87 protein-coding genes, 2 pseudogenes and 1 riboswitch (1 of these 90 running past the window's edge) are annotated in these 115,343 nt (G+C 32.8%); of the genes and pseudogenes, 72 read left to right on the top strand and 17 right to left on the bottom strand.

Annotated features, from left to right (window positions below; all coding sequences use genetic code 11):
* Positions 1–526, bottom strand: partial view of an energy-coupled thiamine transporter ThiT gene (gene thiT, locus CN946_RS10135; RefSeq protein WP_098861014.1) — the 5' portion only. Its footprint begins 56 nt before the window's first position; the window shows 526 of its 582 coding nt (coding positions 1–526); its start codon is at positions 524–526; its stop codon lies beyond the left edge, outside the window.
* Positions 527–753: 227 nt separating this feature from the next.
* Positions 754–858: riboswitch (TPP riboswitch) on the bottom strand.
* Between the two features lie 352 nt (positions 859–1,210).
* On the opposite strand from thiT, the gene CN946_RS10130 reads away from it, so the two are divergent.
* Genes CN946_RS10130 through CN946_RS10120 form a run of 3 tightly spaced genes read left to right on the top strand, consistent with a single transcriptional unit; the run spans position 1,211 to position 3,139 of the window.
* Positions 1,211–1,687, top strand: coding sequence for a low molecular weight protein-tyrosine-phosphatase (locus CN946_RS10130; RefSeq protein ID WP_098861013.1), 477 nt, complete (start codon positions 1,211–1,213; stop codon positions 1,685–1,687).
* A gap of 13 nt (positions 1,688–1,700) precedes the next feature.
* Complete coding sequence (locus tag CN946_RS10125; RefSeq protein ID WP_098861012.1) at positions 1,701–2,240, top strand: hypothetical protein; 540 nt, start codon at positions 1,701–1,703, stop codon at positions 2,238–2,240.
* A 17-nt stretch (positions 2,241–2,257) separates the two neighbouring features.
* On the top strand, positions 2,258–3,139 hold the full coding sequence (locus CN946_RS10120) for a YihY/virulence factor BrkB family protein (RefSeq protein WP_286133892.1): 882 nt from the start codon (positions 2,258–2,260) through the stop codon (positions 3,137–3,139).
* A gap of 303 nt (positions 3,140–3,442) precedes the next feature.
* Here CN946_RS10120 and CN946_RS10115 read toward each other — a convergent pair whose 3' ends face one another.
* Positions 3,443–5,362 (bottom strand): heavy metal translocating P-type ATPase, encoded by a 1,920-nt coding sequence (locus tag CN946_RS10115; protein WP_098861011.1) that lies wholly within the window; start codon positions 5,360–5,362, stop codon positions 3,443–3,445.
* 472 nt (positions 5,363–5,834) lie between these two features.
* On the opposite strand from CN946_RS10115, the gene CN946_RS10110 reads away from it, so the two are divergent.
* From CN946_RS10110 to CN946_RS10080, 7 genes are all read left to right on the top strand, one after another.
* Positions 5,835–6,995: a C40 family peptidase gene (locus tag CN946_RS10110; RefSeq protein WP_098861010.1), complete on the top strand. Its 1,161-nt coding sequence runs from the start codon at positions 5,835–5,837 to the stop codon at positions 6,993–6,995.
* 141 nt (positions 6,996–7,136) lie between these two features.
* The gene (locus CN946_RS10105; protein ID WP_098861009.1) at positions 7,137–8,081 is read left to right on the top strand and encodes a DMT family transporter; all 945 of its coding nucleotides are present in this window, start codon (positions 7,137–7,139) and stop codon (positions 8,079–8,081) included.
* A gap of 119 nt (positions 8,082–8,200) precedes the next feature.
* Positions 8,201–9,133, top strand: a complete 933-nt coding sequence (locus CN946_RS10100; RefSeq protein WP_098861024.1) for a carbohydrate ABC transporter permease — start codon at positions 8,201–8,203, stop codon at positions 9,131–9,133.
* The gene (locus CN946_RS10095; RefSeq protein ID WP_098861008.1) at positions 9,133–9,963 is read left to right on the top strand and encodes a carbohydrate ABC transporter permease; all 831 of its coding nucleotides are present in this window, start codon (positions 9,133–9,135) and stop codon (positions 9,961–9,963) included. The genes CN946_RS10100 and CN946_RS10095 overlap by 1 nt, the downstream gene beginning before the upstream one ends.
* 15 nt (positions 9,964–9,978) lie before the next feature.
* On the top strand, positions 9,979–11,253 hold the full coding sequence (locus tag CN946_RS10090) for an ABC transporter substrate-binding protein (RefSeq protein ID WP_098861007.1): 1,275 nt from the start codon (positions 9,979–9,981) through the stop codon (positions 11,251–11,253).
* A gap of 230 nt (positions 11,254–11,483) precedes the next feature.
* Positions 11,484–12,530 carry a LysM peptidoglycan-binding domain-containing protein gene (locus CN946_RS10085; protein ID WP_098861006.1) on the top strand — a complete coding sequence of 349 codons (1,047 nt, stop codon included), beginning with the start codon at positions 11,484–11,486 and terminating at the stop codon, positions 12,528–12,530.
* 164 nt (positions 12,531–12,694) lie between these two features.
* Positions 12,695–13,036: a DUF805 domain-containing protein gene (locus CN946_RS10080; protein ID WP_098861005.1), complete on the top strand. Its 342-nt coding sequence runs from the start codon at positions 12,695–12,697 to the stop codon at positions 13,034–13,036.
* A gap of 54 nt (positions 13,037–13,090) precedes the next feature.
* Here CN946_RS10080 and CN946_RS24005 read toward each other — a convergent pair whose 3' ends face one another.
* Entirely contained in the window at positions 13,091–13,537 is a 447-nt protein-coding gene (locus CN946_RS24005; RefSeq protein ID WP_098861004.1) for a VanZ family protein, read from the bottom strand.
* 213 nt (positions 13,538–13,750) lie between these two features.
* Between CN946_RS24005 and CN946_RS10070 the strand changes: the two genes are divergently transcribed.
* Positions 13,751–14,095 carry a DUF805 domain-containing protein gene (locus CN946_RS10070; protein WP_098861003.1) on the top strand — a complete coding sequence of 115 codons (345 nt, stop codon included), beginning with the start codon at positions 13,751–13,753 and terminating at the stop codon, positions 14,093–14,095.
* 96 nt (positions 14,096–14,191) lie between these two features.
* Here CN946_RS10070 and CN946_RS10065 read toward each other — a convergent pair whose 3' ends face one another.
* Positions 14,192–14,536: a hypothetical protein gene (locus tag CN946_RS10065; RefSeq protein WP_098861002.1), complete on the bottom strand. Its 345-nt coding sequence runs from the start codon at positions 14,534–14,536 to the stop codon at positions 14,192–14,194.
* Positions 14,537–14,806: 270 nt separating this feature from the next.
* Here CN946_RS10065 and CN946_RS10060 point away from each other — a divergent pair, with 270 nt between their 5' ends.
* The 7 genes from CN946_RS10060 (at position 14,807) to CN946_RS10030 (ending at position 23,204) form a co-directional block, all read left to right on the top strand.
* On the top strand, positions 14,807–15,742 hold the full coding sequence (locus tag CN946_RS10060) for a carbohydrate ABC transporter permease (protein WP_286133890.1): 936 nt from the start codon (positions 14,807–14,809) through the stop codon (positions 15,740–15,742).
* Positions 15,742–16,572, top strand: coding sequence for a carbohydrate ABC transporter permease (locus tag CN946_RS10055; protein ID WP_097973254.1), 831 nt, complete (start codon positions 15,742–15,744; stop codon positions 16,570–16,572). The genes CN946_RS10060 and CN946_RS10055 overlap by 1 nt, the downstream gene beginning before the upstream one ends.
* Positions 16,573–16,701: 129 nt before the next feature.
* Entirely contained in the window at positions 16,702–17,973 is a 1,272-nt protein-coding gene (locus tag CN946_RS10050) for an ABC transporter substrate-binding protein (RefSeq protein ID WP_069032765.1), read from the top strand.
* 238 nt (positions 17,974–18,211) lie between these two features.
* Positions 18,212–18,406, top strand: coding sequence for a hypothetical protein (locus tag CN946_RS10045; protein ID WP_098861000.1), 195 nt, complete (start codon positions 18,212–18,214; stop codon positions 18,404–18,406).
* Between the two features lie 378 nt (positions 18,407–18,784).
* Positions 18,785–20,614, top strand: coding sequence for a sensor histidine kinase (locus CN946_RS10040; protein ID WP_098860999.1), 1,830 nt, complete (start codon positions 18,785–18,787; stop codon positions 20,612–20,614).
* Complete coding sequence (locus CN946_RS10035; RefSeq protein WP_098860998.1) at positions 20,592–22,145, top strand: response regulator transcription factor; 1,554 nt, start codon at positions 20,592–20,594, stop codon at positions 22,143–22,145. The genes CN946_RS10040 and CN946_RS10035 overlap by 23 nt, the downstream gene beginning before the upstream one ends.
* Before the next feature lie 93 nt (positions 22,146–22,238).
* Positions 22,239–23,204, top strand: coding sequence for a phosphotransferase enzyme family protein (locus CN946_RS10030; RefSeq protein WP_098860997.1), 966 nt, complete (start codon positions 22,239–22,241; stop codon positions 23,202–23,204).
* Between the two features lie 71 nt (positions 23,205–23,275).
* On the opposite strand, the gene CN946_RS10025 is transcribed toward CN946_RS10030, so the two are convergent.
* A complete protein-coding gene (locus CN946_RS10025) occupies positions 23,276–24,229 on the bottom strand; it encodes a PstS family phosphate ABC transporter substrate-binding protein (protein WP_098860996.1) in 954 nt (317 codons plus the stop codon).
* A gap of 172 nt (positions 24,230–24,401) precedes the next feature.
* On the opposite strand from CN946_RS10025, the gene CN946_RS10020 reads away from it, so the two are divergent.
* A complete protein-coding gene (locus CN946_RS10020; protein WP_098860995.1) occupies positions 24,402–25,088 on the top strand; it encodes a winged helix-turn-helix domain-containing protein in 687 nt (228 codons plus the stop codon).
* Positions 25,089–25,624: 536 nt separating this feature from the next.
* Here the strand turns inward: CN946_RS10020 and CN946_RS10015 are convergent.
* Positions 25,625–25,768 (bottom strand): BH0509 family protein, encoded by a 144-nt coding sequence (locus tag CN946_RS10015; RefSeq protein ID WP_176547282.1) that lies wholly within the window; start codon positions 25,766–25,768, stop codon positions 25,625–25,627.
* Between the two features lie 439 nt (positions 25,769–26,207).
* On the opposite strand from CN946_RS10015, the gene CN946_RS10010 reads away from it, so the two are divergent.
* The 6 genes from CN946_RS10010 to CN946_RS23995 all read left to right on the top strand — a co-directional run bounded on the left by CN946_RS10010 (position 26,208) and on the right by CN946_RS23995 (position 32,531).
* Positions 26,208–26,417 (top strand): hypothetical protein, encoded by a 210-nt coding sequence (locus CN946_RS10010; RefSeq protein WP_098860994.1) that lies wholly within the window; start codon positions 26,208–26,210, stop codon positions 26,415–26,417.
* Positions 26,418–26,435: 18 nt separating this feature from the next.
* Positions 26,436–26,669: a CpsB/CapC family capsule biosynthesis tyrosine phosphatase gene (locus CN946_RS24000; RefSeq protein WP_098860993.1), complete on the top strand. Its 234-nt coding sequence runs from the start codon at positions 26,436–26,438 to the stop codon at positions 26,667–26,669.
* 460 nt (positions 26,670–27,129) lie between these two features.
* Positions 27,130–28,005: a UTP--glucose-1-phosphate uridylyltransferase GalU gene (galU, locus tag CN946_RS10000; protein WP_098861022.1), complete on the top strand. Its 876-nt coding sequence runs from the start codon at positions 27,130–27,132 to the stop codon at positions 28,003–28,005.
* A gap of 369 nt (positions 28,006–28,374) precedes the next feature.
* Positions 28,375–30,672, top strand: coding sequence for a glycosyltransferase family 2 protein (locus tag CN946_RS09995; RefSeq protein ID WP_286133889.1), 2,298 nt, complete (start codon positions 28,375–28,377; stop codon positions 30,670–30,672).
* 9 nt (positions 30,673–30,681) lie between these two features.
* A complete protein-coding gene (locus CN946_RS09990) occupies positions 30,682–32,253 on the top strand; it encodes a chitinase (protein ID WP_098860991.1) in 1,572 nt (523 codons plus the stop codon).
* Positions 32,254–32,390: 137 nt separating this feature from the next.
* Positions 32,391–32,531: a winged helix-turn-helix domain-containing protein gene (locus CN946_RS23995; RefSeq protein ID WP_098861021.1), complete on the top strand. Its 141-nt coding sequence runs from the start codon at positions 32,391–32,393 to the stop codon at positions 32,529–32,531.
* 527 nt (positions 32,532–33,058) lie between these two features.
* On the opposite strand, the gene CN946_RS09980 is transcribed toward CN946_RS23995, so the two are convergent.
* A complete protein-coding gene (locus CN946_RS09980) occupies positions 33,059–33,208 on the bottom strand; it encodes a BH0509 family protein (RefSeq protein WP_176547281.1) in 150 nt (49 codons plus the stop codon).
* Between the two features lie 438 nt (positions 33,209–33,646).
* Between CN946_RS09980 and CN946_RS09975 the strand changes: the two genes are divergently transcribed.
* From CN946_RS09975 to CN946_RS09885, 19 genes are all read left to right on the top strand, one after another.
* Entirely contained in the window at positions 33,647–34,366 is a 720-nt protein-coding gene (locus tag CN946_RS09975) for a YveK family protein (RefSeq protein WP_098860990.1), read from the top strand.
* A 1-nt stretch (position 34,367) separates the two neighbouring features.
* The gene (locus CN946_RS09970) at positions 34,368–35,063 is read left to right on the top strand and encodes a CpsD/CapB family tyrosine-protein kinase (protein WP_098860989.1); all 696 of its coding nucleotides are present in this window, start codon (positions 34,368–34,370) and stop codon (positions 35,061–35,063) included.
* On the top strand, positions 35,060–35,833 hold the full coding sequence (locus CN946_RS09965) for a tyrosine-protein phosphatase (protein WP_098860988.1): 774 nt from the start codon (positions 35,060–35,062) through the stop codon (positions 35,831–35,833). The genes CN946_RS09970 and CN946_RS09965 overlap by 4 nt, the downstream gene beginning before the upstream one ends.
* Before the next feature lie 342 nt (positions 35,834–36,175).
* Complete coding sequence (gene galU, locus CN946_RS09960) at positions 36,176–37,051, top strand: UTP--glucose-1-phosphate uridylyltransferase GalU (protein ID WP_098860987.1); 876 nt, start codon at positions 36,176–36,178, stop codon at positions 37,049–37,051.
* Between the two features lie 24 nt (positions 37,052–37,075).
* Complete coding sequence (locus CN946_RS09955; protein ID WP_098861020.1) at positions 37,076–37,747, top strand: sugar transferase; 672 nt, start codon at positions 37,076–37,078, stop codon at positions 37,745–37,747.
* Positions 37,748–37,826: 79 nt separating this feature from the next.
* Entirely contained in the window at positions 37,827–39,095 is a 1,269-nt protein-coding gene (gene wecC, locus CN946_RS09950) for a UDP-N-acetyl-D-mannosamine dehydrogenase (RefSeq protein ID WP_098860986.1), read from the top strand.
* 16 nt (positions 39,096–39,111) lie between these two features.
* Positions 39,112–39,849 carry a WecB/TagA/CpsF family glycosyltransferase gene (locus CN946_RS09945; protein ID WP_098860985.1) on the top strand — a complete coding sequence of 246 codons (738 nt, stop codon included), beginning with the start codon at positions 39,112–39,114 and terminating at the stop codon, positions 39,847–39,849.
* A gap of 145 nt (positions 39,850–39,994) precedes the next feature.
* Positions 39,995–41,263 carry an oligosaccharide flippase family protein gene (locus CN946_RS09940; protein ID WP_098860984.1) on the top strand — a complete coding sequence of 423 codons (1,269 nt, stop codon included), beginning with the start codon at positions 39,995–39,997 and terminating at the stop codon, positions 41,261–41,263.
* A gap of 24 nt (positions 41,264–41,287) precedes the next feature.
* The gene (locus tag CN946_RS09935) at positions 41,288–42,379 is read left to right on the top strand and encodes a glycosyltransferase family 4 protein (protein WP_098860983.1); all 1,092 of its coding nucleotides are present in this window, start codon (positions 41,288–41,290) and stop codon (positions 42,377–42,379) included.
* Complete coding sequence (locus tag CN946_RS09930; RefSeq protein WP_098860982.1) at positions 42,376–44,292, top strand: alginate lyase family protein; 1,917 nt, start codon at positions 42,376–42,378, stop codon at positions 44,290–44,292. Before CN946_RS09935 ends, CN946_RS09930 begins: the two co-directional genes overlap by 4 nt.
* On the top strand, positions 44,293–45,630 hold the full coding sequence (locus CN946_RS09925) for an O-antigen polymerase (RefSeq protein ID WP_098860981.1): 1,338 nt from the start codon (positions 44,293–44,295) through the stop codon (positions 45,628–45,630).
* Positions 45,631–46,034: 404 nt separating this feature from the next.
* Positions 46,035–47,144 carry a non-hydrolyzing UDP-N-acetylglucosamine 2-epimerase gene (wecB, locus tag CN946_RS09920; protein WP_098860980.1) on the top strand — a complete coding sequence of 370 codons (1,110 nt, stop codon included), beginning with the start codon at positions 46,035–46,037 and terminating at the stop codon, positions 47,142–47,144.
* Between the two features lie 248 nt (positions 47,145–47,392).
* The gene (tagU, locus tag CN946_RS09915) at positions 47,393–48,346 is read left to right on the top strand and encodes a polyisoprenyl-teichoic acid--peptidoglycan teichoic acid transferase TagU (protein ID WP_353616190.1); all 954 of its coding nucleotides are present in this window, start codon (positions 47,393–47,395) and stop codon (positions 48,344–48,346) included.
* Between the two features lie 212 nt (positions 48,347–48,558).
* A complete protein-coding gene (gene rfbA / locus CN946_RS09910; RefSeq protein WP_098860979.1) occupies positions 48,559–49,437 on the top strand; it encodes a glucose-1-phosphate thymidylyltransferase RfbA in 879 nt (292 codons plus the stop codon).
* Positions 49,438–49,455: 18 nt separating this feature from the next.
* Complete coding sequence (gene rfbC / locus CN946_RS09905) at positions 49,456–50,016, top strand: dTDP-4-dehydrorhamnose 3,5-epimerase (RefSeq protein ID WP_098860978.1); 561 nt, start codon at positions 49,456–49,458, stop codon at positions 50,014–50,016.
* Between the two features lie 5 nt (positions 50,017–50,021).
* Positions 50,022–50,882 carry a dTDP-4-dehydrorhamnose reductase gene (gene rfbD / locus CN946_RS09900; protein ID WP_098860977.1) on the top strand — a complete coding sequence of 287 codons (861 nt, stop codon included), beginning with the start codon at positions 50,022–50,024 and terminating at the stop codon, positions 50,880–50,882.
* A 4-nt stretch (positions 50,883–50,886) separates the two neighbouring features.
* Positions 50,887–51,897, top strand: coding sequence for a dTDP-glucose 4,6-dehydratase (gene rfbB, locus CN946_RS09895; RefSeq protein WP_098860976.1), 1,011 nt, complete (start codon positions 50,887–50,889; stop codon positions 51,895–51,897).
* Between the two features lie 511 nt (positions 51,898–52,408).
* A complete protein-coding gene (locus CN946_RS09890; protein ID WP_098860975.1) occupies positions 52,409–53,545 on the top strand; it encodes a glycosyltransferase family 2 protein in 1,137 nt (378 codons plus the stop codon).
* A 1-nt stretch (position 53,546) separates the two neighbouring features.
* Positions 53,547–55,727 (top strand): CDP-glycerol glycerophosphotransferase family protein, encoded by a 2,181-nt coding sequence (locus CN946_RS09885; protein WP_098860974.1) that lies wholly within the window; start codon positions 53,547–53,549, stop codon positions 55,725–55,727.
* 36 nt (positions 55,728–55,763) lie between these two features.
* Here CN946_RS09885 and CN946_RS09880 read toward each other — a convergent pair whose 3' ends face one another.
* Positions 55,764–57,251, bottom strand: coding sequence for a DUF6270 domain-containing protein (locus tag CN946_RS09880; protein WP_098860973.1), 1,488 nt, complete (start codon positions 57,249–57,251; stop codon positions 55,764–55,766).
* A gap of 455 nt (positions 57,252–57,706) precedes the next feature.
* Here CN946_RS09880 and CN946_RS09875 point away from each other — a divergent pair, with 455 nt between their 5' ends.
* The 4 genes from CN946_RS09875 to wecB (CN946_RS09860) all read left to right on the top strand — a co-directional run bounded on the left by CN946_RS09875 (position 57,707) and on the right by wecB (CN946_RS09860) (position 62,662).
* A complete protein-coding gene (locus CN946_RS09875; protein ID WP_098860972.1) occupies positions 57,707–58,123 on the top strand; it encodes a hypothetical protein in 417 nt (138 codons plus the stop codon).
* Between the two features lie 10 nt (positions 58,124–58,133).
* Positions 58,134–60,248 (top strand): CgeB family protein, encoded by a 2,115-nt coding sequence (locus CN946_RS09870; protein WP_098860971.1) that lies wholly within the window; start codon positions 58,134–58,136, stop codon positions 60,246–60,248.
* A gap of 12 nt (positions 60,249–60,260) precedes the next feature.
* Complete coding sequence (locus CN946_RS09865) at positions 60,261–61,244, top strand: glycosyltransferase (protein WP_098860970.1); 984 nt, start codon at positions 60,261–60,263, stop codon at positions 61,242–61,244.
* A 314-nt stretch (positions 61,245–61,558) separates the two neighbouring features.
* Positions 61,559–62,662 (top strand): non-hydrolyzing UDP-N-acetylglucosamine 2-epimerase, encoded by a 1,104-nt coding sequence (gene wecB / locus CN946_RS09860; RefSeq protein WP_483295383.1) that lies wholly within the window; start codon positions 61,559–61,561, stop codon positions 62,660–62,662.
* Positions 62,663–62,781: 119 nt separating this feature from the next.
* On the opposite strand, the gene CN946_RS09855 is transcribed toward wecB (CN946_RS09860), so the two are convergent.
* Positions 62,782–63,708: an NAD-dependent epimerase/dehydratase family protein gene (locus CN946_RS09855; RefSeq protein ID WP_098860968.1), complete on the bottom strand. Its 927-nt coding sequence runs from the start codon at positions 63,706–63,708 to the stop codon at positions 62,782–62,784.
* Between the two features lie 480 nt (positions 63,709–64,188).
* On the opposite strand from CN946_RS09855, the gene CN946_RS09850 reads away from it, so the two are divergent.
* From CN946_RS09850 to CN946_RS09810, 9 genes and pseudogenes are all read left to right on the top strand, one after another.
* Complete coding sequence (locus tag CN946_RS09850) at positions 64,189–66,879, top strand: CDP-glycerol glycerophosphotransferase family protein (protein ID WP_098860967.1); 2,691 nt, start codon at positions 64,189–64,191, stop codon at positions 66,877–66,879.
* A 296-nt stretch (positions 66,880–67,175) separates the two neighbouring features.
* Positions 67,176–68,276, top strand: coding sequence for a glycosyltransferase family 4 protein (locus CN946_RS09845; RefSeq protein WP_483295382.1), 1,101 nt, complete (start codon positions 67,176–67,178; stop codon positions 68,274–68,276).
* Positions 68,269–69,597, top strand: a complete 1,329-nt coding sequence (locus tag CN946_RS09840; protein ID WP_098860965.1) for a glycosyltransferase — start codon at positions 68,269–68,271, stop codon at positions 69,595–69,597. The genes CN946_RS09845 and CN946_RS09840 overlap by 8 nt, the downstream gene beginning before the upstream one ends.
* Positions 69,598–69,632: 35 nt before the next feature.
* A complete protein-coding gene (locus CN946_RS09835; RefSeq protein WP_098860964.1) occupies positions 69,633–71,210 on the top strand; it encodes a glycosyltransferase in 1,578 nt (525 codons plus the stop codon).
* 242 nt (positions 71,211–71,452) lie between these two features.
* A complete protein-coding gene (locus CN946_RS09830; RefSeq protein ID WP_098860963.1) occupies positions 71,453–72,739 on the top strand; it encodes a nucleotide sugar dehydrogenase in 1,287 nt (428 codons plus the stop codon).
* Positions 72,736–73,548 (top strand): ABC transporter permease, encoded by an 813-nt coding sequence (locus CN946_RS09825; RefSeq protein ID WP_098860962.1) that lies wholly within the window; start codon positions 72,736–72,738, stop codon positions 73,546–73,548. Before CN946_RS09830 ends, CN946_RS09825 begins: the two co-directional genes overlap by 4 nt.
* Before the next feature lie 12 nt (positions 73,549–73,560).
* Positions 73,561–74,325 (top strand): annotated as a pseudogene (tagH, locus tag CN946_RS09820) (teichoic acids export ABC transporter ATP-binding subunit TagH); the annotation flags it as partial.
* 182 nt (positions 74,326–74,507) lie between these two features.
* Positions 74,508–75,380 carry a UTP--glucose-1-phosphate uridylyltransferase GalU gene (gene galU / locus CN946_RS09815; protein ID WP_098861018.1) on the top strand — a complete coding sequence of 291 codons (873 nt, stop codon included), beginning with the start codon at positions 74,508–74,510 and terminating at the stop codon, positions 75,378–75,380.
* 13 nt (positions 75,381–75,393) lie between these two features.
* Entirely contained in the window at positions 75,394–75,909 is a 516-nt protein-coding gene (locus tag CN946_RS09810; RefSeq protein WP_098860960.1) for a VanZ family protein, read from the top strand.
* 577 nt (positions 75,910–76,486) lie between these two features.
* Here the strand turns inward: CN946_RS09810 and CN946_RS09805 are convergent.
* Entirely contained in the window at positions 76,487–76,897 is a 411-nt protein-coding gene (locus tag CN946_RS09805; RefSeq protein WP_098860959.1) for a pyridoxamine 5'-phosphate oxidase family protein, read from the bottom strand.
* A 257-nt stretch (positions 76,898–77,154) separates the two neighbouring features.
* Between CN946_RS09805 and cax the strand changes: the two genes are divergently transcribed.
* From cax to CN946_RS09790, 3 genes are all read left to right on the top strand, one after another.
* On the top strand, positions 77,155–78,213 hold the full coding sequence (cax, locus tag CN946_RS09800; RefSeq protein WP_098860958.1) for a calcium/proton exchanger: 1,059 nt from the start codon (positions 77,155–77,157) through the stop codon (positions 78,211–78,213).
* Between the two features lie 25 nt (positions 78,214–78,238).
* On the top strand, positions 78,239–78,847 hold the full coding sequence (locus CN946_RS09795) for a YczE/YyaS/YitT family protein (RefSeq protein ID WP_353616189.1): 609 nt from the start codon (positions 78,239–78,241) through the stop codon (positions 78,845–78,847).
* Between the two features lie 90 nt (positions 78,848–78,937).
* Positions 78,938–79,741, top strand: coding sequence for a YfkD famly protein (locus tag CN946_RS09790; protein WP_098860957.1), 804 nt, complete (start codon positions 78,938–78,940; stop codon positions 79,739–79,741).
* 96 nt (positions 79,742–79,837) lie between these two features.
* Here the strand turns inward: CN946_RS09790 and yfkAB are convergent, their stop codons facing one another.
* Entirely contained in the window at positions 79,838–80,965 is a 1,128-nt protein-coding gene (gene yfkAB / locus CN946_RS09785) for a radical SAM/CxCxxxxC motif protein YfkAB (protein ID WP_098860956.1), read from the bottom strand.
* A 572-nt stretch (positions 80,966–81,537) separates the two neighbouring features.
* Between yfkAB and CN946_RS23445 the strand changes: the two genes are divergently transcribed.
* From CN946_RS23445 to pdaA, 4 genes are all read left to right on the top strand, one after another.
* Positions 81,538–81,705, top strand: a complete 168-nt coding sequence (locus CN946_RS23445) for an SE1561 family protein (RefSeq protein WP_098230791.1) — start codon at positions 81,538–81,540, stop codon at positions 81,703–81,705.
* Positions 81,706–81,907: 202 nt separating this feature from the next.
* Positions 81,908–83,431, top strand: a complete 1,524-nt coding sequence (locus tag CN946_RS09775) for a fumarate hydratase (RefSeq protein WP_098860955.1) — start codon at positions 81,908–81,910, stop codon at positions 83,429–83,431.
* Positions 83,432–83,434: 3 nt separating this feature from the next.
* Positions 83,435–83,998, top strand: coding sequence for a hypothetical protein (locus CN946_RS23140; protein WP_218012650.1), 564 nt, complete (start codon positions 83,435–83,437; stop codon positions 83,996–83,998).
* A gap of 264 nt (positions 83,999–84,262) precedes the next feature.
* On the top strand, positions 84,263–85,072 hold the full coding sequence (gene pdaA, locus CN946_RS09765; RefSeq protein WP_483295381.1) for a delta-lactam-biosynthetic de-N-acetylase: 810 nt from the start codon (positions 84,263–84,265) through the stop codon (positions 85,070–85,072).
* A gap of 110 nt (positions 85,073–85,182) precedes the next feature.
* On the opposite strand, the gene CN946_RS09760 is transcribed toward pdaA, so the two are convergent.
* Entirely contained in the window at positions 85,183–87,912 is a 2,730-nt protein-coding gene (locus CN946_RS09760) for a bifunctional glycosyltransferase/CDP-glycerol:glycerophosphate glycerophosphotransferase (protein WP_098860952.1), read from the bottom strand.
* A gap of 442 nt (positions 87,913–88,354) precedes the next feature.
* On the opposite strand from CN946_RS09760, the gene CN946_RS09755 reads away from it, so the two are divergent.
* The 4 genes from CN946_RS09755 to CN946_RS09740 all read left to right on the top strand — a co-directional run bounded on the left by CN946_RS09755 (position 88,355) and on the right by CN946_RS09740 (position 100,343).
* A complete protein-coding gene (locus CN946_RS09755) occupies positions 88,355–89,461 on the top strand; it encodes an RNA-guided endonuclease TnpB family protein (RefSeq protein ID WP_098860951.1) in 1,107 nt (368 codons plus the stop codon).
* Positions 89,462–89,773: 312 nt separating this feature from the next.
* Positions 89,774–90,634, top strand: a complete 861-nt coding sequence (locus tag CN946_RS09750; RefSeq protein ID WP_098860950.1) for a DNA-3-methyladenine glycosylase family protein — start codon at positions 89,774–89,776, stop codon at positions 90,632–90,634.
* Between the two features lie 13 nt (positions 90,635–90,647).
* Positions 90,648–92,033, top strand: coding sequence for a 23S rRNA (uracil(1939)-C(5))-methyltransferase RlmD (gene rlmD, locus CN946_RS09745; protein WP_098860949.1), 1,386 nt, complete (start codon positions 90,648–90,650; stop codon positions 92,031–92,033).
* A 240-nt stretch (positions 92,034–92,273) separates the two neighbouring features.
* Positions 92,274–100,343: a glycoside hydrolase family 94 protein gene (locus tag CN946_RS09740; RefSeq protein ID WP_098860948.1), complete on the top strand. Its 8,070-nt coding sequence runs from the start codon at positions 92,274–92,276 to the stop codon at positions 100,341–100,343.
* Between the two features lie 43 nt (positions 100,344–100,386).
* Here the strand turns inward: CN946_RS09740 and galU (CN946_RS09735) are convergent, their stop codons facing one another.
* Positions 100,387–101,298, bottom strand: coding sequence for a UTP--glucose-1-phosphate uridylyltransferase GalU (gene galU, locus CN946_RS09735; protein ID WP_098860947.1), 912 nt, complete (start codon positions 101,296–101,298; stop codon positions 100,387–100,389).
* A gap of 379 nt (positions 101,299–101,677) precedes the next feature.
* Positions 101,678–101,872 carry a hypothetical protein gene (locus CN946_RS09730; RefSeq protein WP_098860946.1) on the bottom strand — a complete coding sequence of 65 codons (195 nt, stop codon included), beginning with the start codon at positions 101,870–101,872 and terminating at the stop codon, positions 101,678–101,680.
* A 603-nt stretch (positions 101,873–102,475) separates the two neighbouring features.
* On the opposite strand from CN946_RS09730, the gene CN946_RS09725 reads away from it, so the two are divergent.
* Both CN946_RS09725 and CN946_RS23440 read left to right on the top strand, forming a co-directional pair.
* The gene (locus CN946_RS09725; protein WP_098860945.1) at positions 102,476–106,615 is read left to right on the top strand and encodes a S8 family serine peptidase; all 4,140 of its coding nucleotides are present in this window, start codon (positions 102,476–102,478) and stop codon (positions 106,613–106,615) included.
* 226 nt (positions 106,616–106,841) lie between these two features.
* Positions 106,842–106,982: a hypothetical protein gene (locus CN946_RS23440; RefSeq protein ID WP_176547280.1), complete on the top strand. Its 141-nt coding sequence runs from the start codon at positions 106,842–106,844 to the stop codon at positions 106,980–106,982.
* Between the two features lie 261 nt (positions 106,983–107,243).
* Here CN946_RS23440 and CN946_RS09720 read toward each other — a convergent pair whose 3' ends face one another.
* On the bottom strand, positions 107,244–107,825 hold the full coding sequence (locus CN946_RS09720; protein WP_286133893.1) for a LysR family transcriptional regulator substrate-binding protein: 582 nt from the start codon (positions 107,823–107,825) through the stop codon (positions 107,244–107,246).
* 44 nt (positions 107,826–107,869) lie between these two features.
* Positions 107,870–108,121 (bottom strand): LysR family transcriptional regulator, encoded by a 252-nt coding sequence (locus tag CN946_RS09715; protein ID WP_098860943.1) that lies wholly within the window; start codon positions 108,119–108,121, stop codon positions 107,870–107,872.
* 1,234 nt (positions 108,122–109,355) lie between these two features.
* On the opposite strand from CN946_RS09715, the gene CN946_RS09710 reads away from it, so the two are divergent.
* Positions 109,356–112,886, top strand: a complete 3,531-nt coding sequence (locus CN946_RS09710; protein WP_098860942.1) for a S8 family serine peptidase — start codon at positions 109,356–109,358, stop codon at positions 112,884–112,886.
* Between the two features lie 200 nt (positions 112,887–113,086).
* Here CN946_RS09710 and CN946_RS24095 read toward each other — a convergent pair.
* A pseudogene (locus tag CN946_RS24095) lies at positions 113,087–113,188 on the bottom strand (transposase); the annotation flags it as partial.
* A 635-nt stretch (positions 113,189–113,823) separates the two neighbouring features.
* On the opposite strand from CN946_RS24095, the gene CN946_RS09700 reads away from it, so the two are divergent.
* Positions 113,824–115,343, top strand: a 1,520-nt coding sequence (locus tag CN946_RS09700; protein ID WP_176547278.1) for a S8 family peptidase, incomplete at its 3' end; no start/stop codon positions are given.

Below are 115,343 nucleotides of genomic sequence, written 5' to 3'. Positions count from 1 at the left end.
GTAAAATAATTAATAGAACTGCACTAATAATAAAAGAAGGAACCATGTACCAAGCATTATATACTAATGAATAAAGTGAAACCGGTGTTCCTTTTGGAGCGTATGAACCGTAAAATACGATTCCAGCAATAAAATGGCAGATGAATCGAGCTAGTGAGCCGATAAAAGTTCCTAAAATTATATAGGCTGCTGCACTTTTTTTATTGCCATTTGCTAAACTATTTTTTATTTGTTTATATACAAGACCAGCTAATCCGAGACTTGTAAATGCCAGAATATAGTCTAAAAATACTTGGATTGGATGAACAAAATATAGCTTTGTAACGATTTGTAGTGCTGCTAATAATAGACCAGTAATTAATCCTTGTTTTAATCCCCAACGAAAAGCAATTAGAAAAACTGGAATCATTGATAATGATACAGAGCCACCTTGAGGTGCAGTAAACAATGGTAAGAAATCAAAAACGATTGCTAGTGCTGCACACATCGCTATTTCTGCCATTAATTGAATCTTTGATGTCTTCATATATATATATCCCCCTTTTTCTCGTGGACAACTTATGTAGTGAAACACTTTGTAAGTAATGATGTTGTGAGCGACTAATCGCCCACATTTTGTAATGTCTAGTTTCAGCGCCGTGCCCTTTCTGGTGTAAGGGCAAAAGCGAGCCGCTTCCACATTTCAAATTAGGGAGATTTCAGTAGGAATAAATAAAAAAGCAATACTGGGTAGCATGATGATCCCGGAATTGCTTTTTCATCGTGCCACATCCCTACGTTAGTACTAACTAACAGGTTCAGAGGGTAAGAATAGCTAATCTATTCACTCTCAGCCAAATGGCTCCCCTTGTGGTTTTAGCTTACATTTAGTTGTCTTTACTAAATATAGTCAAGGTCATTTAAAAATACAATTAATTTATCTGAAAAAATTAAAAAAAATTTGGTCATTGTTAATGGAATCTGTGTAAGAATCGCGAAAAACATTAACAAAGTTAACTTTTTAGATAGTCATTAAAATTATTTTAAAAAAAAGAGTGTAATCATAGCTATTATGTAAAAAATAAGCATTATAACTTTTATCTTATTTATACTAGTCATAAATTATTCACAATGGCTTGCTTTTCATTTTAAAATTTACCGTGTAGAATGAATACAAAAGAAACAGCTAAATTTTGGCAGAAAGTGTAAATAATTTGAAGGAGACATTGAGATGATTCAAGTATTATTTGTCTGTTTAGGTAACATTTGTCGATCGCCAATGGCTGAGGCTGTTTTTCGTCATATAGTGACAGAAAAAGGGTTAGATAAACAATTTATGATAGACTCAGCTGGTACTGGAGATTGGCATTTAGGTCACCCTCCACATAAGGGAACACAAGGTTTATTGAGTGAAAAAGGTATAACGTGCGAAGGTATGAAAGCTCGAAAAGTGACAGAAAATGACTTTAAATATTTTAGTTATATTGTTGCTATGGATGCACAGAATAAAGAGGATTTAATGAATTTAGCAAGAAATAATTGTATAGGAGAGATTTCACTACTTTCAGATTATGTTCCAGCATCAATGTGGAAGGAAGTGCCTGATCCATATTATACGGGTAATTTTAATGAAGTATATGACATCCTTACAGAAGGATGCTCTCATTTACTTCAGCATATTTTAAAGCAACACCAATTAACAGTTTAGAGGAGGATGTAGAATGTCAAAACGTAACAAAGCTTTACGCAATATTCTAGTCGGAGTCGCAATTGGTGCAGGGGTTACTCTACTTAACAAGGAAAATCGTGAGAAAATCTCACGTAAAGGAAGAAGCGTAACAAACAAATTAAATCAAATTAAAGAAGATCCTGAAATCGTAAAAGGTGCTGTTCGAAATCAATTGAGGGTAGTACAAAGCTCAGTTGAGAAATTAGAAGGCAATGTACAGATTGTAAAAGATAAATGGATCGAAATTAAAGATTCAACATTAAATAAGTTTGATAAAGGTTCTTCTAAAGTATCTGAAAAAGCAGTTGAAGCTGTAGAAGAGAAAATTGAAGATTCAATCGATCTAGAAGAAGGAAAATCGCAAATTTCAGCGACTTCACTAGAAGTAAATCATGAAAATGAATCTTCTGAAACTGACGAGCAGTTAGAAGCTACTCTTGAAGGTATTGAAGATTTAACTGATGAAAATGCAGATGAAGTACAAGAGAAAGTAGAATCAATTTTATTGGCAGGTAATACATCTAAAGAATAACAATTGAAGGTGTCAATTTGATTAAGAAAAAGAATTCTATTTTAGCATTTGTTTGGGATTTAGTGAAAAAGTGTATGGAAGACGAAATAGTATCTCGTTCAGCGGAGCTAGCATATTACTTAATGCTATCTCTTTTTCCATTTCTACTTGTTCTAACTCAAGTCGTAACTTATTTACCGCTTTCTACTGATCAAATATTGTCATTCTTGAGTCAATATGCTCCGCCAGATGCTATGGCTATTATACGAAGTAACTTGCAGTTAATAATCGGGCAATCACATGGTGGAGTTTTATCAGTAGGGTTAATTGCGACTATATGGGCCGCGTCCAATGGGATTAATGCAATCATACGAGCACTTAATGATGCGTATGATGTAGAGGATAAACGAAATTACTTTGTTACAAGAGGAGTTTCAATTCTTTTAACAATTATTATGATTTTTGTTATTGTCTTTGCATTATTAATACCAGTGTTCGGGAAAGTAATTGCTAAGTCTGTATTTCAATTTTTGGATATATCTCAGGATTTCTTATATACTTGGAGCCTGATTCGCTGGTCACTAAGCTTTGTAATCCTAATGATTGTATTTACTGTTCTATATTCCATTGGACCGAGTAAAGTAGTTCACATTAAAAAGACATTCTTTGGTTCACTATTTGCAACATTTGGATGGATCATTTCTTCATTTGGATTTGCTTTTTACGTTGATAACTTTGGTAATTACACAAGTCATTACGGTAGTTTAGGTGGAATTATTGTCTTGATGATTTGGTTTTTTATTTCGGCAATGGTTGTGATTATTGGTGGAGAGCTTAATGCATTAATAAAGCAAAGACAGTATGGTAAGCACAAAGCTAAACCAAAATTAATTGATCCTAATAATCCAAATCCAAAATAATTTCTTCTATAATATAATGGAGTTTTCTTCCATGAGTAGTCTTATTTTAGAGAGGTAAACTAAAAAAGACTTCAAAAAGGGAGGAACTTTAAAATGAGTAATAATAAGAAAAACCATAATGATAAATCGAATAAGAAACAAAAAAGCAGCTCGCATCCAAAGGGCAAAACTAGCGGTTCTGCAAACGGACATAATGATTACCATTGATTTTTAGACTGACAAGAATACCGCTTTTCCTGCTAAAAAGCTCATTATTGTTCAGTATAGAGAAAAAGCATCGTACAATTTTGTACGATGCTTTTTTTAATCTCTTAATAATCTTAATGAGTTAAGAATAACTAAAATTGTACTTCCTTCGTGACCGATTACTCCATAAGGTAAATCAATGATTTGTAGGAAATTCGAGCAGATAAGGAATGCGATTACGCTTAGTGAAAAGATAATATTTTGTTTTACGATCTTGTTCATGCGTTTAGATAAAGTGATTGCTTTAGCTATTTTTGTTAAGTCATTTTTCATCAGAACGACATCTGCAGTTTCTAGAGCAACTCCAGTTCCGCCACCCATTGCAATCCCTACATTTGCAGTTGCTAGAGCAGGGGCATCGTTTATACCATCACCAACCATTCCAACTTGACCATAGTTGTCTTTTAGCTTTTTAACAATCGATACTTTTTCATCTGGTAAACATGATGCAAAGTATTCATTGATTTCACTTTCGGCAGCAATTGCTTTCGCTGTTTGTTCAGAGTCACCTGTAATCATGACTGTTCGAACACCTAATTTATTTAAAGTAGATAAGGCTTGCTTTGATTCGTTACGAACTAAATCTTTTAATGAGAAAATCGCAACAACTTTATCTTGAGTACCTACATAAACAATTGTATTTCCTTCTTGTTCCCATTGTTGCTCAAAATGAATGAGAGGATTTTGTTTCATTGTTACGAATTCTTTTTTACCTACTCTATACTCAGAACCATTTAAAATCGCTGATACACCGAAACCAGGGTGGTCATCAATTTGTTCAAATGACGAAGATACTGTGATTCCTTGTTTTGTTGTGTACTCAACAATAGCTGCAGCTAGCGGGTGAGTTGAGTATCTTTCAATTGAAGCAACGATCGATAATAACTCTATACGATCAAAATCTTCTATTTTCTCAAAACCAGTTACTTCTGGCTTACCAATCGTTAAAGTACCAGTTTTATCAAATGCGATTGCTTTTAATACACCTAATCGCTCTAAATGAATACCGCCTTTAACAAGAATACCTGACTTTGCACCATTTGAGATTGCAGATAAAACAGCTGGTGTAATCGATGCTACTAATGCACAAGGTGATGCAACAACTAGTAAAATCATTGCTCGATAAAACGTTGTTGTCCATGACCAATCTAATGCAAAATGCGGTAAAAACATCATGAATAATACGGCAATTAATACTCCTTTAACATAAACACCTTCAAATTTTTCAATGAATTGTTGAGAGGGAGTTTGTTCACTTTGAGCTGTTTGAACGAGATTAATGATTTTTTGGAAAAGAGTCTCATCACTATGTTTCGTAATTTCTACTACTAGTGTTCCTTTAATGTTGATTGTTCCTGCAAACACTTCATCATTTAAGTTTTTAACAACTGGAACTGACTCACCTGTAAGAGCAGCTTCATCTACTAATGTTTCTCCTTTAACGATCTGTCCATCAGCAGGAATACGTTCTCCAGCTTTAATTAAAATATAATCACCAATGTTTAAACTTTTAATGCCGACAACTTCTTCAACTTCATCGACTAATCGAATTGCTGTTTGTGGCTGAATAGACAATAGTGAAGAAATCTCTTTATTTGTTTTATTTAGTGTATATGTTTCAAGTGCGCCACTTAAAGCAAATATGAAAATCAGTACTGCACCTTCAGTCCAATAACCAATTGCAGCTGAACCAACTGCCGCAATAATCATTAGCATTTCAACGTTTAGTTCTTTTTCAGCAATCGTATCTTCAATGCCTTCCTTTGCCTTTGCATATCCTCCAATACAAAATGCTAAAACATATAAAATAATCGACATGATAGAATTATCGTTTTTAACAAATGAAGCAATTAGAATTAATACACCAGAAACTAAAGCGGCAATTAATTCTCCATGTTTTGATAGAAATGATGTAGATTCCACATGGTCGGCTTCATATGTAGCATGAATCGTAGTAACTTTTGGACTTGCTTCCATAATAAATACCCCTTTCTTATTTCAAATGAGAAAAATAATCAAATTCACTATCCTTATAAAACGACGAAAGCTGCCGTCCTAGGACAGCAGCGTACATTTTATAAGACCATACTATTTATTTAATCTCTTAGATGTGTAGTTCACAGATTTCTTAATTAAAATAATTCTTATTAAATATATATTACCACATTACTTTATATGTGATGAAAAAAATTTACTTTTAGATTAAAAATTTTTTAATGAATGTGATCGAGTTGTGAAAATAGAGGTAGGGTTGGGTGGACAGGGCTTCTGTCTGCCTATTTATTAATAAAATTTTTGACGTTTATTAAAGAATTTTAAGCATCCAACCGATATTTATACAGTAAGCACATTAAATACATATTTGTTACTACATTAAAAGCTAGTTTATCTATTTCAAATTCAAAAAAGTATAGCAAATAAAAATAAAAATAAAAAGCTGGTGGAGATTTTGAAAAAAAAAATTATAAAATCGATTGCAATCATAGGATCTGTTTCATGTATTAATTCTATGGATCAATTAGAAGCGGATGCAGAAAGTACAACTGTAAATCAACCTAAAGCATCGATCTCATTCGTGGATCACTATATCTCAACAGGGAACGGAGTACGTATTCGTTCAGGGGCAGGAACGAATTATAGTATTTTAGGAAGTGTAAATAAGAATGCTAAATTAGATGTCATATCTTCCTCAAATGGTTGGTATAAGATTAATTATAAGGGGAGAATTGGATACATAAGCGGTACTTATGTTAAAAAACAAAGTAGTGATGTTGAAAATGAAAAAATAGAAAACAATACTTTCAATTATATCTCAACAGTGAACGGGTTACGTATTCGATCAGGAGCGGGAACGAATTATAGTATTTTAGGAAGTGTAAATAAGAATGCTAAGTTAGATGTCCAATCTTCCTCAAATGGCTGGTACAAGATTAATTATCAAGGAAGAATTGGCTACATAAGCGGCACTTATGTTCAGAAACAAAAGAATATTGAAGATGAAAGACCAGTATACGATACGACTAAATATATTGTAACTGGGGTCAGAGTTAATATTCGCTCAGGTGCGGGAACGAATTACAATATAATAGGAAGTGCGACAAAAATGCAGAAGTTAGACGTTATTTCAACTTCAAATGGTTGGCGCAAAATAAACTATCAAGGAAAAATCGGTTATATAAGTGCTGGATATACTGAAAAAGAAATTGATCATTCAAATGGTTCGACTAGCGATATTGATGAGAAAAATATGATTTCTTTTGCAAAACAATTTTTAGGAGTTCCCTATAAGTGGGCAGGAGTATCGCCTACGGGTTTTGATTGCAGTGGCTTTATCTATTATGTTCTTAAGGAAAATGGTAAGCCGTTTGGAAGAACAAATGTATCAGGTTATTGGCATAACAATACTTCATTCCAAAAAGTAACATCTTCACAGCCCGGTGATTTGATATTTTTTCAAAATACTTACACGTATGGACCATCACACATGGGCATTATGTTAAACAAAAATGAATTTATTCAAGCTGGTAGTAGTACTGGCGTTACGATTTCTAATATAAATGACTCATATTGGCAAAAGCATTTTTTAGGATATAAGCGAATAAAATCATAATTTAAAATCCACATAAAAAGATTTCCAACAATTGTCTTTACCTTCAAGGCTTTCGCAAAATCAAACCAATAGAAGGAATGCCCTATAGATGATAGAATAAACTGTATTCTATAGAGAGAAAAAGGCTTATGGAGGGAAACAATGTCTGCTAAGAGATTTTTTACACATCCTTTGGGAGTGATTGCATCAGCGGTTATTACAACTTTTTTATGGGGAAGCGCATTTCCGTTTATTAAGCTAAGTTATGAGCACTTGCATATTGGGAAGAATGAAATTTGGAAACAAATGATTTTTGCGGGTTATCGTTTCTTTCTGGCCTCATTGTTAATTTTAATATTTTTTACGATAATTGGTAGAAAGTTAACTTTTAAGCGAGATACTTTTTTAGTAGTAGGAAAAGTAGGTTTGTTTCAAACGTTTTTACAATATGTGTTGTTTTATATTGGATTAAGTTTTTCAACGGGAGTTCAAGGCTCGATTATTGCTGGAACTACTTCGTTTTTTCAACTTTTAGCAGCGCATTTTATGTATAAAAATGATCGTTTAAACTTGCGTAAGATTCTTGGGGTATCGGTAGGGTTTGCGGGTGTAATTATCGTGAATATTACAAAGGGCACTCTTTCTTTACATTTAGGAATTGGCGAGATTTTATTATTGTTTGCAATGGCGTTTGGTGGCTATGGTAATGTACTTGCTAAAGAAGCTGCAAAGAAAGTGGATGTTGCCTATTTAACGGCATATCAAATGATGATCGGTTCGATTGGATTGTTATTAATTGGTGGTTTAACGGCAGGGTTTTTACCGTTCCACTTTGATTTAAAAACGTTTGGCATGCTAGTGTATTTATCGGTGCTTTCATCTGTAGGTTTCATACTGTGGAACAATGTCATGAAATATAACCAAGTTGGAAAAGTTTCAATGTACTTATTCTTAGTTCCTGTTTTTGGTGTAATTTTATCATCAATCATGCTAAATGAAGTGTTATCTTATCTTGTATTTATTGGTTTAATTATGGTTACGTCAGGTATTATTATTGTGAATTATCAAAAGGATCAACGTAGCACTCATATGAAGAGTGCATCTTGACTCGAATAGAATGCATCCCGAATAAAAGCAACTCTACTTTTAAATAATAAGGTGGAGTTGCTTTTTTTTTGTAGATCGTTATGAAGGGAGGTACATAGTTGTCAAAGTTTGATAAAGCAATGAATAAAGAAGTTGAAACAGTTGTAGATGATGCTACTGACTTTAAAGTCTCCTATCGAAAGAAACGTAGAAATAGTGGAAGTTTTATCGTATTTGTTGGTCCAGCTTTTCTAGTATTTGCAGCTTTAGTACTAATTCCGTTTTTAATGGGTCTGTATTATTCCTTTACAAACTGGAATGGGGTAGTTGGAAATATCCATTATGTCAGTTTTGATAATTATAAGTACATATTTACGCAAGATGCAGACTTTAAACAGTCCTTTATAATTACGACAAAGTATACGTTTTTTGCTGTGATCCTAACGAATTTGATTGGTTTTGGCTTAGCTCTATTAGTTACTAAGGGGCTTAAATCAAGAAATATTCTTAGGACAATTTTCTTTTTACCTAACTTAATAGGTGGTTTATTACTCGGTTTTATATGGCAATTTATTTTTAATAAAGGTCTCACTTCATTAGGAGCTGCGCTAGGGATCGATTCATTAATGCAATCATTGTTAGGTACTGCAAATGGAGCGTTTTGGGCAATTATTATTGTCGCCATCTGGCAAGGTGCAGGATATATCATGATTATTTATGTAGCAGCACTCCAAGGAGTACCTCAGGAATTGATTGAAGCAGCCCAAGTTGACGGCGCAGATCGTTTTACAACTTTAAGGAAAATCATCATTCCAATGGTAGCACCAGCTGTAACTGTTTGTTTATTTTTAACAATCTCTTGGTCCTTTAAAGTATTTGATCAAAATTTATCACTTACTGGTGGGGGACCATTTAAATCGACAGAAATGCTTGCGTTAAACATTTATACAGAAGCATTTGTAAACAATCGATACGGATTAGGGGAAGCAAAAGCAATTGTCTTCTTCGTCGTTGTTGCAGCTATTTCAATTCTCCAAGTTTATTTAACGAAGAAAAGGGAGGTTGAAGCATAGTGGAAAATGAACGCTATACCGGACTGACGTTTTTGCTTGAGCTATTTGGGATCATTTTAGCGATATTTTTCCTTGTTCCCTTCTACTATGTATTAGGAAACTCGTTTAAATCCTTTGCAGATATATTGCAAAATACATCATCTCTACCAAAATCCTTAGATTTTACAAATTACTCTCAAGCGATTGCCGTTATGGATTTTTGGAGGGCTTTATTGAATTCTTTGATAGTAACAGTAGCTAGTAATGTGTTTATCGTTTTATTTTGCTCAATGGCAGCTTATAAACTCGTTCGCACAAGGCATAAAATTTCAACGGTTATTTTCTTTATTTTTGTTGCAACGATGGTAATTCCTTTTCAATCAATTATGATTCCTCTTGTTAAAGTTGGAAGTACACTTCATTTAATGAATAGTCATTACGGACTTGTTGTTATGTATTTAGCGTTTGGCTCAGCACTTTCAATTTTTCTCTATCACGGTTTTATAAAAGGTATTCCAATTGAGCTTGAAGAAGCAGCGATAATTGATGGATGTTCACCATATATGGTTTTTTGGAAAGTAGTGTTTCCTTTATTAAAGCCGATCACCGTGACAATTGTTATTTTAAATACTCTATGGATTTGGAATGATTTCTTGTTGCCATCTCTAGTTTTACGTGATGAAGAGCTCCGCACAATACCGCTAGCTACTTTTTATTTTTTTGGCGCATATACGAAACAATGGAATTTAGCACTTGCCGGGTTAGTCTTAGGTATTATGCCATTATTGATCTTTTTCTTCGCTGCCCAAAAGCAAATTATCCGAGGTATTACAAGTGGTTCAATAAAGTAAGTTAAGGAGGATTATATGAATAAAAAACTATTTAAGTCGATAGCCGTTTTATCAACTAGTATGTTGTTGTTTACTGGATGTAATAATAAGAAAGAAGAAACAAAAAAGCCTGGTGCTGGTGAAAAAATTACATTAAATATTTTTCAATTTAAAGCTGAAATTGCAAAAGATCTAGAGGCTTTAGCAAAGGAATATCAAAAAGAGAATAAAAATGTAACGGTAAAGGTTCAAACAGTAGGTGGAGGTGCAGATTATGGAGCAGCATTGAAAGCTCAATTTGCATCAGGAAATGAACCAGATATTTTCAATAATGGTGGATACCAAGAGGCTGTTACTTGGAAGGATAAACTCGAGGACCTATCAAATCAAGATTGGGTGAAGGATTTATATCCGGAAACCGAAAAACCGATGACAGTTGATGGGAAATTACTCGGAATGCCTATGAACACGGAAGGCTATGGATTCATTTACAATAAAGATTTATTTGATAAAGCTGGTATTACACAATTGCCAAAAACATTAACTGAATTAGAGGCAACAGCAAAAAAATTAAAAGACGCTGGCATTACGCCGTTTTCAGTTGGATATGGTGAGTGGTGGATTTTAGGAATTCATTTATTAAATATTCCATTCGCACAACAACCAGATCCTGATAAATTTATCGCCGATTTAAATGCTGGCAAAGTGAAAATTCCTGATAATGATAAATTTAAGGAGTTTATAAAATTATTTGATTTAACGATTAAATATGGAAATAAAAATCCATTAACTACGGATTATAATACACAAGTTACTAATTTTGCATCTGGAAAAACAGCTATGATGCAACAAGGAAACTGGACACAAGGTATGATCGATGGCATTACACCAAATATGAAACTTGGTCTTTTACCAATGCCGATTAATGATGACAAAAACGCAATGGACAAAATCCCGGTCGGTGTACCAAATAACTGGGTAGTTAATAAAAATTCAAAAAACAAAGAAGAAGCGAAGAAGTTTTTAAATTGGATGGTTTCTTCTGATACAGGTAAAAAATATATCGTTGAAAAGTTTAAATTCATTCCAGCAGTTAAAACAATTGAAGGGAAAGGCTTAGGCCCAATTGCTGATGATATTCAAAAATACTCAGCTGATGGAAAAGTACTTTCATGGAACTGGTTTAAGTATCCAAACGGTGCAACAAATGAATTTGGTGCTTCAATGCAAGCATATGTTGGAGGACAAAAAAATCCACAGCAATTACTGCAATCGCTTCAGGATACTTGGGATAAGTTAAAGAACCAGTAAACGAAAAAGAAATTTATGGCAAACCTTATTTCGAAATAATTTCGAATGAGGTTTGTCTTTTTTTTGTACACATTTTTAATGTAGCTTTTGTTAATGATTTATCAATTGGAAGATTTTATGTGATGAACAAAATTAATTATCGTGATATAGTAATTATCGTTGCGAATAGAAATGAAATTCCTGAGTTTAACCTAGATAAATAGATTAATAGTAAGGGAGAGTAATCAAATATGAAAAAATCGATTAAAAATGTTATTTTATCAACTGCGATTGTCTTTTCTTTAGGAACTGTAGTCGGACCAGCGAATGCTGCATCTGTTGTTTATAAAGTTAAAAAAGGGGACACGCTTTATAAAATTTCTAAAACATATAAAACATCTGTTACTGAGCTTAAAAAGCAGAATAAATTAAAATCGAATTCAATACGAATTGGACAAAAATTAATTATTCCTACAAAATATAAAGTTGCTACAAAAAAGCCAGCAACACAAACGATTAGTCCCGTGAAGCTTCCAGCAAGTGAATCAGTTAAAAAGATGGCATTAGAAATCACTTCATGGTATGAAACATCATCATCTGGATCTGATGCATTTGGTGCAACAAGTGGTAATTTCGATGGTGCCGGTCTATCTTTTGGTGCCCTTCAAGAAAATTTTGGAACAGAAACGATCCAACCAATTATGAAAAATATGTTCGCAAATCATAATGATGTTGTACTAAAAGCTTTTAATGGAGATACGGATTCTTATAATACATTTAAAGATGTCATTATGAACAAAACCACAAAAGAACAGGTAGCTTGGGGAGATTCAATCAGTGACCCTAATAATAAATACCAAGTTGTAGAGCCTTGGAAGACTTACTTTAAAAATCTAGGTACGAGTAAAGAATGTATCGATGAACAAATTAATGCTTCAAAATGGTACTTCGATCAAACAGAAAAGTATTACAAAACATTCGGATTATGGACAAAAAGAGGATATGCACTAATGTTTGATATATTTGTTCAAAGTGGTGCGATTTCGGATAAAACGAAAAATTTAATATTAGATGATTTTAAAAAAATTGATACAAAAAACATGACAAAAGAACAAATCGAAACGAAAAAAATGAATATTATCGTTGATCGTCGTGCAGCAGATGTAAATGAACAATGGAGAGAAACATGGAAATCTAGAAAATCAGTCATTGCGAACGGCAGCGGTACAGTTGTTGGTTATGGTGACTTCTTTGATGTAACTCCGTATGGTGCGACGTTAACACATGTTAATAAGTAAGTTATTTGATGAGGGAGTCCGAATTTGGACTTCCTTTTTTATTTGAACACTGATATTTTTCATTTTTTTAATAACAAATATGTGATTTGATTTTTTTATGGGAATATTAAAAAGGAAGTATACACTAGCTTTTGGATAAAATAATTTCTTAGGAGAGATCAGTTGTGCAATGGTATTTAAAAGTATTAAAGAATTATGTAGGATTTCATGGTAGAGCGAGTCGAACTGAATATTGGATGTTCTTGTTGATTAATGCAATTATTACTTTTTTACTTAGTTTATTAGATAACTTTGCAAATACAGATAATATGATTTCAGGAATTTATGGTTTGCTTACCTTACTGCTACTAATAGCAGTCGGTGTTCGCAGATTACATGATATTGGTAAAAGTGGTTGGTGGTATTTAATTAGTTTATTTCCGTTTATAGGATCAATTATTTTATTAATACTTGCTTGTTTTAAAAGTGAAAATCACGAGAATCGTTTTGGACCAGTACCAAGATAAGATTAAAATTAAGAATGTTCATTGGGTATTAGGAAAAGACTTAAATGTACCATATTATTTCTTAAATAAATTGATCTTTGAAATCTTATACCCAATGTATGTCCCTATCGTATTTAAAATAACATCATCTATATCTGAAGTTCTTAAAGACATCATAAATTGGACAACTTCTATGCTTACCGATAAAAATAAGCCAATTAGGATAACTTTTTTTGATCTCTTAATGGATGTTAAAATAAACCCAAATGGCACAAAAAGAATGATATTTCCAAAGATATTAACTATAAATTGTTTAATGCTACTAAACTCATTAAACATTTTGATTAATGGAATTAAATTTAATCCACCTTCAGAAACACCTATTCCTAAAGAAGCGACTGGAAAAAATGTAAACCTAAAAATAAACACAAGTGAAAAAATTAACAGTAAATATTTAATGAAAATAGGTTTCAAAATAAATCTCCCAAAAATTGTTTTAATTAATAATAAGTTATTATACATTAATAATTTTGTATTTCCTCAACAAACTTTGAAGTAGATGATGATCGCATTGGCCCAACACCTAGATAAACTAAGCTTAATACCCGCCTAATTTTAGGCGGTTTTTTGTGTTAATTCAAAATAGATTGTCCTATTATTAAAAATTAATAATGTTACCTGGGTATTAAGAATAGACTTAAATGTACCGTATTTACTTCTTAGGAGGGATCCATCGTGGAATGGTATTTAAAAGTATTAAAGAATTACGTAGTATTCAACGGAAGAGCTAGAAGAACAGAGTATTGGATGTTTTTCCTGTTTAATGCCATTATCACTATTATACTTTCGATTTTACAAAGCATTGCGGATATTGATAATATATTAACTGGAATTTACGGCCTTTTGACGATATTGCCATCTTTAGCAGTAGGGGCTCGCAGATTACATGATTCAGGAAAAAGCGGTTGGTGGTTGTTAATTGGTTTGATTCCGTTTATTGGTACGATTATTCTTATTATTTTCTTCTGTATGGATAGTGAAGAGGGAGATAATCGATTTGGGGCGAATCCTAAATTGTAGATTGAGGATTGGATATTAATTTTAAGGATTTATCTGTAAACCGTCTTGAAAAGGGCGGTTTTTTGTCATTTTTCGAACATACTTTAATCATACTTTTTAATTTTTAAAAAAATGTATTTCAATCTTATCATTTAAAGAAAGAATATGTACTATTTCACCGTTCTTACTGAAAACCCTCCGAATGCCTAGAGCTTCTTCTTTTATTTCATTCCATCCCCACAATTTTAAAATTAATTCATAATAACCTGGTAAACCATGTTCTTCAGATGTCATTTTCCATTTGTAGACTGCGTATTGATGTTTGTAGTCAATCTTGGACTGAATTGCAGTTAACGGAATTGGGAAACCCTTATGTAATTTAGATGGTTTGTGAGCAATGAAAAATATAATAACGATCAAAAAAACAAAGATAAATAAAAACTTCTTATGTAATTTATTCATGCGGAATTCCCCCTAACTTCTTTGTTTATAAACAATTTATCATTTTTAATAAAGTGTTTATTTAGAAGTAGTAAGGAGATTATGAAACTTTTATGAATATAGTTACAAGCAATGTTTTTTATCAGAAATAAACAGTTCAAAGATTAAGTAGAAAATTTATATTATTTAAACCTAAAAATTAATCTAGTCAATATATTCCACCCTACTGTTCAAATGAATACGTTTTCACAACTTGAGAGGTATTTTATGATGATAGTGGAGGTGTTACAGATGATTGAAACGAAAAAAGTGATTGATACAAATTTAACAGATGCCAAGACAAAGAAGTCATCTAAAAAATTAAGAGATTTTTTAAATTATCTTACGTTTGTAGGACCAGCAAGTATTGTTTTTGCAGCAATCGTGTTAACGCCATTTTTAATCGGCTTTTTCTATTCATTTACTCAGTGGGATGGTGTAGCTGATTCTGCTAAGTGGGTTGGACTTGAAAATTATAAATACATTTTTACGAAAGATACGGATTTTATCCATTCGTTTATTTTAACTGGTAAATATACATTATTCGCTGTGATCTTAACCAATGTGATTGGTTTTGGTTTAGCGTTAATCGTAACTCAAAGCTTGAAGACTAGTAATATTTTAAGAACAGTCTTTTTCCTTCCAAATTTAATCGGTGGATTATTATTAGGTTTCATTTGGCAGTTCATTTTTAATAAAGGTTTAATTTCAATTGGACAATTATTGCATTCGGACTTTTTACAAAGAGCACTTTTAGGAGAAGAAAAAGGTGCGTTCTGGGCAATTGTCATCGTAGCAGTTTGGCAAGGTGCAGGTTACATAATGGTTATTTATGTAGCGGCTCTGCAAGGTGTACCACAGGAATTAATTGAAGCGGCTCAAATTGATGGTGCAAATAAATTCCAAGTGTTACGCAAAATCATTATTCCAATGGTAGCACCAGCTGTAACAGTTTGTTTATTCTTAACAATTTCATGGTCATTTAAAGTGTTTGATACAAACCTTTCATTAACAAATGGTGGACCGTTTAAGTCTACTGAGATGTTGGCTTTAAACATTTACACTGAAGCTTTTGTAAATAACCGTTATGGATTAGGTGAAGCAAAAGCGATTGTATTCTTCGTAGTCGTAGCGTTAATTTCAGTTATTCAAGTGTACATTACGAAGAAGAGGGAGGTTGAGGCATAATGCTAAAAGAACGATATACTGGCTTTACTTTAATATTAGAAATAGCGGCAATTATACTTGCTCTCATCTTCTTAGTTCCTTTTTATTATGTGTTAGGTAACTCATTTAAATCATTTGCTGATATTTTACAAAATACATCTTCGCTTCCAAAAAGCTTAGATTTTACAAACTATCAACAAGCAATTGAAGTAATGAATTTCTGGAAAGCGCTAATGAACTCATTAATCGTGACAATTGCTAGTAATGTTGTAATCGTCTTTTTCTGTTCAATGGCAGCTTATAAACTAGTTCGTTCAAAAAGCAAAATTTCAAATATCATTTTCTTTATCTTTGTAGCAACAATGGTTATCCCGTTCCAATCAATTATGATCCCATTAGTGAAAGTTGGAAGTACGCTTCATTTAATGAATAGCCATTGGGGATTAGTAGTAATGTATTTAGGTTTCGGGTCAGCATTATCAATCTTCCTATATCATGGGTTTATTAAAACAATTCCGATTGAGTTAGAGGAAGCAGCAATTATTGATGGATGTTCACCGACTATGGTTTTCTGGAAAGTTGTATTTCCTCTATTAAAACCAATTACGGTTACTATTGTTATCCTAAATACGTTATGGATTTGGAATGACTTCTTATTACCATCACTTGTATTAAGAGATATGGAGTTAAGAACAATTCCTCTTGCTACATTCTACTTCTTTGGAGCATATACAAAACAGTGGAACTTAGCGTTATCTGGACTTGTTTTAGGTATAACACCACTACTAATTTTCTACTTTGCAGCACAGAAACATATTATTAAAGGGATTACGAGCGGTTCAATTAAATAACGTGACTGGGTGGAAGCTATCAATATATTCCACCCATCATGTCAATATAGGCTATCCATAGTTGTTTATTTTTAAATGTATAATGAAAGCGTATTCAAAATAAAGAATATTGAGACGGGGGTTTTTAGGATGAAAAAGATGCTAAAGGTAGCAGCAGCATTAACAACTTCAGTGATGTTATTCTCTGCATGTTCTGGGGGATCTTCAGACAAAGGGTCAAATGATTCAAAGGATAAAAAAGTAACATTAAACGTATTCCAGTTTAAGGCTGAGATTGCGAAAGATTTAGAACAAATGGCTAAGGATTACCATAAGGAAAATCCAAACGTAACAGTTAAAATTCAAACTGTTGGTGGCGGTGCTGATTACGGTGCTGCATTAAAAGCTCAATTTGCTTCAGGTAACGAGCCTGATATCTTTAACAACGGTGGATTCCAAGAAGCAGTAACTTGGAAAGATAAATTAGAAGATCTTTCTGATCAATCATGGGTAAAAGACTTATATCCAGGAACTGAAAAACCAATGACAATTGACGGCAAACTTTACGGTATGCCAATGAACACTGAAGGTTATGGATTTATTTACAATAAAGATTTATTCGCAAAAGCTGGTATTACTGAAGCACCAAAAACGTTAAGCGAATTAACTGCTGCAGCTGAAAAGCTTCAAAAAGCAGGTATCACACCATTCTCAGTTGGATACGGTGAGTGGTGGATTCTAGGAATTCACTTATTAAATATTCCTTTCGCTCAACAGCAAGATCCAGACAAATTCATGGCTGACGTTAATTCTGGTAAAGTGAAAATTCAAGACAACGAGAAATTCAAACAATTTATGAAACTGTTTGATTTAACAATCAAATACGGAAATAAAAATCCTTTAACAACTGATTACAACACTCAAGTTACAAACTTTGCTCAAGGTAAAACTGCTATGATCCAACAAGGTAACTGGATTCAAGGTATGATTGATGGAATTACTCCAAACATGAACTTAGGCGTGTTACCAATTCCAATCAACGATGACAAAGCAGCTATGGACAAATTACCAATGGGTGTACCTAATAACTGGGTAGTTAACAAAAACTCTAAAAACAAAGAAGAAGCTAAAAAATTCTTAGAGTGGATGGTTACTTCTGACACAGGTAAGAAATACATTGTAGAAAAATTCAAGTTCATCCCTGCTTTAAAAACAATTCAAGGTAAAAACTTAGGACCAATCGCAGACGACTTACAAAAATATTCTGCTGAAGGTAAAACATTATCTTGGAACTGGTTCAAATACCCAGATGGAGCTACAAATGAGTTTGGTGCATCAATGCAAGCTTACGTTGGAAAGCAAAAATCTGCAGACGAAATGTTAAAATCTCTTGAAGATACTTGGATGAAATTAAAAAAATAAGTTCTTAATTTTAGGCTTCCCTGAAATACCCTATAGATTAAGGCAACCCACAAGGAATTAATTTCCTTGTGGGTTTTTAATTTTTTATGCCCTGTTAAGGAATAAATTAATATTTCGAATAAGATCGATCTAAGTACAAAAGTTAATAAATTTTTTAGACTCTTTTTTTCATTAATAGTAGTTTGTACAAGCCCTCCTTCATTTCGAACATATATTTGAAATAAAGGAGTGATTTTAAATGAAAAAGAGAAAATGTAATTGCTCTTGTGGAAATAAGGTGACAAAGGTAGATATACAACGAATGCAAGAAATACTAAATAAACTTAGAAAGCTAGATGAAGACGATATTGAAAATTTAGAGCCTACTGATTGTTTTGAGTTTAGAGGTGTATTTTGTTGTCGTGTGGATGGTCGAATAATATGTATAGAATAACCAGTGTGTTAATGTCTATAAACTAAATCCTTAAATAATACAAGTTGGTAACATATTATTTGCAATAGAATAGAAGCCCACTTCTTGACCTATCGACGTGATTTAGTTGAACAACAAGAGCAGCCATTCGGTTGCTTTTTTTTATTTATGTATTTGGCAGTTTAGTCAAAGAAGGAAGCGAATTATCATAAAAGCCCTGGAAAAGAAGTTTATGTTTATCCCCTTTAGTAGACACGCGAAAAAGCCTACCCATTAAAATGAACCTCTCTAGCACGTATCAAGAATAAGAGCTAACCTCCAGTTTACTATATTTAAAATTTAAACTTTCTGATAAACTAGATAATAGAAAGTGCAAACGTTTCCGCAAAGGATGTTATCATGAAAAATAGTATTAGAAGTAAGTTGATTGTCTTATTATTAATCGCCACGATTATTCCTTTTGGATTATCGATTATCGCAAATTATTTTTATACGAAGAACACGGTAACAAAGGAATTTGTAAATACAAACCATGATTTATTGAAGCGTAGTGGGAATGATTTATTGAATTATTATAATGAGATCTACGGTATTCCATTGTCCATTTATAGTAATAGACCGTTTTTGTCCGTGTTAGAAAATGGTGCTACTGCATACATCGAACAAAATTCTGCTGAAATTCAACGTAGTTTATTAGGACTTTATTTTTCTAGAAGAGAGATCGAGCAGTTGCATTTGTATTTAACAAAGGGTAAGGATGATTACACCGTATACAATGCAAAGGTGAGTAGTCGCGGGAAATTGTATAATTTCAATCAAATTCCTGCATATCGAAATTTAAGTTATTCGAGGGACTCGTATTATATTCAACCGACTCATCCGATTCAAAACTATAATAATTTATCTGATTTTCGAATCGAGCCAGTTAAACAGGTTGTATCATTTCATTATTTTTTAAATAATGTTACTTCAGACCAATGGTTAGGTTTCTTATCGATTGATATTGAATTAAGTAGAATTAAAGAGATTTTCGATCGTATTTATAAAAAAGGAGAGGAACATCTTTTCGTTGTTGGTGATGGGAATGTTGTTCTGTATTCTTCTGAAAAAAGACTAATAGGTAAAAAGCTAGAAACAAAATGGTATAAAAAAATAACCTCAGATCGTTCGGGTGAGGCAAGTTTTGATTGGAAGGACAAGGACTTTAGTGGGGTTTATGTGTATGACAAAATCACAAGTAACCATCAACAATGGACGGTCATTAAAAGCATTCCTTATAAAAATCTCTACCATAATTCAAATCAATTGTTGAAAATTACAGTTACACTAGGAGCGATTTCAGTCTTATTAGTCATCATTTTAACCATTATCGTATCCTTCAGATTTACACGGCCAATACGAATCTTAATTCGAGATATGCAGCGAATTGAGAAGGGAGAACTTGCTGTTTCCTTTGATACGTTAGGAAATGATGAGTTTGGGCAACTAGGTAAACATTTTACTTCAATGGTCGATACGTTAAACGATTTATATATAAAAGAGTACAAGCTTCAAATAGAGAATAAAACAAATCAATTAAAAGTACTTCAGTCTCAAATAAATCCGCATTTTTTATACAATGCCTTGCAGTCAATTGGAACACTTTCATTAAAAAATGATGGAATTAAAGTGTATCGATTAATCATGTCACTATCAAAAATCATGAGATATAGCATGAAGAATAATGAAGATTTTGTAACGCTTAAAGATGAATTAAACCATATAAAAGATTATTTATCGCTCCAAAACGAACGTTATGACGGCAAATTTGTTTATAACCTGGAAGTGGATGAAGAGCTAAACAAAGTAAAAATGCCAAAAATGATTTTACAGCCAATCGTAGAAAATTTCTTTAAACACGGCTTTGAAAAGCAACAAAAGCTTGGTGAATTAAATATTTCGATTCATAGACAACAAGATGATCGCTTAAAAATAGTCATTGCTGATAATGGTGAAGGTGCATCAGAAGAGGAATTAGAAAACATCAATTCATCGCTATCAGAAGGTGGGTTAAATACGAACGAGAGTATCGGTTTAAAAAATATTTCTGATCGTATTCATTTCTATTATGGTAAAAAAGCAGAAGTGAAAATAGAAAGTGTGAAGCATGAAAACTTTGTTGTAACGATAATCTTACCGATTGAAATGACAAGAGGAGAAGTTAATCATGAAGGTTCTACTAATAGATGACGAAAAGCATGTACGTGAAGGTGTAAAACTTCTTGCAGATTGGGATGCAATTGGTGTTACTGAAATATTAGAAGCAGAAAATGGAGCGATCGCTCAAGACATCATTATAAAGGAAAGACCGACAATAATATTTACTGATTTAATGATGCCAGAGCTAGATGGTAGAGGATTATTAAAGTGGCTTCATTCAGAAAATATTAATTGTAAAGTAATCGTTGTAACGGGCTATGATGACTATCATTATATGAGAGAAGCCATTCAGTTCGGTGCATCTGATTATTTATTGAAACCAATTGATCCAGATATATTGAATGAAACTTTGTTAAAAGTAGTTTCAGATTGGAATGAAAAAGAAAAAGAGAGAATTGATGCATTAAACGATTTTCGTTTGCTGCAGGAAGTTTTACCTGTTTACAGAGATAAACAATTAACAAATGCAATTTACGGCAAAGAATATAATCAGAACATGTTAAACCAATTAGGATATGAAGAAGGGCAAACTCTACATGTTTCTTTACTAAAATTACGAAATTTAGAGACCTTCAAAGATATTTGGCCAGAGGATTTATGCTTTTTTGCCTTATTGAATATTGTAAATGAAGTTCTTCAAAACCAAAATGGAGGAATTGCGTTTCGTAATTTACAGGGTGCAAAAGAGATTTGTTTACTATATTGGGGCGAGCAAGTAACTGACAGTATTCAGCATATCGCTAAAATTTTATCTACAGTTGTACCTTTCCCGTTTCATTTTGCAATTAGTAGAAAGCTAACAATTGAATCAATTCAGTTTGGGTACGAGGAAGTTGTAAATGTTCTACAGCATGTAAATATTTTAGAAAAGCGAGATGTACCAGTTTATTCTTATGAAGTTATAAAAGAGTATAATCCGATTAATCTAGTAGAAATCATCAACTTATTTGAACAAATGGTTGAGAAACAGGATATTTATATTTACGATGAAGTCATTCAACTTTTTAGTAAACGAATCGCACAGAAGAATTATTTTCCTTTTGCACAGTTACTTTCATTGCATCAGGAGTTTCTAATTTTCCTTAATCACTGGATTAATAAGCTATCACTTCAAACCATTCAAGAAGTAAATCTAGAATTGTTCTGGAATGCGAGAGGGCATTTTGAAATTGGTGAATATGTTTCGACTCAAAGGGAAAGAGTACAGTCGATTATTCAAGAAAAAAATCAAACGAACCAAGAACTAAATAGTATTGAAGCAATCGCAAATTATATTCAACTTAACTATGCTGAAGAAATTTCACTTCAGGAGTTTTCAGAGAAATTTTATTTAAGCCGCGAATATATATCCCGAAAGTTTAAACAAATTTATAGTGTGAATATATCAGATTATATTGTTTCGATTCGGATCGAAAAAGCAAAGGAATTATTGAAGTTCCCCAATTTAAAAATTTATGAAATAGCTGGGAAAATCGGCTATCAAGATGATAAATACTTTCGAAAAGTGTTTAAGAAAATCGTTGGGATGACCCCAAATGAATACCGAAATATGAATGGTTAGTAATTATTTAGTAAAAAAGTTGCAGGAAATCCTTGGAAACTGAGGAATAAGTAATTAGATATTTATTCTATGTATGTTTCGGGGGATTAAAAAATGGAACAGGCAGTTGAAAGAGTTTTTACTAAAGAGATTTTAACGAATGCAGCATCACAATTTGGTATTACAGTAGAAGAAAAACCAGTCGGAGAGTTCGAGAACTATCTTTTTAAAGGTAAGCTGGCTGATGGAACGGATCGCATTTTACGATTAACGCATTCATCTCATCGCTCAAAAGAAGAAATTGAGGCAGAGCTAGAGTTTTTAAAATATGCTAGAGAAAACGGAGCGAATGCAGCAGGTTCTTTATCTTCTTTAAACGGTAATTTAGTAGAAGTCCAAAATGCAAGCGATGGCACCAGTTTTTACGCATCATTGTTTGAATGGGCAGATGGTCAATTAGTTGATCGTACAAACCCAGCTGTGTGGAATGATGACCTAATGTACACATGGGGAAAAACAATCGGAAAGCTTCACGCGTTAACAGTTGATTATCCTGTAACAAATCATCGTGAACATTGGGACGAAGAAGCTTATTTAAATGATATGTTAGCTGATGAAGAACTTGGCATTTTTACGAAGGAATTAATAGAAGAAATCCAAACTTATGATAGAAAGAAAGACTCTTATGGATTAATCCATAGCGACTTGCATCTCCACAATTTCTTCGTAAATGATAAAGGTGAAATAACGGCTTTTGATTTCGATGATCTGCAATATAATTATTTCATTTCAGATATCGCAATTGTCTTATATTATACTGCTTGGGGTAGTAAGGCATCATTCGAAGAAAAATCTAATTTCGCAAAAAGACAGCTAGAAATCTTTCGAAAAGGTTATGAAACCGAATATGTATTAGATGAAGAATGGTATAGTCGAATTCCATCATTTTTAAAATGTCGTGATATTACGCTTTATCATGTACTAAATATGAAATATGAAGAGAAGACGCAAAGAGTTATTGAACTTTGTGAAGAATTAAAAGAGCGAATTATAAATAAGAAGACGATCATTGATCTTTAAATTAAACAAAAAGCTACGATTCAAACACGAATCGTAGCTTCTTTTTATATTTAAATTGGGGGGGAGTAAGGTTATTTGTGTCTAGCTTCTTCTATTTTATTAATATTGATTTCATATTGCTCATCTTCTAATGGGATATAGCCAACTTGCTCAGCTAAAAGTGGAGCATTTTCATTCGCAAATTTTAAGTAGTCCAAAACGACAGGATGTTTAAGTGAGTTTATATTTACATATGTGTAGAGTTCACGTGAAAGTGGGTAAGTCCCATTTTTAATTGTCTCTTCAGTCGGTAAAACTGCTTTACCTGTTTTCGGATTAACGATTGGCACGATTTTTAATTGATCTTTGTTTTCTTCATAGTAAGCATGACCAAAGTATCCAATTGCACCTTTTTCACTAGCAACATCAGCGACAAGATTTTTGTCATCTTCAGACGTTTGAGCATCTTTCCGTTCGCCAGCTTCATTTAAGATTTTTTTATTAAAGTATTCGTAAGTTGCTGACTCATTACCAGGGCTAAAGAATCTAATTTCTTCCTTTGGCCAAGCCGAGTTTAGTTCGTTCCAAGTTTTTATTTTGCTATTAACAGACCACAACTTTTTTAATTGTTCAACTGTTAATTGATTAACAAAATCATTGTCTTTATTTACTACAACTGATAGACCGTCGTAAGCTAATTTTAATTGAATATAATCGATGTTATTGTGCCTAGCGATTGTATCTTCTTCATTTGTTATTGGACGAGATGCGTCGTTTATATCAGTTATACCATTTGCGAATTTTTTAAAACCATCTATTGAACCACTATTACCTAATGAAATAGTTACCTCGGGTTGTGCAGAACTATATTGTTTCGTTATTGTTTGCATAATCGGGAAAACGGTAGATGAACCGTCAATTAGTACACTACCAGTTAATTGTTTTTCAGATGTACTTGAATTAGGATGATAGGCAAATCCACAAGCCGCTAAAGATAACATAGCTGTGATTACGACGACTATTAAAAGTACTTTGTATAGTTGCATCTACATTTTCCCCCTTCGTTGTTTTTACTACATTTCTTACAATATCCCACAAAGATTAACTTGCTTTTAACGCTACGTAAAGAATTTGTAAAGGTATAGTGAAAGTCCCCCTTTTTTGTTAATAACCAATTAAAATGACCGTATAAACAGTAAAAAATGGGAGAGATATACGGTGGAGCAAATTGTCATCATCCAAGATCAAAACGAGATTGAACATGTGCTTCAACAAAGTAAACAATTCGGATTAATTAAAATCAGCACATATCGATATGGAGAGTTTAATGAAGACATACATCTTGGTTTCTTAAAAGGCTGCATAGTATTAATGAAAAGCCAGGTTTTGGACGAGTTTATTCCATTAATCATGAGAATAAGACGGATATCAGAAATACCGATCATATTATTAGTTGAAACGTATGATTCATACGAGGCAGCGATTTGCATTGAAGCTGGAGCGGATCAATATGTTAAATATCCAATTCATCCAAGAGACTTATCCGCAAGAATAAAAGCAGTTATGAGGAGGGCAGGCACTGAAAAAATAGAAGAAGACCGAGAAAAAGTTTTATATTTTGGAGAGATTTCCTTCTATTTAAATCGAGAAGAGGTTTACAAAAACAAAATGAGGATTGAATTAAATGGTAGGGAATACGCAATTTTACTTTTTTTAATAAAAAAGGCTGGCTTTATTGTTACGAGAGAAGAATTAATGGAAGTCATTTCTGTTTATAAAAATAGAAGATTAATCGATATTTATATTCATAGTTTACGACATAAAATTGAGGAACTTCCGAATTATCCTAAATATATTAAAACGATTAAGGGAAAAGGGTATCGGTTTGAAACGCTTGCTTATTGAACATGAGTGTAATTAAAAAGCTAGGTGCATTCTTTTTTAAGGATGTCATTTAGCTTTTTTATTTTTATATGGCAGAGCATTGGGGAGAGTAGGGAATACGTAATTTTACTCTTTTTATTAAAAATGATGTTTTTTCTTAAATAAGAGACACATAATAAATTTTTTATATACAAACCCGAATAGACAAAAAAACTAGGGTGAAAACGGGAGAATCTTAAACGCTTTCGCAACTTAAACAACAAAAAGGACTAATTTGTTTTTACCAAATTTTGTAAAAAATAAAATTTCGATATAACAAAATGATGCATAGAAAATACTTTTTTTAAATGTTTATGTCTCAAATTGAGGAATATAGTCGGAGAAGTAGGACTTTTGGTGTCTATAGTAAAATCGAAAAAAAGAGGAAATGTAAGTAATTAGAAACAGTATTTACCAACGAAACGTTTGTAAATGGAAAAGCTAAGTGAATCCGAAAATAGGGCTCACCTAGCTTTTTATTTTTATAAGTGCAGTAAACAAAAGTGGTAAGATCTTATTCAGCGTGATGTAACATGTGTATAAGCTGTGTCGTAAAGGTGCTCTAAATCAGCATCCGTCATGAAAACTAAGTCCTCAGTTGAAAATCCTTTTGTTAATTCAAAAAATTGAACCATGTTTTTACGCTCTTCTCTACTCATCATTAACAACACTACCTTTTATTTAAATGATTGATTAATTTGTTTTCAATCTGTTTTAATACAGTGTACTTATTTTGTTAGTTACTATATAACTCGAAAGTTAAAATGTGCTAGTAATTTTTACTAAAAAAGTAAAAAATTAATTTAATTAAATCACTAATTATTTTTCAAATTACAACGTATTGATTATTCTAGAATAATATCTAATGTTACAATTTTCGTTAATGAATTTAACATAACTAGAACAGTTTGTGAGGGTTTCCATAAAACGGGTTAATAAATCGACAAAAAACCTTATTTTATGGTAAAATTAGACAAAACTTCCTATTTATAGATTAATTCCCACTTAATTTTTTGTTAAGTAATTGTTATACTAGGTACTGTTGAATCTGAGGTTATATTTTAATAGAATAATAAACGGTTACATTATTAGGAAGAAATGATGGAAGAGACGATTAGTTTACAGGATGTATTGAAAGAAAAAGCTATACCCTTAACGATTTTACTAGGGCAAGAGGTAAGGCTTTATGGAGAATTGATACAAGACTTTGAGCTTAAGCGAATTGTTTCAATTAATGATGGAAGCCGCTATTTACTATGTGAACTTCCGTCATCCCATATACCACAATTTACAAATAGGTTATTTTACTAGATGTAATCAAATCGAATTATGCAGATTCTTGTACATCCTGAACGCAACAAAGTTCTTATAAACGAACCAGATATTCTTTTTGAATTTGTCCAAAAGGGTATATTAACTCAAATAACAGCTCCATCAATAACAGGTAAATTCGGTAAAAAAATTAAAAAGTTTGCTTTTAAATGCATTGAGGCACAAAACTCGAAAAAACGGAATTTTGAGTTAAATGATACATACAAATCATCCGAGAAAAATTGGGGATAGAAACTGAGTTCCAAATGAGGGGAAATGCGCAATCAATTGTGAATGGTGTCGTTCTTTATCCAGAAGAACCTCTTAAATTAAAGCAAAATATTTTTAGTCGTTTACTAAGAATCTCTAATAAATGATAGGTGTTATCTCCTTACCGTTATCAATGGGGGGACTCGACTATATTGTGGTAGATGATTAAATTGATTAGTTTTCCATTTATCTTAATGCAAATAGTTCTCTTGAAATTAATCAAACTAAAGGGCTAAGCGTATTGGAGAAAAGGAGTAAAACAACTTAATATGATCTGCTTAGACGCAAGTCGTCAGAGGTATAGTGTGAGGAGGGGCTAGATGCCCTAAATTATATTTATTTTAAAAGAAAATAGAGTTTCTTCTTGTGTATTTATTGACATGACTATAGAAGTGGAAACTTTATTAATTTGGGGAAAGAAAGCAATGAAGGGAATTTGAAAATGAAGAAAGTAAGAAAAGCAATTATACCAGCAGCGGGTTTAGGGACACGCTTTTTACCTGCAACAAAAGCAATGCCGAAAGAAATGCTACCAATCGTAGACAAACCAACAATTCAATACATTGTTGAAGAAGCAATTGAATCAGGAATTGAAGATATCATTATCGTAACAGGTAAAGGAAAACGCGCAATTGAAGATCATTTTGATTATTCATTTGAGCTAGAACAAAATTTATTAGAAAAAGAAAAATATGCGTTATTAGAACAGGTTAAAGCGCCATCTAATATCGACATTCATTACATAAGACAAAAAGAACCTAAAGGATTAGGTCATGCAGTATGGTGTGCACGTAATTTTATTGGGAATGAACCATTTGCAGTATTACTTGGAGATGACATTGTTGAGGCTGAAACACCAGGATTAAAGCAGTTAATAAACCAATATAACAGTACTTATTCATCTGTAATTGGTGTACAAACTGTTCCAGAACAAGAAACACATCGATATGGAATTGTTGATCCAATTCTCCAAGAAGGAAGAAGATATGAAGTACAAAACTTTGTTGAAAAACCAGCACCTGGTACAGCGCCTTCTAATTTAGCAATTATGGGTCGTTATGTATTTACACCTGAGATCTTTATGTTCTTAGAAGAACAAAATATCGGTGCAGGCGGCGAAATTCAATTAACAGATGCTATTGAAAAATTAAATTCTATTCAACGTGTATTTGCATATGACTTTGAAGGGAAACGTCATGATGTTGGTGAGAAGTTAGGATTTATTAAGACAACAATTGATTTTGCTTTAAAAAATGAAGACTTAAGAGAAGATTTATTGAAGTATTTACATGAAATGTTAACAGTCAATGTTAATTAAAGATAGATAATTAGATTGAAAGCAATGAGATTTGAACAATCAGAATATGCTTCTAAAGCTACTCTTATCGAAAGAACAATTGAAAACAGAAGGATCTATTTATTTACTAAGCGCTTAGTGGATTTATCTGGCGCTTTTTTTGGGTCTTATACTACTATTACCAGTTCATATTATTATTGCTATTATTTTAAAGTTAGAAGATCCTAAAGGTCCAATTTTCTTTTTTTAAACTCCGGTAAAAATGGAAAAGAGTTTATTCGGAAAAGGATGGGAGATTTTTAACGTGATAATTTAATCTGCCCACCCATAAATAGTTAAAACATTGTATTTTTTTTAAATAGGGAGTTGACAACAAGAGGGATGAACGAAATGAAAAGACAATTTAACACTGAAAGCAATTTGGAACCATTACCAAGAGTGCATGAAAAACCATCCACTGCAAAATTGACATTGAATCGAATCTATATTTTGTTTACGATTGGATTTTGGCTGCTTTATGTAGCATCCACAATTTTTGATCAACTGCATAATGGGAATGGTACTTTTAAACAAGTCGTTGAAGCGGGATTATATATTTTGATTGTTACGACACTATGTTTTTCCGCATTGATGTATCTTTATTCTAGACAAGGGGCATTGATCCGATTTAAAGAGCATACTCGGATCCCACGGGAAACCTTATCTGCTTATTTTTCTGAGAATCAACCAGGAATTACTGTTTTGGTTCCTTCGTATGATGAAGAGGTTGGCGTTATTCGAAAAACATTACTATCAGCTGTTTTACAAGAATATCCGAAAATCGATGTACAACTCTTGATTGATGATAAGCCGAATCCAACGGATCCGCAAAAAAGGGAAAAATTGCAAGCAACTATGAATCTTGCAAAAGAAATTACAGAGCTTTTGGAAGTCCCTTATACAAAATTAGCAAAAGCTCGTGACGATTTTGAAAATGCATATAACAAAACAGGGGAAATCTCTTCTTCTACTTTAAATGATTTAATAAAGCAATATAATTATGCTGCCAAATGGATTAATAAATTTGCTGATGAAGAACCTTCGGAGAATCATGTAGATGATTTCTTTAATAATCATGTTTTAAGAGCTTTAGCTGAGGAATTAACCGTAACGGCAGTAGCATTAGAGAAATCTTCAAAAGAAAATTATAGCATGAGCTATGAACGTATCTATCAGTTTTATTCTCGATTAGTATGGATTTTTACCGGAAAAGTAGGGTATTTCCAACGAAAACAGTTTGTTTCTTTATCTGATGAAGCCAATAAAGCTATGAATCTTAACTCTTATATTGATTTAATGGGAGGGAGCTACAAGATTCGCCAAACACCAGCCGGTAAAGTATTGCAGAGAGTATCTTCAGAGGCAGAAGCAGATTTAGTAATTCCAGATACTGAATTTTTACTGACGCTTGATGCCGATTCTATTCTGCTAAGAGAGTATTGTTTACGTCTGGTATATCTATTGAAGCAAGAAGGAAATGAAAAAGTAGCTGTAACACAAACTCCTTATTCTTCTTTCCGTGGATGTCCAACTCGAATCGAACGAATTGCCGGTGCTACAACAGATATTCAACACACCTTACACCAAGGAACAACGTATTATGGCGCGACCTTTTGGGTAGGGGCGAACGCGGTCATCCGAAAACGTGCGATCGAGGAAATTGCCGAAACAGAATATGTAAATGGATTTAAAATTCGCCGTTTTATCCAAGACCGTACAGTAATTGAGGATACGGAGTCTAGTATTGATTTAGAAAAAAATGGTTGGACCTTGGCGAATTATCCGGAGCGTATGAGTTACTCAGCAACTCCACCAGATTTCGGTTCTTTAGTTATCCAACGTCGTCGTTGGGCCAATGGTGGATTAATCATTATGTCGAAGCTATTTGCTACTATTCGCCAACGCCGTCAAGAAGGGAATCCAATTAAGTTAATGGAAATCTTGTTGCGAGTCAATTACATGGCATCTATTGCTTGGGCTAGTTTTGGCTTAATCTTCCTATTAGCCTATCCCTTTGACGACCGTTTATTGAGTATTTTTATTGTTGGTGCTGCTATCCCTTACTTTACTGCAATGGCGAGTGATTTAAAATACAATCGTTATAAACGAATGGACATTTTCCGAATTTATGGTCTCAATCTAATCTTGTTGGCTGTTAATTTGGCTGGAGTGCTAAAGTCAATCCAACAGTTATTAACAAGTGAAAAAATTCCTTTTGCACGAACACCTAAGGTTAATGATCGGACTGGCACGCCAACACTTTATATCTTAGCGCCGATCACTATTATTGTTTATTCTGCTTTTATTTGCTATCGCTCTTTCATGCTCGGAAATTGGCCGAATGCTTTATTTTCCTTTTTTAACGCCTTTACTTGTGGGTGGGCTGCATTAACATTTATCGGACCTGTCAATATGCTTGTGGATTTAATTCATAACTTTAAAGAATGGATATTCGTAGAAGTAAAACCTAAGCAAACTGAAAAAGATGAACAAAATCAATCAGAAATCAATTGGCAATCGGTCTTATACTATGGTGATGAGAAGGGGCGAACAGAAGTCCCATTAAGTATATCACTTGGTAAATTGGAAAATACAGAGACAACTGAAGTTGAAGATAAACTTAATTTCAGCAATAAAAAAATAGGATGAAAAAAGATTATGCAAAATAAAAAGAAATTGTCTATACCGCGTTTAATGTTGGTATGTTTAGTTGTGGTTGCTGTAGGAGCAAGTTATTTTTATCGAGATAATATAGTCGTAGTTAGTAAAATAGAAAAAACAAAAAAAACAGAAAAAACAGCAGTAGAATCAAAACCTTGGTTTGCCGCTTATGTCGATGCTACACTTACACCTCAATATGAATTTGAAAAAATCGATGGTAATGTTGTGCTTTCTTTCATAGTAGGTGAGAATAAAAATAGTGCTGTTCCTAGTTGGGGAGGCGCCTATTCGTTGGATCAGGCATCTGAGGATTTAGATATGGATCGGAGAATTGCGCGCCTACGACAAAAGGGCGGGGAAGTCATTGTTTCATTTGGTGGCTTATCCAATTCGGAATTAGCAATTACAACAACAGATGTTGGAAAAATAAAAAATGCATATGCAAAAGTAGTAAAGCGTTATGATCTGAATACGATTGATGTGGATTTAGAGCAAGAAGGATTGACAAATAAGCATGCCGCTAAACTTCGTGGGGAAGCTTTGGCAAAATTGCAGCAAGAACGAAAAAAAGATAAAAAAGACTTAGCTATTTGGGTAACATTACCAGTAACCCCGCAAGGATTGACTGAGGATGGTACGGATGCTGTAACAACATTATTGAAAGCTGGAGTAGATTTAGCTGGCGTCAATATTATGACAATGAATTATGGGGAAAGTCGAAATTCAGCACTTTCTATGGCGGACAATTCGATTAATGCCTTGAAAAAAACCCATCGCCAACTAAAGATTATTTATCAAAAACAAGGAGTTAACTTGAGTGATAAAGCATTATGGAGAAAACTCGGCGCAACACCAATGATTGGTCAAAATGATATCCAAGGTGAAGTTTTTAACTTAGAAGATGCTGCTAAGCTGAATAATTTTGCCATAGAAAATGGTTTGGGACGATTGTCTATGTGGTCAGCAAACCGTGACAGGAAGTCCAGTGAGAATAGTGTTGGAATTCAAAGTGTTTCCAACTTTTACAGTGGTGTTAAACAAAACAATCAAGAGTTTGCAACGATTTTGAAACAGAATATGAATGGTAGTGTTTCTAGTGATGCAAAACGGACAACCAAGTCAGATGTAACTAATATAGATTTGAATAAACCTGATGATCCCAAAACTTCCCCGTATGAGATTTGGAATGAATCTACAACCTATTTAAAAGGTACTCGTGTTGTCTGGAGGCACAATGTGTATAGAGCTAAATGGTGGACAAAAGGAGATGCTCCTGATGCACCTATCTTGGATGAAAATACAATTCCTTGGGAACTTGTTGGTCCGGTATTGCCTGGAGAAAAACCATTGCCAATAGTTAGCTTGCCTAAAGGAACCTATCAGGAATGGGAAGAAGGAGAAGTCTATGGAGCTGGTGATCGGGTAATGTTTGATGGCATCCCGTATGAGGCAAAATGGTGGAACAAAGATGAAAATCCTGAAAAACCCCTTGCTAATGATGATGCAGCACCATGGAAACAGTTGACTCAAGATGAAATTAAGAAAGTGTTGCAGGAAATTAACAAATAATGATGGTTAGGCTTATGATTGATATTGATACGTGCCTATTTTTTGCCTACCCAAAATAAAAAAATGAAACAATATGAAAGTCCATATACCAGAAATGCAGATAAACCGGTATATGAACCCATTTAAAAACCTTCCACATTCAAGTATGTAAAAATAAAAGATTAATCGATATTTATATTCATAGTTTACAACATAAAATTGAGGAGCTTCCAAATTATCCTAAATATATTAAAACGATTAAGGGAAAAGGCTATCGGTTTGAAACGCTTGTTAATTGAATATGAGTAAAATTAAAAAGCTAGATGAATTCTTTTAAAGGATGCATTTTAGCTTTTTTATTTTTATAAAGCAGAGGTTTAGATAGAGAAATGTACTTTTATTGTTTTTAATAAAAAAATAGACAAATTTTTTTATTAAAAATAAAAAAAAAAATTTTTTTGTACAAACCCTATTAGACAAAATGACTAGGGAAAAAACGTAAAAATTGTATACAATTTTTATAACTAAACAACAAAAATAATCAATCTGTTTATTTACCATATATTGGTAAAATTAAAATTTCGATATAACAAAAAGATGTATAGAAAATACTCTTTTAAAATGTTTTTGTCTCAAATTGAGGAATATAGTCGGAAAAGTAGGACTTTTGTTGTCTTTAGTAAACTAGAAAAAAAGAGGAAACATAAGTAATTAGATACATCATTAACCATAAAAACATTGGTAAATGAAAAAGCTAGGTGAATCCGAAAAAGGGAGTTCACCTAGCTTTTATTTTATAAGTGCAGTAATCCAAAGTTGTAAGATCTTACTCAGCGTGATGTAACATATACGTATACGCCGTGTCGTAAAGGTGCTCTAAATCAGCATCCGTCATGAAAACTAAGTCTTCAGTTGAAAATCCTTTTGTTAATTCCAAAAAGTGAACCATGTTTTTACGCTCTTCTCTACTCATCATTAACAACACTCCCTTTGATTTAAATGAATGATTAATTTGTTTTCATTCTGTATTAATACAGTGTATTTATTTATACTTTATTATATAACAGAATAATCAAAATGTGCTAGTGATTTTTACTAAATAAGGAAAAAATTATTTTTATCATTTCATTGATTATTATTCAATTTACAGCGTATTAATTATTCTGAAATAATATCTAATGTTACAATTTTCATTAATGAATGTAACATAACTAGACCGGTTTGTAAGGGCTTCCATAAAATGGGTAAATAATCCGACAAAATACCTTGTTTTATGGGAAATTTAACCAAATTTCCCTATTTCTAGATTAATTTTTACTTAACTTTTTGTTAAGTAATTGTTATACTAGGCACTGTTGTATTTGATGGTATATTTTAATAGAATAATAAACAGTTATGTTATTAGGAGGAAATGATGGAAGAGACGATTAGTTTACAGGAATTATTCGGCGTTATTAAGAAACGTCTAATCATGATAATTAGTATTACAGTTGTAGCCACAGTGGTTACAGGAGTCATTAGCTATTTATTTTTAACCCCGATTTATCAATCTTCAACACAATTATTAGTTAATCAAAAAGAGACGAAAGATTCTTCGATTTACCAGAATAACCAAGTACAAACAAATGTTCAGTTGATCAATACATATAATGTCGTTATTAAGAGTCCAGCTATTTTAGAAGAAGTTATTAAACAATTAAATTTAGATTATACAGTTGCAGAACTGACTAAAAATATCACAGTAGTAAGCGAAGCAAATTCACAAGTATTTACGGTTTCTGTACAAGATACTGATCCTAAGCAAGCTCAAACGATTGTGAATACGATTGCAAATGTATTTCAGGCAAAAATTAAAACAATTATGAGTGTAGATAATGTAACTGTTTTAGCAAAAGCAGATTTAAGTGAAAATCCGATTAAACCAAATAAGAAATTAAATGTTGTGATTGGATTTGCAGTTGGGTTAATGATTTCGGTTGGTATTGCATTCTTACTTGAGTTTTTAGATAACACAGTTAAGACTGAAAAACAGCTTGAAGAATTATTAGAGTTACCGATTCTAGGTGTCATCTCTGAAGTAACAAAGGGAAAAATCACACCTAAAATAAATTTAAAATTGGGAAAGGGTGCGTAAAATGGTTAGAAAAACGACTAAAGAAAAATTAAAAAGATTTCTTATTACATTAACAAACCCTAAATCGCCATTTGCAGAGCAATATCGAACAGTTCGTACGAATATTCAATTTTCTTCGATCGATCGAAAAATAAAATCAATTTTAGTGACATCTTCTGAACCATCTGAAGGTAAAACAACGACAATTGCAAATCTAGCAGTGACATATGCTCAGCAAGAAAAGAAAGTTCTTTTAGTAGATGCTGACCTACGTAAACCTCAATTGCATTCTGATTTTAAGTTAGAGAATTTTAAAGGTTTAACAACTGCAATTGCGCAAGAAAAGTCCTTAAAGGACGTTATCCAAAAAACTGATATTAGTAATCTATCAATTCTAACTTCGGGTCCTATTCCACCAAATCCATCTGAGTTATTATCTTCAGAGAAAATGAAGAAATTGATTGCACAAATGTATGAACAATATGATGTGATTCTTTTTGATGCTCCTCCATTGTTAGCAGTTACTGATGCTCAAATCATTTCACAAGTATGTGATGGTACGATTTTAGTTGTCCGTAGAGGATACACGGCAAAAGAAAAAATTAAAAAAGCGAAAGAGCTATTAACACTAGTAAACGCAAATATCCTAGGTGTTGTATTAAATAGAGCCGAACAGGATAAAGACGGTTATTACGATTATTATGGTAGCGAAAAATGATTGATCTTCACTGTCATATTTTACCTGGCCTAGATGACGGTCCAATTACAATGGAAGATAGTATTAATATGGCGCGAGCAGCCGTGGACAATGGGATTCATACAATTGTTGCATCACCTCATCATCAGAACGGACGTTACAATACAGACAGAAAAGAGATATTAGAAAAAGTAGAAGAGCTAAATAAAGTATTAAATGAAAAAGCTATCCCTTTAACAATTTTACCAGGGCAAGAGGTAAGGCTTTATGGAGAATTGATACAAGACTTTGAGCTTAATCGAATTGTTTCAATTAATGATGGAAGGCGCTATTTACTATGCGAACTTCCGTCATCCCATATACCGCAATTTACAAATAGGTTGTTATACGAGATGCAAGCAAATCGAATTATGCCGATCCTTGTACATCCTGAACGAAACAAAGTTCTTATAAACGAACCAGACATTCTTTTTGAATTTGTCCAAAAAGGGATATTAACTCAACTAACTGCTTCATCAATAACGGGTAAATTCGGTAAAAAAATTCAAAAATTTGCTTTTAAATGTATTGAGGCAAATTGGGTACATATTATTGCATCTGATGCACATAACACGAAAAATCGGAATTTTGAGTTAATTGATGCATACGAGATCATCCGAGAAAAATTTGGGATAGAAACTGAGTTCCAATTGAGGGAAAATGCGCAATCAATTGTGAATGGTGAGATTCTTTATCCAGAAGAACCTCTTAAATTTAAACAAAATATTTTTAGTCGTTTACTAGGAATCTAATAAATGATAGGTGATATCTCCTTACCATTATCAATGGGGGTACTCGACTATATTGTGGTAGATGATTAAATTGATTAATTTTCCATTTATCTTAATACAAATAGACCTCATGAGATGACTCAAACTAAACAGGCTATATGTATACGAGAAAAGGAGTTTCAAACTTGAAATTGTCTGCTTAGACGCTAGTCGTCAAAGGTATAGTGTGAGGAGGGGTTAGATGCCCTAAATTATATTTAATATAAAAGAAAATAGAGTTTCTTCTTGTGTATTTATTCACATGAATATAGAAGTGGAAACTTTACTAATTTGGGGAAAGAAAGCAATGGAGGGACTTAGAAAATGAAGAAAGTAAGAAAGGCAATTATACCAGCTGCAGGTTTAGGAACACGCTTTTTACCTGCAACAAAAGCAATGCCGAAAGAAATGCTACCAATAGTAGACAAACCAACAATTCAATATATTGTTGAAGAGGCAATTGAATCAGGAATTGAAGATATTATTATCGTAACAGGTAAAGGAAAACGCGCAATTGAAGATCATTTTGATTATTCATACGAGTTGGAACAAAATTTATTAGAAAAAGAAAAATATGCGTTATTAGAGCAGGTTAAAGCTCCATCTAATATCGACATTCATTATATAAGACAAAAAGAACCTAAAGGATTAGGTCATGCTGTATGGTGTGCGCGTAATTTTATAGGCAACGAACCATTTGCAGTATTACTTGGTGATGACATTGTAGTAGCTGAAACACCAGGATTAAAGCAGCTAATGGACCAATATGACAATACATATTCTTCAGTAATTGGGGTTCAAACAGTACCAGAAGAAGAAACGCATCGATACGGCATTGTTGAACCGATTATGCAAGAGGGTAGAAGATACGAAGTAAAAAACTTTGTTGAAAAGCCTGCACTAGGTACAGCGCCTTCTAATTTAGCAATCATGGGTCGTTATGTATTTACACCTGAAATTTTTATGTACTTAGAAGAGCAATCAATTGGTGCAGGTGGAGAAATTCAATTAACGGATGCGATTCAGAAGCTAAACTCAATTCAACGTGTCTTTGCATATGACTTTGAAGGAAAACGTCACGATGTTGGAGAAAAACTAGGGTTTATTAAAACGACAATTGAATTTGCGTTAAAGAATGAAGAATTAAGAGACGATTTATTAAAGTATTTAGATGATATGTTAACAGTAAATATTAAATAAGGATGGATGATCAGATTGAAAGCAATGAGATTTGAACAATCAGAATATGCTTCCCAACCACTCTTATCGAAAGAAACAGTTGAAAAAAATTGGATGTACTCATTTACGAAGCGAATAATGGATATATTTGGTGCTTTTTTTGGTCTTTTATTATTATTACCAGTTTTAATTGTTGTTGCTATTTTTATAAAGTTAGAAGATCCTAAAGGCCCAATTTTCTTTTTTCAAACTCGAGTAGGTAAAAATGGAAAGATATTTAAAATGTACAAGTTCCGTTCAATGGTAACTGATGCTGAGGAACGATTAAAGGAACTTCTACAATATAATGAAGTTTCAGGTGCAATGTTTAAAATGAAGGATGATCCAAGGATTACTAGAATTGGTAAGTTTATTCGCAAAACATCGATTGATGAGTTACCGCAATTCTTTAATGTCTTATTAGGTGACATGTCTCTTGTTGGACCAAGACCACCACTTCCGAGAGAGGTAGCTGAATATACAGCTTATGATAAACAGAGATTACTAGTTACCCCAGGGTGTACAGGTCTTTGGCAGGTTAGTGCTCGAAATAGTGTTGGTTTTGATGAAATGGTCCAATTAGATTTAATTTATATAGGTAATCGGTCAATTATTTATGATATTAAGATTATTTTAAAAACATTTAGCGTATTGTTTGGTTCAAAAAATGCATTTTAATAGTTATGTATAGAGAATGAAACTAATTATTATTTAAAGTGAGTTTTTACTTAATTATTTGAACGGGGGAAAATTAAAAATGATCAATCAAAAAACAATTATTGAATTTAGTAAGGTCTGTGTAGTTGGACTTGGATATATTGGACTACCGACAGCTAGTATTATTGCTTCTAGTGGAATTGAAGTTCATGGAGTAGAGGTAAATGAAGATGCGATAAATATGGTGAATAACGGCAAAATTCATATTTATGAGCCAGATTTAGATGTACTCGTACAAGATGTAGTTAAAAATGAGAAACTTAAAGCTAGTAAGATACCAGAATTTGCAGATGTGTTTATTATTGCTGTTCCAACGCCTTTTAAAGAAGATCATAAGCCGAATTTATCTTATGTAGAATCAGCTACGAGAACAATCGCTCCTTACATAAAACCAGGTAATTTAATTATCTTAGAATCTACTAGTCCAGTTGGTTCTACTGAAAGAGTAGCAGACATTTTAAGAGAATTGCGTCCTGAGCTTGTTATTCCAAAGGATGAAAGTGAAAATGATAATCAAATTTACGTGTCTTATTGTCCAGAACGCGTTATTCCAGGACGTATAATTATCGAGTTACGTGAAAATGATCGTATTTTAGGGGGAATAAATCCTCAATCTACCAAAAAAACTGTACGTTTCTATTCCAAATTTGTAAACGGAAAATTATTAGAAACAAATGCAAGAACAGCTGAAATGGCTAAACTAACAGAAAATTCGTTTCGTGATGTAAATATTGCATTTGCAAACGAATTATCAATAATATGTGATGATTTAAACATAAATGTATGGGAACTAATTGATTTAGCAAATCACCACCCTCGTGTAAATATTTTACAACCAGGTACAGGTGTAGGTGGTCACTGTATAGCGGTTGATCCTTGGTTCATAGTCGACTCTGCCCCAGAAAAGTCAAAGTTGATTAAAACTGCTAGACAAATTAATGATTATAAACCTGAATTTGTAGTAAATAAGATTATAGAAGTTTTAAATGGTAATAAAGACTTAACAGTAACTTGTTTAGGTTTAGCGTACAAACCGGATGTTGATGATTTGAGAGAAAGTCCTGCAATTGAAGTTGTAAATTATTTAAGTGAACGAGTAGAAAATAGGATTAATGTTGTAGAACCATTCGTAGATGCCTTACCGGATACGATTAATCAAAAAGTAAAAATGGTATCTTACAAATCTGCTTTAGAGATATCAGATATAATTGTAATTTTAGTAGGTCATAAAATTTTCAATGGGATTTCAGATGATTATTCTAGTGAAAAGATTTTAATAGACTTCATTGGAACAAAAACTAAATATTGAGGTATGAGGTAGTTAGATGAATAAAAGAATAAAGCTATTAGGCAGTTATCTAGATTGTTTAACTATGGAAGAGACAATTGAGAGAACAATAGTAGCAGTTGAAAATAAGGAAAAAATTCAACATGTTGTAATTAACGCTTCAAAAATTAACTTAATGTACGATAACAAGGATTTACAAAATATTGTTAATTCTTGTCCAATTATAAATGCAGACGGTCAGTCCATAGTTTGGGCTGGGCGTTTTCTTGGGCATAGTATTCCTGAACGTGTCGCAGGTATAGATTTGTTTGATAATTTGATTAAAGTTTGCGTCGAGAAGGGCTATAAACCATACTTTTTTGGAGCTAAGCAACAAGTTGTAGAAAAGGTAGTCGAACATTACTTGTTAAGATATCCCGACTTGAAAATTGCAGGATTTAGGAATGGTTATTTTAATTCTGATGAATCAGTAAAAATTGCTGAAGATATTTGTAAATCTGGAGCAGATATGCTTTTTGTAGCATTTTCTAGTCCAAAAAAAGAATTTTGGATTAATGAAAATATGCCTTTTATGAAGGTGCCATTTGCAATGGGAGTTGGAGGTAGTTTTGATGTAATTGCTGGAGAAATGACTAGGGCACCTTTATGGATGCAGAAATTTGGATTAGAATGGTTCCATCGTTTTATCCAAGAACCTAGAAGAATGTTTAAAAGATATGTGATTGGTAACTTCAGATTTTTATGTAAAACTTTAAAAGAGAAATATAAATATTAATACTTTTAATTCTTGGATAAGTTTGTGTATTTCAAAATAAATTATTTATTTGAAATTTATTAAGGTTTTATATTGAAATTAAATTAATTACCATTCGGAATATAGCGAAAAAGATTTAATTTCAATAATTAAGGGATGAATAAATATGAAAATTAAAAATCTAATTAAAGGGAACACACTGTATTTAATATGTTCCCTTATTATAGTAAGAGGCATGGAATTTCTTGCGCGAACAATTATTGCTAACAATCAAGGTCCTGCTGTAAACGGTAAAATCCAAATCTTTGAAACTTATTTTAATATATTTCTTCTAGCAACTATATTTGGTATGAATTCATCGATGTTAAAGTACACAAGTTCAAAAGATTCTAAGAAAAAATTAGCTGAGGTATTTTCCACAATACTAGGTTTAAACTTTATTATATCAATTATAGTCTCAATAATAATAAGTATATTTGTCCGTATATTATTTAATGGTCAAACTGATTTGATTTTTGCATTTACGTTGATATCAATTGTTTTACCTATCTTTTCTATAACCTCATTTTCACAAGGTACATTTGTTCATTTATTACTTGGAATTGGAGATATAAAAAAAAGTTCTAAATTTAAACTCATAGCTAGTTTTATAATGTTTTTATTACTAACTTTTTTTACTATAAAATTTGGTTTTAAAGGTTATTATATTACTTATTTTATTTATATTATTATTTCTATTTTTCCTTGTATATATCTATTTAAGGAATATTTAGATTTACGTAAAGTTTTAGAAGTAGTGGTTTCTTTTAAAACATTAATTAAAAGTGTGTATATTAAATTTGCATTGCCAGCCTTTATAGCTAATTGCTTGTCTCTCTTAATAATTAATGTAGACGTTATTGTATTATCATTATATAGTATTTCATCACAATTAATCGGATTATACAGTATAGCAATTCTTATAAGTAGGGGGATATTAATTATTCCAATGGGGTATTTACAGAGTAATTTTTCAAAAATAAATCAAAAGTTAACTGAAGATAAGAAACTATATATTTTTATATATAAAAAGGAATTACGTAATTTGTGTATATTAATGTTACCAATTACTATTTTTTTTATAATATTTAGTACTCCGATAATTCATTTGATATTTAATGAGACATATGAAAACAGTATTGATCTTACTAGATTATTGATGATTTCTACTTTTTTCCAGTCCTTGGGTATGGTAGCTGGAAATATATTTTTGATCCTAGAAAAAGTAAAGTTAAATTTATATATGAATATTATTAGACTTGTTTTAGTTTCAATTTTTTCTTTTATATTTTTAAAATTATTTGGTATATACGGATTAGCAATCTCTAATATTATTACAAATTTAATATTTATTTCAATTCAAGGTTTACTGATTAGAAGTGTGAAAATAAATTAAAAATATTTTAATGAGGAATCAGTTATGAAGAAAATAAAAATATTGCATATAGGCCCTCGGTTAGAAGTGCCGGGGGGAATTACTGAATTTTGTAAGGGAATCATTAATCATAATTTAAATGATATTAAAATTAATTTTTTAGGGACAAGTGTAAGTGGGGATAAAAATAAGATGATAAAAAACATTCAGTTTTTCGCATCTATTATATTCTTTTTTAGATATATGATTTTTAGTAATACAAAAATAGTTCATATTCATAGTTCCAGTGACTCTAGTTTTTATAGAAAAAGTATATTTGTTTTATTATCAAAATTATTTAAAAAAAATATAATATTCCACATCCATAGTGGAAAATTTTTAGAATTCTACAATAAAAAAAGTCTCTTTCAAAGGAGATTTATAAAAAAAATATTGAGCATTTGTGACGAAATATTAGTATTAACCGAATCATGGAGTCAAAATATATTTAATGAACTTAAAATAAAATCAAAAGTTCTACCAAATTATATAGATGGTTCTCTATATAAAGATACTAAACTTAAATCACAATTTAACGAAATAAAAAAAATTGTTTATATGGGTAAAATTTGCGAACATAAAGGGATTTATGATGTTATCGATGTAGTAAAACATTTAAAATCAAAAAATATTAGTTGTAAGTTTATCATAGCTGGAAATGGTTCTAAAACTGATATTAATGAACTTAATAATTTAATCGAAAATAATTCAATTGAAGAATATATAGAATATGTTGGGTGGCTTAATATTAAAGAAAAAATAGAGCTATTATCCACTTCAGATATTTTTATACTACCTTCGCATATTGAAGCCTTTGGAATTGTATTACTTGAGGCTATGCATTTTGGTCTTCCAATAGTCGCAACGGAAGTCGGTGGGATACCAGAAGTTGTAATAAAAAACAAAAACGCATTGCTAGTCCCCGCTAAAAGTCCGATAGATTTATCTAAATCTATTATTACACTATTAGAAAATAAAGATTTATTTAATTTAATGTCAGAAAATAACATGAACAGATCAAGACAGTTTGAAAAGGAAATAGTGCTTGAAAAATTAAGAAATTATTATCTTAGCATGAGAAGAGGAAGAAGTATATGAATGAAGTAATTGATAAAATGAAGTGGTATTATAGTAGACTTCAAGCCATGTCAGTTAATGAAATTCCATATAGAATTGAACAAAAATATAAAAATATTCAATATAAAAAATTATATTCAAAGAAAATACCAGTATATAAACAAAAATTAAAAAGTAATACTTCATTAGTTTTAATCAAAGAAAATTTAGGTATGTTAACTAACTTGGAAAATATTAATCTTGAATCTAAAACTAAAAATTATAATGTTTTTAATGACGAAATTTCACTTTTAAATAACATTTTATGGCATAAAAGTAGTCAAAAAGAATGGCCCAAAGAAAAGTACTCTCGAAATTTTACTTTTTCAAACTCCGATGATATAGGAGAAATACGTTATACTTGGGAAATTAACAGGTTGCAATTCCTACCATTAATTGGACTTGAATATAAGTTATCTGGTGATAAGGAGCTTTATCAACTAATAAAAAAACATTTTTATAATTGGCATGAAGAAAACTTATTTTTAAATGGAGTAAATTGGTCTTCAAGTATGGAAATAGCAATTAGAGCATACCAGTGGCTATTGTTATTATCCATACTTAAAAATGATATTGAAGAACAATTTGCTGAAGATATTATAAATTCAATCATTGTGTCTATTGATTACGTGATAAATAATTTGTCAAAACATTCTTCTGCTAATAATCATTTGATTATTGAAATTGCAATTAGTTCTATGGTTGGATGGATAATGTATCCTATTATAAAACAAAATTGGTTTAATTTAGGATATGAAATTTTGCAAAATGAAATTATTAAACAAACTCATAGTGATGGAGTAAATAAGGAGCAAGCTGTTCATTATCACGCGTTTGTTTTAGATATGTATCTTCAATACAATATATTTTTGGAGAAAATTAATAAAGAACCTATTAATTTGGAATTAATTAAAAAGATGGTTGAGTTTATTGGGTATGTATATCGGGATGGAGAAGTGATTGAATATGGTGATAGTGACGATGCTAAAATTATTTATTTTGATCCAGAAATAAATTACTACAAGTATATTCTTCAACTAGCCTCAATGTTTTTTAACGTAAATTATTTGCAAAAAAAATGGAGTACTTCTATTCAAGTTAAAGTACTAACTGGAAAAAGTAGTAGTAATTTTAGTAACGAGTATCAATATGAAAACTATAAAAAATTTACTGAAGGAGGATATACTTTTACAAATTATAATGATTTTTTCATAGGATTTGATACTGGTGAACTAGGATTTGATAAATTGGCAGCTCATGGACATGCAGATGCACTTAGTATTGTTTTGAATTACAATAACAAACGAGTTTTTGTAGACCCTGGCACATACATTTATAATATTAATAGAGAATATAGAGATTTATTTCGAAGTACTATATCTCATAATACGTTACTTTATGAAAATAAAAATCAGTCTGAAATTAAGGGAAGTTTTCTTTGGGGTAAAAAAGCAAGAGCTAATCTATATAGCGAATTGGATACTGATGATTATTTAGCAATTAAAGGTAAACATGATGGATATAGTCCTTTTATTCATAAAAGAGAAATAGTAGTTTTTAAAAAAAGCAATACTTTTGTTATTATCGATGATTTCCCTTTAGAGGCTGAGATCCATTTCACATTATTACCAGAATTAGATATTACACAAATAAGTAAAGATTTCCTTCAACTTAGTAATGGCCTAAACATCACTTCAAACGGAAATATCAGTAAGATTAACAAAAGTTATTCTAGTGGTTTCATGAAAATTCAAGATTCGCGAGGTTTAGTAATTAAACATGATTTTAAGTTAAATAGTAAACTATTTACTGTTGTTAGTGATTCGAATATACATCTCGAGTATGGTAATACAATAAGCGTTAATGGAGTTAAATATAATTTAAATGAATTTTAAATAAATGGCAGGTGTGTAAAGTCGCGGTATTTAAATAAAAAAAGTACTATTTTTATAGTAGCTTATATAATTGTTATTTCTATTATTTATTTATTATTAAATATAATTTATAAAGGATACGTTGGTGAATTAGCATTATTCTTATTAGTATCTACTTATTTTATTTCAATTAGTTTTGTCAAAGATAAAAATATTTTTTCTCCATCGATTGGATATCCATTATTTTATGTAGTTTACTATTTTATTGGATCAATAAACATCACTCTTCGTGGGGGAGCAATACCTCTTGATAACGTTTATTTCTTTGTTATCGGTTTAATTTCTTACTTCATTGGAATATTTTTGTATAATAGTTTAAATAAAAACTATAAAATTAAAATTACTCACAATTACTCAATAAGAAATTTAAGGGCTTATGGCTACTTTTTTTATTTTGTTGGAATGCTTTTCCTTTTATTGCCGATTTTAATTACAAAATCCATTCCCGCATTTGAACCTGAAGTTAGAAGAGATACATCTTCATATATTATCGTATTAACAAATCTATCTTGGATAGGTTTATTATTAATTGTTTTTTCTAAAATGCAAAAATTTAAGTTTAAACTAAACGATTATCTATTAATGTTACCAATTCTAATTCTATATTTTTTAACTGGTTATAGAACACCAGTATTATTGATTATTCTTATTATTATGATTTGTATTCATTATTCATATAAAAAAATATCTAGAGCGAAGTTAGTAATGGGTGGTGGAATTTTATTTTTAGTATCTACAATAATACCAACAATTAGGGATAATATATTATACGGTAAAGAACATATGATAGGTGTATATACATCCCAAGGTATTCCAGAAAATATGATAATATTTGCGCCAGTATATAGTGTTTTAAGGGAAGGGCCAAATATTTTTAACCAGTTAATTTCAAGTTTGAATGGGAATTTTCTTTATGGAAAGGCCTTTTTATCTAATTATATAACTATATTGCCAGGAGATAATTTGAATATTAGATATATAATTGCTGAGATTATTAATAGTCCCAGTTGGGTAACTAAAACCCCTTCAATTATTGGATTTTTATACTTAGATTTTGGAGTACTTTCTATTATAATAGGAATGTTTATATTAGGAGTTTTTATGCAACACTACTATATAAAAATTAAAAAAAATAGTCAGGATGGAATCTCTTTAATAATCTTTGCATATTTTTTTACAGCCTCTCTATTAGGTATCCATTCGGGCGGTTTTTTTGAGCCCATTGTAGTAATAAATTTAATAATACTGGAAGTTGTAAAAAAACTGACTACATTAAAAAACAAATCAAAGATGGTATAATAATGTAATTATTAATAATTACATTATTATGAATGCTTCAGACTATTTGTGTTAAATTAAATTTAAAAATATATGTGTACTCTATCTTAAACTGCACCTTGATTGTTGAAAACTGTTAACAATTAATGGTGCGTTTTTTTATAAATTATTAGAAACTTGTTAAAGCAAGTGATTGATGAATAGGTTTAAAGAGTTCCTATAATATAACATTAATCTAGCACTTTAAGTACAAATCTATTGTATGAACTTCTATAAATAAAGTGCACTTGTAAATTGCTTAAGAAAATTAGAAGTTACAAAAAAATAAATATTATCTAAGTATATGCGCAGATATAAGTCTAATACGCAAAGGTATTTGGTAGTCCAACAGATAAAAGTATTACTCGTAAAAAGGAGATCTAAAGATGACTGTAAAAGTAATGACAATATTTGGTACAAGACCTGAGGCGATCAAGATGGCACCTCTCGTTCTTGAGTTAGAAAAATATCCTGATCAAATCCAGTCAATCGTGACGGTTACGGCTCAGCACAGACAAATGCTTGATCAAGTACTTGAAATATTTAAAATCAAGCCAGATCATGACTTAAATATAATGAAGGACCGTCAAACATTAACTGACGTTACAATACGCGGTTTAGAAGGTTTACAAAAGATTATGCAGGATGTCAAGCCCGATTTAGTATTAGTACATGGAGATACGACAACAACATTTATAGCTAGTCTTGCTGCGTTTTATAATCAAATTACTATCGGGCATGTTGAAGCAGGTTTACGTACTTGGGATAAATACTCTCCATACCCTGAAGAAATGAATCGTCAATTAACAGGCGTTATGACGGATTTACACTTCTCACCAACTACGAAATCAGCACAAAACCTACTAAAAGAAAATAAAAATGAAGAAAATATTTATATTACTGGAAATACAGCAATTGATGCACTGAAGACTACAGTTAAAGAAGAGTATTTTCATCCAGTATTAGATTCAGTTGGAAATAAACGATTAATATTAATGACGGCTCATCGTAGAGAAAATCTTGGAGAGCCTATGCGTAATATGTTTAAAGCAATTAAGCGCCTTGTTGAAAAACATCATGATATTCAAGTAATTTATCCTATACATATGAATCCAGTTGTACGTGAAATTGCAAATGAAATCTTAGGGGATAATGATAGAATTCAACTAATTGAACCATTAGATGTTATTGATTTCCATAATTTTGCCGCTAGATCACATTTAATTCTAACTGATTCTGGTGGTGTGCAGGAGGAAGCGCCTTCTCTTGGTGTTCCAGTACTCGTATTACGTGATACAACTGAGCGTCCTGAAGGTATTGAAGCGGGGACATTAAAGCTTGCAGGTACAGATGAGGAGGTTATTTTTGCATTAGCAGACGAACTTCTTTCGGATGACGAAGCACATTCGAAAATGTCGAAAGCTTCAAACCCTTATGGTGACGGCGAGGCTTCTAGGAGAATAGTAGAAGCAATTATTGAGTATTTTAATAGGTAACAGAAAATAATTTATCATTAGAATCGAAGATAAATCTAAAAAGGGTAGTCTTTGATTTTTTTTATTTTTTAGTAAGAAAGTTCAAATAACATTTAACACGACTTTATAGATGAAGTCGTGCTATTCTATTATCGAAACTATTAAATAATCTTTACGGAAATAATATTCAGACGGCTGTTAAATCAAGTAAGATAGAAAGTAAGTAATTTTGGTTAATAAATTAAATTCCTAATCAAAGGAGAAAAATCTTGTCCAGATCAGAAAAAAGCTCATCTAAAAAAATGTCGACAACAAAAAAAGTACTAATAATCGTACTAAGTGTACTAGTTGTCATCGGTTTAGGAATAGGCGGTTATGCATATTCAATTTACCACAATGTAAATAAAACATCAGACGCAATCTATAAAGACATAAAGAAAACAGATAAACGAAAAGAAGAAGTAAATGTTGAAAAGAAAGAACCTTTCTCTATTTTACTATTAGGGGTGGATCATCGTCCTGGTGATAAAGGTCGTTCGGATTCAATGATTGTGTTGACGGTTAATCCGAATACAAATACAACAAAAATGGTTAGTATTCCACGTGATACAAGAACTGAAATTGTTGGAAAAGGTAAGGAAGATAAAATTAACCATGCCTATGCATTTGGTGGAATTCAAATGTCTGTTGATACAGTTGAAAACTTCTTGAACATCCCAATTGATTATTATCTTGAAGTTAATATGGAAGGTTTTAAGGATATCGTTGAAGCAGTAGGTGGAGTTGATGTAAATAACGACTTAGACTTTACTTATGAAGGCGTGCACTTTACGAAGGGACCACTTCATTTAAATGGTGTAGATGCCTTAAAGTTTTCTCGTATGCGTAAGTTAGATCCACGTGGTGACTTTGGCCGTGAACTTCGACAAAGAGAAATTCTTGAAGCGGTTATTAAAAAGGGAGCTTCAATTTCTTCTTTAACAAACTATCAATCGATTTTACAAGCGATTCAAAAGAATGTTGTAACAAATATCACTTTAAATGATATGGTTTCGATTCAAAAAGATTACCGTCAGGCTGCGCAAAATATTAGTAAGACCCAGGTTAAAGGTGAAGGCAAGATGATTGATAAAATTTATTATTTTATTGTATCCAAACAAGAAAAAGATAGTATATCTAATGATCTTCGTCAGCACTTAGAATTACCTTTAGAAACAAAATAACATCTAAATCTCAAGAACCACCGTTAAAAGATAACTTACTAACGGTGGTTCTTTTTTTATGTCTTTTTTACCTCTAGGACCCTACTTTATTTCACTTAGATTTCAGCTGAATTCACCATTTCATTCAAATCCCCTAAGAATTTAACCTACACATCCCCTTAACCACCATCATAATAATATATATATTCCTAAATGTTTAGGAGGTCTTTGCGATAAAAGGGATTATACTTGCAGGTGGTAGTGGTACTCGACTTTATCCATTAACGATGGTGACTAGTAAGCAGCTATTGCCTGTGTATGATAAACCAATGATTTATTATCCGTTATCTACTTTAATGTTGGCGGGTATTAGAGAGATTTTAATTATATCGACTCCAGAGGATCTGCCTCGATTTGAGGCCTTATTAGGTGATGGTTCTCAGTTTGGAGTTTCATTGAAATATAAAGTACAACCTAGTCCAGATGGGTTGGCTCAAGCGTTTATTATTGGTGAAGAGTTTATAGGAAACGACTCTGTTGCGATGATATTAGGTGACAATATTTATTATGGCAGCGGGTTGCGTAGTATTTTGAAGAAAGCAGCGATGAAGGAAAAAGGGGCAACGGTTTTCGGTTATCATGTACAGGATCCTGAGCGATTTGGTGTTGTAGAGTTTGATGAGTCAGGGAAAGTTTTGAGTATTGAAGAAAAGCCTATGGCTCCGAAATCAAATTATGCAGTAACTGGATTGTATTTTTACGATAATCGTGTTACTGAGATTGCTAAAAACGTAAAACCATCCAATCGTGGAGAATTGGAGATTACTTCTGTAAATGAAGCATATTTAAATTTGGGTGAATTAGAAGTCGAGTTACTAGGTCGAGGTTATACATGGTTAGATACTGGAACGCATGAAAGTTTAGTGTCGGCAACAAATTTTGTCAAAACAATTGAAGAGCATCAAGGGATTAAAATTTCTGCTCCAGAAGAGGTCGCTTATATTAATGGATGGATCAATAAAGAACAATTATTACGTTTAAGCGAATCACTTAGTAAAACAAGTTATGGTAACTATTTACGAAAAGTTGCAAATGGTGAGATTAAATATTAGCTTAAGGGGTCATTATCAATGAAAATTACAGAAACTTTTATAAAAGGAATTGTAGTTATTGAACCAACTGTTTTTGGTGATCACCGTGGTTGGTTTATGGAAACATATAATGATTCTAAAATGAAGGATTTTGGAATGGATTTAAATTTTGTTCAAGATAATCAATCATTTTCTGCGTCGAAGGGAACGTTACGTGGATTACATTATCAGCTGCCTCCAAAAGCACAAACGAAGTTAGTTCGTTGTACAAGGGGTTCCATTTTTGATGTGGCTGTCGATATTCGAAAAGGGAGTCCGACATACGGAAAATGGTTCGGAATCGAATTAAGTGCAGAAAATAAAAAACAATTATTCATACCAAAAGGGTTTGCTCACGGTTTTATGACTTTAACAGATGATGCGGAAGTTCAATATAAGGTTGATGAGCTATATTCACCTGAATGTGATCGAGGCATTCTTTGGAACGACCCGGTTATTCAGGTGCAATGGCCAATTAATATTTCTCCATTATTATCTGCAAAAGACAAAAACGCACCATTATTAAAGGATGCTGAAAATAATTTTTTCTATAAGGAGTAATATTTATGAAGGTTTTAGTAACTGGTTACGGTGGGCAGTTAGGCTATGATGTCGTTAAGGAATGCGAGCGGTATGGTTTACATGTTAAGGGGTGCGGTCGACAAGATCTTGATATTACTAAGAGAGAATCAGTATATTCTATAGTAGATTCATATAAACCAGATATTATAATCCACTGCGCTGCTTATACAGCGGTAGACAAAGCTGAAGATGATAAAGAGAATTGCTGGAATGTGAATGTAGAAGGTACGAGATATTTAGTTGAAGCTGCGAAAAAGCATCATTCGAAGTTCATTTATATTAGTACGGACTATGTATTTAATGGGAAAAGTGAAAGTCCTTTTAATGAAGATGATCAACCGGACCCAATCGGTTATTATGGATTAACAAAGTATGAAGGCGAAAAAGTTGTTCAATCATTCATCGAAAACTATTTTATCATTCGTATTTCGTGGGTATTTGGTGTTAATGGGAATAATTTTATTAAAACAATGTTAAGATTATCAGAAACTAGAGATGAATTAAATATCGTCGGAGATCAAATCGGTTCACCAACCTATACAGTTGATTTAGCTAGATTAATAGTAGATTTAATTAAATCTGATAAATATGGATTCTATCACGCAACAAATGAAGGCTTTACTAGTTGGGCTGATTTTGCAAAAGAAATCTTCAAACAAACCGACAGTAAAACTTTAGTAAAATCGATTGCATCCGAAGACTACCCTACTCGAGCAGCTAGACCAAAAAATTCGAGATTATCAAAACAAAAGCTTATAGAAAATGGTTTTCAATCTTTACCTTCATGGCAAGACGCATTAGCTAGATATTTAGTTCAATTAAATAAAAGAGACGAGGTTCAGTGAAAACATGAAAGTAGCTGTTACAGGTGGTGCCGGATTTATCGGTGGAAACTTTGTTCAATACATGATAAATAAATACCCAACCTATTCAATATATAATCTAGATGCTTTAACCTATGCAGGTGACTTAACAAAGCATAAAAACATCGAACAAAATGAAAACTATCATTTTATCAAAATTGATATTTCAAACCGTGAAGAAATCATGACATTATTTAAAAAAGAAAAATTCGACTATGTCATCCACTTCGCAGCAGAAAGCCATGTCGATCGCTCAATAACAGACCCAGGTATATTCGTGACAACAAATGTATTAGGAACTCAAGTTTTACTAGATGCTTCAAAAGCGATAAACGTTAAGAAATTTGTACATGTATCTACAGATGAAGTGTACGGTGATCTGGATTTTGATCCTACAACCTTTTTCACAGAAGATACACCTCTACAACCGAATAGTCCGTACTCTGCAAGTAAAGCATCATCTGACTTATTAGTTCGTGCATATCATGAAACGTATGGATTTCCTATGAATATCACACGTTGTTCAAATAATTACGGACCATATCACTTTCCAGAGAAGTTAATTCCATTAACCATTTCTCGTGTATTAAATGACCAAAAAGTTCCTGTTTATGGTACTGGTGAAAATATCCGCGATTGGTTACATGTCCTTGACCATTGCTCTGCAATTGATTTAGTTTTGCATAAAGGAGAAAATGGGGAAGTTTACAATGTAGGTGGCCATAACGAGAGAACAAATTTAGAGGTCGTTAAAACAATCATTTCTACTCTTGGAAAATCTGAAGACTTAATCCAATTTGTACAAGATCGCTTAGGTCATGACAAAAGATATGCGATTGATCCAAGTAAACTGGAAAGACTAGGCTGGAAACCAACTTATAACTTTGATACCGGTATTGTTCAAACGATTCAGTGGTATGTAGATAATAAGGAATGGTGGGAAATGATTGTTTCTGGTGAGTATAAACAATATTTTGAAAAACAATATGGTAAATAAATAGTAAAAAATTTTAATTGTTTTTGAGGACTATAAGGGCAATATTCTTTAAACTAATAAGAGCATTTTTGACGTTTTCTTTAAATTAGTAAAACGTCTTTTTTAATTCGAATTTTGTAGTAATTTTGACGGGTGAAGATGTTTGGTTTTTGGGTCGTTTTGACTAGAGCCAGAAACCTAGTTAATTCCAATTTTTTTCTAATGTTTTGGTAAATAATCCTGAATTAATTTCTTTTAATCTCTTTTTAACTATAATTTTAATTACCATTTATAAGTAACATTTTTTTATGTTATAATACATTTTATATCAATAAATGACAATTTCATTACAAAATTGTAAGTTTTTTTATGCGAAATTTACAATTTTTTTATGTTCAAATATGTTTGTTTAAATGTTATGTTTTTTCAGAAAAATATAATGTTGTAGATTACTAGTTATATCATTAAAGAATGATTAGAAAATACTGCTTATTTTAATGAGAAATTAAATTTTACTTAAGGAGGATAAGGGATGAATCAACCGTTAATCTCGGTAATTTTGCCTATTTATAATGTCGAGAATTATATTCATGAATGCCTAAATTCATTATTAAATCAAACGATTGGTTATGAAAAATTAGAGGTAATTATGGTAAACGATTGCTCGAAAGATCGTACTTCTATAATTATTGATGAATATGCTGCGAAATATGAAAATTTTAAAGCAATTCATTTCACAGAAAATTCTGGTGCTCCAGGTAAGCCAAGGAATGTTGGAATGGAAAATGCAACAGGTAAATACACTATCTTTTTAGACCCGGATGATGTATTACCATTGGATGCATATGAAAAGTTAATTAATATAATTGAAAACAGTGAGTCTGATTTTGTAATGGGTAAGATGATCAGCTTTGATGATGAAACAAAGCGTAGACACGAACACGTTACATTTAAACAGTATCAATTACAAAAGAAATACATCGATGTAAACATAGAGAATGTTCCTTTTTTCTATCAAGTTAAAACAGCTGTTTATTTAAAATTAGTGAAAACTGAGTTTCTATTAAAAAATAAAATTAACTTTATTGAAGGCATGAAAAACGGTGAAGATAAATATTACGATATTCTATTATTCTCTAAAGCAAAAAAATTCAGCTATATACCTGAAGTAATCTATCTATATAGAGGAAGAAATGACGTGAAAAATTTATCTCTAACACAAAGAGATATTATTAGTACAGTTGAAAACGATGTAAAATCTGCTTTAACGATTAAGCCTTTACTTTCAAAAAGTGATTACAAGTATTTTCAAATCAATGTATTTAGATCAATTTTTTGGAAAACTGGAGATGCAGACTTTAAGCATTTAAAAAAGGATCAACAGCTTTATCTTTTTAACTTAGTAAAAGATGTAATGGTGGGCTATGATCCAGACTTAGCGAAGGACTATATGGAAATGGAAGAACCGATCCTTAGTCTGATTAGCTCAGGTCATATTGAAGAAGCTTTAGAATATAATCTTTTATTAATTTCTAGAAGATGGTGGTTTAAAATAAGCAAAGAACTAGAGAAAGATTATAAAAAGTCATCAAAAATAAGAAATAGTAATTTTTGGAAAGTGACAAGTCCATTAAGAAAAGTTATCAGACTTGTGAAGAGGGTGTCGTAAGTTGCAATTTAGCATCATAATTCCATTTGTAAAAGAGGAGATCAATCAAGCTCTTGATTGTATTAATTCAGTTAAGGATCAAAGTATTAAACAAAATCAAATTGAATTAATCCTTTTTAATACAGAAAATGAAGTACTGAATGAAGAGACTGAGAAAACATTAACTCTACAGTATAATGACCTAAGTGTAATAAATACAAAACTGAAGCCAGATGACCTAAATGGCAAATATGTCTTTATTTATGATCGTAAAACGAATATAAATAAGTATTTATTAGAAGTATTTTTAAGAATAGCAGATTCTGGTAAATATGATTGCATTTTTACTACTCAAAATACAAAAAAATTAGAAATGAATCCAATAAAAATGAATGATTTTATTTATTCAGATCTAATGAGTATGAATTTGTTGAGAACTGTTACCTTAAAGGACTATCTTGTAAAAAATAAAATTCAAGAGTTCAATTATTTTGAATTGAAGTATTATCAATTAAGGCAATATTTTACAAATAAAAATATTGGAACGAATGATGTATTAGCAATTAAAAATACTGAGATTAATGACGAGTATATTCATAATCTAGTTCAAGAAATTAATTATTTGTTTGTAAAAGTAAGAGAAGAATTCGATAAAGATCTTCAAAAATTAGTATATGGTATGTTCATTAAGCAACTAATGGTTTTAGTTGATAAAAAGATATTTGTCGAAGAATTAGATGAAGAGCTTCAAATTCAATTATTAGAACTATTACAATTAATAACAAAAGAAGTAAATTTACCTGAAACTTTAAAAAATATAAAACTAGAAGGCTATAAAGGATTTTTTGCAATCTTAAGCATGAAAAAATATTCTGAATCCATTAGTTATATGAAATTGTTCAGGAGTAAGAGATATCAATATCATACGGCAAACAAATATAGCAACTATTTAGAGAAGCATCCAGTCGATCCTAGTGAAGACTTAACGTGGAGAATGACGAAACCATTACGTTTAGTAAAACCAACAATGCGCAAAGTAAAAGGATTTATATTTAAGTATTTATTACTGCTAATTGTATCTTTCTATAAACTTCTATATTTAAATAAAGAGGTTTGGTTAGTTTGTGAAAGAGCTGATCAAGCTGAAGATAATGGATATTTCTTTTTTAAGTATTGTAGAGAGCAGCATCCAAACAGAAAAATCTATTATATAATCGAGAAAAATTCTCCGCATTATGATAAAGTAGCTAAATTAGGAAATGTTATTCATCACTCTTCCTTTAAACATAAAATTTACACACTATTAGCGGATGTATATGTTAGTGCTTGGACATTTAGTGAAAGTGGTTTTCCAAATCCTTCAAAATATTTCACCTCAAGATTTAGAAAGCAATTAAAGAATAAGTTTCAAGTATGTATCCAGCATGGCGTTATTATTCATAATATTTCTCCGTATTTATCAAAGAAAAAGTATCAACAAAATTTAATTATAGCTAGTTCAGAATTTGAAAAAGAAATTATTATGGAAACTCTAAACTATTCAAACGATGAAGTTGAAGTAACAGGATTAGCTAGATTTGATAATTTACATGATGCGATTACGAAAAGACAAATATTAATTATGCCAACGTGGAGACGTCATTTATTTAAAATAAATAAAAAACAATTCTCTAATTCGGAATACTTTAAGACGTATAAAAACTTGATATCAAATAAAAAGTTTCAAGATTTTATTAGTAAGGAAAATATTCAAGTTAAGTTCTATATTCATCATCAGATGCAGCGCTTCTTAGAAAACTTTATTGTAGAGCATCCAAACATTGAATTTTTATTAAAGAAAGATGCCAAAGTTTCAGATCTACTAAAGGAATCGAAGTTATTATTGACTGATTACTCATCAGTTTCAAGTGATTTCTTTTATATGAATAAACCAGTAGTATTTTATCAATTTGATCCACATAAAAATCATCATGCACCTACTGAACAAATTAAATATAGCGATCTTGGAATTATTGTTAATAATGAAGAAAAATTAATTGAGGAAATCATTAATATTTCAAATAGAGATTTTTCAGCTGATCAAGTATATCAACAAAATTCGAGAAGAATATTTAAATATAAAGATACAAATAACTCAAAGAGAATTTTTGAAGCAATTGAAACATCTTATCATAATTTCAAAGTTAATAAGAACGTTGAATAAATCAAAAAGAGGGTGATTGAAAATCACCCTCTTTTTTTATTTCGTTAATTTTATTAATTGAGCTAGAAAATTATTATAATAATTTGGTTCAAAATGCAAATGGAAAATACCCCAAGCATGATCTGCAATAGAAATATAATTTTGTTTTACATTTATTGTTGAAACCTCGTAATTTGAGATTACGTAGTCATCCAATTGGTCCCAAAAGGCATTTAATAATTCGATATCAGTGTCAGAATTAATTTTCTTAATGTTTTGTTCCTTATCGTAGTACATCCCAGTAAATCTAGCTTTGTGAAGTATGATTTTACAATTCGGAAGTTCTCTATTAATAATTTGTAAAAATTTATCAATCGATTGCTTCCAAAGTGCAAAGTATTCGCTAAGATTAGTAGTCAAATTAAATGTAGTGACTTCGTTTAATTCTCTATAAAATGATGTTTTAGTGATCTTCCAACGATTATTAGTAATATATGAACTATTCGCCTTTAAACAGCCAAAATAAATGTCCCCAAAGAAATCAAGAATAAGAGCTTCAGGTTGTTTATTGATTAGATCATTTAAAAAGTTCTTTTCTAAGTCATCGAAAACATCATTTTGCTCATATTGATTTAAGTTGTCAATTTTCTCTCTATTATATGGAATCGGATTACCCATTAAACTAATGATTGACGATTGGTTTTGGTAGCGAATTAATTCGAAATGATTTTTATAATTTAAGTTAAATTTACTATTAAAATTATCGCGTGTAACACAAGATCCAAATGCAGCGATTTTTAATTTCTGTTCATTGTTTTTAATCGAAATAATGTTCTTATTTAGTAAAAGAGAAAAGTTTTTAGTTTGATGATTAGATTCATTCTCGGTTAATAAGTTAATTAAAACTTTAACATTTTTATTTAATGTAATCTGTGTATATAATTCTAAGTCAGTCGACTCAGGATAGCTATTTAATATATCAAATACATTAAACGTTGAACACAAGATTTCACTGTTATTTCCACTATGTGCACTATATGTATGAGTATTAATCGCTAGCTCGGTTTTGATTTGATTGAATTGTTTTTGATCAGAAATAGAGAGTTGAACAAAATCTTCATAATAATCTGCTTTAACTAGATTAAAATGTAATTTATCTTGTGTTAAGTAAAGCGCAATACGATTATCATTTGTTTTATATGTCTTTACATAATAAATGTTTAGTAGTTTTGAGCTCATATATTTAGTTGGTATCTCAAGATTACGAGTAATTTCTACTGGTAACAATTCAGTATCTTTAGCTATATATAAATCAAAAATCTCAATTGGATATAATATGATATTTTTCAAATCAGAAAAGTTAATATCTACTATATATTGGTTATCAATCTTTTTTATTAAGTTCCGCAATATTTCACTGCTTACTTTCACATGTTTATTTGACCTCTTTTTTACGACTAATGAAGAGGCTTCATCTATTTTCCCATTTAGATCTTCTATGTAAAGTCTAATTCCATCATTTAAGTATTCAATTTTTTTAAGCATAAAGCCGCCCATCCCATTTAATTAAAATATTTTTTGAATTCGTAAAAATATTTACGAAACGCTAACAGTTATTAACATTAACATAATGATTATAATTATTAAACAAGACTATTGTTTTTTTAATTATTTAATGAACGAATATTAACAAGAATTTAAGATTATTTATCTATGGATCATATATTACAAGGAACTATACTCCGGTTGTATTGTTCTCTTTCCATTGGAAAAGTACGTTACAGTTGGGGATTTTTTATATTTTAAAATATTCTGATGCACTACTAACTTGAAAAATCATCTCATTATATTTTTTACATACTTTTAACAAGGATACTCATGTAAATTCACACAAACTAGTTAATCTCAAAGTAGTAAAAGTATTTTGGGTTTTTTCAATATATATAAACCTATCTACAATGAGACCCTTGAGTTTATCTTACTTGAGTTGGAGGTTTGAAATGAAGAATAGTGAATTATTGAATAGTAGTCATGTTGATTCAACAACTGTAAATTTTAAACCAAGTTTAATAGAGGTTTCGACTGAGGATTTCGATGCTAATATTCTACGGAAAAATGAATTGTTAATGAAAGAAAATGAATTTCTCTCCAATAAAGTGATGGAATTAGAAAAGAGAATGGAAGAGCAATTATTTCGGCAGTTGGATTTAATCGTAGAGCATGAGGAGTTTATGATGGGACTCGATGATTATGTTCTTGTAAACGAAGTAAAGCAGTCATTTGGTTCGTATGAATATGAAAAATTGCAAGAAGAATATCAAAAGCTGCAATTAAATTATGAAACGTTTAGGAACTCAAAGTTTGGCAAATTAGCAAGGAAGTATTGGAAGATCTTGAAGTATTTAAAAAGAAAATGAGGGGTCATTTATGTTAAAAGAATTAATCGAAAAACAAATTACTAGATTACGTAATGAAAAATATGACACAAAGATGATGCTGCAAGAATTAATGAATGTGGATGAACCCTTCTATTTTCAAAACCATGAGTTACTTCCATTTTCAATTGATGATTTTACAGTTAGTAAAGGGATTCAAAAGTTTCAAAAGGAAAAGAAAACGCTATTCAATAACAAACTAATAAAACAGACTGCGGTCATTGATTATAAAGACGAAAAAAAATTAATGGAACTACTTTTTAATGAAGGAAGAAGTCAGTTATTTACTAAATTTGGCATCACAGGCTTTGTCAGCGGTAAGTGTGAGGTCGTTTGTGAATTACGATTGATCGATTATGAGAATAACGCAAGTACAGTGAATTTTCATATAGACGAGTTAGTAGATCTATCTCAATTTAATCAAAATGAGATAAAATCGGCTTCTTTTTCGATTTACATGACAGGTACTGCCACACTCCATTTATTCCATGCTAAATTAATGGGTACATATAAAAATAGTACGATAGACAATATTAACTTGAAGAAACAAAAGAAAGAAATTAAGGACTTTCGAGTTGGATTTATTGCAGACGAATTTACGACAAGATGCTTCGATTACGAATTTCAACTTGTAAAAATTACTCCAGAGAATTGGTTGACTGAATTTAAAAAGCATCGAATCGATTTATTCTTTTGCGAATCTGCATGGCTTGGAAACGAAGGTGCTTGGAAGGATAAAATCGGTACGAAAAATCACAGAAATCATACGAAACTATTAAAACTAGTTTATTGGTGTAAAGAACACAATATCCCGACTGTTTTTTGGAATAAAGAAGATCCGTTTCATTACCAAGCATTTATTGATACCGCTAAGCATTTTGATTATGTATTCACGACTGATTTTGAATCAGTTCAGAACTATGTAGGTGAAGGCTGTGAAAATGTTTATTGCTTACCTTTTGCAGCCCAACCGAAAATTCACAATCCAATTGAATATATTCCACGCAAAGAGAAGGTAGTTTTCGCTGGTGCTTATTATGGTAAAAAGTTTCCTGAGCGTACGAGTGCGATGGAGAAGCTAGTAAATTCTTCGAAGGAATACGGACTGGATATATATGACCGAAACTATCATAATCCAACAAGTCCTAATCAATTTCCTGATGAGTATAAACCATATATTATTGGAAACTTAAAACAAAATGAAATCGACATTGCTTATAAGGGATATAAAGTAGCACTAAACGTAAATAGTATTACGAAATCTCCGACAATGTTTGCCCGGAGAGTATTTGAGTTATTGGCAAGTAATACTCCAATCATTAGTTCCCATTCAGAAGGGATTCACAGAATGTTTGGAGACATTGTAACTGCTACCGACAATGAAAAAGTGATGAAGGAACGACTTTCTAATTATTACTCAGATGAGACTTTTTATAAGAAAAACCGTTTACTCACATTACGTAAAGTATTAGAGGAACACACTTATACGAATCGGGTGGAAGATTTATTAAATATTATTAATCTACCATTCGAAAAGAATGAAGAGACTGCTACATTAGTAGGAATTGTTCGAAGTAAAACAGATTATGAGAAATTAATGGCAATTTACAATAGACAAATAGTCGGAAATAAAAAGCTAGTAATCTTACTCGACTTGTTTGACGGTTATTTAGACATATTTAATCAAAACAATCATGGGAATATAAGAACTTACCTAATTGATTATTGCCACCATTACTTTAGCATTAATGATCTTGTAGAGTCTAATTATATTGTTCCAATTCATTTAGATCATTATTATGGTGAAAACTATGTAAGAGATTTGATGTTAGCTACTAAATACACGAATGATACGATTATTGCGAAAGGGAATGGAAACAGCTATAACTACGTAAATAATTGTAAAATTGATGAAGCATTAATCTGTCAAAAAGCAACAAGATTTATCAATCCAACTGAATTTATGAGCCTTTTAAATACGAAATCGTCGATTGCACATTTCTCAAAAGCAGGCGTTCAATTTTTCGAAATTGATGAGTTTAATTTTTATCGAGATGCCTATGAACAAGCTATTCGTTATGACCAAATGGAGACAATTATTGTATAAGGAGCTGTTTTTATGAAACTGGCGATTATAGGGCATGATTTAAAGTTTATAAACGATGCCGTTAAGAGATTTGAAGCTAGAAGCGATATCGAATTAAAAATAGATTTATGGGAAGGCCATACAATTCATCAAGTTGGAAAGAGTTTAGAGATAGTTAATTGGGCGGATGTTCTTTTTTGTGAGTGGGGACTTGGAAATGTAATCTGGTACCAGGAGCATAAAAAAGATCATCAAGTATTAATTGTTAGGATGCATCGTTTTGAAATGAACACCCCGCTTCCAGAGCAATTTGACTTCACGAAAATTGATAAAATTATTGCAATCTCTTCCTATATATATGAGGAATTTTATCGTGTTGCAAAGATTCCTAGAGAAAAGATGATTGTCATTCAAAATGGTGTTGATGTAGATAAATTCCATTTGCCTAAGCAATATGATGCAGATTTCCGAATTGGATTACTCGGTTATGTACCGAAATTAAAGCGGTTGGATCGAGCGCTTGAGATATTTGAAAAGTTATACGAAAAAGACAGCCGATATACTCTTTCGATAAAAGGAAAGCATCCGAAAGAGTTCGCGTGGGTTTGGAATAATCAACAAGAGCAGGATTATTATTTAAGTTTATTTCGAAAAATTGAGAAATCCCACTATCGTAATCAAATTCAATTCGAAGAGTGGGGAGATTCAGCGGAATGGCTCGAGTCGATTGGTTTTGTCTTATCAGTTAGCGATTATGAAAGTTTTCACTTAGCACCAGTTGAAGGGATGGCTTCTTGCGCTGTGCCAATTGTATTAAATCGTGAAGGAGCTCGAACGATATTCCCTGATGAGTATATTTTCGAATCACTGGATCAAGCAGCGCAGTATATTGCGGATAGTAGAAAAGGTTCTAGGAGAGAACTTGTTGAATTTGTGAAGGAAAATTACTGTATGGATAAAATGTGTTCAGAGATTTTGAGTCTAATTGATGAGTTACAATTAAAATTAGTTCATTAAGTATTTCGGAGAGCACAGTGAATTCTTGAGTAGAAGGAACTGTGTTTTTTCTTCTATATATTATTTACATCAAGTATGAATGATTTCAAAATGTGGGAAACTAAGAGTATAGAATCGAATAATTACTAGTTAAAGAACTTATTAGGGATTAAGTCGATTAATTTTTACAAATAGTCATGTAAATAGAGAAATAAACGGTATTTTTCATGGTAAAAAATGTCTTTATTTCCTCAGTTAAGATACAATAGATAGATACATATTACATAAACCGATTCGTTGTTTTGAAAGGGGAAAGAATTTTGACTGTTAAAGTAATGACAATTTTTGGAACAAGACCAGAGGCGATTAAGATGGCGCCACTTGTGCTTGAATTAGCTAAACATCCGGATGAAATCGAATCAATTGTGACGGTAACAGCTCAACATCGACAAATGCTGGATCAGGTTCTCGAAATTTTTGAAATCACACCTGATTATGATTTAAATATAATGAAGGATCGCCAAACTTTAATCGATGTAACAACTCGAGGTTTGGAAGGTTTGAATAAGATTATGCAAGAAGTAAAGCCAGACATTGTATTAGTCCATGGTGATACGACAACGACTTTTATTGCTAGTCTTGCAGCTTTTTATAATCAAATTTCAATTGGGCATGTAGAAGCTGGTTTACGTACTTGGGACAAGTATTCACCATACCCAGAAGAAATGAACCGTCAATTAACGGGTGTCATGACGGATTTACATTTTTCTCCTACGACAAAATCAGCACAAAATTTGTTAGCTGAAAATAAAAAGGAAGAAACAATTTTTATTACTGGTAATACTGCGATCGATGCACTTAAAACAACAGTAAAGGAAGAGTATGATCATCCTGTTCTTGACCAGATTGGTAACGACAGATTAGTTTTAATGACTGCTCATCGTCGTGAAAATTTAGGGGAACCTATGAGAAATATGTTTAAAGCGATTAAGCGCTTAGTCGAAAAACATAATGATATTCAAGTAGTGTATCCTGTACACATGAATCCTGTTGTTCGTGAAATTGCAAATGAGGTTTTAGGAAATGACAATCGAATCCATTTAATTGAACCACTGGATGTGATTGATTTCCATAACTTTGCTGCAAGATCGCATTTGATTCTAACTGATTCTGGTGGTGTACAAGAAGAGGCACCTTCATTAGGCGTACCAGTACTTGTTTTACGTGATACGACAGAACGCCCGGAAGGTATTGATGCTGGTACATTAAAACTTGCTGGAACTGACGAAGAAGTCATTTTCTCATTGGCTGATGAACTATTGTCTGATAATGAAGCTCACGCAAAAATGTCCAGAGCATCAAACCCATATGGAGACGGTGAAGCTTCAAGAAGAATTGTTGAAGTGATTATTCAACATTTTAAAAATAAGAATAAATAAGATCTAGTGATGGAAGACTATTTTTGCAAATTTTGTAAGGATAGTCTTTTTTTGAACATTAAATTTTATCAAAATAAAAAGCTGATTTTTGAAATGGATCAAAAATCAGCTTTCTTTATTTAGCGTGTTTTGTAATATTGGATTGTTTTATCTAAACCTTCTTTAAGTGTATTACTTGGCTTCCAGTTTAGTAATTGAATTGTTTTTTCATTGTTTAAATAGCTGTGTTTAATGTCTCCAGATCTTTCTTCGGCAAATACCATTTCAATTTTATTATTAATAACTTCCTCTGAAATTTTTAATAGATCAATTAAAGATGTTTGAGTATTTGTCGATACGTTACAAATCGTATTGACTGGATTTTTACTTGCAAGAAGATTAGCCGCAACAATATCATCTACAAAAATAAAGTCACGAGTTTGCTCACCGTCTCCAAAAATAGTAAATAATGAATTAGATGTTATGCAATCCACTAAAATACTAACAACTCCGCCTTCACCTTTTGGATCTTGACCAATGCCATATACATTTGCATAACGGAATACAGTATATTGGATGTTGTGTAGTTTATTATACATATCAAAATAAAATTCAGGAGAAAATTTAGAAGCACCATAAGGTGACAGCGGTTGAATTGGATGCTTTTCATCTACACCAAGATAGTGAGGTTCACCGTATACAGCTGCAGATGAAGCGTAGACAAGCGTTACATCCTTTAATTCTTTTAATTGACGAGCTGATTCAAGAACATTGATTGTTCCTAAAATATTGATGCTAGCATCTTCCATAGGATTTTTAACAGAGAATTGTACATCAATTTGTGCAGCATGATGATTAATAATATCTGGTTGCTCTTTTAGAACTATTTCCGCAAAGTTATTACTTCTAATATCCTCTTCATAAAAAGTTACATCTGATGGAATATTATGTATAGAACCTGTAGATAAGTTATCAACGACAACTACCTTATAACCTTCATTTATATATGCTTTTACTAAATTAGAACCAATGAATCCGGCCCCACCAGTAACTAATACCTTTTTCATACTTATTTCTCCTTTTGATTTCTAGTTTATCAATATATGTAAATTAACTTAGGAAAACAATGGTAGTAGATTGTAAACATAATTAATCATTTTTAGTCTATCAAAAATAAATAAAAATATCCATATTCATCTATGAGATAGGGCATATAGAGTAGTGGTTAGTAAAAAAATTACATCATCAAAATGTTATTAATCCTTTCCTATTTGTGCAGAAATATTTGTGACAAGAATACAAAAATGGTTATTAATGTATTGTTCATTTTAAAAATGGTATGATAAACTAGATTTTTTGAAAAAATAATATTATTACAATTCGCTCTTTTAATGAAGGCCTTATATTGGCAAAACAAAACAATCATTAGAATAATGAATCGTTCTTTTATACAGTATGATATAATAATTTGGCAATTGATGAGTAAAACATAATATGAAAATCATATTGCGAATTAAATTTAAACAAATATAGGAGTGCAGTACTAAATGAATTCTATTGATAAAAGTCATGACTATCTATTTTCAATAATTATGCCAATTTATAATGTTGAAAAATTTCTTGTAGAGGCTATTGATAGTGTAATAAATCAAACAATAGGTTTTGAAGAAAATATACAGCTTATTTTAGTTAACGATGAAAGTCCAGATGATAGCGAAAAAATCTGTATAGATTATCAAAATAGATATCCCAAAAATATTCAATATTTAAAGAAGCCAAACGGCGGAGTAAGTAGCGCTAGAAATTATGGAATAGATTATATAAAAGGAAAATATGTTCAGTTCCTTGATCCAGACGATACGATTTCAATTGAAACATTGTTAAATGTGTATACATTTTTTGAAGAGCACGAAGAAGAGATTGACCTTGTTGCGATTCCAATTAAATTCTTTGAAGCTAGAACGGGGAATCACACATTAAACAATAAATTTGGTAGAACTCGAGTGATTGATATCATAGAACAACCAAATCTATTATTAACTCACGCAGCTTCAGCTTTTATTAAAAGTGATTTAATGAAGAAATATCAATTTGACCGTAATTGTAGAATCGGTGAGGATTGTAAGTTAGTAAGTCATGTTATTTTAGAAAAAAATAAATATGGTGTATTAAAAAATGCTAGTTACAACTACCGTTTAAGAAATGATGGCACATCGGCAATGCAAAATGCCATGAAAAATGACTGGTTTATCCATTCATTAGATACGTTTAGTTTAGACCTTATTCATAAAAGTATTGAACAAGTCGGGGGATTACCTGAGTATATTCAATACATAATCATGCACGATTTAAAATGGAAGTTTTCTATTAAAAGCCAAGCAGATACTCCATTAAGTGATGAAGACTATATTGAATTTATAAATAAGATAAAAGAGATTTTAACTTATATTGACGACGAAGTAATTTTAAAAACGAAAAAGATTAGTCAGTTCTATCTACATTTTGCATTAAGTCTTAAACACAATATACCTTTAAAAGAAGTTTTTACAAAAACGATCGAAGAACTAGAGCAAGGCCAAGATATAGGATTATATCGTGACGAGTACTTAGTTACTAAGCTATCTAAAAACAAAGTTACAATCGAATTTATTGAAGAAAAGAATTCAAACCTTATAATTGAAGGATTCTTTGGATCGTTATTTGATCGTGAAGAATGTAAAATTATCGCAAAGGTCAATGGTGTTGATTATGTGGGCGAAGATGTAGATCGTACGGTTAATCAATATAAAAGTTTAGATTTAGTTATTAAACAATATAAGGGATTCAAAATTTCAATTCCTTTCTCTAAACTTCCAAATGATTTTAAAATCGAATTTGTTGTCGAAGTTGATGGAGTACAAGTTCAAGTAAATTATAATGTGAATAAATTTACAGGTCTTTCAAAAAGAATTAGAGGTTCTTATTCAGCAAAAGAAAAATATATCTACTCTTGCAGAACGCATCATATAAAGGTAACGAAAAGAAGTGGTGCCAAAAAACTTATTAACGAACTTAAGTTTATACGTGGTTTATGGAAACTTGGTTCAGTTCATGCGAAAAAGGCAATCATTACACGCCTTGTCGCAAAGACATTAAGAAAGCTAGAAACAAAACCAGTATGGTTATTCATGGATCGACAAGATAAAGCAGATGATAATGCAGAACGATTATTTAAATTTGCTAATTCTCAAAAAAAATCAATTAAAAATTATTATGTCATCAAAAAAGACGCACCTGATTTTGAAAGAATTTCAAAAGTAGGAAATGTCGTTCCTTATGGTTCATATAAGCATAAATTCCTAATGTTAAGAGCGTCAAAAGTTATTTCGTCCCATGCAGACCAATGGGTAACGAATCCTTTCTTTAAAGCGGAAATTTATTATCGTGATTTAATGACGTTTGATTATATATTCTTACAACATGGTATTACAATGGCCAACTTAACACATTGGTTAAATAGATTTAATAAAAACATTCGTAAAATGTTTACATCAGCTCACTTGGAAGCTCAATCTTTAATTGAGGGTGACTATAGCTATACAAGTGAGAATATAAGATTAACTGGTTTTCCAAGATATGATGGTCTAGTTAATAATGACCAAAAACAAATTTTAATCATGCCTACTTGGAGACAGAATCTAGTTCTAAGAAAAAACCAGGCTTTAGGGGTAAGACCTTATAATGAAGCATTCAAAAAATCAGAGTACTTTAAGCGTTACAATGATTTAATTAATGATCCAAAGTTAATCGATTTTGCGAAAAAGAATAATTACAAAATTATCTTTTTCCCACATCCAGAGATCCAAATTCAAAACAGAGATTTTGATAAAAATGATTATGTTCAATTTGCTGAATATAACACAAGCTATCAAAAACTATTCAATGAATCGAGTATCTTACTGACAGATTATTCTTCTGTTGCTTTTGATTTTGCATATCAGAAAAAACCAGTTATCTACTATCAATATGATTACTATCATTTTGAAAAAGGTTATTTTAACTTCGAAACGATGGGCTTTGGGGATATTATCGACAATCACGATGTGTTAGTGGATAAATTTATCTCATATATGGCTAATCAATGTGAAATGGAAGACAAATACAAAGAACGTGTTGATTCTTTCTATGCTTATAAAGATCGAAATAATTCTCAAAGGGTATTTGATGAAATAGTAGAAATTGAGGATGGTTTAAAGTAATAGATGTAATCAAGGAGGGACTGTTCAAATTTGGACAGTCTCTCTTTTATCGACAGAGTTTGCCAAACTGTAACATGAATACAATGGGCATTTAATGGAATTATAGGTCTAATTATGTTACAATACCTCTTGTTTTGTAGTTTCCGAATGTAATATTACTGTTTAGGAGGTGTATTAATATTACAGCTAACAAAAAGAAAATCTTATTAATTACTCAACACTTCTATCCTGAAATTGGGAGTGCTGCAAATCGATTAAAAAATATTTATCTAGAATTAAAAGAAAAAAATTACGATGTGAAGGTACTTACTTTACACCCTAGATATCCAAGCCGCGAACTCTATGAAAATAAGCGATTCTGGAATGAAAAGCTAATCGATGAAGATGATATTGTTCGAGTTGATACATCAATTAAAACTCATTCTACAAGTATCATTAAGAGACTTTATTTATATTTAGAAGTTATGTTCCGCTTTATAGGAGCTATTTTTAAATATAAAAAGGAATTCGATTATATTTTTGTAACGTCACCACCAATTTTCGTTGGTATTGCTGGATTAATAGCAAAGTGGAGATTAAAAGCACCTTTAATATTAGATATTAGGGATTTATGGCCAGAATCCTTAGTAGGTGTAAAAGTGTTCTCCAATAAATTAATCCTATCTACGGCATATAAAGTAGAAAAACTATTATATAAAAAAGCAACCAGAATCATTGTTAATAGTCGTAGCTTTATAAACTATATGACAAATAAAAATGTTCCAGCTGACAAAATCAAGTTCGTTCCAAACTCACTATCGGAAGAAGAACTTTCTATTGAAGTTCCGAGTAATGAGGAAAGTCAAAAAATTGAAGTTACTTATACAGGTAACTTAGGTTTTGCGCAAGACTTGAACAAACTTTTAAGTGTTGCTGAAATGTTCAAGGAAAATCCAAATATATTTTTTACGATTGTCGGGTACGGTAAAAATACAAATGAAGTAAAAAAATATATTGAAGATAAAAAGTTAGAAAACGTTACATTACACACTGCCAAGTCTCGTAATGATACACTGAAAATCGTATCGGAATCTGATATTGCATATGTCAGTCTTGTTGAACAGGAAGTTTTTAAAACTGTATTACCTGGAAAAATCATCGATTATATGAGCGTAAAGAAACCTATTATTGGAAATGTATCGGGCTATGCAGGTGAAATTATTGAAAGTGCAAAATGTGGTATTGCTCTGAAAGAGGGATCAGTACAGGAGTTGTATGAGAAAATAATTGAATTAGCAAATAATCCAACAGCAAGAAAAACTCTTGGTGAGAATGGATACAATTATGCTTATAAAAATTTAAGATGGAAAACGAATATTAATGTGTTAATTCAAGTGATGGAGGAAATCCATGAATAAGAAAGTTTGTGCATTTGTGTTTAACCACTTTACAAATGATGCGCGTGTATTACGTGAGTGTTCAGCATTAGCTGAAGTAGGTTATGATGTAGATTTAATTGCATTACATGATGATTCAGATACATTACCGAAGAGAGAAAGATATGAAGAAGGTTTTAATGTCATTCGTGTAAATAATCGTTTACCATTTGGAATCTATCATCTAATCAACTTTTGTGCAAAGCTCAACATTTTCTTTAAATCAAATATAATGACAAAATTACTTGCAGCAATCTTATTAGTTGCTGGGTTATTTGTAAACATTATTGCAACGATTATTGTAGCAGCCGTTATTATATTATTTGGGAATCGTTATGTAAGAGTGATTTTAACGAGGGGTTATAATATTCTTCAAATGATCTACCATGGCAGTAAAAAGAAATATGATATTTACCATGCAAATGATTTAAATACATTACCACAAGGTATTTTATGTGCTAAAGTATTTCATCGTAGTAAATTAGTGTATGATTCACATGAAGTACAATCTAGTCGATCTGGCTATGAAAATCCAATCTTTGGTAAGATTGAAAAGTTTTTAATACGTTACATCGATATTATGATTCATGAAAATTATACTCGTGCGAAATACACTCAAGATTTATATCATATTGATTTACCTGAGGTGATCCATAACTATCCGTTCGTTTCAAAACCAGAAGAGAAAAAAGCAATCAATTTACATGAAGTACTTGGATTAGATCCGAATGAACCTATTTTGTTGTATCAAGGTGGGATTCAAAAAGGGCGTGGCTTAGAGCTAATCGTTAAGGCTACTCCTCAGTTTAAACGCGGGACAGTTGTATTTATCGGAGACGGTAAGATTAAGCCTGTGCTTTTAGATTTAGTAGATCAATTGAATTTAGAAAATCGAGTGAAATTTATCGATAAAGTACCAGTAGACGAGCTTTTAAATTATACTCGAAACGCTTATCTTGGTTTTCAAGTTTTAAATAATATTAATTTTAATCATTACTCGGCATCATCAAATAAGTTGTTTGAATATATGATGAGCGGTGTTCCAGCTGTAGCATGTAGCTTCCCTGAGATCCAAAAGGTTGTAGAAAAAGAATATGTCGGTGTATGCGTTGATTCACATGAAGTCGATTCAATTGCTGAAGGTGTGAACTATCTTTTAGATCACCCAGAAAAAAGAGATAAAATGAGTACTAATTGTTTAGAAGCACGTCACCATTACAATTGGAATAATGAGAAAAAGATTTTTATCGAAATTTATGACAAAGTCTTAAATGGTCAAAAGCTAGCGACTAATGTAGGATAAAAAACTATTTACTTCCTAATACGGGGTGTAATTTAATGACAGTTTATAGTCTAAGCGTGATATTAATTAATTTTAATAACGAAATGTTTATTAAAGATACAATTGAATCAGTTTTAAATCAACGAATGAATAATTTAGAGTTGATTATAGTAGATGATGGTTCGACAGATGGTAGTTTAGAAATAAGTAGAAACTTTACTGAAAGACACCCTAATGTCAAACTCATTTCTCAAAAAAATAGCGGTCCTAGTGCGGCTAGAAATACGGGGATCCGAGAAGCAACTGGAAAGTATATTACTTTTCTAGATAGTGATGACCTGGCAATTAAAGGTGCTTATGAAAAATTACTTGCAATAGCAGATGAAAATGATGCTGATACAGCAATCGGAAATTTTATTTGTTTTAATGAATTAAAAAAGTGGCGCCTAGCATATATGGGGAAGGTTTTTAAGAAGAATCTACCTTCCATTAGACATGTAAGAAAAAATAACGAACTACATTTTACACCTGCTGTTTGGAATAAACTTTATAAAAGAGAGTTAATTTTACAAAAAAATATTCAATTTGATGAATCATTAAGAATAGGTGAAGATTTACTCTTTACAGAGCAAAGCTTATTACTCTCGAATAAAACAGTTGTGAAGGATATTGATATGATTCAATATCGTGTAAATGATTTAGATAGTAGTTTAGTAAAAAAAGTAAGTCTTAGCTTTTTCGAACAATTATTAAAAACGCAAAAAGAACTAAATAATCTTTATAATGAATTAGAGTTAATGCAAGAGATAAAAACAATTGAAAATAGACAATTTAGATTCTTTTTTGACTCAATTTATATTAAAGCTTCTAAATTAAGTAAGGAAGAACAATTTTCTTTATATAATATTTGTGTTGATTTTATTAACATAATTAACAATAAAGAGATTTTTATTAATTTAAAAAATCGGGATTTGTTATTACTTCAATTAATATTAGATGAAAACAAAGATGGCTTTTTGAAGTTTTTAAATGTATTAACAAATAGTGATGTCCCAAAAGACCAAATAAGAATGAATAGTGAGTATCATAAATACTTGTTAGAGCATTTTCCAGATTATGCTGTTGATTCATCTAAAAATACTTTTCTTATTGGTCAAAATATCAAAAATATTAGTTTAGATAAAGGAATCTTTACAATTGGTGGTTCCGTTTATTATGCGAATATCCCATCAGCGATTAAAAGTATGGAAATGATTTTTACCAATAACAAAAGTAGAGAAATAATCAACATTAAATTAGTAGATAATGCAACGATTGAACGTAATGAAACGCATTCCAAACAATATAAATACGTTGATTTTAATACAGTAACAATTCCCATTCTATCGTATTTGTCATCAGGTGATTGGAAAGTCTCAATTAAGACGGAAGTAGAAGATTTATTCTATCAGACTGATCTTCAAATTTCTAAAAACGATCGGGTGCACTTAAAATCGTCAATTATAGGTAAACAACAAATTACACCTGTTTATGTAAATCATGAGTTGACTTTATCTATTAAAGAAGTAAGTACTAGAGGTAGAATTAAATTTTTAGGCAATAAACTTAAAAATTTTACGAAAAGATTTGTATAAAGATATAAAATCTTTTTAAATGATAGGGACCAAATAATTTGTATTAAAAATTTTATAAAAGTTTTATTAAGTGGATATAAAATTGTAAAATTTATATTATATTTCGCATTTGGGTAATACTGAAAATATTAATTTATTGTATTATTATTGTTACGATGTATATCTATTTTAGAAAAAAATTATAAAATAGCATTAATGTAATTAATACAAATTAAGTGATTTTATTGAAAGAGGTAATCTAAATGAAAATTTGTACAATTGGTCTAGGATATATTGGTTTACCAACATCAGCAATGTTCGCGAAACATGGGGTAGAAGTAGTTGGTGTAGATATACATCAAAGTGTAGTTGATAAGCTAAATGCAGGGGAAATTCATATTGAAGAACCAGGATTAGCAGAAGTAGTGAAAGATGTAGTGTCTAAAGGTTTATTTAAAGCTTCTTTAACACCTGAAGCTGCTGATGCGTTTATTATCGCAGTACCAACACCAAATAATGATGATGAGCATAAATCTTGTGATTTAACTTACGTATTAAGTGCAGTTAAATCGACGATTCCTTACTTACAAAAAGGGAATGTATTAATTGTAGAATCAACAATTGCTCCACGTAGTATGGATGACTTTGTAAAACCATTAGTAGAAGCATCAGGCTTTACAGTTGGTGAAGATTTATTTTTAGTACATTGTCCAGAACGCGTATTACCTGGTCAAATTATGCACGAATTAATTTATAATAACCGTATAGTTGGTGGAATTACACCTCAGTGTTCTGAAGCAGGAGCAAAAGTATATAGTACTTTCGTACAAGGTGAAATTATTCGAACTGATGCAAAAACAGCAGAAATGTCTAAGTTAATGGAAAACACATTCCGTGATGTTAACATCGCACTAGCAAATGAACTGACAAAAGTATGTAATACGCTTGATATCAACGTACTAGATGTAATTGAAATGGCTAATAAACACCCACGAGTTAATATACATTCACCTGGTCCAGGGGTTGGGGGGCATTGCTTAGCAGTAGACCCTTACTTTATTGTGGCAAAAGCACCTGACCTTGCTAAAATAATCAATCTTTCTCGTGAAACAAATTCATCTATGCCGAGCTATGTTGTTGAAAATGTTAAGAAAATTATTGGAAATGTTGATCATCCAAAAGTTGCTGCTTTCGGTGTAACATATAAAGGTAATGTAGATGATATGCGTGAAAGTCCAGCAATGGATATCATTGAACTATTAAAAAATGAAGGCATTACTGTAGCAGCTCATGATCCACACGTTGCTAGTACAGAAACATTTACACTTCTATCTGCAGAAGATGCAGTAAAGGATGCTAATCTAATTTTAGTACTTACTGATCATAATGAATTTAAAAACATGAATTATGACGAATTAGCACCTTTAATGAAAAAACCAATCGTTTTTGATACTAGAAACTGCGTTAATCCTTCAAATAGTTCAAGAATGAATTTTGTAAACTATGGTAATATAAATAAAGTAATTAAAGAGAATGTGGTAAATCTATGAATAGTATAAAAACAGTTTTGCAAGAACAGATTAATAATCTATCACTCATATTCCGATTATCGTCATATGAGACGCGTAAAGAGTATGCTGATAGCCAACTTGGCGTTATCTGGGTTTTCTTAAACCCACTATTTCAAATTGCAGTATATTGGATAACTTTCGGTACAGGTATACGAGGTGGAGCTCCAGTTAATGGTATTCCCTTTCTAATTTGGATGCTTTGTGGACTTATTCCTTGGTTTTTTATTAGTAACTCAATCATGCAAGGTTCAAGTTCAATTTTCAATCGTATTGGGACAGTTTCAAAAATGAATTTTCCATTAAGTATCATTCCTACTTATGTAGTACTTTCAAGATTTAATACCCATGTATTTATGATGGGAGTACTATTTATTGGGGTTGTTGTAAGTCAAGGGTTTGATCAAATGAATATTATTGCTCTGATTTATTTTATGATAGTAGGTTTATTATTTAATATTGCATTAGGGCTATTTACTTCAACACTTTCAACAATGATTAGGGATATTCATCTTTTTATTCAGTCCTTTACTAGAATGCTCTTGTATTTAACTCCTATTCTGTGGGAGCCATCTAGAGGTTCTGGTGCATCAAAAATTTTATTTTTTATAATGAAATTAAATCCTTTTTATTATATTGTAGAAGGTTATCGTGGAGCTCTTTTATATGGTCATTCAGATATTATTTTCTCAAAATATACAGTATATTTTTGGGCAGTGTTAATAATTATCTTTACAATTGGCTCTATTTTCCATATTAAGTTTAGAAAGCAATTTGTTGATTTCCTATAGAAGGTGAGCACAATGACAAAAAAAGTTATTTTTAAAAATGTTATAAAAAAGTTTAAATTGTATAGTAAGCCGACCGACAAGTTAAAGGATTTATTCTTTGGCGGTAAAGGTGGCGAGTATTTTTATGCCCTTAAAGAATTATCCTTTGAGGTTGAACAAGGTGAAATCGTAGGGATAATCGGATTAAATGGTTCTGGTAAAAGTACCATGTCTAACTTAATCGCGGGTGTGACAATGCCAAACGCGGGTGAAGTTGAAGTAAATGGTGTTGCTTCACTGATTGCGATTCAAGCTGGATTAGATAATCGATTAACTGGTTTAGAAAATATTAGACTTAAAGGTTTAATGATGGGTCTTACGGTAAAACAAATTGAAAAGATTACGCCTGATATTATTGAGTTTGCTGAAATTGGTAAGTTTATTAACCAACCAGTTAAATCATATTCAAGCGGTATGAGATCAAGATTAGGATTCGCAATTTCCGTTAATATTGATCCAGACATTATGGTAATTGACGAAGCATTATCTGTTGGTGACCCAACATTTACAAAACGTTGTTTAGATAAAATGAATGAGTTTAAAGAACAAGGAAAAACAATCTTCTTTATTAGTCACTCATTAGGTCAAGTAAGAGATTTTTGTACAAAAGGATTATGGATTCATTATGGAAAATTGGTAGAGTACGGAGACATTGGTCCTGTATGCGATAACTATCAAAATTTCCTTACTGAGTACAATAAATTATCTACTGAAGAACGTGCAAAAGATCGTGAAAAGAATATGCATTATAATTAATTAAATAGCTATATAGGATACCTAAGTTTTGAAAAGCTTAGGTTTCCTTGCATTATATATGTGAAATACTTTATTATTCAGTTGAGAGATGATTAAAAGCTTAAACTTGATTAATATATACTATAAAAAATATTAGGTGATTAATTGTGGAAAATACTAACAAAATAAAAAAAGTACGTAAAGCCATTATCCCAGCAGCGGGATTAGGTACTCGTTTCTTACCGGCTACAAAAGCAATGCCAAAAGAAATGTTGCCAATCGTAGACAAACCGACAATTCAGTATATTGTTGAAGAAGCAATTGAAGCAGGAATTGAAGACATCATTATCGTAACTGGTAAAGGTAAACGCGCAATCGAAGACCATTTTGATATTTCATTCGAATTAGAACAAAATCTATTAGAGAAAAAGAAATATGAAATACTTGAGAGAGTGCAAGAGTCTTCAAAAGTAGAGATTCATTATATTAGACAAAAAGAGCCAAGAGGATTAGGACACGCTGTTTGGTGCGCTCGTAAATTTATTGGAGATGAACCATTTGCTGTACTACTTGGAGATGATATTATTCAAGCAGACGTACCAGGTGTAGCACAATTAATTGAACAGTACGAATTAACTCATTCCTCAGTAATCGGTGTACAAGAGGTTCCTGAAGATGAAGCGTATCGTTATGGTATTGTTGACCCAGTAGAGCGAGATGGACGACGTTATCAAGTACGCAATTTTGTTGAAAAACCAGCAAAAGGAACTCAACCATCAAACTTAGCAATTATGGGACGTTATTTATTAACTCCTGAAATTTTTGAATTCCTAGAAGAACAAGAAGTTGGAGCTGGTGGAGAAATCCAATTAACAGACGCAATTCAAAAGCTGAATAAAATTCAACGAGTATTTGCATACGACTTTGAAGGTAAGCGCTATGATGTTGGTGAAAAATTAGGATTTATTACAACAACGATTGATTTTGCACTTCAACGTGATGATTTAAGAGATGACTTATTAGACTATATAAAACAAAAACTTAATGAAGTAGAATAAAAGATCAATAAGAATGAAAAATTCTATTTCTTTTAAAACATTTATTAAATACTGGATACCTGTGATCCTTTTAGCTGGCATTATCTTTTATTCATCAGCAACACCGTATGAAAAACAAGACATAAGACCAGAAATAAGCCATATAACATTTTTATATGATTTAATGAAGCATTTTACATTTGTCCATTTTGACTACGCTGGACATAAAGTAAGTATAAAAGAGCTTGGAGTAGCAGGATTTACAGAGTTCTTTATTCGAAAACTATCCCATTTTACAATCTATCTTCTACTTGCCTTTTTTACTACAAGATTAGCAAAGCTTTATGTGAAGAAAGCCTATTTAGTTGGTGTAATTTTTTCAATCCTTTATGCAGCTTCGGATGAATTCCACCAATCCTTTACTGCCAATCGAACTCCGTTAGTTCAAGACGTAGTAATTGATTCAATTGGAGCTCTAATAGGGGCATGTTTATTTTTATTAATAAGTAAGAAGCTTAAAGCAAAAGTTCAAAAATCCATTCGAGTTTAATCGAATGGATTTTTTGGTATGAATTAATAAACGGTAAAAAGAAAGACGTTATAAAAACAAAACATTTCCAAAATGATGAAATATTAAGGTTCAATAGTGAAACCGTAAATTAAGTGAACATTATTGTTGTTTAATAAATGATTTTAAATATTTGTATGTTTAAGAAATTTAATTATAAACCCTAGTAATTGTTTATAGTTTCGTAATTAAAAATATTAAGGTCTAATTTTTAGAAAAAAAGGTTCAAACGATTAGTTTACAAGATAATGTTCGATTTACTTGAAGTAATACTGGTCAATGATCTTTTATTACTCTAAGTAAAGTTTATTAAAGTAGTTTTATTATGCAGACTTATTTAGATGAAAAAGTTGATTGGAACGGAGGGATGCTCGACTCCTATGGGATAAGCGGGAAGGCTGAGACCCCGCAGGCTAGCCGAGGAGGCTCAGGTCCCGCCCCATGGAAAGCGAGCATCCTGCAGTGGAAATCAACATCACTATACTCCTTTACGAAAAATTGATTATAGCTTTTCAACAAAAAAATCTTATCTAAATTCAATTAGATAAGATTTCATTTTTCAAAGCTTTATAAAAGTAGGTTCTGTACCTGCTTTCTCTACATAACCGATTTTAACTGGATTCATTTGAATCAATACATAGTTAGGATCCTCAGGACCTTCAAGCCATCTAGATAACTCCTCAGTCCATACTTTCTCTTCAGGATCTGCATTTTCAATTATTTCAGCTCTTGCAAACATCTCTACAAAATTATCATCTAATTGATCACCATCATGACCCAGTAGTATATGTACGTTTGGATTATTTTTTATATCTTCTACTTTTTGTGAATTCTTATTTGTAGCGATATAAGGTGTTAGGCCTTTAAAGAAAAATACCATATAGCAACTATGCGGAAAGTCTTCACGAATGGTTGTAAATAGACCTAATTGTTTCGCTTTAAGTACTTTCATAATATTTTGCTGAATCATTTTTATTAACTCCCTCCTAGTTCAGAAGAAAGGGAGGTAGAAATCTTTTCTACCAACCGAATCTCCAACATAAGATATTCTAGTTCTCGAGGTCATAATCCTTTGAGCAATATAAGTAAAAACTAAACTTTTATCCAAGTGATAGCTGATTTTTGCCATCAACACTTTAAGTGTTTGTTAATTGTTTTACATTTAAACCTATTTTTTTAAGTCTTTTGCATATGATATTTATAAGGAAATTTATTTAGGAGGTTTTTATGGCTCATCGTTTATTTTTTATTGTTACGTTTATCGGTGTACCATTATCGGTAATTGGGAGCTTGATGCATTGGAGCGAGATTTTATTATTTATCATTTACTGTATAACGATTATTTCATTAGCCGGCATTATGGGAAGAGCTACTGAAAGCTTAGCGATTGCAGCTGGTCCGAGAATTGGGGGACTTTTAAATGCGACATTCGGGAATGCGGTAGAGTTAATTATCGCGATTTTTGCATTACAAAATGGCTTATCGGAAGTGGTGTTAGCATCATTAACAGGTTCTGTAATAGGAAACTTACTACTTGTAGGTGGACTATCCTTTTTTATTGGTGGATTAAAATATAAACGTCAAAGCTTTAATGTTTACGATGCGAGACATAATTCAGGGTTATTGATTTTTGCGGTCGTACTAGCCTTTGTCATTCCTGAAATTTTTTCAGTTAAAATGACTGCAAATGATAAGATGGCACTTAGTGTAGGTGTTTCGATTGTTTTAATGGTTTTATATCTAGCAGCACTTTACTTCAAATTAGTTACACATCGTGGGGTTTACGTAGCTAAAAATCAAGAGATCGTAGAAGAGCATGAAGAAGCTGAGTGGGGAACAGGGAAAGCCATGATTATTTTAGCGTTAGCTACTGTTGCTGTTGGATATGTTTCAGAGAAGCTAGTTCATACGTTTACGACAGTGGGAGATAAGTTCGGATGGACTGAATTATTTATCGGTATAATCGTTGTTGCAATCGTTGGTAACGCTGCTGAACATGCATCTGCAATTGTGATGGCATATAAAAATAAAGTAGGGGTTTCGGTAGAAATTGCTGTTGGTTCATCATTACAAATTGCTATGTTCGTAGCGCCAGTGTTAGTGATTTGTTCATTGTTTATTGGGGAAAGAATGCCATTAATATTTTCCATGCCGGAATTAATCTCGATGATTACTTCCGTATTTTTAACAATTGCGATTATGAATGACGGAGATACAAACTGGTTTGAAGGGTTAACATTATTAGCTGCTTATTTGATTATGGGAATCGGTTTCTACTTATTATAAAAACGAAAATTGAAGGTGGTAATACTTGAAAATAATAATAAGAACTCTATTTTATTTAATTGGATTACTATTTTTAACTTTAGGAATTAGTTTAGCGATTAAAGCTGGACTAGGAGCTAGTGCATGGGATGCATTAGCTGTTGGTGAGTCGAAAACCTTTGGCTTATCTGTTGGAAATTGGATTATTATTAACTCATCAATACTGTTGTTTGTAAATGCTTTTTTACAAAGGAAAAGACCGGATTGGCTTGCTGCGATTACGTTTATTTTAATTGGACGATTTCTTGATTTTTGGCTAACTGTAGAGTCGGAGCATTTATTTGATTCAAATATGGTCACTAGATATATTCAATTAGGACTAGCCATTTTAAGTATGACTATTGGTATTGCAATTTATTTGCAAGCTAAGTTTCCGTTAAGTCCAATAGATGATTTAATGATTTCGCTAAATAAGCGGTTTGGAGTAAGTTTAGGCGTGGCAAAAACGATTGGTGAAGTGTTTGCTTTAGTATTGGCATTTCTTCTAAAAGGTCCAATTGGAATCGGAACCGTCTTAATTACATTCTGTATTGGACCTATTTTGCAGAAGTTAAGAGGTCCAATTGAGAAACTTTATATTAAGCTGAGTTCATAGCAAAATTTTTCATTTTAAGGAATACATATATTTACATAAAATGTTCATGCTAAGAGTAATAATTTCCTTATTTGTGAAAGGGGCATGAATATGTCTAAATGGTTTAAGCCATTCGTTCTTGTTAATATAGCTATTTTAATTATTTCTTTAAATAATGGACAAACAACTTTTGCAGCTAATTCAGATATTAAAGTCCCACGTTCGGCTGCAAACGTGACAAAAGAGAATACTTACCCTAATCCAACTCAGGACCTACCAGAACTTCAACCAGGGGGATTAGCTAAGCAGTTATTAGATTCATCAAATGTGAAAATTGAGAATCCCAATCTAATTCGTATGTTTAATGAATCCTATGTCAGCAAAGCACCATTTGCAGTAGGCTATAATGCGAAAATTTTCTTAGGAGTTTGGCCTTTAAATTACGAATCAAATGAGACAACAATTAATTGGCAATATAAAAAAATTAATACAAACTTTTTAGATAATAGAGGAGATAAAGCATACAGACGAATAAAATACTACCAAAATTCGCAACAAATTATTAAAGGTGGTTTAACTGCTAAAGTAAGAAATGCGGATGACGTGATTAATTTAATGATGCATGATGCATCAGAGAAAACAACTCTCCCACTAGCATTCCAAACAGTAGTTGGAGCTGGAACTAAAAACGAGAGAGTATATAATGTACCACCAAAGCAACTCGGCTATTTATATGCTTATGCTCCTGCAGTTAATGAAAAAGGAAAAGTCACATTTGGAGAAGTCTACTTAATCTTAAAAGGTAATAAAAGAACTCTACAAGTTAAAAATGTAGTATCACAAGGTGTAGGTGCATGGATACCTGTTCAAGATTATGTTTCATTTGGTTATTTTGCTTCACCACACCCTAGATAATAGAGAGATCCACAAGGTAGATTATTTTCCTTGTGGTTTTTTGTTTTAATTACACAAAAAAACATGCCAAAAAATGACATGCTCTTTTTAAAGAATTTAATTTCCCTTTAAAATTTTAGTACTTCTATTCGAAAAATCAGTTTCAGGATAATAGCTGTTTTTTACAAGAATATTAGGTCCTAAGCATTTAACTGCTGGGCAATGACAGCTTAGTTCATTTGCAGTTTTTGATAATGTCCAAGTATCATATGCTTCTTGTAATGTATGGGTTTGAATATTTCCTAGATGAGGTACATCACCAAAATCAGTAACGATGATGCTACCATCAAATACATTTACATTTAAGCGAGAACGACCATCAGGGTCATTTCGTAATGTTACATTCTTACTATTATATAATCTTTGAATGATGTCTAAATCGTTTTGATCATCGCTACATGGATAAAACGGTAGAGTACCAAATAGCATCCAAATATTTTCATCACGAACATCAAGTAAAGTTGAAATTGCTTCGCGAAGTTCTGATTTTGTAAGTACTTCTAATGTACTAGCGAAATCGCTGGCATACATAGGGTGAATTTCGTGCCTCTGACATTTCATTTCTTCTATAATTTGACGATGGATTTTTTCTAAGTATGGAAGAGTACGTTTGTTTAACATTGTTTCAGCGGATACCATAACTCCAGCATCAGCAAGGCGTCGGCTGTTTTCAATCATGTTTTCGAATAATTTAGCACGCTGCGCATATGTCGGCTTACGTTCCATCATCGCAAATCCTGCTTCTACAAATTCATCAACAGTTCCCCAATTATGAGAGATATGTAGCACGTCTAAATAAGGAATTATTTTTTCGTATCTTTCAAAATCTAATGTTAGATTTGAATTAATTTGAGTACGTACGCCACGTTCATGTGCATATTTCAATAAAGGCACAACATATCCGTTCAACATTTTATTTGAAAGCATCGGTTCTCCACCAGTGATACTAATACAACGAAGCTTTTCAATCTCTTCTAAGCGATTTAAAACTAGCTCAATAGGTAGTGGATTTGGATCCTTTGGTTGTAAAGTATATCCGACAGCACAATGCTCACAGCGCATATTACATATCGTTGTAGTCGTAAACTCTACATTTGTAAGCATGTTTTTACCATACTCTTCAACATCTAAATACGCTTCCCAAGGATCATATGTAGGCGTTATTTGTTGTAATAATTTTTTCATGTGATTACTCCTTTAGGTACAAAACTGCACCCATAAGTATTAGACTAATTTAATTTTCCTCAACTATTATAAGAAAGAAAGTTAAGCGTTGTATAGAAATAACTTCCTAAAATTTAAAAAAATGTCGAATTAGGCAAGTAACTGCTAAATAAATTAATAATTTTCTGTGAAAAGTTATCAAACTTTAACATAAGAAAGCGGAAATGTTTCCAATTGCCTTGCTACGTAATAATAAATTCATGATACAATTAGTTTACCTACTGTGAATCTAGGATGTTTCGCGAAAGTGACTTCTGCATTGGGTAGAACCATGATAGTGGGTAGGCTAAAAATCAGACGAAAACCAAGTCAATTAAAAAAGTTGAGAATAATCACTTAAACGATTGCTCAACTATGTAGGATTCGTTGTATCCGAATTTACGCCCTTGGAGTGTTAAACCAAACGAGAGTAGCTTCGGTAAAATCGGACACGTTGAACAGGGAAGCAAACATCAAAAATTTATAGATATATATAAATTAATGGCAACGGGTATAATATAAATAGCAATTGTATTAGAAAGGACGATCATTTCATGTCAAACACAGAACAATTATCCTATATTAAAGAACGTTTTAATTCAGTAATGGAAACAATTGAATCATTAGAAGCTGAAGAAGTAAGCTTAGAAGAGCTAGATCAATTATTATCAGTTTTAGATGACTTAGAAAGTAAATGTCGTGAAGTAAATCGCCCAGATTGAGTCCATTGTAATGGGCTTTTTTTATTGGAAAGCGAACAGTATGTGTACATTGTTAAATTGTTAACTATAGAAGTAGCTAAATATTTGCCCAAATCAGAAACTAATTCTGAAGGGCTTTTTTTATTCCGTTTATTAAAAATTGTATTATAATGAAGAGGGGAACATTCAGTATTTTTATAAAGGGTTTTAAGGGGGAGCATGAATGCAACACATACAGGAAAGTATTTATCAATTAATTGTAGAAACATCAACAAATCTACCAAAAGACGTACGTAAAGCAATCAGACAAGCTAAAGCAAGTGAAACTGCAGGTACAAGAAGCGCCATCGCATTGGAAACGATTACAAACAATATCATGATGGCTGAGGGCGATGTTTCACCTATTTGCCAAGATACTGGTATGCCAACTTTTAAAGTGAAAACGCCAGTTGGGGTAAACCAACTTGTGATAAAAGAAGCAATTTATGCTGCGATTGAACAAGCTACAAAAGATGGTAAGCTTCGTTCTAACTCTGTAGATTCTTTATTTGGTAAAAACAGCGGAAATAACTTAGGACCAGGTACTCCTGTTGTTAAATTTGAGCAACACGAAAGTGACTATATCGATATTCGCCTAATCTTAAAAGGTGGCGGATGTGAAAATAAAAACATCCAATACAGCTTACCATGCGAACTTGAAGGACTTGGAAAAGCAGGTCGTGATTTAGATGGTATCCGTAAATGTATTTTACACAGCGTATACCAAGCACAAGGACAAGGCTGTAGCGCAGGTTTCATCGGAGTTGGTATTGGTGGAGACCGTACTAGCGGTTATGAGCTTGCAAAGGATCAATTATTCCGTTTATCTGATGATGAAAATTCAATTCCAGAGCTTAAAGCAATGGAAGATTACATTTTGGAAAATGCTAACAAGCTTGGCGTAGGAACAATGGGCTTTGGTGGAGAAACAACTCTACTTGGCTGTAAAATCGGTGTAATGAACCGTCTACCGGCGAGCTTCTTCGTTTCAGTAGCTTATAACTGCTGGGCATTCCGCCGTTTAGGAATGAAAATCAATCCTGAAACTGGTGATATTTCAGAATGGCTATACCGCGAAGGCGAAGAAATTAGCTTTACAAATGAAACGAATGAAACGACTGAAGCACCACGCGAAGTCAAATTAGTAGCTCCAATTACAGAAGAACAAATCCGTGATTTAAAAGTTGGAGATGTAGTTTCAATTAGTGGCATGATGTACACTGGACGCGACGCAATCCACCATCATTTAAAAGACCACGATTGTCCAGTCGATTTAAATGGACAAATTATTTACCACTGTGGACCTGTAGTATTAAAAGATGAAGAAGGCAAATATCACATTAAAGCAGCTGGTCCAACAACAAGTATTCGTGAGGAGCCATACCAAGGCGATATCATGAAAAAATTCGGCATTCGCGCTGTAATCGGTAAAGGCGGAATGGGTGCAAAAACATTAAAAGCTCTAGAAGACCACGGCGGCGTTTATTTAAATGCAATTGGTGGAGCAGCACAATACTACTCACAATGTATTAAAGAAGTAAAAGACGTAAACTACCTAGAGTTTGGTATTCCTGAAGCTATGTGGCACTTACAAGTTGAAGGCTTCAAAGCAGTAGTAACAATGGATTCTCATGGTAATTCATTGCATAAAGATGTAGATAAGAGTTCACTTGAGAAATTAGCTACTATGGCTAAGAAGGTATTTTAATAATTGAGATTTAAGGGCAATGTCATTTTTTTGGCATTGCTTTTTTTTGTTTTGTGGGGGGCTGCAAATAAAGGGAGGGGATATGCAAATGAAAATGTGATCAGTGCAAATAAATGTTCTAATTCTGCAAATAAGATCTGTGCTGCAAATAAGCGTTCTAATACTGCAAATAAAGGAATGAGAGCTGCAAATAAAAATGTGATAAGAGCAAATAAACGTTTTAACTCTGCAAATAAGAATGGAACTGCAAATAAAAATACGAAAACGGCAAATAAAAATAGCATATCTGCAATTAAAAATACGAAAACAGCAAATAAAAATGTAATAAGAGCAAATAAATGTTCTAATACTGCAAATAAGAACTGTGCTGCAAATAAGCGTTCTAATACTGCAAATAAAGGAATGAGAGCTGCAAATGAAAATATGATAAGTGCAAATAAACGTTTTAACTCTGCAAATAAGAATGGAACTGCAAATAAAAATACGAAAACTGCAATTAAAAATAGCATAACAGCAATTAAAAATACGAAAACAGCAAATAAAAATGGCATATCTGCAATTAAATAAATGAAAACAGCAAATAAGCCCCTCTAGCGTGCAAATAAGTAGTTAAATCATGAAGAAAAAGTCTAATTTTAGGGTAAATTAATGGTCCTAAGTTCAAAAAATTTCAGGTTAAATCGAAAAACACATCCAGTCATACAAGCATCTTCTTTTGATCAAAAATCCATGTTAGAAAATTTTAGTTTTATGTCAAAAATACACCAATTCTTTTCATATTTCTAATTTATTTACAGATACTATTTTTAACAGATACTATTTTTAAGTGAGGTGAATGAATTGAAAAAAATAATTGTATATATTCTTACTTTTTTCTTAGTATATCCTAGTACTACATTTGCTTATAGTAATACGCCACATGGCTGGGGGATTGTTCCTGCGAAAAATGAGACTCCACCTGATGCTGGTGAGCAACTTAATAAATTGGTATCAAATACGGGGTCAGTGTATTTAGGGGATACTACAAAAAAAGATGTTTATTTAACTTTTGATAATGGTTATGAAAATGGCTTTACACCAAAGTTTTTGGATGTTTTAAAGAAACATGGTGTTCATGGGACTTTTTTTATAACAGGTCATTATATTAAGGAAAATCCTGAATTAGTGAAACGAATGGTTAATGAAGGGCATATAGTCGGAAACCATTCATGGAGTCATCCTGATATGACAACGATTGGTGATCAAAAGATTATTGAGGAATTGGAACAAGTTAAAATGGCATATCAGGAATTGACTGGCCGATCAGATATGAAATATTTCAGACCTGCAAGAGGAGTTTTTAGCGAACGTACTTTACAACTAGTTAATAAACAAGGATATGAAAATATTTTCTGGTCATTGGCATATGTTGATTGGAAGGTTGATCAACAAAGAGGTTGGAAATATGCTTATGATAATGTGATGAAAATGATTCATCCTGGAGCAGTTATATTAATGCATACTGTATCGAAGGATAATGCAGAAGCGATGGATGAAATTATTACTGGCTTACATAAACGTGGGTATCATTTTAGAAGTTTAGATGACTTAATGATGGAACGAAGCGGGTTTGATCCGAACTTTTATGTACCTAAAAAATAAAAAGCTAATGATTAAGTAGTTTTATTAACTGCTTAAATCATTAGCTTTTTTATTCTTTAATTGGCAGCAAGGGGTCGTACTCGCCGTAGTAGCCAATTTTAGAGTTTTCTTTAACGGTTTGCGATTGCTTCGTAGTTTAGTTTAGCATGTTGCTTAGGTGTTTTGATTACAAATGGATTTTCAACTGTATTTTCTAGGAATTGTTTATCTTTATTAGCGAATTTTTTTATTCCGTTAAGAACTTGCTCTTCTTCAGTTACAACTTCGCCAAAAAGTAATTCTTGTGTAATTGGTCCTTGGTTGTAATGCTCATAATAAAATCGCTTATAGTCAAACTGATAGAAAATAACTGGTTTTTCCATATATGAAAAATCAAATGAAACTGTTGAATAATCGGTGATTAATAAATCTGATCTTTTTAATAGTGATTGGACAGTCTCTTCACCTTGACGGATCGTTTTTATTCTTTTATGGAAATCCGGAACTTCCTTCATATAAATTTGAGTCTGGTAGTGCGGATAGAAAATGATATTTAAATCATTTTTTTCTAGTATTTGATGAAATTCAGGATTACTTAGTAAAGAGAAATAACGGTTAAAGTATTCAGAGTTCATTAATTGCTGAGTACTTTTATTCCAGTTTCTCCACGTTGGCATGATTAATATGGTTTTCCCATTCCCTGTATTTTCGAGTGCATCCCATCTAGCTAATCCAGTAACGGCCACTTCATTTTCAGCATAACCGAATTCGTTAACAATATGATCTTTTTCAAAATCAGATGAAACGATAAACAGTGAATAGCCCATTCGATTTTTATTTAGTACATGATTTACACGACTAACTCCAATAACGCCATGTTGAATAAGGATTTTTTGATTTTGCTGCCACTCAGGATGACATTTTAAAACTTGTAAGTACTCGTGCGTGTACATGTTGGCACGCTCAGAATAGGCATTAATTGTTTTATCACAAGTTAGTAAGTAAAGTGTGTGCTTTAAACTACCATATTGTACAATGTTTCCGAATTCCTTTATATATTCGTAATCCTTTGCCTTTTTATCAATCAAATAATAACAGTTATCTCTTACTTTATTTTTTTGAATGTACTTGAATAAGTGGTATGAATTATCTTGTGCCGTATCTTTTCGTTCTCCAATTAACCAAATATGCTTATTTCGATAGTATTTTTGCGTTAAACGGTAAAGGTAAAAAATAAGGAATGACTTCCATTCTCTCCTTAGTACAAGTAACCCAAATTCATAAACGATATCACGGAATGATTTTTGGATCTTTGTTTTTAATTTTCCGAGTAAGCCTGTTTTTTTGATTCGAATGTGCAAATTTTTCTTTGGAAAATAAGGTACGATACTGTGTGTTTTAGTTGTTGCTGGTTTTGAATTTGCCTTTGTTGAAAAATAGAAAATATGAAGTGGTTTTCTTAGTGAAATATCTCCAACTTTTACCGAAATAAACACTTCATAATCGCCATCAGGTAATATTTTACTTAGCTCAATTGTAGTTGTTTTATAGCCACCATCGCTATAATTGATACTATTTTTTGAGAAAAGATAGGACAAATCAGAACGCTCAAGAGTTTCGAGTGTAACTGTAATGAGTTGACCATTTGATTTATTTTTAAACTGTAATTCCTTAATAGAATCTAAATTATTAATTTCCTCGATAAATGCGAAGCCACCAACTTGCAAGCGGTCACCTCGTAACGAAAGGATTTCAATTTTTTGATGTAAATTAAATTCCTTAATTTCTAGGTATTCTTTATATTTCGGAAAATACTTTGCAAAATAATGATAATATTTTCCCTCTATCATTACTGCACCTTTTTGTAAGGTACGATCTGATAATAGAGTCATCAATAAATGAAATTCTTCTGGATCTTGATTAAGAAAAATTGTATAAAATACTTTACTAATTTTAGAAGTATTATTTTCCATTAGATTTTTAGACAAGTTTTTAGCAAAATCCGATGAAATCCTTAAAAGTTCTTTGTACTGTTCGGAAGGGAAATAGTATGCCTTTGTCAGTAATGACGTTAAATAATAATCCCATAATTTTTTCTCAACATGCGAGTAGTGAGAGGTGATATCTTTCAAATTATAATAGTTTATTAATTCTGTTTGAGTAACGAGAAGGTTATCAAAAAATTCTAAAGTACTAGTTTGTTTGATGACATCACTGTTCGTTAAATCTCTCACTTTAATTACGATATCTGAAGTTACGTAAACTTTATTTGAACAAATAAAAGATTGTTGGGTAAATAATAAATCTTGCTGTTCTGTTAAAGACTCATTGAATTGCAATTGATTATCGTTTAATAAACTTCTCTTAATAATCATATTTTTAATAGAAGGATTTAACAGAAGTTCCGGATGTTTATGGAACTCTCGTAATGTTGGTAAATCTTTTTTTATGATTGATTTTAATTCATGGTGTTCCCATTTTCTTGTACCATTAAATAATTGGATATTTCCTAAAGCGATATCAGTATGATCTTTTATTGCACTGTTATATAAATTTTCATAGGCTGATGGATTAACAATATCATCCGCATCGATAAATGCCACAAACTCTCCAGTAGCTTCATGTAAACCTATGTTACGTGCTTTGTTTTTTGTCATTTGCTCTAATGATATGGAGCGAAAATTTTTATGTGAATTCGAATATTCCTCAATTATTTCTTTACTATTATCAGATGAACCGTTGTCTATAATAATCATTTCAATATCTGTTAATGATTGACCTTGTAAACTGTTTAGGCAATCTTTTAAGACATCTTCATGATTATGTGCAACAACGACTACACTAACTTTGGCTTTTTCCATTATAGTCTTACCTCACTAGTCTCTACTTTCAATTAAATAGTTTATCATAAATTATAACCTAATGCGTCTTCGAAAGAACAGAATTTACGAATGGTAAGTAGGTATCGTACTTGTATTATTTCCAATTATTTACGGAGATATTTTAAGGTAGAGGAGAGTAGAGGGGAATAATCGTTTTGAGGGAGTAACTGCAAAAAGTAAATTATTTTTATCCAACACTTGACTTTGAAAATGATAATCGTTATCATTTAAGTATAGCAAATATCCACACCGCTGTAGCGATATTTGATAAGTTTTGAAACCTAATTGGACTTGAAAGTTTCCCAATTCCCTTAAAATTTAATGACTTTCGGTTGGCTTTAGCCAAGAAGTTTCTGTCTGCTACAACAGTTACCATTAAGAAATAAATTGAAAATCAAGGTCAAAAGTGAGGTGGAATGATATGGCAAAGCACAATAAAGCATATAAGTTTCGTTTATACCCAACAGAAGAACAAGCATTACTTATGCGAAAAATTTTCGGTTGTGTGAGATTCGTATACAACAAAATGTTGGCAGAACGAAAAGAAACATACGAGAAATACAAAGATGATAAAGAACAACTAAAGAAACAAAAGTTTCCAACTCCTGCAAAATATAAAGCAGAATTTGAGTGGTTAAAAGAAGTTGATTCTTTAGCCTTAGCAAACGCTCAACTAAATTTGCAAACTTCTTTTAAGAATTTCTTTAGTGGTCACAATGACTTTCCTACATTCAAGAACAAAAAGGGTAGAAATTCATATACGACCAATCTCGTAAACGGAAACATACTGTTATTTGCTCGCCATATCAAATTACCAAAGCTAAAAATGGTACGAATCAGACAACATCGAAAAATTCCACAAGACCACATAATCAAGTCATGCACAATCTCCATGACATCTACAGGTAAATACTATGTTTCTATTTTGACAGAATACGAAAAAGAATTTGTACAAAAAGAAGTGAAAAACGTTATTGGATTAGACTTTGCTATGGCTGAATTATATGTGAGTAGCGAGAATGAGAAAGCCAATTATCCTCGCTACTATCGTGTTATGTCAGAAAAATTAGCAAAAGCACAACGGATTCTTTCTAAGCGTAAAAAAGGTTCTGCACGTTGGAATAAGCAACGTCTAGTAGTGGCTAAGTTTCATGAGAAAGTAGCGAACCAACGCAAAGATTTCCTTCATCATAAGTCAAAAGAATTAGCTTCTAACTTTGATGCTGTCGTAATTGAGGACTTGAACATGAAAGGAATGTCTCAAGCCCTTCATTTTGGTAAAAGCGTTCACGACAATGGTTGGGGTATGTTCACTACTTTCTTAGCGTACAAGCTAAAAGAACAAGGAAAACAGTTTGTGAAAATTGATAAGTGGTTTCCTTCCACTAAGAAGTGTTCTTGTTGTGGTTCAGAAAAACTGATGAAACTATCTGAACGCACCTACCATTGTTCATGCGGTTATGCGACAGATCGTGACTACAATTCAGCAGTCAATATCAAAAATGAAGGTATTCGCCTATTTTATTAGCATAGAAGCAAAAACTCTTGGAACAAGAGGGGTAGCTCGGTCAGTTTTCGTTGGCTAGTAAAAGCAACGATAAGTCGAGAAGCCCCCACTTCAAGTAGACCGGAAGGTTTACTAAGTGGTGGGTAGTTCACTGTGTCAAAGAAAGCTTGACTAGTCCCCAAGCTTTTTTTGTATTTTCAGACTAAAAATCAAATTTTTATCACACTCAACTAGAGATTATTTCTCTAGTTTTTTTGCGTTTCACACAAATTTACTTAAGCGGTACTTGTTATGCTATAATACACTTCAGAGTAATTAAGGAGGAACGGGAGAATGTGGAAGGAAGAGGTTGCTTTAGAAACACCATATAAATGGGAAGAAGTTTTAAAGAGATTAGAGCATGAGCCAACTTTTACAGTGCATTCTGCTGAAAAGCGGTTAAGCGTTCCACTTTATATTGATGGGGAACAAGCAGTTGTAAAGGTTAAGAAAATAAATGATGTTCCGGTTCAATTTGAAGTTATTAGTGAACATGAAAATAAAGAGAAAATTCTCGAAGAAGTTGCGACTATTTTGCAATGGCAAACAGAATTTGACGAACTACATCATCATTTAAGACAAACTACAATTTCTCCTCTAGTTGACCTTTTTGGACATACACCAATTACCGTTTCAAATGATCCTTTTGCCTGTTTAATTACATGTATTATTCATCAACAAATACAGCGTACATTTGCAATCCAAGTAACAAAACGATTTGTTCGAATGTATGGTGAAAGAATTGGTAATTCGTGGTTTTTTCCATCACCTGAAATAATTGCTAATTTAACAATAGATGAGTTAAGAGATTTGCAGCTTAGTACTAGAAAAGCTGAATATATGATTGGAATTGCTAAAGCTTGGAGTGAGGGAGTTTTAAGTCATCAAGATTATCGGACATTATCTTCGGATGAAATTTCTAAGGAGTTAATTAAACTAAAGGGAGTCGGTCCTTGGACAGTTGAAAACTTCTTATTATTTGGTCTAGGTCGAAAAGATATTTTCCCGGTTGGTGATGTTGGAATTCAAATCGCACTTCAAAAGCTTTTAAATTTAGATGAAAAGCCTTCAAAAGAAATAATGGATTATGTAAAGGAACAGGTTTCTCCGTTTGGAAGCTACGCTGCCCTTTATCTTTGGAAGAGCATAGAATAATGGAGTTGTATATATGAGCAATCAGTTAGAAAATAAATTAGAAGTAGGACAATCCTTTCCTATTACAATTAAACGTATCGGGATTAATGGTGAGGGTGTCGGTTACTTCAAACGACAAGTAGTCTTTATTAAAGGAGCATTACCTGGTGAGGAAGTAGTAGCAGAGGTAACGAATGTTCGTAACGGTTTTGCTGAAGGGAAAATTCAACGTATTCGAAAAGCATCACCAGATCGTGTAGAGCCGACTTGTAAAATCTATGAAAAATGTGGTGGCTGTCAAATTCAGCATGCATCTTATGAAGGACAACTTCGATATAAACGCGACATTGTCATCCAAGCAATGGAAAAGTATGCGAAAGATTTACTAGAAAAAACACCAATTAAAGAAACGATCGGTATGGAAAATCCTTGGAATTATCGAAACAAAAGTCAGCTTCAAGCTGGGCTAGAAAAAAATAAAATCATCGCTGGACTATATACACAAAACTCTCATAATGTTGTCGATATTGGCCATTGCCCAATCCAACATGAGGATTTAAATAAAATTACTGGTAAAGTGAAGAAAATTTTAACTCGTTTAAATATCCCTGTTTATAATGAACGAAAAAATAAAGGGGTAATTCGAACAATCGTAGCGCGAGTTGGTTTACGTACAGGTCAAATCCAATTAGTACTTGTAACAGGAACGAAAGATTTTCCTCAGAAAAATGAACTAATCAGTGAAATTAAAAAGCGAATTCCTGAAGTTACAAGCTTAATGCAAAACATTAATAACCAAATGACTTCAGTGATCTTTGGTCGTGAAACTGTCTATTTATCAGGTGAAGAAGTAATTGAAGAAAAGCTTGGAGACTTATCATTCGAACTTTCGGCTAGAGCGTTTTTCCAATTAAATCCTGAACAAACAGTTAAGCTATATGATGAAGTCAAAAAAGCAGCAGCACTTACTGGAACAGAAAAAGTCGTAGATGCTTATTGCGGAGTAGGGACAATCGGACTATGGCTAGCAAAAGACGCAAAAGAAGTTCGAGGCATGGACGTTACGAAAGAAGCGATCATCGATGCGAAAACAAATGCCCTAAGCCATGGTTTTACAAATACTCATTACGAAGCAGGTAAAGCTGAACAAGTATTACCGAAATGGTTAAACGAAGGCTGGAAACCAGATGTTATCATAACGGATCCACCGAGAACTGGTTGTGATGAGGAGTTTTTAAATACTGTATTAAAGATTAAACCGAAGAAATTAGTATATGTTTCTTGTAATCCTTCTACGTTGGCTAGGGATTTGAAGGTATTGAGTAAGAGTTATGAAGTGAAGTATTTACAGCCTGTTGATATGTTTCCGCATACTGCTCATGTTGAGTGTGTGGCTGAGCTTGTTTTAAAAACTAAATAATACAAAATAAAAGGCAGCGGAAATTAGTACGTTGCCTTTTTCTTCTTTTAAGAGATTTGCCAAACTGAAGTGTTTTATGGTCAGTTCTTTAGTTTTTCAGATTCAAAAATTTTTATTCCTTCTATTCTTTCAAAATTCATCCTCCTAGCTCCCAAAAGTTTAATTTTCATAAATAAAAAAGTAAGATTAAGGGGATATTTACCACTATGGACTATTTTTCGGGTTACATAGGAGGTTTATATGATACTTAGTAATGAACAATTAAAAGAAAGAGGACGTGAGTTTGCTTTAACTCAGGAAATTTTTGTGAACAATTTTTTAATTGTTCGTTATTGGCCAGGATTTCAAAAAGATATGGCTAATCTACATACGTTTGCAGAAAAACTGAGTAACAATAAAGTGAATTGTAGGCAACCAGCGGTAGACTGGCTCCTAGATCACATTAATTTTATAGAGACTCAAGCTCAAGAAGTGTTAAGTAAGCTGCCACGGGAAACACTACATAAACTACCAAAATTAAATTCTACTGGGATGCCAAGAATATATGCACTTTGCAATGATTACTTAGAGCATGTGGGTGGTCGATATGAGGTCAACTCATTTGAAGGGTATATAAAAGCCTACCAAGAGGTATCTGTTCTAAAAGATCTAGAATGCTGGGCTTTGCCAAGTGCTATGCGAGTTACTTTAATACGCCGTTTGTCTGGAGCGATGGTTGAAGTACAACGTCGTCACGAAATATGTGATTCTATTACTTCAATTCTTGAAAAAATAACAAAGTTATCAGACGATAAAATTCGAATTTTATTGGATAGAGAAGCACGTAAAAAACCGTTTGGTCCAATTGAAATTGTACATTTAGTGCGACATTTGAGCGAATTGGAACCAAATATGCATATCGTTCATGACTGGCTTGCAGCTCACATAGAGAATAGTGAATTTAGCCTTGAGCAGATTGTTTCGCTTGAGAACCAATTGCAAGCAGACTTGCAAGTAAGTTGTGGGAATTTAGTTCAAAGCTTACATAAGTTAGAGCGACAGCCATGGAGATTAACATTTACAAAAATTTCACATCTAGAACAATTTTTACTCTCTGATCCATCAACTATCGATTATAAAAGTTTAGATTTAGACAGTCGAGACATAATTCGTGGACGTGTTGCAGAGATTGCAAACCAGTTAAAAGTACCAGAAATGTTAGTAGCTGAGACAGCACTACATCTGGCCAAATCGAAAATAGTAGAGCCGGATCAAACAAATGTAATGCCAAGAAAGGCTTATATTGATTATTATTTGTTTGATGCCCAAGGAAACATAGAAATACGTAAAGCACTTTTGAAGAAAACTAGACCACGTATTCTTCCACAAATATCTTTACAAAAACAACCATTGTATTTGTATTTATCAACTGTAGCTTTATTGTTTATTGGAATATTGGTTCTCTCTGGTGGATGGATAACAGCTGGGGGATTCTTTCGACCTTTATCGTGGATAGCGATAATAGTAGCTCTTGTATTACCTGTTAGTGAGTGGGCTATAACGATTGCCCATAAATTAATTTGTCGATATAGTCGCACTGTAAAACTTTTAAGGTTTGATTATTCAGAAGAACTTCCGGAAGATGCTAGTACAATGGTCGTTATTCCAGTTATATGGTCAAACACCAAAGAAGTAGATGAAGTAGTGGATCAACTTTTGGTTCATTATCTTGCAAATCGTCAAAATAATATTTATTTCGGTATTTTAGGTGATTTTACAGATGCGTTGACTGAATCAAAAGCTGAAGATCATGAACTATTGACATATGTTACTTCAAGGATCGATGCATTGTGTAAGGAATATGGGGAAGATAAATTTTTCTTATTTCACAGATCCCGACTTTACAATCCAACAGACAATCTTTATATGGGATGGGAGAGGAAACGTGGAAAAATAGTAGAGTTTGTTGAGTTATTGACTGGTAGTGACAATTCTAGTTTTACAACAATTCATGGAGATAAAGATATATTAAGGAAGATTCGATATGTATTTACAATAGACCAAGATACCCAATTACCAATTGGTGTTGTTGGCCGAATGGCTGGTACCATTCATTACCCGTATAATCGACCACGATTAAATACAGATGAAACACGCGTAATTGAAGGTTTCGGCTTATTACAACCACGAGTAGGCGTGAGTTTTGACTCAACACAAAAGTCACGCTTTACTTCTTTATGGGCAGGGGAGCCAGGAATTGACCCGTATTCTTTTGCCGTATCAAACGTATACCAAGATTTGTTTGGTCATGCAATTTTTGTGGGTAAAGGTATTATTGATGTAGAATCATTTCAAAAAACCTTGGTAAATCGGATACCGGATAATCAGGTACTTAGTCATGATCTACTAGAGGGTGGGTTTCTTAGAGCAGGACTAACTTCTGATATTGAAGTTGTTGAGTCGTATCCTAGTTCCTTTTATTCATTCCAACGTCGAGAGCATAGATGGATCCGAGGAGATTGGCAACTTATCAAATGGTTAGGAAAAAATTGTGTAGATCGTAATGGTGAGAATAAACGAGTTGATTTATGTGGATTAACACGTTGGCACATTATTGATAATTTGCGCCGCAGTCTACTTTCACCAGCTCTTTTACTAATTGCCTTACTAGGATTTAGTGTATTACCGGGTAAAGCTTGGATTTGGGAAACAATCGTACTTTTAACTGTTTTTCTTCCCTTTCTTTTTTCACTTTTACAAGGTGCAATTGGGAGAGGAAGCATTCGTGCAATAAAGATTAATTTTATGCAGAATCTGGTTAAATTTGTAACATTGCCGTTTACATCGGTTCTTGTAGTAGATGCTACTTTACGAACTCTTTACCGGATATACATTAGCCGACGAAATTTGCTAGAGTGGGTCACATTTGCTCAGATTAGTAACAATCCTGCTACAAAAAGAGTCTTTATGTACGAGTCTATTGGATATGCAGTAATTATATTGTTTGGTCTATTGGCATGGTTTTCCAAAGGTACTTTAAATTACATATTTGGTACTGTGGAACTAATTATGTGGTTTTTAGCAAGGCCAATCATACAGCAATTAAATCGGCCGTTAAAAGTTGAAAGTAGAGTTTGGTTGGATAAAGCACGTGCTGAATTAAAGGAATTAGCATTTCAAATTTGGTCGTTCTATGAAAAATATGTTACATCAGAAGAATCTTGGCTACCACCTGATAATGTACAGTATCTATCAAATGAAACCGTTGCCCATCGAACATCACCAACAAATATTGGACTATATTTAACTTGTGTTGTAGCCGCACGTGATTTAGATTTTATTGATACATCTAAAATGCTTGATCGAATCGAATTATCTATGAAAACCATTTCTAATATGGAAAAATGGAATGGACATCTGCTTAACTGGTATGATACATGCTCTGCAAAGCCGCTTTCTCCTCGATATGTTTCCACTGTTGATTCAGGAAACTTTATTGCTTATATGATGGTAGTAAGACAGGGACTAATAGAATGGAAAAAAAGAGAAGAAGAATTTCAATCTCGTATTGAAAATATTATTATTGAAATTAATCAACTCATTGAACTGACAGATTTCAGATCCTTATATAACAATGATGAACGCTTGTTTAGCCTTGGTTATCACGTTGACTCAAATCATAAAGATACGATTCTATACGATTTACTTGCTTCAGAAGCTAGGCAGGCTAGTTTCGTAGGAATTGCACTTGGTCAAATTCCTGTTTCTCACTGGTTTACACTTGCTCGTACTATGACAATTTTTAATAAGAAAAAGACACTACTGTCTTGGTCGGGAACAATGTTTGAGTACATGATGCCAAGCTTGATTATGCGGACATTTAAAAATACCATTTGGGAATCAACTTATCGAGGAGCTATTGATCGTCAACGTCAATATGCAGATAAATATCAACTCCCGTTTGGTATATCAGAAAGCGGATATTACGCGTTTGATTATCAATTAAATTATCAATATCGTGCATTCGGTGTTCCAGGGCTTGGACTTGAACGAGGTTTAGAGCGAAATCTGGTGTTAGCACCTTATGCAACCATTATGGCTATTCCATATGCAGGTGATGATGCTCTTTTGGCACTTCAAAAATTTAAAGAATATGGTGCAAAAGGTGAATATGGCTTTTATGAAGCTGTTGATTTTACAAAAGCTAGAATGCCTAAGGGGCAAGATTATAAAGTAATACAAAGCTTTATGGCGCATCATCAAGGTATGAGCATGTTAACCCTTGTCAATTTATTGACTGATGATATAATGGTAAACCGATTCCATCATGATCCACGAGTTTGTGCAGCGGACTTGCTACTCCAAGAAAGAGTGCCAGTAAAAGCAGCATTAATTGAAAAACCAATTGGAGTTGATGCAAAAGCTCCTGAATTTGATGGTAATTTGGATGACACTGAACGTACATTTACTGGGCCGAGCTCCATTCCAGAGGTTAATGTTTTGTCAAATGGACAATTAACTAGTGTAAACGCGAACGATGGAACAGGCATGATTTTATGGAATGGGTTAGCTGTCACAAGATGGAAAGAAGATCCTGTATCAGGAACTTCTGGGCCAATTATTTTTATTCATGATGTCAACTCTGAAGAAACTTGGAGTACATCAGGTTTCCCGTTTGAGACAACGATGGATATGAAAACACAATTTCGTTTTGACAAAACTACTTATGAAGGAACAAAAGAAGGGATATCTTATAAACTTGATTTGACGATATCTTCTGAGGTTGACGCAGAAATACGACGACTTCAAATAGTTAACAACAGTAGTGAAAATCGTACATTAGAAGTAACATCTTTCTTAGAATTAGCGCTAGCAAGTCAGTCTGCAGATAGTGCACACCCAGCATTTAGTAAGCTTTTTATTGAAACTAGCTTCGATAAAAATGCACAATGTTTGCTAGCTAAGCGTCGTCCACGAGAGGATGAGGAGGATGAAATCTGGGCAGTTCACACAATTTTTGTAGATGGACGTGAGAAAGGAGATTACGAATTTGAAACAGATCGGGCAGAATTTATAGGTCGCGGTAATACTCTTGAAACACCAAAAGGTATTTACTCACATCTAAAAGGTTCAACTGGTTCCGTTGTTGATCCGGCGTTTTCAATGAGGCGTTCATTACAATTGGGAACTAATGAGACCGCTACTATTTATTTTGTTACTGGTGTTACAAAAAGTCATGAACAAGCGCTTGAAATTGTACAGCGCTTTAGTGATTCTAAACAAGTTGATCGAGCATTCCACTTGGCTTGGGTACGATCACAAATTGATCTTAGACATTTGAATTTAACACCTAAGCAAGCTACTGATGCAAATGTGTTGGCGGGAAGACTTCTATTTAACCCACCGTTAACAAAAATTCGTAGTGAGGCAATTTCACACAATACATTGGGACAATCTTCCTTATGGCCTCTTGGTATTAGTGGGGACACGCCAATTATTTTAGTTTCCATCAAAAAAGAGTCTGATTTGCCCTTTGTTACTCTTTTAGCTTGTCAGCATCAATATTTAGTGAAGATGGGGTTAGCTATTGATTTAGTGGTATTAGATGAGACAATTGGCAATTATCAAGATCAGTTCATGAGGACTTTAAATGAAAATCTTATTTCTCGTGGAATCTATCACATGAATCGAATTGTTGTATTGAAGTCAACCCAGTTGTCAGAGGATGAAAGAAATTTACTCTTAGCTGTTGCCCGAGTAGTATTGAAAGCTGGAGGGCCAAGTTTACGTGCACAATTACGTCTATTAGAAAAAGATTTGCATCCATTACGGAAAATCAAGGTTTCAAAACAAATACAACACGAGAAGCAAGCGATTAGTATCCCTATTGGTGAATTTTTTAATGGTAGGGGTAGTTTTATCGATGATGGCCATGCGTATCAAATGATTGTAAAAAACGATGAGCATTTACCTAGACCATGGAGTAATGTAATTTCTAATCCAAGATTTGGATGCTTATTAACTGAATTAGGTACTGGATATAGTTGGTGGCGAAATTCCCGTGAATGTAAACTTACGCCTTGGAATAATGATCCGGTCCTCGATCCTCCTGGTGAATGTCTTTATATAAGAGATCTTGGAACAAATCAAGTTTGGTCAGCTACTCAAAAACCTGCGGGTGGTGATCGAACATATAAGGTTATACATGGTAGGGGATATAGTAGTTTCGAACAACTTGATGGAGATGTAGTTTCTACTATGGATACAACAGTTCCGTTAGATGATCCGTTGAAAATTATTAGACTTCGATTATTTAATAAAAGTGATGAATTAAAGAAGATAGCCATAACGTATTATGCTGAATGGGTTCTAGGGGTACTTAGAGAGGCTCAAGCACCATTCATTGTTACAGAATGGAATTTAGAGAATAGTACACTACTTGCACAAAACAAGTACCAAGAAAAGTTTCGTGACGCGATTGGTTTTATACATATTGCGCTTCCAGAAACGATAGCGAAATCTCATCATACGTATTCTTGGACGAGTGACCGTACAGAATTTATTGGGCGGGGCAATACATTAGAGTGTCCAACAGCATTATTAGAAGAAACACTTAACAAGAAAACTGGTGTGTTTTCAAATTCTTGTGGGGCCGTACAAACTGTTATCGAACTTCCAGCTAACGAAGAAGTGACGATTAGCATATTGCTTGGTTGTGCAGCTTCCAAACAAGAAGCGTGTTCACTAGCACAGCAATACGGAAGGCCTTCTGCGTATGAAGAAACAATTTCAAACGTTAAAAAGTACTGGGAGAGTACTCTTGGACAAGTGAAAGTTAAAACACCTGATCGAGCGATGGATATAATGATGAATGGGTGGCTTCTGTACCAAGCACTTAGTTGCCGATTATGGGCTCGCACTGCTTTTTATCAGGCAGGAGGCGCATTTGGTTATAGGGATCAATTGCAAGATTCACTAGCCTTTTTACATGTTGATTCGACAATATTAAAAAACCAAATACTTATAAACGCAGCGCATCAGTACCTTGAAGGTGATGTTCAACATTGGTGGCATGAAGAAACTCACAAAGGAATTCGAACGATGTTTTCTGACGATTTACTATGGCTACCATATGCTGTTTCACGTTACATAGAACAGACAGAAGACCTAGAAATTCTCCAAAAAGAGGTACCATTTTTGTATAGTGAAGTGCTAAAAGAAGGAGAATTGGAGCGCTATGAGGATACTGTTGTGTCTGATGAGAAGGGGTCAGTGCTAGAACATTGTCTACGCGCGATTAAACATTCTTTGAAGTTTGGTGAACATGGTATTCCATTAATGGGAATAGGTGACTGGAATGATGGAATGAGTAGGATTGGTGCTAAGGGACGTGGGGAAAGTGTGTGGCTAGGTTGGTTTTTATTAGATATTTTAAAGAGGTTTTTGAAATTTGAAGAGGGTATCCTTTCACAAGATATCGTAAAGCAATTTGAACATGAAGTAGCTCAATTGGAAATAAACATGAATAAAAATGCTTGGGATGGTACTTGGTTCCGCCGTGCATTTACTGACGCAGGAACATGGCTTGGCTCAATGGAGAATACAGAGTGTCGAATTGATGCTATTGCCCAGTCTTGGTCAGTTATTGCTAACGGGACACCAATCGATCGTCAGGAAAGAGCAATGCGCTCATTTGATCGTGAACTTGTAGATCGAGATTTGAATCTGGCACGTTTACTAACAAAAGCATTTGATAAAACATATCCAAGTCCGGGGTATATACAAGGCTACCCACCTGGAATTCGAGAAAATGGTGGGCAATATACTCATGGAGTTATTTGGGGAATTGTAGCTTGGGCAATCTTAGATCGTCGTGATAAGGCATTTGATCTGTTCTCTATTTTAAACCCAATCTCACATACAAAAAATATTCGTGATATTAAAACATATGGAAATGAACCATATGTAATGTCGGCCGATGTCTACACAGCAAATCCACATGAAGGACGTGGAGGTTGGTCATGGTATACAGGTGCTTCTGGTTGGATGTACCAAGCAGGTCTAGAATATATTCTGGGAATCAAGTGTAGAGGAAACCGTTTATATATACAACCTTGTGTTCCTATAGAGTGGGACTCATTTAGTATTGATTACAGATATGGTGATTCGGTCTATTCAATTGAGGTTTTTTGTGGCGAAAACCAAGATGGACCAACATGGTTAGTTGATGGAAAAAAACAAGAAAATAGCGAGTACTTATTTCTCGAAAATGATGGGGAAAATCATCAAGTAGTAGTTTATGTAGGTATACAATATTCTAAAGTAATATAATTGAATGTAAAAAAGGAGTGCATTTTTTGCACTCCTTTTTAGTTTAAAATTTATAAGTAGATTTATTTTTTTTAGAGACACTTAATTTATCATCTTTTAATACCAATTCTTTTAAATATTTTTCAAGCGGTTTTTTAAGTTCGGTTCTCTTTAAAGCAAAATCAATCGATGCTTGTAAAAAGCCAAATTTGTCACCTATATCATATCGATTTCCTTGTATTAAATAAGAAAAGATTGGTTCTTTTGTAAGTAATAAATCAATGGCTTCTGTTAATTGATATTCTCCCTTCGAATCTGGTTTGATTTGTTCTAGCATTTCAAAAATTGTTGGAGTTAAAATATACCTCCCAACAATGGCTTGTGAAGAAGGAGTAGATTCCACAGTTGGTTTTTCCACAAGACCTTTAACTTTAAATATTTCTTTATTGAACTTGGAATAATTTACGATGCCATATTTGTTTACATCTTGTAGTGGAACTTCCTTACAACCAAGAATACTTGATTGTACTTCATTATATTTATAAATCATTTGCTCTAATGCAGGCGTTTTACTATCTATAATGTCATCGCCTAGCAACACAGCGAATGGTTCATTTCCAATAAATTTTTTTGCACATAAAATGGCATGGCCAAGTCCTAATGGCTCTTTTTGACGAACATAGTGAATATCCGCAAGTGTTGAGATATCTTGAATAACTTTAAGTGTATTTATGTTTCCAAAGTTTTCTAATAAAAGCTCTAATTCTAATGATTTATCAAAATGATCCTCAATCGCTCGTTTATTTCTACCTGTTACGATAATGATGTCTTCTATTCCTGACATAACAGCTTCTTCGATGATGTATTGTATAGTTGGTTTATCTACAATCGGCAACATTTCTTTAGGTTGAGCCTTTGTCGCAGGTAAAAAACGTGTTCCATATCCAGCAGCGGGAATAACGGCTTTTTTTATCATTTGTTTCCCCCTTCAATTCTTATAAAATAAATTGAACAAAACGATCCTGTATTAAGTTTTTAATCTGGTTTAATCCTATGCAAGAAGACTTTAATTTATAATTAGCTTTGTAAAAGTTTTGTCATCAACCTAATTGTCAATGGAAAATAAACACTGTGAAATGTATAGGAAAGAAAAGTAAAAAATAAAGTATTGCAAAGTAAAAGAAGAATAATACTCACCAACATCCAAATGGTTGCCAAATACACTCCGCACACGTGGAGTGTGTGGCGCAACTCATTTTAAAGGAAGGCAACTAACCCATTTTCTGGGCGTTGCCTTTTTACGTTTCTTGTAACGGATTAACAAGGCTATATTCAATATGGACGGTTCCATCATTTTAACAAGTAATCTTCTCAACCAGTGAATGGAGGATAGCAGGTGTTAATTCATTTAAGTCTAGTACATCTTTTAGCTTTTTGCCGATATTAATTGCGTAATTCTCGTTTTCGCATTCCTTCAATTTTTCATCTAGTTGAGCTTTTTCGATTTGAAGTTCATTAATTTTATTGTCTGTTAATTCTCGATATTCCATGAGATCATCTTTTGTTAGGACACTTTCAGTATAGAGATATACATACTCTAGCTTTTTATTTCGTAAAGTTTCAATGGTTTTGTTATGGCTTCGAGGCCCTTGCTAATAAGATTATCTATCGATTTGATTCTATAAAATCGTAAGAATTGATAGAATGATTTAAATTTTCAGTCTTTCCCCCAAGGTCAAAATGTTCATAATTTGATAATTTATTACAAAATTTCACCCATCCACCTTGAAAATATGCTATTTTTCACAGGTTTTCGTGCTTTATTGACACGTGTTTAAAATATTTTTAGATGAATGGGTCAATGGAATAACATGGAAATCCCCCAATTGACGCTGTTTTAAGGAGTAGGTACAATGTGAATTGTAATAATTTTGAATTATAATAATTTTCAGACAAAAGGGGAGGGGATGTGATATAGAAGAAATAATATTTTCGGGCAAGATGGCTCTAATGCCAAATTGAAAAATGTAGGAGGAATTTTGTTGAAATCAAAATTGTTAAAGCGCACTTTCTCAGTTCTATCGCTTTTTACGCTTATGCTTCAATAATTTCGTTACGATCTTTACAAATTCTTAGCAAGAAAGAGGGAGCCTATGAAAGAGAGAAAATATCGTTTGTATAGCAAAACATCGAAAACTTCAACTGCCATTGCTTTATCATTGGGTTTACTTTTCCCATCCGTCCAGTTTGGGATCGGACATGTTTCGGGTGCAGCTGGTAAATCAGCAGAACAAATCTTAGCATCGCTCACCCCAGAACAACAAGCGGCCTTAAACCAACTTGAGATGACAGAAAATTATGGCTTGCAGGGATTTTCAGATGAAGATCTGAAATCAGACAAAGACATTTCTGTAATCGTACAATTTAAGTCCAAGCCAGGAAAAGTAGCTGTATTAGAGGCCGCTCTGAAAGGCAAAAAAGTAACCAAACAAGAAGCCAACGAACAGGTAGATCAAGAACATTCCACATTCCAAAGTGATCTGGAAAAAATCTTACCTGCTGCCAGTTCTTCTTCAGAAGTCAAAAGTGCAGAACCTTCTTATAAAATCACTCGTTCCTACAAAACTTCTTATAACGGGGTGGCTCTTACCCTTGCTGCGAACCAAGTAGAGGAGTTGATGAAATCGGAAGTGGTCCAATCCGTACACAAAAATATCACCTTTACGGTAGAGCCCCCTTCCATCGCACAGGAAGAATCTAATAACGCTTCAACGCAAGCGGCTAGTGTTCCCTTTGTAGGAGTAGACAAGCTTCATGCAGAAGGAATCACAGGGAAAGGCGTAAAAGTAGGGGTCATCGATACAGGGGTCGACTACAATCATCCCGATTTAAAAGATGCCTTCAAAGGTGGCTATGACTTTGTCGATAATGACAACGATCCGATGGAAACCACCTACGCAGATTGGAAAAAGTCAGTTGACCCGGAATTCAATAGCGGAATCTCCTACTACACGGAGCATGGGACTCACGTATCTGGAATCATCGTCGGTCAAGCCAAAAACGATAGTGAAGTCTCTGTAAAAGGAGTAGCTCCAGATGCTGACCTCTATGTGTACCGTGTCCTTGGACCATATGGTAGCGGTACTTCGGAAGCCGTAATGGCGGGGATCGATAGAGCCGTTGCCGATGGCATGGATGTCATTAACATTTCCTTAGGAGCAGGAATTAACGATCCATACTATCCAACGAGTACAGCCGTGAACTATGCGGTATTAAGCGGTGTCACTGCCGTGGTGGCTGCGGGTAACTCAGGACTTAACTCTTACACTCTCGGCTCTCCTGGAGCTGCTGCACTCGCTCTCACCGTTGGAGCTAGTGATGTATCCATTTCTCATTCGTCCATGAAAGGGGCGATCGGAACACTCAGTGGGATGGAACTGCGTAACATGGCGAATTCCTTCACTGATAACCTATCTACTCTAGAAGGAAAAAGTTTAGATCTAGTAGACGTAGGTCTTGGTGGTAACGCGAATTACACGGGCAAAGATGTGAATGGCAAAATCGCTTTCGTAGCTCGGGGAACATATGCATTTACAGATAAAGTGAAGTTTGCGAAACAACATGGCGCGGCGGCTGTCTTAATGTATAACAACGAACCTGGCCATATTCCTACTTACTTGGGAGAAGATCAAAACTTTATTCCTACTTTCTCTCTTACTCAAGAGGATGGACTCAAGGTGAAGGAGCAACTAACTGCAGGAAATAAGTCCTTCACATTTAGTAATTTAACTGTAACCAAAACACAAGGGGACACCCTAGCTGACTTCAGTTCTCGTGGACCAGCCAAAAGAACCTATGACATAAAGCCAGAAGTCACCGCTCCTGGAGTCAGTGTATTGTCTTCTGTACCCGCTTACATAGGGAACCATGACGCACCAACCGATTACAAATATTCATATGCTCGTCTCTCAGGTACTTCCATGGCGACGCCAAATGCGGCTGGTGTAGCAGCACTCTTATTACAAGTCAATCCAAAGTTACAGCCTGAAGATGTAAAAACAATCATGATGAACACGGCTGATCCACTGAATGGTTCCTACAGTGTATTTGAAGTGGGAGCAGGACGCGTAGATCCTTATCAAGCCGTTCATACGGGGATGAAGATTCAAGTACAGGATACGACCCTAGTTCCTAACGCTGATGTAATCACTACTATCAAAGAAAAAACAGGTGGCATTGCGTTTGGCACTCATTATGCAGGTGAAGATCTTAGCGTTACCAAAAAGTTGAAATTTCAAAACCTAACTGATAAAGTAAAGAATTTCAATTTGAACGTTCAGTTCCAAGCGGTGAAAAGTAGCCTAGATGCCGTAGCCAACCAGGTACAAGTGAAATTCCACCCAACCATAACAGTGGATCCAGCTTCTACCGAAAGTCTACATGTTACCATCGAGGTACCTAAAGCTGCTGTTGAAGGAATTTACGAAGGTTACCTCTTAGTGACCAACCAAGAGGATCAAACCGAGCAATATCGGATTCCATTTAGTGTTCGTACAGCGGAAGACAACTTCAAAACACTGGATATCGGAGATAGTAATATCCTTTCCCCAGCCTACTATCGCTATGATCACTATGGCAAATTTAATAATAAACATTCTTCGGTAAATTCGCTAATGAACTTGAAAACACCGATGAAAACCATGGACATGATCTTAGTAGACCGGAAATCGGGGCAAGAGCTTGGTTTCGTTGGACGACTCAATCTGGTTGGAAAAGAGATCGATACAAACTATTCACTTGTTATGTTTAATGGAAACTACTATCCGTTTACAGCCGATGGAATCTCCACAGAAACAGTACAAGCAAAACCGGGGCAATACCAACTGAAAACGATTACGACTACTGAGGCTGACAAAGTTCTTACCAAATCCTTCGATCTATTAGTAGATATTGATCTTCCTACTTTTACAAGCTCATTGGATCAAGAGTCTCCGATTCTTGAGTACAAACCAGGTCAAACTACTTATCCAATTGAAGTGCAAATCTATGACAAAGAAATTGAAGCGGCAAAACAAGCAGGGATGGCAGTCGACCAATCCAAAAACTGGCTCTCGTGGTACCGGAACAGTCCAGTATCCAGCACTGTCCGTATGGACACAGCGGGAAAATGGAAAGAAGAAATACTGATGGATGAAAAAACTCCGGTCCTAAGCATTAAGATGGATGGATTTGATGGAGGTGGGAACATAGGTGGAAGCAAAGCCTACTACTTTGTTAAAGAAGGTACTCCATTTGCTTATGGAACCAGTAAACAAAAATCGATCGCATTAGGGGGAACGATTACCACTACCCTCACACTGGACAATGTACAAAAATTAAAGTCAGCCACTTGGAATTTGTTAGACTCTGCTTATGTTCCTAAATTTGGCACTCAACTAGAAGTGGTTGAGGCAAAACCCAATGCAGCATTAAGTGAGTTTGGTGAAGGAACAGTAACCGTTACCTATACGAATGGAAAACCATCGATCAAACTAGATGTAGCGTCTACGAAAGAAGTTTCTGGCAAAATCCCTGCTGTAGACGTAACTATTAAGGTGAAAGATACTGCTTACACTACAGTAGCAGGGTTTAATGCAAATGTTTCTTATGTGAATGAAGTGGGCACATCAACCAATCTCTTCTTTGCACCATTTTCTTGGAACGTCACCCCTACGTTCTCTGAAGCATTTGGCTATCTTACAGCAGAAGGTTTTAGAAAGTATGTATCTGGTCAAGTTATAACCTGGAATAAAAAAGATTGGGTTCAAGCTGGGGCTAAAGTAATCTTTTCCGATGCTATGGGTAAAGTCTACGATGCAACTATAAATAGCAGATTAAATCCAGAGTTCATTGTGACTAAGCTTCCGTTAACCGATCAACTATTTACCAAAGAAGTACACCTACCCGGGCACTTTATTACGATACAAAAAAATCAAAAAGTTGGCTTCTTACGCAACGGTGTGTGGTATGGGCAATATATGTACATTGACAACAAAGAAGCAGTAGCAGGTGATGTAAACCAAGACCAAGTAATCGACATTTACGATGCACTGGCGATTCAAAAAGCTTGGGGCACAAATAATCGCGAAGCAGATATTAACTTTGATGGTATTGTTAATGCAACAGACATCGGATTTGTCAAAACCAACTACTTAAAAGTAAATCCAGATGTAGAAAATACGCCAAAACCTGCAGATAATGTGAAGAGTAAAAGATTAGATGATATTTTAAGAGAACTTGGAGTAACACCTTAATTCAATTTGCTTCGGGAGTCCTGATCAGATCAGGACTCTTTTTTTTATATCATTTTAGCTCTTATTTGGACTGATAGCATGGGCCACAATAAATTCTGCCATTGGCTTCAAACGTTTCATTAGACTCTAAACGAAGAGGTAGTCGATTAACTGCATATCAAATGAGAAATGAGATTATTAGAAGACAAAGGGAACTTGAAAAAGCTAAGGAAATTGAGCGGTCTAAGTGGGAGTTGAAGCAGATGATGTTATTGATTGGTACGGTATTGTAGAACAAGAAGTTCCAGAAGGAATTGGTCAAAATGAAAAGGTTGCAGTTGAGAACCGAAGAATGTATAAGCCATCGCTCTTTGACAGATTGCTTTAAAAAGTTGAGAGAAAGAAAATGAACTGGATCGATTAATCGAAGTTGCAAGACAGCAGGATGAAATAGTAAAAGTATCCATGTATAATATGTAAATTATTTTTTGCATCAAAAAAAAATCTTCCTCGGAAGATCCTTTTCAGTTCTTGTACAACTAAAGTACGCATTAGCTGTACAACATGATCGACTGTTTAAGTGGTTCCAATAGATTTAGAAGAATAAATGATCGCTAAAATTATATTGAATAATGTTACACTTAGTTTTCTACTTACAAAATTCATCTATATACTCTAAAAAATCTTTAATAAAATCTGAAGCTAAATTAGATAAACCTTTTGCTTCAGAATACATAAGCAATAAATCAATCTCGAAAAATTGATTTTTTTCTTTAATGGGAATCATTTTTACATCTCCATTTATTATTAGTTCATGATTTACATATACAATTTTTGGTGCAATAAAAATTGCATCACTATCTTTTACTATCTCTATAAGTAAACTTGCTTTATTTGTATTTAAAAACATTTGTTTTGGAGATATCTTAAACAGTTTACATATTAAATCTAAATTTGAGAGTTTATAATTTACAGGTTTCACATCCTTTAGATCATTTAGAGTTACATATTCCAATGAATAAAATGGTGAACTTCTTCCAACTCCAATACAATAATGACTAGTACATATTTGTTTATAAGATATATTTTTTAGATCGTTTAAGCTTTTTAAAGTAGCTAATTTAATTGCAAAGTCATATTCTTCTTTTATAATAGCTTCTATAATATTCTCTCTATCTACCTCTCCTAAATCAAAAGTAATATCATTATGCGCTAATTTATATTTTAAGATTGTGTTCTGAAGGTAATAATTTAATCCAGCTGTTGTAGCAATTTTTAAATGCTTTTCATTCTTATTTTTGTTAATCTCATTAATATAGAATTTGCTGTTGAAATAACTATTTTACCATCAATAGTAGGAACAATGCTTCTTTTTGAACGATTAAAAATTTTAATTCCTAGCTCATCTTCTAATTGAGTAATTGATTTACTCAACCCAGAAGTAGTTATAAATAGTTTATCTGCAGCTTTTGTAATCGACTCTTCATTTGCGACAGTGACAACATGCTCCATTTGTTCAAAATTCATTTTACACCTCCAATATAAAAAATTCTTCTTTTTAATAATCAATTTTTAAAAATTGAGCTAGAGTCAACCTCACTTAAGTACAGTCTTCTGTTCACTTTTTTCAGTAATTTATGTTTAATTTCTCAAAAATTGACCTTTTTTATGTGTAATAAGACTAATTACCCCCTCGTAAAGTAGTTCTAAAAAATTTTCTTGTTCAACTAATTTGCCATTATGTTGAATAAGGAATAGTGGATCTTTTAAAAAAGAAGATATAGATTACTACAATAGCAAACGTATTAAGGCAAAATGAAAAGGCATGAGCCCAGTAAAATACCGAGTTCATGCCCAACATGCTGCCTAATTGAAGTAACCAGCCTACTTTATGGGGTCACTACACAATACGAGTGTTTTTTATTTTTTATAAATTTAGAATTAAATCACTATCAAATGAACTTCGTACGTAGCCTTCTAATGATAATATATATTAAGAGGACTGTGGGTTAACTTCATTAATGATCAATGATTCTATGTCTTTAGAAACTATCGCTTCATGTGTATCTGTTATTATCAACTGATCTTCTTTTGGAATGCTTTTTCGTTTATGAGAAGTAATGCTGGTACTTTTTTTGCTCTTTCCGATGACTCTCCGGTACTTTGAATCCTTCTTTATCTCGCTCCGGTTACTCCTGAACTACTATTCCTTCTTTTGATCGCTCCAGTGATTCATACTTTAAAATGTGAGACGATATATAAAAACACTTAATTATAAATATTTAATACATTACTTGCAGGTGATTTTGTACTGTTAGTTTTATTAAAATGGCTTAATATTATTCTTTTTAAAAATAGATTACTAGAAATAATTCGTTAAAATATTCTAATATATTGCAAAATTCCCCAAATTTAGTCAGTATTTTTTTAAAAGATTAAACGTTTTTTACATAAAATAATACATTTTTCGAGTTAATAGACGAAAATATCTATATATTCGTTTTATTCTAACGATTAATCGACAGAATTAGACAAAAGTAGATTCGAAACTTGTTAGACAAATACTTCCTTATTACCCCAATACACAACAAAGTTCTTTACTAGTAAAATGTGAAATAGAAATATTTTTCTAACTATTCTAAATAAAAAGTCACTAATCTCTCAAACATCAAACTAAAAGATTGATATTAGAAAATAAAAACTTAGAGGATTAATGCTCGAAAGTTTTATTTAATAGAAAATAGAAAAAGGGGCTATCTTAATGAAGAAAAGTAAAATTAATGCATTTAAGGTAATGAGCACTGCAGCTTTAACCTCATTATTATTTACATCTCTTACAGCTTTCGCTGAAAGTATTGACGATCCAAGTGAACCAACAGAGCAAGTTGCACCGGTAGTTGTTAAGCATAATATTGCAACAGATCAAGTAAAACCAATTTATAAAGATGTTAAAAAAGATAATCAAATAAAAAGCTTTAAACCAGATGAGCTTGTTCATTTAATTGTAGAGGTTGATCAACCGGCAGAAGATGTGCAAACAACACCCGATAGTAAAATAGCTTCATTTAAACAAAAGCAAGACGATGTAATCGAGCAAATCTCAAAAGAAAAAAAATCTAAATCCAATGATTCTGTCAAATTAAAGCATCGCTATTATCAAGGGTTTAACGGATTTAGTGTTGAAACTCAATATAAAAATATGAAAGATATCCAATCTATTCCTGGGGTGAAACATGTTCATATTGCTAGAACTTACACGGAATCGATGGCGGCAAGTAAGGAATTAGTACAAGCTCAAAAAGTATGGGAACAATACGGTTATAAAGGCGAAGGATTACTTGTAGGGGTTATTGATTCAGGGATTGATTATACGCATAAAGATTTGACATTATCTGATGAAGCAAAAGCAAAAGAAAAGTGGAATCAAGATAATATTCAACAAAAATTTGCAGAGACAGGCGTAAATGAAAAATGGTATTCTGATAAAGTTCCAACGGGATATGACTGGGCAGACAATGATACAGATGTTATTCCCGGTGCAAAAGGTAGTCCGCATGGTACACACGTTTCTGGTATAGTTGGAGCAAACGGTGACGAAACGAAGGGTGGAGTGGCTGGTATTGCACCAGGTGTGCAACTTTTAGCTGAAAAAGTATTTTCAGATAACGGCGGCGGTGCTATGGAAGATGATATTATCGCAGGTATGGAGCATGCTGTCACAATGGGTGCAGATGTTATTAACATGAGTTTAGGTACAGATGCAGGCACTGTAGACGAAGATTATGATCCGATTCAAAAAGAGATCAGAATGGCGACAGAACAGGGTACACTTGTTGTTGTAGCAGCTGGAAATTCAGGATACAGTACAATGAATAATCTCTCTAAATCTTCTTTAAGACCATATGCAGAAGATCCTGATATCGGGACTGTTGGTTCGCCAGGAGTAAGTCCTTTTGCTGTATCAGTTGCTTCCTATGAAAATAGTAAAATTCATATGAATGCAATCTCAGATGGAAATGGTCTATCGATACCATTCAAAGACCAAGATCAATTCGCTCCATCTTATAATTTTAAAGTTTCTAAGAATCTATTACCAGATACAAACTACGATATGGTATACGTAGGTGAAGGAGTTAAAGCAACAGATTATCCTAAGGGCAAAACTGGCTACATTGCTGTTGTTAAATTACTAAATTGGTATAGTACTGTTTCAAGCATTCAATTTACAGCAAAGAGTGCAGGAGCTAAGGCTATTATTATGATACCACCTACAGGATCTATAAATTATGATTATGCTACTCTTCCAGCAACGCCAACTGCAACACCAACGGCTTCAATAAGTAAAGCTGTTGGACAAGCATTGTTAAGTAAAATGAGTAGTATGCCAAGCGGTCAATATTTAAGTATGAAATATACAGGTGATGCTTGGGTAGACAACCCAGTGAAAGACAATATGTCCTATTTTTCATCAATGGGTACTACGCCTACATTAGATTTTAAACCGGAACTTTCGGCTCCTGGAGGGAATATTTATTCTACTATACCAGGAAATGAATATGAAGTGATGAGCGGTACATCCATGGCAACTCCACATGTTGCAGGCGGTTCAGCATTGTTATTGCAGTCACTTTATCAAAAAGGATTAACACATTCAGAAGATACAGTTTTAAAAGCAAAGATTGCGTTAATGAATACAGCTAAAGTTGTCATGGATCCAAGAACAAACAGTGAAGTTCCATATTCACCACGTGTACAAGGATCTGGATTAATGCAAATTCAAAATTCAATTAATACGCCAGTCGTTGTGACAAATAGAAACGCTCCTTTAGAATCAGCCGGTGCGGTTGCATTAAAGGAAATCGGCCAAAATACAAGCTTTAAATTAAACATGGAAGCATTCGACGCTCCTAAAGGTAAAAATAATAGTGATGATATTGAATACAATGTTTATGTAGATTTATTGAAAGATAAGACGGAAACGAAGCAATTTGATTTTGATGGCGATGGACAATTAGATTCAAAAGATTATTTAAGCTTATCGAGCGAGCAAATTAAAGGGGCAACTGTGACTGTCAATGATAAGATCGTAACAGACAGATCAGGAGCACTAGTTAAAATCAAACCAGGTCAAAACAAAATGTTGACTGTTAATGTATCTTTACCAGATTCTTTAAAGAAAAATAATTTTGTAGAAGGATTTGTTCGTCTTGTACCGGTAGCGAAGGATCAAGATAAAGCTGTACCATTATCTATTCCTTATATGGGCTTCTATGGAAAATGGGATGAGCCTCGTAATATCGATGCTCCAGCATGGGATAATGATGCATTTGTCGGATATACGGCACTTTGGAATGATGATTCAGAAGGATCTCCTTTAGGATACAATGGAAATGGTTTCGATCTTAACCATATTGCTTACTCGCCAAACTATGTAGATATTGGTATTTATGGTTCATTCCAAGCCTTACGTAATTTAGCAAAAGCTGAAATATCTATTGAAGATTCAACTGGAAAACAACTTAGATATTTAGGCGATTATAGTGAAATGACTGGAAATGGACAACCATGGAAATTTCATAAAAACATTATGATGGTTGGTGATTATGGAACTAACGTATATCAATGGGATATGAAAGACCAGTCTGGAAATTATGTTCCTGACGGTGTATACCAATATGTAATCAAAACAACGTTAGATTATACAAATGCTAGACCACAGACTGTTAAAATGCCAATGATAGTAGATTCTGTCGCTCCGAAAGTTTCAGATATTACAGTAACGCCAACGAACGGAAAATATCAAGTTTCCTTCAATGCGACAGATAATGCAAGTGACTTTAATTCTGCTGTTGTTTTTGTTAATGGAAAATCTTATTCATTAGGACTTGAGCAAAAATCTGTCATAGTTCCTACAGAACCGAAAGGTATTGTTATTTTAGGTGTTGATTATGCAGGGAATGTATCTTGGACTACGTGGGGAGATCAAAGCTATAATACTCAAGGTATGGTCGTTCAAACATTCGCGCTTTTAAATTCTACAAATATTAACGAAAAAAATCCAGCAAAAATTGTAAGCTTTGCACATAATAGAGTAGACTGGACGATTAATGTAAAAGATTCAAGTGGTAAATTGGTTGATTCGTGGGATGTGAAAAATGAACATACACTTAGAGCAGCATGGTTACCTGAACTTGACCTTCCAAATGGAACGTATTCGATCTCTGCTGATATCGTTACAAAAGACGGTTTCAAAATTACAACAGTGTCTAAAACAGTAACGGTAAAACAATAACGTTAAGAAGCCCTTAAATATTTCAATTAGATTAAATGAAAAGCTATCTTTCCTAGAAAAGTAGGATTTCGATAGCTTTTTTTCTATGTTTCTATGTTTGATAAAGATTTTTATAATTAAACTACTTGAATCAATTTCATGATTGCCAGCTCTTGTCCAGCAAGGCTTTAAAAAGCATAAAAAACTAGGAACTCCCTAAACTTGATCCACCTGCCAATTACTGAATAAGTACCTCTATGTAAGTACATTTCAATAGCCTTCATTTTAAAATTAACCGAAAAAGTTCTTCTGTTTTTCCCCATAAAAAATCCTTTTCAAAATAAACAGTACAGTAACTTTCTTTTGACTGTCTACTATAAGGGGATAATAACAGAATATAGAAACCATCTTCTTTGTGTTGAATAAACTTTTTCTTATGTCCTTTACAGAGGGTACATTTTAATTTTTTGGGCGTAGCCTTTTTACGTTTCTTGTAACGGACTAATAAAGCTATATTTAAAAGAATGGTTCCATTTCCAAAACAATTAAAAGGCCATTCTCCAGTGAAAATTCTAAAATCCCCCAAATCAAGTTTCAATATAATTCAAATTTCTACAAAAAATTAATTATTTTAACGCTATTTTCTGTTTTATATTACAAAATACAACATCGGAACTTATATTCATGTAGATTTATGTATAAAAATCTCTATTAAGAACATAGACAATTTCCCCAATACACTCATGTAAAGGTTTGTCCTATAATGTGACTTAGGATATTAACATTTCTGAATATTCAATAAACTAACTTAATTGATACTAGTTTAGTAGAGAAATTTTATTCTTGATTTTGTTAGTCAAATTAGTGTATGAAATGTGAAGTTAAGTCATTAGCACAAAGCTTTTACATTTTTACAAATATATTAATCTATTATTTAGTTAGGAAATGGGGAGGCATAATGAAGAAACGAAGTAACAAAAAAGTGATTAATGTATTGACAGCAGGATTGGCTACTACGGCACTTTTGGCAACAAGTACTGGCAATACCTTTGCTTATGAAGAAAATACCAATAAAACACAGGATATCCAGGCTAAAGAGACGGAGAAGCACAATCCGGTCGTAGCCTCACACCAGGTCACACTCGTGACGGGAGAGGTTGTGATGGTAGACCGTTATGCCGACGGCACGCAGGGTGCGACAGTCGAGCCAGCGTCTGACGGCACCCCGGTGGATATAACCACGATGAATGTGGGTGGTGATCTTTACGTCATCCCGGCACAGGCACAGGCGTACTTAGCTACTAATACGCTTGACCGCGAGCTGTTCAATGTCACCAAATTGATTGAATACGGCTACGATGATGCTAAACGCTCTGATATACCGTTGATCGCGACTTACCAAGGCTCACAGGAGACGGCTGATAGTATTCCAGTGCCAACCGGATCAGAAAAGGAAATGACGTTGGACAGCATTCATGGGGCATCGCTTAAGGAGAGCAAGTCGAAGTCGGCGAAGTTCTGGGAAGCGGTAGACGATGACAGTGCCAAAGCTGCGACCGCACCGAAACTTGCCGAGGGCATAAACAAGTTGTGGCTTGACAAACCGGTGCATGTGACGCTGGACAAGAGTGTTCCACAAATTGGCGCGCCTACAGCATGGGCGGCTGGTTATGATGGTACAGGAGAGAAAGTTGCTATCTTGGACACTGGGATCGATCCAAATCATCCTGATGTAAAAGATGCTATTTTAAAAACAAAGAGCTTCATAGATGGTCAAGATTATGTCGATCACTTCGGGCATGGTACGCATGTTGCTTCGACTATCGCGGGATCAGGCGCAGCTTCCGGCGGTAAATATAAGGGCGTAGCACCAGGTGCAAAACTTCTAATTGGAAAGGTGCTTGGCAATGATGGTTCAGGTCCTATGTCTGCGATCATCGATGGAATGCAATGGGCGGTACAGGAAAAGGCCGATGTCGTCAGTATGAGCCTTGGTGGTGATGCGAGTGATGGAACAGATCCATTGAGTCAAGCGGTCAACAATTTGAGTAATACAAGCAACACATTATTTGTTATCGCGGCCGGTAATGCAGGTCCAGCTAAAGGAACTGTCGCAACGCCAGGGTCGGCCGAAAAAGCATTGACGGTTGGAGCAGTTGACAAATCCTCGGACGAATTATTGGCTAGTTTCTCGAACCGCGGTCCGGTTCTCAATAATTTTAATGTTAAACCTGAGATTACAGCACCAGGAGTAGCAATCGTGGCTGCTCGTGCTGCAGGAACTACTATGGGTACCGCTGTTAACGATTACTACACTAGTGCCAATGGAACCTCAATGGCTACACCACATGTTTCCGGTGCTGCAGCCATTCTGCGTCAAAGACACCCGGATTGGTCAGGAGACCAAGTCAAGCAGGTATTAATTGATACTGCGGTAGCAAATTCCCGCTACATAGCTTATCAACAGGGTGGCGGACG

It is taken from the genome of Bacillus sp. AFS053548, from assembly GCF_002575105.1.
In the GTDB taxonomy this organism is placed as follows: Bacteria; Bacillota; Bacilli; order Bacillales; family Bacillaceae_G; genus Gottfriedia.
Note: the sequence above shows the minus strand (reverse complement) of the source record. Positions and strands in the feature narration are given on the sequence as shown.

Bases quoted from the DNA above. Each gene is read 5' to 3' on its own strand.
- CN946_RS10130 (WP_098861013.1), top strand. From the start codon at position 1,211: ATGATTCAAGTATTATTTGTCTGTTTAGGTAACATTTGTCGATCGCCA.
- CN946_RS10125 (WP_098861012.1), top strand. From the start codon at position 1,701: ATGTCAAAACGTAACAAAGCTTTACGCAATATTCTAGTCGGAGTCGCA.
- CN946_RS10115 (WP_098861011.1), bottom strand. From the start codon at position 5,362: ATGGAAGCAAGTCCAAAAGTTACTACGATTCATGCTACATATGAAGCC.
- CN946_RS10105 (WP_098861009.1), top strand. From the start codon at position 7,137: ATGTCTGCTAAGAGATTTTTTACACATCCTTTGGGAGTGATTGCATCA.
- CN946_RS10100 (WP_098861024.1), top strand. From the start codon at position 8,201: ATGAATAAAGAAGTTGAAACAGTTGTAGATGATGCTACTGACTTTAAA.
- CN946_RS10090 (WP_098861007.1), top strand. From the start codon at position 9,979: ATGAATAAAAAACTATTTAAGTCGATAGCCGTTTTATCAACTAGTATG.
- CN946_RS10085 (WP_098861006.1), top strand. From the start codon at position 11,484: ATGAAAAAATCGATTAAAAATGTTATTTTATCAACTGCGATTGTCTTT.
- CN946_RS24005 (WP_098861004.1), bottom strand. From the start codon at position 13,537: ATGTATAATAACTTATTATTAATTAAAACAATTTTTGGGAGATTTATT.
- CN946_RS10065 (WP_098861002.1), bottom strand. From the start codon at position 14,536: ATGAATAAATTACATAAGAAGTTTTTATTTATCTTTGTTTTTTTGATC.
- CN946_RS10060 (WP_286133890.1), top strand. From the start codon at position 14,807: ATGATTGAAACGAAAAAAGTGATTGATACAAATTTAACAGATGCCAAG.
- CN946_RS10055 (WP_097973254.1), top strand. From the start codon at position 15,742: ATGCTAAAAGAACGATATACTGGCTTTACTTTAATATTAGAAATAGCG.
- CN946_RS10050 (WP_069032765.1), top strand. From the start codon at position 16,702: ATGAAAAAGATGCTAAAGGTAGCAGCAGCATTAACAACTTCAGTGATG.
- CN946_RS10045 (WP_098861000.1), top strand. From the start codon at position 18,212: ATGAAAAAGAGAAAATGTAATTGCTCTTGTGGAAATAAGGTGACAAAG.
- CN946_RS10040 (WP_098860999.1), top strand. From the start codon at position 18,785: ATGAAAAATAGTATTAGAAGTAAGTTGATTGTCTTATTATTAATCGCC.
- CN946_RS10035 (WP_098860998.1), top strand. From the start codon at position 20,592: ATGAAGGTTCTACTAATAGATGACGAAAAGCATGTACGTGAAGGTGTA.
- CN946_RS10030 (WP_098860997.1), top strand. From the start codon at position 22,239: ATGGAACAGGCAGTTGAAAGAGTTTTTACTAAAGAGATTTTAACGAAT.
- CN946_RS10025 (WP_098860996.1), bottom strand. From the start codon at position 24,229: ATGCAACTATACAAAGTACTTTTAATAGTCGTCGTAATCACAGCTATG.
- CN946_RS10015 (WP_176547282.1), bottom strand. From the start codon at position 25,768: ATGATGAGTAGAGAAGAGCGTAAAAACATGGTTCAATTTTTTGAATTA.
- CN946_RS10010 (WP_098860994.1), top strand. From the start codon at position 26,208: ATGGAAGAGACGATTAGTTTACAGGATGTATTGAAAGAAAAAGCTATA.
- CN946_RS24000 (WP_098860993.1), top strand. From the start codon at position 26,436: ATGCAGATTCTTGTACATCCTGAACGCAACAAAGTTCTTATAAACGAA.
- galU (WP_098861022.1), top strand. From the start codon at position 27,130: ATGAAGAAAGTAAGAAAAGCAATTATACCAGCAGCGGGTTTAGGGACA.
- CN946_RS09995 (WP_286133889.1), top strand. From the start codon at position 28,375: ATGAAAAGACAATTTAACACTGAAAGCAATTTGGAACCATTACCAAGA.
- CN946_RS09990 (WP_098860991.1), top strand. From the start codon at position 30,682: ATGCAAAATAAAAAGAAATTGTCTATACCGCGTTTAATGTTGGTATGT.
- CN946_RS09980 (WP_176547281.1), bottom strand. From the start codon at position 33,208: ATGATGAGTAGAGAAGAGCGTAAAAACATGGTTCACTTTTTGGAATTA.
- CN946_RS09975 (WP_098860990.1), top strand. From the start codon at position 33,647: ATGGAAGAGACGATTAGTTTACAGGAATTATTCGGCGTTATTAAGAAA.
- CN946_RS09970 (WP_098860989.1), top strand. From the start codon at position 34,368: ATGGTTAGAAAAACGACTAAAGAAAAATTAAAAAGATTTCTTATTACA.
- CN946_RS09965 (WP_098860988.1), top strand. From the start codon at position 35,060: ATGATTGATCTTCACTGTCATATTTTACCTGGCCTAGATGACGGTCCA.
- galU (WP_098860987.1), top strand. From the start codon at position 36,176: ATGAAGAAAGTAAGAAAGGCAATTATACCAGCTGCAGGTTTAGGAACA.
- CN946_RS09955 (WP_098861020.1), top strand. From the start codon at position 37,076: ATGAGATTTGAACAATCAGAATATGCTTCCCAACCACTCTTATCGAAA.
- wecC (WP_098860986.1), top strand. From the start codon at position 37,827: ATGATCAATCAAAAAACAATTATTGAATTTAGTAAGGTCTGTGTAGTT.
- CN946_RS09945 (WP_098860985.1), top strand. From the start codon at position 39,112: ATGAATAAAAGAATAAAGCTATTAGGCAGTTATCTAGATTGTTTAACT.
- CN946_RS09940 (WP_098860984.1), top strand. From the start codon at position 39,995: ATGAAAATTAAAAATCTAATTAAAGGGAACACACTGTATTTAATATGT.
- CN946_RS09935 (WP_098860983.1), top strand. From the start codon at position 41,288: ATGAAGAAAATAAAAATATTGCATATAGGCCCTCGGTTAGAAGTGCCG.
- CN946_RS09930 (WP_098860982.1), top strand. From the start codon at position 42,376: ATGAATGAAGTAATTGATAAAATGAAGTGGTATTATAGTAGACTTCAA.
- wecB (WP_098860980.1), top strand. From the start codon at position 46,035: ATGACTGTAAAAGTAATGACAATATTTGGTACAAGACCTGAGGCGATC.
- rfbC (WP_098860978.1), top strand. From the start codon at position 49,456: ATGAAAATTACAGAAACTTTTATAAAAGGAATTGTAGTTATTGAACCA.
- rfbD (WP_098860977.1), top strand. From the start codon at position 50,022: ATGAAGGTTTTAGTAACTGGTTACGGTGGGCAGTTAGGCTATGATGTC.
- rfbB (WP_098860976.1), top strand. From the start codon at position 50,887: ATGAAAGTAGCTGTTACAGGTGGTGCCGGATTTATCGGTGGAAACTTT.
- CN946_RS09890 (WP_098860975.1), top strand. From the start codon at position 52,409: ATGAATCAACCGTTAATCTCGGTAATTTTGCCTATTTATAATGTCGAG.
- CN946_RS09880 (WP_098860973.1), bottom strand. From the start codon at position 57,251: ATGCTTAAAAAAATTGAATACTTAAATGATGGAATTAGACTTTACATA.
- CN946_RS09875 (WP_098860972.1), top strand. From the start codon at position 57,707: ATGAAGAATAGTGAATTATTGAATAGTAGTCATGTTGATTCAACAACT.
- CN946_RS09870 (WP_098860971.1), top strand. From the start codon at position 58,134: ATGTTAAAAGAATTAATCGAAAAACAAATTACTAGATTACGTAATGAA.
- CN946_RS09865 (WP_098860970.1), top strand. From the start codon at position 60,261: ATGAAACTGGCGATTATAGGGCATGATTTAAAGTTTATAAACGATGCC.
- wecB (WP_483295383.1), top strand. From the start codon at position 61,559: ATGACAATTTTTGGAACAAGACCAGAGGCGATTAAGATGGCGCCACTT.
- CN946_RS09855 (WP_098860968.1), bottom strand. From the start codon at position 63,708: ATGAAAAAGGTATTAGTTACTGGTGGGGCCGGATTCATTGGTTCTAAT.
- CN946_RS09850 (WP_098860967.1), top strand. From the start codon at position 64,189: ATGAATTCTATTGATAAAAGTCATGACTATCTATTTTCAATAATTATG.
- CN946_RS09840 (WP_098860965.1), top strand. From the start codon at position 68,269: ATGAATAAGAAAGTTTGTGCATTTGTGTTTAACCACTTTACAAATGAT.
- CN946_RS09835 (WP_098860964.1), top strand. From the start codon at position 69,633: ATGACAGTTTATAGTCTAAGCGTGATATTAATTAATTTTAATAACGAA.
- CN946_RS09830 (WP_098860963.1), top strand. From the start codon at position 71,453: ATGAAAATTTGTACAATTGGTCTAGGATATATTGGTTTACCAACATCA.
- CN946_RS09825 (WP_098860962.1), top strand. From the start codon at position 72,736: ATGAATAGTATAAAAACAGTTTTGCAAGAACAGATTAATAATCTATCA.
- CN946_RS09810 (WP_098860960.1), top strand. From the start codon at position 75,394: ATGAAAAATTCTATTTCTTTTAAAACATTTATTAAATACTGGATACCT.
- CN946_RS09805 (WP_098860959.1), bottom strand. From the start codon at position 76,897: ATGATTCAGCAAAATATTATGAAAGTACTTAAAGCGAAACAATTAGGT.
- cax (WP_098860958.1), top strand. From the start codon at position 77,155: ATGGCTCATCGTTTATTTTTTATTGTTACGTTTATCGGTGTACCATTA.
- CN946_RS09790 (WP_098860957.1), top strand. From the start codon at position 78,938: ATGTCTAAATGGTTTAAGCCATTCGTTCTTGTTAATATAGCTATTTTA.
- yfkAB (WP_098860956.1), bottom strand. From the start codon at position 80,965: ATGAAAAAATTATTACAACAAATAACGCCTACATATGATCCTTGGGAA.
- CN946_RS23445 (WP_098230791.1), top strand. From the start codon at position 81,538: ATGTCAAACACAGAACAATTATCCTATATTAAAGAACGTTTTAATTCA.
- CN946_RS09775 (WP_098860955.1), top strand. From the start codon at position 81,908: ATGCAACACATACAGGAAAGTATTTATCAATTAATTGTAGAAACATCA.
- CN946_RS09760 (WP_098860952.1), bottom strand. From the start codon at position 87,912: ATGGAAAAAGCCAAAGTTAGTGTAGTCGTTGTTGCACATAATCATGAA.
- CN946_RS09755 (WP_098860951.1), top strand. From the start codon at position 88,355: ATGGCAAAGCACAATAAAGCATATAAGTTTCGTTTATACCCAACAGAA.
- CN946_RS09750 (WP_098860950.1), top strand. From the start codon at position 89,774: ATGTGGAAGGAAGAGGTTGCTTTAGAAACACCATATAAATGGGAAGAA.
- rlmD (WP_098860949.1), top strand. From the start codon at position 90,648: ATGAGCAATCAGTTAGAAAATAAATTAGAAGTAGGACAATCCTTTCCT.
- CN946_RS09740 (WP_098860948.1), top strand. From the start codon at position 92,274: ATGATACTTAGTAATGAACAATTAAAAGAAAGAGGACGTGAGTTTGCT.
- galU (WP_098860947.1), bottom strand. From the start codon at position 101,298: ATGATAAAAAAAGCCGTTATTCCCGCTGCTGGATATGGAACACGTTTT.
- CN946_RS09730 (WP_098860946.1), bottom strand. From the start codon at position 101,872: ATGGAATATCGAGAATTAACAGACAATAAAATTAATGAACTTCAAATC.
- CN946_RS09725 (WP_098860945.1), top strand. From the start codon at position 102,476: ATGAAAGAGAGAAAATATCGTTTGTATAGCAAAACATCGAAAACTTCA.
- CN946_RS09715 (WP_098860943.1), bottom strand. From the start codon at position 108,121: ATGAATTTTGAACAAATGGAGCATGTTGTCACTGTCGCAAATGAAGAG.
- CN946_RS09710 (WP_098860942.1), top strand. From the start codon at position 109,356: ATGAAGAAAAGTAAAATTAATGCATTTAAGGTAATGAGCACTGCAGCT.